100 protein-coding genes and 1 pseudogene are annotated in these 113,117 nt (G+C 71.4%); 45 read left to right on the forward strand and 56 right to left on the reverse strand.

The window, feature by feature from the left end; all coding sequences use genetic code 11:
- Positions 1-379: 379 nt before the first annotated feature.
- From ACLJT4_RS34125 to rarD, 4 genes are all read left to right on the forward strand, one after another.
- Positions 380-1,039, forward strand: a complete 660-nt coding sequence (locus ACLJT4_RS34125; protein ID WP_411128551.1) for a response regulator — start codon at positions 380-382, stop codon at positions 1,037-1,039.
- 307 nt (positions 1,040-1,346) lie between these two features.
- Positions 1,347-3,299, forward strand: coding sequence for a 2-oxoacid:acceptor oxidoreductase subunit alpha (locus ACLJT4_RS34130; protein WP_411128386.1), 1,953 nt, complete (start codon positions 1,347-1,349; stop codon positions 3,297-3,299).
- Complete coding sequence (locus tag ACLJT4_RS34135; protein WP_411128388.1) at positions 3,292-4,386, forward strand: 2-oxoacid:ferredoxin oxidoreductase subunit beta; 1,095 nt, start codon at positions 3,292-3,294, stop codon at positions 4,384-4,386. Before ACLJT4_RS34130 ends, ACLJT4_RS34135 begins: the two co-directional genes overlap by 8 nt.
- Before the next feature lie 243 nt (positions 4,387-4,629).
- The gene (gene rarD, locus ACLJT4_RS34140; protein WP_411128390.1) at positions 4,630-5,670 is read left to right on the forward strand and encodes an EamA family transporter RarD; all 1,041 of its coding nucleotides are present in this window, start codon (positions 4,630-4,632) and stop codon (positions 5,668-5,670) included.
- Here the strand turns inward: rarD and ACLJT4_RS34145 are convergent.
- From ACLJT4_RS34145 to ACLJT4_RS34160, 4 genes are all read right to left on the reverse strand, one after another.
- Positions 5,660-6,553, reverse strand: a complete 894-nt coding sequence (locus ACLJT4_RS34145) for an ABC transporter permease (protein WP_411128392.1) — start codon at positions 6,551-6,553, stop codon at positions 5,660-5,662. The two genes, rarD and ACLJT4_RS34145, sit on opposite strands and share 11 nt — an antisense overlap.
- Positions 6,540-7,562, reverse strand: a complete 1,023-nt coding sequence (locus ACLJT4_RS34150; RefSeq protein ID WP_411128394.1) for an ATP-binding cassette domain-containing protein — start codon at positions 7,560-7,562, stop codon at positions 6,540-6,542. The genes ACLJT4_RS34145 and ACLJT4_RS34150 overlap by 14 nt, the downstream gene beginning before the upstream one ends.
- A gap of 129 nt (positions 7,563-7,691) precedes the next feature.
- Positions 7,692-8,960, reverse strand: coding sequence for a LolA family protein (locus tag ACLJT4_RS34155; RefSeq protein ID WP_411128396.1), 1,269 nt, complete (start codon positions 8,958-8,960; stop codon positions 7,692-7,694).
- A gap of 305 nt (positions 8,961-9,265) precedes the next feature.
- The gene (locus tag ACLJT4_RS34160) at positions 9,266-10,279 is read right to left on the reverse strand and encodes a polyprenyl synthetase family protein (RefSeq protein ID WP_016573330.1); all 1,014 of its coding nucleotides are present in this window, start codon (positions 10,277-10,279) and stop codon (positions 9,266-9,268) included.
- A gap of 702 nt (positions 10,280-10,981) precedes the next feature.
- Between ACLJT4_RS34160 and fahA the strand changes: the two genes are divergently transcribed.
- From fahA to ACLJT4_RS34175, 3 genes are all read left to right on the forward strand, one after another.
- Positions 10,982-12,211: a fumarylacetoacetase gene (gene fahA, locus ACLJT4_RS34165; protein ID WP_411128398.1), complete on the forward strand. Its 1,230-nt coding sequence runs from the start codon at positions 10,982-10,984 to the stop codon at positions 12,209-12,211.
- The gene (locus tag ACLJT4_RS34170; RefSeq protein WP_038520147.1) at positions 12,208-12,855 is read left to right on the forward strand and encodes a GOLPH3/VPS74 family protein; all 648 of its coding nucleotides are present in this window, start codon (positions 12,208-12,210) and stop codon (positions 12,853-12,855) included. The genes fahA and ACLJT4_RS34170 overlap by 4 nt, the downstream gene beginning before the upstream one ends.
- Before the next feature lie 77 nt (positions 12,856-12,932).
- Positions 12,933-13,421, forward strand: a complete 489-nt coding sequence (locus ACLJT4_RS34175; protein ID WP_411128401.1) for a hypothetical protein — start codon at positions 12,933-12,935, stop codon at positions 13,419-13,421.
- 80 nt (positions 13,422-13,501) lie between these two features.
- On the opposite strand, the gene nuoN is transcribed toward ACLJT4_RS34175, so the two are convergent.
- The 14 genes from nuoN to ACLJT4_RS34245 are packed head-to-tail and all read right to left on the reverse strand — an operon-like array spanning position 13,502 to position 29,730.
- Complete coding sequence (gene nuoN, locus ACLJT4_RS34180; RefSeq protein ID WP_411128403.1) at positions 13,502-15,154, reverse strand: NADH-quinone oxidoreductase subunit NuoN; 1,653 nt, start codon at positions 15,152-15,154, stop codon at positions 13,502-13,504.
- Positions 15,151-16,809, reverse strand: a complete 1,659-nt coding sequence (locus tag ACLJT4_RS34185) for an NADH-quinone oxidoreductase subunit M (protein ID WP_411128405.1) — start codon at positions 16,807-16,809, stop codon at positions 15,151-15,153. Before ACLJT4_RS34185 ends, nuoN begins: the two co-directional genes overlap by 4 nt.
- A 3-nt stretch (positions 16,810-16,812) precedes the next feature.
- Positions 16,813-18,696, reverse strand: a complete 1,884-nt coding sequence (nuoL, locus tag ACLJT4_RS34190; protein WP_411128407.1) for an NADH-quinone oxidoreductase subunit L — start codon at positions 18,694-18,696, stop codon at positions 16,813-16,815.
- Positions 18,697-18,709: 13 nt separating this feature from the next.
- Positions 18,710-19,009, reverse strand: a complete 300-nt coding sequence (gene nuoK / locus ACLJT4_RS34195) for an NADH-quinone oxidoreductase subunit NuoK (RefSeq protein ID WP_100604473.1) — start codon at positions 19,007-19,009, stop codon at positions 18,710-18,712.
- A complete protein-coding gene (locus tag ACLJT4_RS34200; protein WP_411128409.1) occupies positions 19,006-19,857 on the reverse strand; it encodes an NADH-quinone oxidoreductase subunit J in 852 nt (283 codons plus the stop codon). The genes nuoK and ACLJT4_RS34200 overlap by 4 nt, the downstream gene beginning before the upstream one ends.
- Positions 19,854-20,507: an NADH-quinone oxidoreductase subunit NuoI gene (gene nuoI, locus ACLJT4_RS34205; RefSeq protein ID WP_411128411.1), complete on the reverse strand. Its 654-nt coding sequence runs from the start codon at positions 20,505-20,507 to the stop codon at positions 19,854-19,856. Before nuoI ends, ACLJT4_RS34200 begins: the two co-directional genes overlap by 4 nt.
- Positions 20,500-21,879 carry an NADH-quinone oxidoreductase subunit NuoH gene (gene nuoH / locus ACLJT4_RS34210; RefSeq protein WP_044377222.1) on the reverse strand — a complete coding sequence of 460 codons (1,380 nt, stop codon included), beginning with the start codon at positions 21,877-21,879 and terminating at the stop codon, positions 20,500-20,502. Before nuoH ends, nuoI begins: the two co-directional genes overlap by 8 nt.
- Positions 21,876-24,443 (reverse strand): NADH-quinone oxidoreductase subunit G, encoded by a 2,568-nt coding sequence (locus ACLJT4_RS34215; protein WP_411128413.1) that lies wholly within the window; start codon positions 24,441-24,443, stop codon positions 21,876-21,878. Before ACLJT4_RS34215 ends, nuoH begins: the two co-directional genes overlap by 4 nt.
- Positions 24,440-25,822, reverse strand: a complete 1,383-nt coding sequence (nuoF, locus tag ACLJT4_RS34220; protein WP_411128415.1) for an NADH-quinone oxidoreductase subunit NuoF — start codon at positions 25,820-25,822, stop codon at positions 24,440-24,442. Before nuoF ends, ACLJT4_RS34215 begins: the two co-directional genes overlap by 4 nt.
- Complete coding sequence (gene nuoE, locus ACLJT4_RS34225) at positions 25,822-26,667, reverse strand: NADH-quinone oxidoreductase subunit NuoE (protein WP_411128554.1); 846 nt, start codon at positions 26,665-26,667, stop codon at positions 25,822-25,824. The genes nuoF and nuoE overlap by 1 nt, the downstream gene beginning before the upstream one ends.
- A gap of 35 nt (positions 26,668-26,702) precedes the next feature.
- Positions 26,703-28,037, reverse strand: a complete 1,335-nt coding sequence (locus ACLJT4_RS34230) for an NADH-quinone oxidoreductase subunit D (protein ID WP_411128417.1) — start codon at positions 28,035-28,037, stop codon at positions 26,703-26,705.
- A complete protein-coding gene (locus tag ACLJT4_RS34235) occupies positions 28,037-28,792 on the reverse strand; it encodes an NADH-quinone oxidoreductase subunit C (RefSeq protein WP_411128419.1) in 756 nt (251 codons plus the stop codon). The genes ACLJT4_RS34230 and ACLJT4_RS34235 overlap by 1 nt, the downstream gene beginning before the upstream one ends.
- Positions 28,789-29,361 carry a NuoB/complex I 20 kDa subunit family protein gene (locus ACLJT4_RS34240; protein WP_016574487.1) on the reverse strand — a complete coding sequence of 191 codons (573 nt, stop codon included), beginning with the start codon at positions 29,359-29,361 and terminating at the stop codon, positions 28,789-28,791. Before ACLJT4_RS34240 ends, ACLJT4_RS34235 begins: the two co-directional genes overlap by 4 nt.
- Positions 29,362-29,370: 9 nt before the next feature.
- Positions 29,371-29,730 (reverse strand): NADH-quinone oxidoreductase subunit A, encoded by a 360-nt coding sequence (locus ACLJT4_RS34245; RefSeq protein WP_016574488.1) that lies wholly within the window; start codon positions 29,728-29,730, stop codon positions 29,371-29,373.
- 763 nt (positions 29,731-30,493) lie between these two features.
- Between ACLJT4_RS34245 and ACLJT4_RS34250 the strand changes: the two genes are divergently transcribed.
- Positions 30,494-31,300, forward strand: coding sequence for a C40 family peptidase (locus tag ACLJT4_RS34250; RefSeq protein ID WP_411128422.1), 807 nt, complete (start codon positions 30,494-30,496; stop codon positions 31,298-31,300).
- Positions 31,301-31,423: 123 nt separating this feature from the next.
- Here the strand turns inward: ACLJT4_RS34250 and ACLJT4_RS34255 are convergent, their stop codons facing one another.
- On the reverse strand, positions 31,424-32,770 hold the full coding sequence (locus ACLJT4_RS34255; protein WP_107099272.1) for a geranylgeranyl reductase family protein: 1,347 nt from the start codon (positions 32,768-32,770) through the stop codon (positions 31,424-31,426).
- A 251-nt stretch (positions 32,771-33,021) separates the two neighbouring features.
- Between ACLJT4_RS34255 and ACLJT4_RS34260 the strand changes: the two genes are divergently transcribed.
- Complete coding sequence (locus ACLJT4_RS34260; RefSeq protein WP_411128424.1) at positions 33,022-33,969, forward strand: D-alanyl-D-alanine carboxypeptidase family protein; 948 nt, start codon at positions 33,022-33,024, stop codon at positions 33,967-33,969.
- Positions 33,970-34,133: 164 nt separating this feature from the next.
- On the opposite strand, the gene ACLJT4_RS34265 is transcribed toward ACLJT4_RS34260, so the two are convergent.
- From ACLJT4_RS34265 to ACLJT4_RS34280, 4 genes are all read right to left on the reverse strand, one after another.
- A complete protein-coding gene (locus tag ACLJT4_RS34265; protein ID WP_016574492.1) occupies positions 34,134-34,835 on the reverse strand; it encodes a demethylmenaquinone methyltransferase in 702 nt (233 codons plus the stop codon).
- A 284-nt stretch (positions 34,836-35,119) separates the two neighbouring features.
- Complete coding sequence (locus ACLJT4_RS34270) at positions 35,120-35,674, reverse strand: imidazolonepropionase-like domain-containing protein (protein ID WP_411128426.1); 555 nt, start codon at positions 35,672-35,674, stop codon at positions 35,120-35,122.
- Between the two features lie 47 nt (positions 35,675-35,721).
- Positions 35,722-36,921, reverse strand: coding sequence for a cyclic dehypoxanthinyl futalosine synthase (mqnC, locus tag ACLJT4_RS34275; RefSeq protein WP_016574494.1), 1,200 nt, complete (start codon positions 36,919-36,921; stop codon positions 35,722-35,724).
- A 147-nt stretch (positions 36,922-37,068) separates the two neighbouring features.
- A complete protein-coding gene (locus ACLJT4_RS34280; RefSeq protein WP_411128429.1) occupies positions 37,069-38,910 on the reverse strand; it encodes a serine/threonine-protein kinase in 1,842 nt (613 codons plus the stop codon).
- Positions 38,911-39,074: 164 nt separating this feature from the next.
- Here ACLJT4_RS34280 and ACLJT4_RS34285 point away from each other — a divergent pair, with 164 nt between their 5' ends.
- Entirely contained in the window at positions 39,075-40,268 is a 1,194-nt protein-coding gene (locus tag ACLJT4_RS34285) for an alpha/beta hydrolase (protein WP_411128431.1), read from the forward strand.
- A gap of 53 nt (positions 40,269-40,321) precedes the next feature.
- Here the strand turns inward: ACLJT4_RS34285 and ACLJT4_RS34290 are convergent, their stop codons facing one another.
- Complete coding sequence (locus ACLJT4_RS34290) at positions 40,322-41,230, reverse strand: menaquinone biosynthetic enzyme MqnA/MqnD family protein (protein WP_078487090.1); 909 nt, start codon at positions 41,228-41,230, stop codon at positions 40,322-40,324.
- 250 nt (positions 41,231-41,480) lie between these two features.
- Between ACLJT4_RS34290 and ACLJT4_RS34295 the strand changes: the two genes are divergently transcribed.
- Positions 41,481-41,684 carry a cold-shock protein gene (locus ACLJT4_RS34295; protein WP_016574426.1) on the forward strand — a complete coding sequence of 68 codons (204 nt, stop codon included), beginning with the start codon at positions 41,481-41,483 and terminating at the stop codon, positions 41,682-41,684.
- A 311-nt stretch (positions 41,685-41,995) separates the two neighbouring features.
- On the opposite strand, the gene eccCa is transcribed toward ACLJT4_RS34295, so the two are convergent.
- Positions 41,996-45,973, reverse strand: a complete 3,978-nt coding sequence (eccCa, locus tag ACLJT4_RS34300; RefSeq protein WP_411128434.1) for a type VII secretion protein EccCa — start codon at positions 45,971-45,973, stop codon at positions 41,996-41,998.
- Between the two features lie 245 nt (positions 45,974-46,218).
- On the opposite strand from eccCa, the gene eccD reads away from it, so the two are divergent.
- The 11 genes from eccD (at position 46,219) to ACLJT4_RS34355 (ending at position 57,805) form a co-directional block, all read left to right on the forward strand.
- Entirely contained in the window at positions 46,219-47,688 is a 1,470-nt protein-coding gene (gene eccD / locus ACLJT4_RS34305) for a type VII secretion integral membrane protein EccD (protein ID WP_411128436.1), read from the forward strand.
- 18 nt (positions 47,689-47,706) lie between these two features.
- Positions 47,707-49,266 (forward strand): type VII secretion protein EccB, encoded by a 1,560-nt coding sequence (gene eccB / locus ACLJT4_RS34310; RefSeq protein ID WP_411128438.1) that lies wholly within the window; start codon positions 47,707-47,709, stop codon positions 49,264-49,266.
- Positions 49,263-50,522: a type VII secretion-associated serine protease mycosin gene (mycP, locus tag ACLJT4_RS34315; protein WP_411128440.1), complete on the forward strand. Its 1,260-nt coding sequence runs from the start codon at positions 49,263-49,265 to the stop codon at positions 50,520-50,522. Before eccB ends, mycP (ACLJT4_RS34315) begins: the two co-directional genes overlap by 4 nt.
- Before the next feature lie 197 nt (positions 50,523-50,719).
- Entirely contained in the window at positions 50,720-51,229 is a 510-nt protein-coding gene (locus tag ACLJT4_RS34320) for a hypothetical protein (RefSeq protein WP_411128442.1), read from the forward strand.
- Between the two features lie 52 nt (positions 51,230-51,281).
- Positions 51,282-52,943 carry a hypothetical protein gene (locus ACLJT4_RS34325; RefSeq protein WP_411128444.1) on the forward strand — a complete coding sequence of 554 codons (1,662 nt, stop codon included), beginning with the start codon at positions 51,282-51,284 and terminating at the stop codon, positions 52,941-52,943.
- 137 nt (positions 52,944-53,080) lie between these two features.
- Complete coding sequence (gene mycP / locus ACLJT4_RS34330) at positions 53,081-54,142, forward strand: type VII secretion-associated serine protease mycosin (protein ID WP_411128446.1); 1,062 nt, start codon at positions 53,081-53,083, stop codon at positions 54,140-54,142.
- A 94-nt stretch (positions 54,143-54,236) separates the two neighbouring features.
- Entirely contained in the window at positions 54,237-54,599 is a 363-nt protein-coding gene (locus ACLJT4_RS34335) for a WXG100 family type VII secretion target (protein WP_411128448.1), read from the forward strand.
- Between the two features lie 67 nt (positions 54,600-54,666).
- Complete coding sequence (locus ACLJT4_RS34340; protein WP_038520180.1) at positions 54,667-54,960, forward strand: WXG100 family type VII secretion target; 294 nt, start codon at positions 54,667-54,669, stop codon at positions 54,958-54,960.
- A 61-nt stretch (positions 54,961-55,021) separates the two neighbouring features.
- Positions 55,022-55,495: a hypothetical protein gene (locus tag ACLJT4_RS34345; RefSeq protein ID WP_411128450.1), complete on the forward strand. Its 474-nt coding sequence runs from the start codon at positions 55,022-55,024 to the stop codon at positions 55,493-55,495.
- Between the two features lie 8 nt (positions 55,496-55,503).
- Entirely contained in the window at positions 55,504-57,306 is a 1,803-nt protein-coding gene (locus ACLJT4_RS34350; protein ID WP_411128452.1) for an alpha/beta hydrolase, read from the forward strand.
- Positions 57,299-57,805, forward strand: coding sequence for a hypothetical protein (locus tag ACLJT4_RS34355; RefSeq protein ID WP_411128454.1), 507 nt, complete (start codon positions 57,299-57,301; stop codon positions 57,803-57,805). Before ACLJT4_RS34350 ends, ACLJT4_RS34355 begins: the two co-directional genes overlap by 8 nt.
- A 310-nt stretch (positions 57,806-58,115) precedes the next feature.
- Here the strand turns inward: ACLJT4_RS34355 and ACLJT4_RS34360 are convergent, their stop codons facing one another.
- Positions 58,116-58,340: a hypothetical protein gene (locus ACLJT4_RS34360; RefSeq protein ID WP_411128456.1), complete on the reverse strand. Its 225-nt coding sequence runs from the start codon at positions 58,338-58,340 to the stop codon at positions 58,116-58,118.
- 1,061 nt (positions 58,341-59,401) lie between these two features.
- On the opposite strand from ACLJT4_RS34360, the gene ACLJT4_RS34365 reads away from it, so the two are divergent.
- Complete coding sequence (locus ACLJT4_RS34365; RefSeq protein ID WP_158507664.1) at positions 59,402-59,545, forward strand: hypothetical protein; 144 nt, start codon at positions 59,402-59,404, stop codon at positions 59,543-59,545.
- Between the two features lie 25 nt (positions 59,546-59,570).
- Positions 59,571-59,882 (forward strand): hypothetical protein, encoded by a 312-nt coding sequence (locus ACLJT4_RS34370; RefSeq protein ID WP_359823394.1) that lies wholly within the window; start codon positions 59,571-59,573, stop codon positions 59,880-59,882.
- Positions 59,883-59,963: 81 nt separating this feature from the next.
- On the opposite strand, the pseudogene ACLJT4_RS34375 reads toward ACLJT4_RS34370, so the two are convergent.
- From ACLJT4_RS34375 to ACLJT4_RS34385, 3 genes and pseudogenes are all read right to left on the reverse strand, one after another.
- A pseudogene (locus ACLJT4_RS34375) lies at positions 59,964-60,086 on the reverse strand (Scr1 family TA system antitoxin-like transcriptional regulator); the annotation flags it as partial.
- A gap of 714 nt (positions 60,087-60,800) precedes the next feature.
- Positions 60,801-62,735, reverse strand: a complete 1,935-nt coding sequence (locus tag ACLJT4_RS34380; protein WP_411128458.1) for an AMP-dependent synthetase/ligase — start codon at positions 62,733-62,735, stop codon at positions 60,801-60,803.
- A 420-nt stretch (positions 62,736-63,155) separates the two neighbouring features.
- The gene (locus tag ACLJT4_RS34385) at positions 63,156-63,833 is read right to left on the reverse strand and encodes a TetR/AcrR family transcriptional regulator (protein ID WP_411128459.1); all 678 of its coding nucleotides are present in this window, start codon (positions 63,831-63,833) and stop codon (positions 63,156-63,158) included.
- 150 nt (positions 63,834-63,983) lie between these two features.
- On the opposite strand from ACLJT4_RS34385, the gene ACLJT4_RS34390 reads away from it, so the two are divergent.
- Positions 63,984-64,895, forward strand: coding sequence for an alpha/beta fold hydrolase (locus tag ACLJT4_RS34390; RefSeq protein ID WP_411128461.1), 912 nt, complete (start codon positions 63,984-63,986; stop codon positions 64,893-64,895).
- 97 nt (positions 64,896-64,992) lie between these two features.
- Here the strand turns inward: ACLJT4_RS34390 and ACLJT4_RS34395 are convergent, their stop codons facing one another.
- From ACLJT4_RS34395 to ACLJT4_RS34415, 5 genes are all read right to left on the reverse strand, one after another.
- On the reverse strand, positions 64,993-66,363 hold the full coding sequence (locus ACLJT4_RS34395) for a dicarboxylate/amino acid:cation symporter (RefSeq protein ID WP_411128463.1): 1,371 nt from the start codon (positions 66,361-66,363) through the stop codon (positions 64,993-64,995).
- 435 nt (positions 66,364-66,798) lie between these two features.
- Complete coding sequence (locus tag ACLJT4_RS34400; protein WP_016578589.1) at positions 66,799-67,086, reverse strand: DUF4229 domain-containing protein; 288 nt, start codon at positions 67,084-67,086, stop codon at positions 66,799-66,801.
- 95 nt (positions 67,087-67,181) lie between these two features.
- A complete protein-coding gene (locus ACLJT4_RS34405) occupies positions 67,182-67,706 on the reverse strand; it encodes a GNAT family N-acetyltransferase (RefSeq protein ID WP_411128465.1) in 525 nt (174 codons plus the stop codon).
- A gap of 41 nt (positions 67,707-67,747) precedes the next feature.
- Positions 67,748-68,911, reverse strand: coding sequence for an aminofutalosine synthase MqnE (gene mqnE / locus ACLJT4_RS34410; protein ID WP_016578587.1), 1,164 nt, complete (start codon positions 68,909-68,911; stop codon positions 67,748-67,750).
- A gap of 178 nt (positions 68,912-69,089) precedes the next feature.
- Positions 69,090-69,548 (reverse strand): Lrp/AsnC family transcriptional regulator, encoded by a 459-nt coding sequence (locus ACLJT4_RS34415; RefSeq protein ID WP_411128467.1) that lies wholly within the window; start codon positions 69,546-69,548, stop codon positions 69,090-69,092.
- A gap of 125 nt (positions 69,549-69,673) precedes the next feature.
- Here ACLJT4_RS34415 and ACLJT4_RS34420 point away from each other — a divergent pair, with 125 nt between their 5' ends.
- Positions 69,674-69,808, forward strand: coding sequence for a hypothetical protein (locus ACLJT4_RS34420; RefSeq protein ID WP_016578585.1), 135 nt, complete (start codon positions 69,674-69,676; stop codon positions 69,806-69,808).
- Here ACLJT4_RS34420 and ACLJT4_RS34425 read toward each other — a convergent pair.
- Positions 69,805-70,554 (reverse strand): UbiX family flavin prenyltransferase, encoded by a 750-nt coding sequence (locus ACLJT4_RS34425; RefSeq protein WP_411128469.1) that lies wholly within the window; start codon positions 70,552-70,554, stop codon positions 69,805-69,807. The two genes, ACLJT4_RS34420 and ACLJT4_RS34425, sit on opposite strands and share 4 nt — an antisense overlap.
- 110 nt (positions 70,555-70,664) lie before the next feature.
- On the opposite strand from ACLJT4_RS34425, the gene ACLJT4_RS34430 reads away from it, so the two are divergent.
- Positions 70,665-71,270 carry a rhomboid family intramembrane serine protease gene (locus ACLJT4_RS34430; protein ID WP_411128471.1) on the forward strand — a complete coding sequence of 202 codons (606 nt, stop codon included), beginning with the start codon at positions 70,665-70,667 and terminating at the stop codon, positions 71,268-71,270.
- Between the two features lie 142 nt (positions 71,271-71,412).
- Complete coding sequence (locus ACLJT4_RS34435; protein ID WP_411128559.1) at positions 71,413-71,565, forward strand: hypothetical protein; 153 nt, start codon at positions 71,413-71,415, stop codon at positions 71,563-71,565.
- A gap of 53 nt (positions 71,566-71,618) precedes the next feature.
- On the opposite strand, the gene mqnP is transcribed toward ACLJT4_RS34435, so the two are convergent.
- Positions 71,619-72,521, reverse strand: a complete 903-nt coding sequence (mqnP, locus tag ACLJT4_RS34440; protein WP_411128473.1) for a menaquinone biosynthesis prenyltransferase MqnP — start codon at positions 72,519-72,521, stop codon at positions 71,619-71,621.
- A 73-nt stretch (positions 72,522-72,594) separates the two neighbouring features.
- Positions 72,595-74,049, reverse strand: a complete 1,455-nt coding sequence (locus ACLJT4_RS34445) for a menaquinone biosynthesis decarboxylase (RefSeq protein WP_411128475.1) — start codon at positions 74,047-74,049, stop codon at positions 72,595-72,597.
- An 88-nt stretch (positions 74,050-74,137) separates the two neighbouring features.
- Between ACLJT4_RS34445 and ACLJT4_RS34450 the strand changes: the two genes are divergently transcribed.
- The 4 genes from ACLJT4_RS34450 (at position 74,138) to ACLJT4_RS34465 (ending at position 77,851) form a co-directional block, all read left to right on the forward strand.
- Entirely contained in the window at positions 74,138-74,668 is a 531-nt protein-coding gene (locus ACLJT4_RS34450; protein WP_411128477.1) for a PLDc N-terminal domain-containing protein, read from the forward strand.
- 68 nt (positions 74,669-74,736) lie between these two features.
- Positions 74,737-75,300, forward strand: a complete 564-nt coding sequence (locus ACLJT4_RS34455; RefSeq protein ID WP_411128479.1) for a nucleoside deaminase — start codon at positions 74,737-74,739, stop codon at positions 75,298-75,300.
- An 81-nt stretch (positions 75,301-75,381) separates the two neighbouring features.
- Positions 75,382-75,993, forward strand: a complete 612-nt coding sequence (locus tag ACLJT4_RS34460; protein WP_411128481.1) for a DUF4291 domain-containing protein — start codon at positions 75,382-75,384, stop codon at positions 75,991-75,993.
- Between the two features lie 430 nt (positions 75,994-76,423).
- Positions 76,424-77,851 (forward strand): alkaline phosphatase family protein, encoded by a 1,428-nt coding sequence (locus ACLJT4_RS34465; protein ID WP_411128483.1) that lies wholly within the window; start codon positions 76,424-76,426, stop codon positions 77,849-77,851.
- A 125-nt stretch (positions 77,852-77,976) separates the two neighbouring features.
- On the opposite strand, the gene ccsB is transcribed toward ACLJT4_RS34465, so the two are convergent.
- The 7 genes from ccsB to hemL form a co-directional block, all read right to left on the reverse strand.
- Positions 77,977-79,062: a c-type cytochrome biogenesis protein CcsB gene (gene ccsB / locus ACLJT4_RS34470; RefSeq protein ID WP_411128485.1), complete on the reverse strand. Its 1,086-nt coding sequence runs from the start codon at positions 79,060-79,062 to the stop codon at positions 77,977-77,979.
- Positions 79,059-80,888 carry a cytochrome c biogenesis protein ResB gene (locus ACLJT4_RS34475; protein ID WP_411128487.1) on the reverse strand — a complete coding sequence of 610 codons (1,830 nt, stop codon included), beginning with the start codon at positions 80,886-80,888 and terminating at the stop codon, positions 79,059-79,061. The genes ccsB and ACLJT4_RS34475 overlap by 4 nt, the downstream gene beginning before the upstream one ends.
- A gap of 3 nt (positions 80,889-80,891) precedes the next feature.
- Positions 80,892-81,656 carry a cytochrome c biogenesis CcdA family protein gene (locus ACLJT4_RS34480; protein ID WP_016570736.1) on the reverse strand — a complete coding sequence of 255 codons (765 nt, stop codon included), beginning with the start codon at positions 81,654-81,656 and terminating at the stop codon, positions 80,892-80,894.
- Positions 81,657-81,660: 4 nt separating this feature from the next.
- The gene (locus ACLJT4_RS34485; RefSeq protein ID WP_275464088.1) at positions 81,661-82,275 is read right to left on the reverse strand and encodes a TlpA family protein disulfide reductase; all 615 of its coding nucleotides are present in this window, start codon (positions 82,273-82,275) and stop codon (positions 81,661-81,663) included.
- A 141-nt stretch (positions 82,276-82,416) separates the two neighbouring features.
- Entirely contained in the window at positions 82,417-83,640 is a 1,224-nt protein-coding gene (locus ACLJT4_RS34490; RefSeq protein WP_038520207.1) for a lipoprotein, read from the reverse strand.
- A gap of 147 nt (positions 83,641-83,787) precedes the next feature.
- Complete coding sequence (locus ACLJT4_RS34495; protein WP_275467664.1) at positions 83,788-84,483, reverse strand: histidine phosphatase family protein; 696 nt, start codon at positions 84,481-84,483, stop codon at positions 83,788-83,790.
- A gap of 35 nt (positions 84,484-84,518) precedes the next feature.
- Positions 84,519-85,844, reverse strand: coding sequence for a glutamate-1-semialdehyde 2,1-aminomutase (hemL, locus tag ACLJT4_RS34500; RefSeq protein WP_078488583.1), 1,326 nt, complete (start codon positions 85,842-85,844; stop codon positions 84,519-84,521).
- 319 nt (positions 85,845-86,163) lie between these two features.
- On the opposite strand from hemL, the gene ACLJT4_RS34505 reads away from it, so the two are divergent.
- Positions 86,164-86,757, forward strand: a complete 594-nt coding sequence (locus tag ACLJT4_RS34505; protein ID WP_411128490.1) for a hypothetical protein — start codon at positions 86,164-86,166, stop codon at positions 86,755-86,757.
- A gap of 133 nt (positions 86,758-86,890) precedes the next feature.
- On the opposite strand, the gene ACLJT4_RS34510 is transcribed toward ACLJT4_RS34505, so the two are convergent.
- Both ACLJT4_RS34510 and ACLJT4_RS34515 read right to left on the reverse strand, forming a co-directional pair.
- Positions 86,891-87,706, reverse strand: coding sequence for an SDR family NAD(P)-dependent oxidoreductase (locus ACLJT4_RS34510; RefSeq protein ID WP_411128492.1), 816 nt, complete (start codon positions 87,704-87,706; stop codon positions 86,891-86,893).
- A 134-nt stretch (positions 87,707-87,840) separates the two neighbouring features.
- Positions 87,841-88,371: a cupin domain-containing protein gene (locus tag ACLJT4_RS34515; protein ID WP_411128494.1), complete on the reverse strand. Its 531-nt coding sequence runs from the start codon at positions 88,369-88,371 to the stop codon at positions 87,841-87,843.
- Between the two features lie 147 nt (positions 88,372-88,518).
- On the opposite strand from ACLJT4_RS34515, the gene ACLJT4_RS34520 reads away from it, so the two are divergent.
- A complete protein-coding gene (locus ACLJT4_RS34520; RefSeq protein WP_411128496.1) occupies positions 88,519-88,998 on the forward strand; it encodes a MazG-like family protein in 480 nt (159 codons plus the stop codon).
- Positions 88,999-89,017: 19 nt separating this feature from the next.
- Here ACLJT4_RS34520 and ACLJT4_RS34525 read toward each other — a convergent pair whose 3' ends face one another.
- On the reverse strand, positions 89,018-89,716 hold the full coding sequence (locus ACLJT4_RS34525; protein WP_411128498.1) for a TetR family transcriptional regulator: 699 nt from the start codon (positions 89,714-89,716) through the stop codon (positions 89,018-89,020).
- A gap of 114 nt (positions 89,717-89,830) precedes the next feature.
- On the opposite strand from ACLJT4_RS34525, the gene ACLJT4_RS34530 reads away from it, so the two are divergent.
- From ACLJT4_RS34530 to ACLJT4_RS34545, 4 genes are all read left to right on the forward strand, one after another.
- Positions 89,831-91,582 carry an FAD-dependent monooxygenase gene (locus tag ACLJT4_RS34530; protein ID WP_411128500.1) on the forward strand — a complete coding sequence of 584 codons (1,752 nt, stop codon included), beginning with the start codon at positions 89,831-89,833 and terminating at the stop codon, positions 91,580-91,582.
- A 132-nt stretch (positions 91,583-91,714) separates the two neighbouring features.
- Positions 91,715-92,050 (forward strand): YnfA family protein, encoded by a 336-nt coding sequence (locus tag ACLJT4_RS34535; RefSeq protein ID WP_016572466.1) that lies wholly within the window; start codon positions 91,715-91,717, stop codon positions 92,048-92,050.
- Between the two features lie 600 nt (positions 92,051-92,650).
- On the forward strand, positions 92,651-93,418 hold the full coding sequence (locus tag ACLJT4_RS34540; protein ID WP_411128502.1) for an SDR family NAD(P)-dependent oxidoreductase: 768 nt from the start codon (positions 92,651-92,653) through the stop codon (positions 93,416-93,418).
- A gap of 203 nt (positions 93,419-93,621) precedes the next feature.
- On the forward strand, positions 93,622-94,407 hold the full coding sequence (locus ACLJT4_RS34545) for a DUF2306 domain-containing protein (protein ID WP_411128504.1): 786 nt from the start codon (positions 93,622-93,624) through the stop codon (positions 94,405-94,407).
- 95 nt (positions 94,408-94,502) lie between these two features.
- Here ACLJT4_RS34545 and ACLJT4_RS34550 read toward each other — a convergent pair whose 3' ends face one another.
- On the reverse strand, positions 94,503-95,696 hold the full coding sequence (locus ACLJT4_RS34550) for an RtcB family protein (RefSeq protein ID WP_016575560.1): 1,194 nt from the start codon (positions 95,694-95,696) through the stop codon (positions 94,503-94,505).
- Positions 95,697-95,858: 162 nt separating this feature from the next.
- On the opposite strand from ACLJT4_RS34550, the gene ACLJT4_RS34555 reads away from it, so the two are divergent.
- The 3 genes from ACLJT4_RS34555 to ACLJT4_RS34565 all read left to right on the forward strand — a co-directional run bounded on the left by ACLJT4_RS34555 (position 95,859) and on the right by ACLJT4_RS34565 (position 99,181).
- Positions 95,859-96,776, forward strand: a complete 918-nt coding sequence (locus ACLJT4_RS34555; RefSeq protein WP_411128506.1) for a hypothetical protein — start codon at positions 95,859-95,861, stop codon at positions 96,774-96,776.
- A gap of 201 nt (positions 96,777-96,977) precedes the next feature.
- Positions 96,978-97,694: a DUF3558 family protein gene (locus ACLJT4_RS34560; protein WP_411128508.1), complete on the forward strand. Its 717-nt coding sequence runs from the start codon at positions 96,978-96,980 to the stop codon at positions 97,692-97,694.
- A gap of 122 nt (positions 97,695-97,816) precedes the next feature.
- Positions 97,817-99,181 (forward strand): DUF2637 domain-containing protein, encoded by a 1,365-nt coding sequence (locus ACLJT4_RS34565; protein WP_411128510.1) that lies wholly within the window; start codon positions 97,817-97,819, stop codon positions 99,179-99,181.
- Between the two features lie 76 nt (positions 99,182-99,257).
- Here the strand turns inward: ACLJT4_RS34565 and ACLJT4_RS34570 are convergent, their stop codons facing one another.
- Positions 99,258-99,464: a hypothetical protein gene (locus tag ACLJT4_RS34570; RefSeq protein ID WP_411128512.1), complete on the reverse strand. Its 207-nt coding sequence runs from the start codon at positions 99,462-99,464 to the stop codon at positions 99,258-99,260.
- Between the two features lie 98 nt (positions 99,465-99,562).
- Positions 99,563-101,287 carry a lysine--tRNA ligase gene (gene lysS, locus ACLJT4_RS34575; RefSeq protein ID WP_411128514.1) on the reverse strand — a complete coding sequence of 575 codons (1,725 nt, stop codon included), beginning with the start codon at positions 101,285-101,287 and terminating at the stop codon, positions 99,563-99,565.
- Positions 101,288-101,499: 212 nt separating this feature from the next.
- Between lysS and argS the strand changes: the two genes are divergently transcribed.
- Complete coding sequence (argS, locus tag ACLJT4_RS34580; protein ID WP_411128516.1) at positions 101,500-103,254, forward strand: arginine--tRNA ligase; 1,755 nt, start codon at positions 101,500-101,502, stop codon at positions 103,252-103,254.
- Between the two features lie 62 nt (positions 103,255-103,316).
- Here argS and ACLJT4_RS34585 read toward each other — a convergent pair whose 3' ends face one another.
- Entirely contained in the window at positions 103,317-104,735 is a 1,419-nt protein-coding gene (locus ACLJT4_RS34585) for a helix-turn-helix domain-containing protein (RefSeq protein ID WP_411128518.1), read from the reverse strand.
- Between the two features lie 264 nt (positions 104,736-104,999).
- On the opposite strand from ACLJT4_RS34585, the gene ACLJT4_RS34590 reads away from it, so the two are divergent.
- Together ACLJT4_RS34590 and ACLJT4_RS34595 are read left to right on the forward strand one after the other, a co-directional pair.
- A complete protein-coding gene (locus tag ACLJT4_RS34590) occupies positions 105,000-105,689 on the forward strand; it encodes a DUF4232 domain-containing protein (protein WP_411128520.1) in 690 nt (229 codons plus the stop codon).
- An 89-nt stretch (positions 105,690-105,778) separates the two neighbouring features.
- The gene (locus ACLJT4_RS34595; protein ID WP_411128522.1) at positions 105,779-106,324 is read left to right on the forward strand and encodes a DUF4232 domain-containing protein; all 546 of its coding nucleotides are present in this window, start codon (positions 105,779-105,781) and stop codon (positions 106,322-106,324) included.
- A gap of 102 nt (positions 106,325-106,426) precedes the next feature.
- On the opposite strand, the gene hemB is transcribed toward ACLJT4_RS34595, so the two are convergent.
- The 5 genes from hemB to ACLJT4_RS34620 form a co-directional block, all read right to left on the reverse strand.
- Entirely contained in the window at positions 106,427-107,419 is a 993-nt protein-coding gene (gene hemB / locus ACLJT4_RS34600) for a porphobilinogen synthase (RefSeq protein ID WP_411128524.1), read from the reverse strand.
- 147 nt (positions 107,420-107,566) lie between these two features.
- The gene (locus ACLJT4_RS34605; protein WP_411128526.1) at positions 107,567-109,225 is read right to left on the reverse strand and encodes a uroporphyrinogen-III synthase; all 1,659 of its coding nucleotides are present in this window, start codon (positions 109,223-109,225) and stop codon (positions 107,567-107,569) included.
- A complete protein-coding gene (gene hemC, locus ACLJT4_RS34610) occupies positions 109,222-110,238 on the reverse strand; it encodes a hydroxymethylbilane synthase (RefSeq protein WP_411128528.1) in 1,017 nt (338 codons plus the stop codon). The genes ACLJT4_RS34605 and hemC overlap by 4 nt, the downstream gene beginning before the upstream one ends.
- Positions 110,235-111,605, reverse strand: coding sequence for a glutamyl-tRNA reductase (locus tag ACLJT4_RS34615; RefSeq protein WP_411128530.1), 1,371 nt, complete (start codon positions 111,603-111,605; stop codon positions 110,235-110,237). The genes hemC and ACLJT4_RS34615 overlap by 4 nt, the downstream gene beginning before the upstream one ends.
- Positions 111,602-112,396: a redox-sensing transcriptional repressor Rex gene (locus tag ACLJT4_RS34620; protein WP_411128532.1), complete on the reverse strand. Its 795-nt coding sequence runs from the start codon at positions 112,394-112,396 to the stop codon at positions 111,602-111,604. The genes ACLJT4_RS34615 and ACLJT4_RS34620 overlap by 4 nt, the downstream gene beginning before the upstream one ends.
- A 332-nt stretch (positions 112,397-112,728) precedes the next feature.
- On the opposite strand from ACLJT4_RS34620, the gene ACLJT4_RS34625 reads away from it, so the two are divergent.
- Complete coding sequence (locus tag ACLJT4_RS34625) at positions 112,729-113,007, forward strand: glutaredoxin family protein (protein ID WP_016571303.1); 279 nt, start codon at positions 112,729-112,731, stop codon at positions 113,005-113,007.
- Positions 113,008-113,117 lie beyond the last annotated feature (110 nt).

Here is a 113,117-nt window from a genome sequence, read left to right on the forward strand (position 1 = left end):
GCAGCCGGTGGCGGCGAGCCCGCCGAGGGCCAGCGCCGAGCCGAAGAGCAGGGTGGTGACGCGTCGTCGGGAGGGGTACACGCGGCAGCTCCTGAGGGGGAGGGGGAGGGGAGGGACGCCCGGGGTGGGGGGCGGGGGGCGGGGCCCCCCCCCCCGGGGGGGGGGGGGGGGGGGGGGCCCCCCCCCCCCCCCGCGGCCCGCTGCCGCCCCGCCCGCCCCCTCGCGCCCACCCGCCCCCGCCCGTACTCACCCGCACTTCGTTGCTCCCGTGGTCCCCTCACCCGCCCGCCCCGTTCCGGATGCTGGAATGCTGGGGCCCGGCAGGCTGGACCGTGTGAAACGTGGGGGGAATGTCGTCGTGGTGGACGTGGAGGACAGCGTGCGGGTGGTCATCGCCGAGGACTCGGTGCTGCTGCGGGAGGGTCTGACCCGGTTGCTGACCGACCGCGGGCACGAGGTCGTGGCCGGCGTGGGGGACGGCGAGGCGCTGCTGAAGACGGTCGCCGACCTGGCCGGCGCGGGCACCCCGCCGGACGTGGTGGTGGCGGACGTGCGGATGCCGCCGACCCACACCGACGAGGGCGTACGCGCCGCCCTCCGGCTGCGCCGGGACCACCCCGGGATCGGGGTGCTGGTGCTGTCGCAGTACGTCGAGGAGCAGTACGCCACCGAGCTGCTGGCCGGATCGACCCGGGGCATCGGCTACCTGCTCAAGGACCGGGTCGCCGAGGTGCGGGAGTTCGTCGACGCGGTGGTCCGGGTGGCCCGCGGCGGCACCGCACTGGACCCGGAGGTGGTCGCCCAGCTGCTCGGCCGCAGCCGCAAGCAGGACGCACTGGCGCACCTGACGCCGCGGGAGCGCGAGGTGCTGGGCCTGATGGCCGAGGGCCGGACCAACTCCGCGGTCGCCCGGCAGCTGGTCGTCAGCGACGGCGCGGTCGAGAAGCACGTCAGCAACATCTTCCTGAAGCTGGGGCTGACGCCGAGTGACGGGGATCACCGTCGGGTGCTCGCGGTCCTCACCTACCTCGGCTCCTGACGACCTGGCACCCTGCCAGATGTCACCGATGCGCGGATCTACCGATACTCGGAGCCCTGGTCGTAGAACCATGGCCCTAGCACCAATGGACGAGACCGGTGCGGCATGGAGACAGGGGGGACGGGGACAGTGATTCGATGACGAACCAGGACAGAACGGTGTCTCATCTCGGCGTCCACAATGTGGCCGCCCCAGGGAAGGGCACCCTTACCCAAGTACGATGGTTATGGGACAACCGGTCGGTACGACACGTCCTACGCCCTGCGTCCGGCGGGGATGCCGCACCCCTTGAGGGAGGTCCGAAGCAGTGACCAGCCAGGTCAGTAGCACAGCCGAGCAGGCCGACGGAGCGCTAGTCGGGGAACAGCGCACGTCCGGCGACGGCGGCCCGGGCAAGGAAGTCCGGCGCCTGGACCGGGTGATCATCCGGTTCGCCGGCGACTCCGGTGACGGTATGCAGCTCACCGGTGACCGTTTCACGTCCGAGACGGCGTCGTTCGGCAACGACCTGTCGACGCTGCCCAACTTCCCCGCCGAGATCCGGGCCCCCGCCGGAACCCTCCCGGGCGTCTCCAGCTTCCAGCTGCACTTCGCCGACCACGACATCCTCACCCCCGGCGACGCGCCGAACGTCCTGGTGGCGATGAACCCGGCCGCGCTGAAGGCCAACATCGGCGACGTGCCGCGCGGCGCGGAGATCATCGTCAACACCGACGAGTTCACCAAGCGCCCGATGGCGAAGGTCGGCTACGAGACCAACCCGCTGGAGGACGGCTCGCTGTCGGCGTACCACGTCCACCCGGTGCCGCTGACGACGCTGACCATCGAGGCGCTCAAGGAGTTCGGGCTCTCCCGGAAGGAGGCCGAGCGCAGCAAGAACATGTTCGCGCTGGGCCTGCTGTCGTGGATGTACCACCGGCCGACCGAGGGCACCGAGAAGTTCCTGCGGGCGAAGTTCGCCAAGAAGCCGGACATCGCCGAGGCGAACGTCACCGCCTTCCGCGCCGGCTGGAACTTCGGCGAGACCACCGAGGACTTCGCCACCTCCTACGAGGTCGCGCCGGCCACCACCGCCTTCCCCACCGGCACCTACCGCAACATCTCCGGCAACCTCGCGCTGTCCTACGGCCTGATCGCCGCCGCGCGCCAGGCCGACCTGCCGCTGTACCTGGGGTCGTACCCGATCACCCCGGCCTCCGACATCCTGCACGAGCTGTCCCGGCACAAGAACTTCGGCGTGCGGACGTTCCAGGCGGAGGACGAGATCGCCGGCATCGGCGCGGCGCTGGGCGCGGCGTTCGGCGGGTCGCTGGCGGTCACCACCACCTCCGGGCCGGGCGTGGCCCTGAAGTCGGAGACCATCGGCCTCGCGGTCAGCCTCGAACTCCCGCTGCTGATCGTCGACATCCAGCGCGGCGGCCCCTCGACCGGTCTGCCCACCAAGACCGAGCAGGCCGACCTGCTCCAGGCGATGTACGGCCGCAACGGCGAGGCACCGGTGCCGATCGTGGCGCCGAAGACACCGGCCGACTGCTTCGACGCGGCGCTGGACGCGGCCCGGATCGCGCTCACCTACCGCACCCCGGTCTTCCTGCTCTCCGACGGCTACCTGGCCAACGGCTCGGAGCCCTGGCGGATCCCCGAGGTCGACCAACTCCCCGACCTGCGCGTGCAGTTCGCCACCGGCCCCAACCACCAGCTGGCGGACGGCACCGAGGTGTTCTGGCCGTACAAGCGCGACCCGGAGAGCCTGGCCCGCCCGTGGGCCGTCCCCGGCACGCCCGGCCTGGAGCACCGCATCGGCGGCATCGAGAAGCAGGACGGCACGGGCAACATCTCCTACGACCCGGCCAACCACGACTTCATGGTCCGCACCCGCCAGGCCAAGGTGGACGGCATCGACGTCCCCGACCTGGAGGTCGACGACCCGGCGGACGAGTCCGGCGCCGGCGCGCGCACCCTCGTCCTGGGCTGGGGGTCGACCTACGGGCCGATCACCGCGGCGGTCCGACGGGTCCGGGGCGCCGGGCAGCGCATCGCCCAGGCGCACCTGCGCCACCTCAACCCCTTCCCGGGGAATCTGGGCGAGGTCCTGGCGCGTTACGACGAGGTCGTCGTGCCGGAGATGAACCTCGGTCAGCTCGCCACCCTGCTGCGCGCCAGGTACCTCGTCGACGCGCGCTCGCACACCCAGGTCAGCGGGATGCCGTTCAAGGCGGAGCAGCTCGCGGAGGTCCTTAAGGAGGCCATCAATGACTGACACGGTCTCGGAGAAGCCCTCCCAAATCGAGGCGCTCTCCCTGGTGCCCAAGGCCACGGCGAAGCAGTCCATGAAGGACTTCAAGTCGGACCAGGAAGTGCGCTGGTGCCCCGGTTGCGGTGACTACGCGGTCCTCGCCGCCGTCCAGGGCTTCATGCCGGAGCTCGGCCTGGCCAAGGAGAACGTCGTCTTCGTCTCCGGCATCGGCTGCTCCTCCCGCTTCCCGTACTACATGAACACCTACGGGATGCACTCCATCCACGGCCGCGCCCCGGCCATCGCCACCGGCCTGGCCTCCTCGCGCCGCGACCTGTCGGTCTGGGTGGTCACCGGTGACGGCGACGCGCTGTCCATCGGCGGCAACCACCTCATCCACGCCCTGCGGCGCAACGTCAACCTCAAGATCCTGCTGTTCAACAACCGGATCTACGGGCTGACCAAGGGCCAGTACAGCCCCACCTCCGAGGTCGGCAAGATCACCAAGTCGACGCCGATGGGCTCGCTGGACGCACCGTTCAACCCGGTCTCGCTGGCGCTCGGCGCCGAGGCGTCCTTCGTGGCCCGCACCGTCGACTCCGACCGCAAGCACCTCACCTCGGTGCTGCGCGCGGCCGCCGCCCACCCAGGCACGGCGCTGGTGGAGATCTACCAGAACTGCAACATCTTCAACGACGGCGCCTTCGAAGCCCTCAAGGACAAGGAGCAGGCCCAGGAAGCGGTGATCCGGCTGGAGCACGGGCAGCCGATCCGGTTCGGCGCCCTGGCCCCCGACGGCTTCGGCTCCAAGGGCGTGGTCCGCGACCCGGCCACCGGCGACCTCAAGGTCATCGACGTCCGGGAGCAGGGCGCCGGCGCGGTCCTGGTGCACGACGCGCACAACCCCTCCCCCACCACGGCGTTCGCCCTGTCCCGGCTCGCCGATGCCGACACCCTGCACCACACCCCCATCGGTGTGCTGCGCGACGTCGACCGGCCGGTCTACGACACGCTGATGTCCGAGCAGCTGGACAGCGCCGTCGAGCAGAAGGGCAAGGGGGACCTGGCGTCCCTCCTCGCCGGCAACGACACCTGGACGGTCGTCGGCTAGCAGGTCCCGGGCCGGCTTCCGGCCGAACCTCCCGCGGGTGTCCGCGGGGAGCGCACCGCCGCTCCCCGCGGGCACCCGCTCGGCTTTTCCGGACCCGGCCGAGGACGTGCCCGCCCCGTCCGCGGGGCCCGCGCTCCCGACCCTTCACACCCCTGTCATGACCGTCTAACGGAACGGACATGACAGGAAGGGCGGACGGCGCTACCTTGCACAGGATCGACTCCGCGCGACCTGGAGGGCCCCTTGCCGCCTCGAACCGACCAACGCGCCGGCCTCGCGTACGGCCTCGCCGCATACACGATGTGGGGCCTGCTGCCGCTGTACTGGCACCTGTTGGACGCCGCCGCGCCGGCCGAGATCCTGGCCCACCGCATGCTCTGGTCGCTGCCGGTCGCGGTGATCATCCTGGCGGTGCTGCGCCGCTGGTCCTGGATACGCCCGCTGCTGCGCCAGCCCAAGCGCATCGGGCTGATCCTGGTCTGCGCGTGTGTGATCTCGCTGAACTGGTTCCTCTACATCTGGGCGGTCAACGCCGGGCACGTGCTCGAAGCCTCGCTCGGTTACTTCATCAACCCGCTGGTCAGCATCGCCTTCGGGGTACTGGTGCTGCGCGAACGGCTGCGGCCGCTGCAGTGGACCGCGGTGGGCGTCGGCGCACTGGCCGTCGTGGTGATGACCGTCGCCTACGGCCGGATGCCGTGGATCGCACTCGGGCTGGCCCTGTCGTTCGCGACGTACGGGCTGGTGAAGAAGAGCATCAAGCTCGACGGCATCGAGGGCTTCAGCGCCGAGACCGCGCTCCAGGCGCTGCCGGCGCTGGGCTACCTGGTCTTCCTCGGGATCCGCGGGGAATCCGTCTTCGTCACCGGCGGAACCGGGCAGGCCCTGCTGCTCGCCGCGTGCGGCATCGCCACCGCGGTGCCGCTGATCTGCTTCGGCGCCTGTGCGGTGCGGCTGCCGCTGACCACGGTCGGCATGCTCCAATACCTGGCCCCGACCTTCCAGTTCCTGCTGGGGCTGACGGTCTTCGGCGAGCGGATGCCGCCGGAGCGCTGGGCCGGCTTCGCGCTGGTGTGGGCCGCGCTGGTGCTGCTGACCTGGGACGCGCTGCGAACCGCCCGGCGGGGGCGCACCGCGCTGGCGACCGCCGGGGCGCGGGCGGGCGAGGCCGTCGCCGCCGAGGCGGACCGGGCCTCGCGGCCGACGCCGGCGGAACGCCCCGGCCCGGCCCCGGACGCCCGGACGGCCGGCCCGGAGGCCGCGCCCGGCACCGTCACGCCGTGACGTCGCGGGTGGTGAACCGCGCCCAGGCGGCCGAGCCGAACACCGCCGCGTAGAGCGCCTGGAGGCCCAGATCCCGCTGGATCCCGTCCCAGTAGACCGGGTCGCGGAGCAGGTCGGCGAAGGACAGCCAGTAGTGCGGGAAGAGGTACGGCTGGATGGCCTGGAGCTGCGGTATGCCGTCCAGGATCTGGGCGGTGAGCACCAGGCCGACGGTCGTGGCCATGGCGGCGACGCCGCTGTCGGTGAGCGTGGAGACGAACAGCCCGAGGGCCGCCACCCCGAGGAGGGAGAGCGCCACCACCCCGGCGATGGCCAGGGCTCGCAGCAGCCCCTCACCGAGGGAGATGGACGTCCCCGACAGCAGCGTCACGTCCCCCAGCGGGAACAGCAGCGCGCCGGTGGCCAGCGCGGACAGCGCCACGACGAGCGTGCCGGCCAGGCAGAACGCCACGACCGTGCCGAACTTGGCGAGCAGCAGCCGGCCGCGGCCGGCGGGCGCGACGAGGAGGTAGCGCAGCGTCCCGGTGTGCGCCTCGCCGGCGACGGCGTCCCCGGCGATCACCCCGACCGCCATCGGCAGGAACACCGGCAACGTCACCGCGAGAGCGGTGAACACCAGGAAGAGGCCGTTGCCGGCGACCGCCGTGAGGAACGCCGGCCCCCGCCCGTCGCCGCCCCCGGACCGCCCGGCCTGGATCCGGACCGCGACGCCGACCAGCACCGGCACGGCCGCCAGAACCGCCAGCAGCACCAGGGTGCGCCAGCGCCGGAAGGTGGTGCCGAGCTCGCTGCGCAGCAGGTCCGCCGACCACGACGGCCGGCGGCGCGCCGCCGCCGGCGGTGCCGTCCCGGCCGGTGGCGCCTGGCCCTCAACCCGCGACATCGAATCCCTCCCCGGTGAGCCGGACGAAGACGTCCTCCAGGGACGGCCGTTCGGTGCCGAAGGCCCGGACCCGGACCCCGGCGCGGACCAGTGCGGCGTTCAGCTCCGCCGGGTCCGGCGGGGGCGCGCCGTCCGGGACCGCCGCGGGCAGCTCGCCGCCGACCCGGTCGCCGTCGGCCCGCAGGCCCCTCAGGCCGTGCTCCTTCAGGACCCGGACCGCGTCGGCCGGATCGGGGGTGGTCACCGTCAGCCGGACCTGGCCGCCGCCGGGGCCCAGGACGGCGGCGGTGAGCCCGGCGACCGGGCCCTGGGTGACCAGCCGGCCCCGGGCCATCACCGCGGCGTGCGTGCAGACCTGCTCGATCTCGTCGAGGAGGTGGGAGGAGAGGAAGACGGTGGTGCCGTCCGCCGCCAACTCCCGCACCAGGGCGCGGATCTCCCGCATGCCCTGCGGGTCCAGGCCGTTGGTCGGCTCGTCCAGCACCAGCAGCTCGCGGGGCTGGAGCAGGGCCGCGGCCAGCCCCAGCCGCTGCTTCATGCCGAGGGAGTAGGTGCGCGCCTTCTTGCCGGCCGCGGCGGCCAGGCCGACCCGCTCCAGCGCCCGGCCCACCCGCGCGGTGCGGGTGCGGGGGTCGGCGGCCGGATCGGCGGCGTCGAACCGCCGCAGGTTGTCCCGCCCGCTGAGGAAGCCGTAGAGCGCCGGCCCCTCGATGAGGGCCCCCACCCTGGGGAGCACCTCGCGGACCGCGCCGGGCATCGGCCGGCCGAGCACCCGGGCGGTGCCGGCGGTCGGCTCGATCAGCCCCATCAGCATTCGGATGGTGGTGGTCTTGCCGGAGCCGTTGGGCCCGAGGAAGCCGAAGACGCTGCCGCGCGGCACGGCGAGGTCCAGCCCGTCGACGGCGGGGCGCGCGCCGCGGTAGGTCTTGGTCAGTCCCCGGGTCTCGATCACCCGGTGCGCGTCGTGCGGTGCCGCGCGCCCGTCGTCCGCGGCGGCTGGTGGTGGCACGTTCTCCCCCAACTCCTCGTGTGCGGCGGCCCTCGGGCCGTCGGCCGGGCGCGCGGTGGACCGCCTACGGGCCGCGCCGCGCCCTCCGAACCGGAGGTGCGGCGCGGCCCGGTCGCCGGCCGTGGACCGTTACTTCTTCGCGGCGTCGGCCGCGGCGATCAGGGCCTGCTTGTCGACGGCGCCGACGTAGACCGTGCCGTCGTCGGTCACCAGGGCGTTGACCAGTCGGGTGCTGAAGACGTGCCCGGAGCCGAAGCCGCCGGTCACCTTGGTGCCCAGGCTGTCCAGGAACTTCCCGGCGTCGCCCTTGGTGAGCTGGTCCTTGCCGGCCGGGCCGCCGGCGCCCTTGAGGGTGGCGATGGACGTCCAGCCCTTGCCGAGGACGTCGAACCCGCCGAAGTCCTTCGGGCCCTTGTGCTCCGTGGAGCCCTTGGCGCCCTTGAGGTCCTTGAGGTCCTTGAGGTCCTTGCCGTGCTGGCGGGCGGCCTGGTCGCCGCTCACGACCTTGGCGCCCTTGGGCGGCGTGAAGGAGAAGCTGTCCGCCGCCGGGCGGGCGAAGTCGACGCGGGTGTAGCCGACGTCGATCGCGGCCGGGCCACCGCTCTTCGGGGTGAGGGTGAACTTCAGCGGGACGCCGTTGGCGGCGTCCACCGCGACCCGGATCGAGCCGACCGTGGAGGCGGCCTGCTTGGGCTTGATGACGAGCTGGTAGGCATCCCGCCCGGCGACCTTGGCGGTGTCGCCGACCGTCACCGAGGTGGTGTCCCCGGCCGCCTTCAGCGCCTGCTGGGCGAGCTCCTGCGGGGTGGCGCCCTGCAGTCCCTTGGGGAGGCCCTCGGGCGCACCGCGCTGCGGGCCGCGGTGGGCGTCCCGGGGAGCGGTGTGGTGCATGGCGCTGTTGCTGCCGCTGTCGTACGCCCAGACGTCCGTGCCGTTGTGGATGAGGGTGTAGTCGGCGGAGCCGCCGACGATCGACACGCGCTGCTTCTCGGGGCCGTCGACGGCGACCCGCAGGGTGTGCGTACCGGACGCGAGCTCGGTCAGCTTGCTCTGCGGCGACGCCGCGCCGCCCGCGCCCTTCTCGCCGCCCTGGCCGCCGCCGAAGCCGCCGACGCCCGCGCCGCCCGGCAGGCTGGGCAGGCCGAGGTCCGTGGTGACCTGGACCGTGCCGGACAGCTGCTGGACGTCGGACTTGGCGATCTTCGCTATCAGGTCCTGGGCGGAGATCTTCGGCAGGTCCGGCGAACCGGAGCCGGCGAACGCCGGGACCAGCCCGATCGTCGCGGCCGCCACCCCCGCCACCGCGACCGGTACGGCGTACCGCACCGCCTTGCGACGCTTCGTGGAGCGTCCCCCGTCCCATTCCCCGGTGACCTCGGTCGGTTCGTTCCGTGGCATCTGGCCTACCTCCGTGGTGTGCGGCGGTGCAGGGTCGTCCACTCGTCCACCCGCCGGGCCATGATGACCCGCCCCGCCGCTTCGTGGTGTCTCCATCTCACCAAAAGCTGCCGATGCTGGCGTCAACCCGCAGGGCCAACTCCGCGTACTGCTGTGGGATGACGCCCGGCCGCCGTCCGGCCGCGCCCGTACGCCGCGGGTCGCACCGCCCGTGGCGGAATGCCGTAGGGGACGGCCCGGGGAACGCCGGGGACGGGCCGGTGGGCCCGGGGCGCGCGACGCGGCGCGGGCACCCGCGGCGGAGGTCAGCCCGCCCGGTGCACGACGGTGTCGCAGAGCCCTTCCAGGGCGGCCTTCGCCATGCATTCCGGCAGCGGCACCAGCATCGCGCGGGCCTGCTCGGCGTAGCGCACGGTGTCCCGGCGGGCCTGCTCCAGGGCCGGGTGGGCGCGCAGTCCGGCCAGCGCCTCGGCGTGCCGGGCGTCGTCGGTGAGGTCGCCGGCCAGCAGCTCGCACAGCGCGCGGTCCTCGGCGGTGCCCGCGCTGCTCTCGGCGAGCGCCCGCAGCCGCAGCACGGGCAGCGTCGGGATGCCTTCGCGCAGGTCGGTGCCGGGCGTCTTGCCGGACTCGTGCGAGTCGCTGGCGATGTCCAGGACGTCGTCGGCCAACTGGAAGGCGGTGCCCAGCCGCTCGCCGTACTGGGTGAGGATGTTGACGGTCGTCTCGTCGGCGCCGGACATCATCGCGCCGAACCGGCCGGCGACCGCGATCAGCGAGCCGGTCTTGCCGGCGATGACGTCCAGGTAGTGCTCGATCGGGTCGCGGCCGTCGCGCGGTCCCGCGGTCTCCAGGATCTGGCCGGTCACCAGGCGCTCGAACGCCTCGGCCTGGATCCGGACCGCGTCGGGGCCGAGGTCGGCGAGGATGTGCGACGCGCGGGAGAAGAGGAAGTCGCCGGTCAGCACCGCGACGGAGTTGCCCCAGCGGGCGTTGGCGCTGGCCACGCCGCGGCGCACCTCGGCCTCGTCCATCACGTCGTCGTGGTAGAGCGTCGCCAGGTGGGTGAGCTCGACGACGACGGCCGCGGGGACCACGCCGGGGCTGTACGGGTCGCCGAACTGGGCGGCCAGCATCGCCAGCAGCGGCCGGAACCGCTTGCCGCCGGCGCGCACCAGGTGCTGCGCGGCCTCGGTGATGAACGGCACGTCGCTCTTGGTGGCCTCCAGCAGGCCCTCCTCGACAGCCGCCAATCCGGCCTGGACATCGGCTTCGAGAGCCTGGTCCCGCACGCTCAGCCCAATGGGCCCGACGACGGTCACGAGGGGTACTCCTGTCTGCTGACGATCAAACTGAATGTCGATCTGTCGCTGTCTCCACCATTGGCCAGCGTATCCGGTCACGGTTGGATCACCGCGAGCGCCCGCCCCCCGAACCACTCGCCCAGCACAGAAGCCGTCCCGGGGGTAGGTTTCCGATCGTCGCCCGGTTCGGCGTTTCCGTGGGAGAGATGGGGCAGCAGGGGTTTCAAACGACTCAGAAGTCCCTTGCGTCACAGTGGCGACCGGACGAAACCGGCACTACCGGGAGCGATCGCGCCCCGCCGAGCACACCGCATTGTTCACTCTCTCCAGGAGCCGGCGAATTCGCCGGCGGGCGACGCGGCGACCGATTCCGGCCATCGCCCCGGACGCCCCACCCGCCACCGCGGACACCTCCCCCGCACCCACCCACCCTCAATGCCCCACAGGGCGCACCATGCCCGAATTAGGCACTGTGGCAAGGTTTTTCCCGACTCCGGCGGTCCGTCGCGTCCCGACCCACCGCCCCGCCCGCAGCTTCCCGGCCCGCTACCGCTCCTTCCCGGCCGAGGACCACCCCGGTGATCGCCGCCGGTCGTACCCTGATCGACGGACCCACCGGTCCACGGGGCACCCTTCCCCAGGCTCCCCACGCGGTGCGAGCAGGGGGCACCCCACAGGCCGGCCGCCCACCGGCGACGACGAGCGCGAGGAGCACTGTCCATGCCCGAGCAGAGCCCGTTCGACCTGACCGAAGGCGACCCCTTCGGCCCGCACACCCTCCCCTACGGCGTCTTCAGCACCACCGACGCACCCGGCCTGCGCCGGCTCGGCGTCCGCTACGGCCGGCACGTCCTGGACCTGGGCGCCCTGCCCGACGCCCTGCCCGACGTCGTCCCCGCCGCGCACGCCGCCCTGCTCACCGCCGGCACCCTCAACCCGCTGTTGGCCGCCGGCCGCCCGGTGTGGCAGGAGGTCCACGCGGCCGTCCGCACCGCCCTCACCGACCCGGCGCACCGCACCACGGTGGCCCCGCTGCTGCGCCCGTTGGACGACGTCACCCTCCACCTGCCCTTCGACGTCGCCGACTACGTCGACTTCTACTCCAGCGAGCACCACGCCACCAACGTCGGCCGGATCTTCCGCCCCGACGACGCCGCGCTGCCGCCCAACTGGAAGCACCTGCCGATCGGTTACCACGGTCGGGCCGGCACCGTCGTGGTCTCCGGCACCCCGGTGGTGCGGCCGCACGGCCAGCGCAAGGCGCCGGCCGACGCGGCACCGGTCTTCGGCCCGTCCACCCGCCTGGACATCGAGGCCGAGGTCGGCTTCGTCGTCGGCACGCCCTCCACCCTGCACGCGCCGGTCGGCCTGGACGCCTTCCGCGAGCACGTCTTCGGCGTCTGCCTGGTCAACGACTGGTCCGCACGCGACATCCAGGCGTGGGAGTACGTGCCGCTCGGCCCGTTCCTCGGCAAGTCCTTCGCCACCTCCGTCTCCGCCTGGATCACCCCGCTCGACGCCTTCGACGCGGCCCGTACGGCACCGCCCGCCCGGGACGTGCCGCCGCTGCCGTACCTGGACGACACCGCCGCCGAGCCGGGCGGCCTGGACCTGCGCATCGAGGTGCGGCTCAACGGCGAGGTGCTCTCCCGCCCGCCGTTCGCCGCGATGTACTGGACGGCCGCCCAGCAGCTCGCCCACCTGACCGTCAACGGCGCCTCGCTGCGCACCGGCGACCTCTACGCCTCCGGCACCGTCTCCGGCCCCGAACCCGACCAGCTCGGCTGCCTGCTGGAACTCACCCGGGGCAAGGGCCCCTACCTCCAGGACGGCGACGAGGTCACCCTCACCGCCTGGGCGCCCGGCCCGGACGGCGTCCGGATCGGCCTCGGCGAGGTCACCGGCCGGGTGCTGCCCGCCCTGGAGCACCCCGCGGGCGCCCCCGCATGACCGCCCGCCCGGCCCCCGACCTCACCCTCCCCGAGGAGCTGCTGCTGCTCGGCCTCGACCCGGCGCGCGGTCGGCCCCTGGTCACCGGCCAGTTCCTGCGGTTCGGGCTGGCCGGGGCGGCCCTCGCGGACCTGGAGGCGGCCGGGCGGATCGTCGAGCGGGACGGCCGGGTCGTGGTGGCTCGGCCGCTGCCGCTCGGCGACCCGGTGCTGGACGGGGCGCTCGCCGCACTGCCCGGCCCGGAGAAAGACCACCGGGGCGTCCGGGCCCGGCCCTGGGTGCGCCGGTCCGGCGGCACGGTCCACGAGTTGTGCGTGCGGCAGTTGACGGACCGCGGCGCGCTGCGCAGGCAGGCCCGGCGGGCGCTGGGCCTCTTCCCCTACGAGCGGTTCCCGGCCGGGTCGGTGGACCTGGCCGGGCCCGCCCGGGCACGGTTCGCCGCGGCGCTGGACGCCGGCCTGCCGGACCCCCGCGCCCGGACGCTCGCCGCCCTGGCCGCCGCCTGCGACCTGGACCGCAAACTGCTGCCCGGCAACGGCCACCGCGCCGCGCGGCGCACGGTGCGGCGGCTGGCCCGCACCGAGTGGACGGCGCACGCGGTCGAACGCGCCGTGCGGGAGACGAAGTCCGCGGCGGCGACCTGACCGCGTCGCTCGCCCACCGGCCGCCCCGGGCCGCTGCTAGCCTCACGTCTCCCTGTCCCACAACGGAGGAGACGTACGTGCGCAAGGCAGCGCAGTTCGCCGGGGCGGCCGCCATCGCCGCGCTGCTGCTCAGCGGTTGCGGAAGCAGCGGCGACAGCGGCAAGGACGCCGGCACCCCGAGCAAGACGCCACCGACCGCACCGTCGAGTGCGGGCGGCGGCGACGAGAAGGCGGCGGACCCCAGCGCCATCGAGGGCGCCTGGAAGGGCGGCACCGCCGCCAGCCCGCTGGTCCTGGTGGTCGCCAAGGGCACCGTCGCGTTCAGCAACGGGCACCAGTCCGCCTGCATGGGCAAGGTCGAGAAGATGGCCGGGATGACCATGGCCGTCCTCAAGTGCACCGACGGCGACACCACCCGCACCATGGGCACCCTCAAGACCGGTGCCGACGGCAAGACCCTGACCGTCAACTGGAAGAACGGGCCGACCGACACGTACACCAAGACCGAGGACGGCAGCGTCAAGGTCCCGGACCTGCCCAAGCTGCCGGACCTGCCCAAGAGCTGACCGCGGCCCCGCACCGCAACGGCCGCCGCCCGGCACCCCCTTGGGGGCACCGGGCGGCGGCCGCGCGTCGGGCCGACGGATCAGCGGATGAAGACTCCCGCGTGCCCGGCCAGGTCGAGGAAGTACTGCGGCGCCAGGCCCAGCACCAGCGTGGCCGCGACGCCGACCGCGATGGCGGTGGACGTCAGCACACTGGGCACCGCCACCGTCGGACCGTCCGCCTTCGGCTCGCTGAAGAACATCAGCACGATCACCCGGATGTAGAAGAACGCCGCGATCGCCGAGGAGATCACACCGACCACCACCAGCCAGCCCGCGCCGCTCTCCGCCGCCGCCTTGAACACCGCGAACTTCCCGGCGAACCCGGACGTCAGCGGAATGCCCGCGAAGGCCAGCAGGAAGACCGCGAAGACCGCGGCCACCAGGGGCGAACGCCGCCCGAGCCCGGCCCACTTGGACAGGTGGGTGGCCTCGCCGCCGGCATCCCGCACCAGCGTCACCACGGCGAACGCGCCGAGCGTGACGAAGGAGTACGCCGCCAGGTAGAAGAGCACCGAGGAGATGCCGTCCTGGCTGGCGGCGATGACACCGGCGAGGATGAACCCGGCGTGCGCGATGGAGGAGTAGGCCAGCAGCCGCTTGATGTCGGTCTGGGTGATGGCCAGCACCGCACCGCCCAGCATGGTCAGGATCGCCACGCCCCACATCACCGGCCGCCAGTCCCAGCGCATGCCGGGCAGGACCACGTACAACAGCCGCAGCAGCGCGCCGAACGCGGCGACCTTGGTGGCGGCCGCCATGAAGCCCGTCACCGGGGTCGGGGCGCCCTGGTAGACGTCCGGCGTCCACATGTGGAACGGCACCGCGCCGACCTTGAACAGCAGGCCCATCAGCACCAGCGCCCCGCCGATCAGCAGCAGCGCGTCGTTGCCCATCGTGCCGGCCAGCGCCGGGTCGACCTGCCGGGCGCCGTCCGAGATCACCTCCGCGATGCCGGCGTACGTCACGGTGCCGGCGTAGCCGTAGAGCAGGGCAACGCCGAACAGCAGGAAGGCCGAGGAGAAGGCACCGAGCAGGAAGTACTTCACCGCGGACTCCTGCGAGAGCAGCCGCTGCCGGCGGGCCAGCGCGCACAGGATGTAGAGCGGGAGGGAGAAGACCTCCAGCGCGATGAAGAGGGTCAGCAGGTCGTTGGCGGCCGGGAAGACCAGCATGCCGCCGACCGCGAAGAGCAGGATCGGGAAGACCTCGGTGGTGGTGAACCCGGCCTTGACCGCGGTCTGTTCGGCCTCGCCGCCGGGGACGGCGGCGGCCTGCGCCGCGAAGGAGTCCACCCGCTTGCCGTGGGTCGCCGGATCCAGCCGGCGCTCGGCGAAGGTGAACACCGCGATCAGCGACACCAGCAGGATCGTGCCCTGGAGGAACAGCGCCGGGCCGTCCACCGCGATCGCGCCCATCGCGGCCAGGTGCGCCTTGGACGAGCCGAAGCCGCCCGCCGCCAACCCGATCACCGCGGCGAACGCGGCGGCCAGCGCCACCACGGTCAGCAGCACCTGGGCGTAGTAGCGGCTGCGGCGCGGCAGGAACGCCTCGATCAGGACGCCGACGATCGCGGCACCGAGGATGATCAGCGTCGGCGACAGCTGGACGTACTCGATCCGCGGTGCCGGGATCTTGCCCGGCAGCTCGGCCGCCACCGTCCACAGGCTGTGGACACTCGCCACGGAACTCACTTCGCGGCCTCCACGTCTTGGGTCTGCGCGGTCTGGCCGTGCCGGCCCGAACCTGGCACGGCGTCCACCTTCACGCTGGGCTTGGGATCCGTCTTGTCCACGACGGTCAGGGTGTGCTGGACCGCCGGGTTGACGAGGTCGGTGAGCGGCTTGGGATACACCCCGAGGAAGAGCAGCAGCGCGATCAGCGGCGCGACCACCACCAGCTCCCGCGCCTTCAGGTCGGGCATCTTGCTGACCTCCGCCTTGACCGGGCCGGTCATCGTCCGCTGGTACAGGACGAGGACGTACAGCGCGGCCAGGACGATGCCGACGGTGGCGATGATCCCGATCACCGGATAGCGGCTGAACGTGCCCACCAGGACCAGGAACTCACTGACGAACGGCGCCAGTCCGGGCAGCGACAGGGTGGCCAGACCGCCGACGAGGAAGGTGCCGGCGAGGATCGGGGCGACCTTCTGGACGCCGCCGAAGTCCGCGATCAACCGCGAACCGCGCCGGCTGATCAGGAAGCCGGCCACCAGCATCAGCGCGGCCGTCGAGATCCCGTGGTTGACCATGTAGAGCGTCGCGCCGCCCTGGCCCTGGGAGGTCATCGCGAAGATGCCCAGGATGATGAAGCCGAAGTGCGAGATCGAGGCGTAGGCGATCAGCCGCTTGATGTCCCGCTGGCCGACGGCGAGCAGCGCGCCGTAGACGATGCTGATCAGCGCCAGCACCAGGATCACCGGGGTGGCCCAGCTGCTGGCCTCCGGGAAGAGCTGGAGGCAGAAGCGCAGCATCGCGAACGTGCCGACCTTGTCGACGACCGCGGTGATCAGCACCGCGACCGGGGAGGTCGCCTCGCCCATGGCGTTGGGCAGCCAGGTGTGCAGCGGCCACAGCGGCGCCTTCACCGCGAAGGCGAAGAAGAAGCCGAGGAACAGCAGCCGTTCGGTGCCGGTGCCCAGGGTCAGCGCGCCGGACGCCCGGGCCTCGACGATCTGCGTCAGCGAGAAGGTGCCGGCGCCCAACTGGTCGGCGGTGGCGGCGTACAGGCCGATCACCGCGGCCAGCATGATCAGACCGCCGACGAGGTTGTAGAGCAGGAACTTCACCGCGGCGTAGGAGCGCTGGGCGGCGGCCTGCTGCTCGCCGCGCCCCCCGGCCCGGTCCCCGAAGCCGCCGATGAGGAAGTACATCGGGATCAGCATGGCTTCGAAGAAGATGTAGAAGAGGAAGACGTCGGTGGCCTCGAAGGAGAGCACCACCATCGCCTCGACCGCCAGGATCAGCGCGAAGAAGCCCTGGGTGGGCCGCCAGCGGCGATTGGGCTCCGCGCCCTCCAGGGGATCGGCGTCGTGCCAGCCGGCCAGGATGACGAACGGGATCAGCACCGCGGTCAACGCGATCAGGGCGACCGCGATGCCGTCCACGCCGAGGTCGTAGCGGACCCCGAAGTCCCGGATCCAGGCGTGGGATTCGGTGAGCTGGAACGGCTCCTTGGCACCGGGGTCGAAGCGCACCGCGATCAGCACCGCCAGCGCCAGCGTGGCCAGTGAGAACAGTAGCGCCAGCCACTTGGCTGCGGTGCGCTTGGCGGCGGGCACCGCGGCGGTGGCGATCGCACCGATCGCCGGCACCGCGGCGGTCGCCGTCAGCAGGGGAAACGACATGGCTCAGACACCCCTCATCAGCAGGGTCGCGGCGACGAGAACGGCGGCCCCGCCCAGCATCTGGACCGCGTAGGAGCGGACGAAGCCGGTCTGCAACTTGCGCAGCCGGCTGGAGAGTCCGCCCATCGAGGCCGCCGTGCCGTTGACCGCGCCGTCCACGAGGGAGTGGTCGAGGTAGACCAGCGTGCGGGTCAGGTGCTCGCCGCCCCGGACCAGGACGACGTGGTTGAAGTCGTCCTGGAGCAGATCGCGGCGGGCCGCCCGGGTCAGCAGCGAACCGCGCGGCGCGGTGGCCGGGATCGCCTTGCGGCCGTACATCAGCCAGGCGATGCCGACGCCGATCACCAGCACCACCATCGTGGCGGCGGTGACCGCCCCGGCGCTCACCGGGGAGTGGCCGTGCGCGAAGGAGGTGACCGGCTCCAGCCAGCGGACGAAGGAGTCGCCCGCGCTGAACAGCCCGCCCGCGAAGACCGAACCGACGGCCAGCACGATCATCGGGATCGTCATCACCTTCGGCGACTCGTGCGGGTGCACCTCCTTCGGGTCCCACCGCTTCTCGCCGAAGAACGTCATCAGCATCACCCGCGTCATGTAGAACGCGGTGATCGCGGCGCCCAACAGCGCCGCACCGCCGAGGATCCAGCCCTCGGTGCCGCCCCGGGCGAACGCCGCCTCGATGATCTTGTCCTTCGAGAAGAAGCCGGACAGCCCGGGGAAGCCGATGATGGCCAGGTAGCCGAGCCCGAAGGTGACAAAGGTGACCGGCATGTACGTGCGCAGTCCGCCGTAACGGCGCATGTCCACCTCCTCGTTCATCCCGTGCATCACGGAACCGGCGCCGAGGAAGAGGCCCGCCTTGAAGAAGCCGTGGGTGACCAGGTGCATGATCGCGAAGGCGTAGCCGATCGGCCCCAGGCCGGCGGCCAGCACCATGTAGCCGATCTGCGACATCGTCGAACCGGCCAGCGCCTTCTTGATGTCGTCCTTGGCGCAACCGACGATCGCACCGAACAACAGGGTGACCGCGCCGACCGCGACCACCGCGGTCTGCGCGTCCGGCGCGGCGTTGAAGATCGCCCCGGAGCGGGTGATCAGATACACCCCGGCGGTGACCATCGTGGCGGCGTGGATCAGCGCCGACACCGGTGTCGGGCCCTCCATCGCATCGCCCAGCCAGGACTGCAGCGGCACCTGTGCCGACTTGCCGCAGGCGGCCAGCAGCAGCATCAGCCCGATGGCGGTCAGCTTGCCCTCGGACGCGCCGCCGGTCGCGGTGAGCACCGGCCCGAAGGCGAACGTGCCGAACGTCGTGAACATCAGCATGATCGCGATGGACAGGCCCATGTCGCCGACGCGGTTGACCAAGAACGCCTTCTTCGCGGCGGTCGCCGCGCTGGGCTTGTGCTGCCAGAACCCGATGAGCAGGTACGACGCCAGGCCCACGCCCTCCCAACCGACGTACAGCAGGAGGTAGTTGTCGGCGAGGACGAGCAGCAGCATCGCCGCCAGGAAGAGGTTGAGGTAGCCGAAGAAACGGCGGCGCCGCTCGTCGTGCTCCATGTAGCCGATCGAGTAGATGTGGATCAGCGACCCGACACCCGTGATCAGCAGGACGAAGGTCATCGACAACTGGTCCAGCTGGAAGGCGAGGTCGGCCCGGAAGCCACCGACCGGGATCCAGCTGAACAGGTGCTGGTGCAGCGCCCGGTGCTCGGCGCCCTTGCCGAGCATGTCGACGAAGAGCACCACCGCGACGGCGAACGAGGCCACCGCGAGGAGCGTGCCGATCCAGTGGCCGGTGCGGTCCAGGCGTTTGCCGCCGCACAGCAGCAGGGCCGCACCGACCAGCGGTGCCGCGACGAGCAGCGCGATCAAGTTCTCCACTTTGTGCGACCCCTTACAGCTTCATCAGGCTGGCGTCGTCGACCGAGGCCGAATGACGGGTGCGGAAGATCGACACGATGATGGCCAGGCCGACCACGACCTCCGCAGCGGCGACGACCATCGTGAAGAAGGCGATGATCTGGCCGTCCAGATTCCCGTGCATCCGCGAGAAGGTGACAAAGGCGAGGTTGCAGGCGTTCAGCATCAGTTCGATGCACATGAACACCACGATGGCGTTCCGCCTGATCAGCACGCCGGCCGCGCCGATGGTGAACAACAGGGCGGCGAGGTAGAGGTAGTAGACCGGGCTCATTTCTGGGCGCCCTCCTTCGGTGCCGAGGGGCCGGGCCGCTTCTTCGGCGCGGCGCCGGGCTCCCGCCCCAGCCACTCCTCGGACCGCTGCTCCAGCGCCTTGAGGTCGGCCAGCGACTGCCCGGAGACGTCCCGGACCTGGCCGCGCTCCCGCAGCGTCGGACTGACCGTCAGCTCGGACGGGGTGCCGTCCGGCAGCAGACCGGGGATGTCGACCGCGTTGTGCCGGGCGTAGACGCCCGGTGCGGGCAGCGGCGTCACCTGCTTGCCCTCGCGGATGCGGGCCTCGGACAGCTCCCGCTGCGTCTTGGCGCGCTCGGTGCGCTCCCGGTGGGTCAGGACCATCGCGCCGACCACCGCGGTGATCAGCAGCGCGCCGGTGATCTCGAAGGCGAAGACGTACTTGGTGAAGATCAGCGCGGCCAGGCCCTGGACGTTGCCCCCGGCGTTGGCGTCGCCGAGGCCGTTGAACTCCTTGAGCGAGGCGTTGCCGATCCCGGCGATCAGCAGGATGCCGAAGCCGAGACCCAGGCCGGCGGCGAGCCAACGCTGGCCCTTGAGGGTCTCCTTGAGGGAGTCCGCCGCGGTGACGCCGACCAGCATCACCACGAACAGGAACAGCATCATGATCGCGCCGGTGTACACCACGACCTGCACGACGCCGAGGAAGTACGCGCCGTTGGCGAGGTAGAAGACCGCCAGGACGATCATGGTCCCGGCGAGCGAGAGGGCGCTGTGCACGGCACGCTTCATCAGGATCGTGCACAGCGCGCCGGCCACGGCGACGATCCCCAGGATCCAGAACTGCACGGCCTCGCCGGTGGAGGCCGCGGCGGCGAGGTACATCATGCGTGCGCCCCCTTACCCGTCGCGCCCGGCCGTTCGGCCGACCCCGTCGACCCGGCCGACCCCGTCGCCCCTGTCGACCCGGCCGCCGCGTCCTCGGGGTCCTCCCCCTTGGAGCGGGCCACCTGCCGTACCGTGCCCGGCGCGGCGTGGTCCACCAGCCCGTTGTAGTAGTCCCGTTCGGTCATCCCCGGGAAGATCGCGTGCGGGGAGTCGACCATCCCCTCCGACAGGCCCACGAGCAGCTCTTCCTTGGTGTAGATGAGCGATTCGCGGGACCGGTCGGCGAGTTCGTACTCGTTGGTCATGGTGAGCGCGCGGGTCGGGCAGGCCTCCACGCACAGGCCGCACAGGATGCAGCGGAGGTAGTTGATCTGGTAGACCGCGCCGTACCGCTCGCCCGGGGAGTAGCGCTCCTCGTCGGTGTTGTCCGCGCCCTCGACGTAGATCGCGTCGGCCGGACAGGCCCAGGCGCACAGCTCGCAGCCGATGCACTTCTCCAGCCCGTCCGGATGGCGGTTGAGCTGGTGCCGGCCGTGGAAGCGCGGCGCCGTCGGCTTCTTCTCCTCGGGGTACTGCTCGGTCAGCCGCTTCTTGAACATGGCCTTGAAGGTCACGCCGAAGCCGGCCACCGGGTTCTCGAACTCAGGCACCGTCGCCCCCCTTTCCGTCGCTCTCAATTCCGTCACTCACAGTGTCCACCCGACCACTGACAATCAGCTCTCCGTCGCGACGGGGTCGCCTGCGCGGCACCGGCGGCACGGTCTGCCCGGGCAGCGGCGGAACGGGGAACCCGCCGGCCATCGGGTCGAAGGCGGCGTCGCCGTCGCCCTCCGGCTCCACCCGCCGGAAGAAGTCCACGACCAGCGAGATCAGCAACAGCGCCACCGCACTGCCGCCCACGTACAGCACGATCTGGGAGAAGTCGTAGCCCTCGTTCTTCAGGGCCCGGACGGTGGCGACGAGCAACAGCCACACCATCGACACCGGAATGAGGACCTTCCACCCCAGCCGCATCAACTGGTCGTAGCGGACCCGGGGCAGCGTCCCGCGCAGCCAGATGAAGAAGAACAGCAGCAGCTGCACCTTGAGGACGAACCAGAGCATCGGCCACCAGCCGTGGTTCGCGCCCTCCCAGAACGTCGAGATCGGCCAGGGAGCCCGCCAGCCGCCGAGGAAGAGGGTGACCGCGACCGACGAGACGGTGACCATGTTGACGTACTCGGCCAGCATGAACATCGCGAACTTGATCGACGAGTACTCGGTGTTGAAGCCGCCGACCAGGTCGCCCTCGGACTCCGGCATGTCGAACGGCGCCCGGTTGGTCTCCCCCACCATCGTGACGATGTAGATGAGGAACGACACCGGCAGCAACAGCACGTACCACTTGTTCGTCTGCGACTCCACGATGGTCGACGTCGACATCGACCCGGAGTACAGGAAGACCGACGCGAACGCCGCGCCCATCGCGATCTCGTACGAGATCATCTGCGCGCACGACCGCAGACCGCCCAGCAGCGGGTACGTCGAACCGGAGGACCAACCCGCCAGCACGATGCCGTAGATGCCGACCGAGGCCGTGGCCAGGATGTACAGGACGCCGATCGGGAGGTCGGTCAGCTGCATCGGGGTGCGGTGCCCGAAGATCGAGATCTCGTTGTCCGCCGGGCCGAAGGGGATCACCGCGATCGCCATGAAGGCCGGGATCGCCGCCACGATGGGCGCGAGGATGTACACCGCCTTGTCGGCCCGCCGGACGACCAGGTCCTCCTTCAGCATCAACTTGATGCCGTCGGCCAGGGATTGGAGCATCCCCCAGGGCCCGTGCCGGTTGGGGCCGATCCGCAGCTGCATCCAGGCGACGACCTTGCGCTCCCAGACGATGGAGAACAACACCGTCAGCATCAGGAACGCGAAGCAGAACACCGCCTTGATGACGACCAGCCACCACGGGTCGCGCCCGAACATCGACAGGTCCTCCTGGGCGGCCAACGCGGCCACCGGAAAACCGGGATGCTGCATCATGCCTCCACCTCCTCGGCCGGCGCCGGCGTATCCGATGGGGCTCCCCCCGCTTGAGCGGAGTCGGGAGTGGGGGAGGCACTGACCTTCACCAGCTCACCGGGGTGCGCCCCGGTGTCGGCGGCGACGCCGCCGCCCACGGAGTTCAGCGGCAGCCACACCACCCGGTCGGGCATCGACGTGACCCGGAGCGGCAACCTCACCGAGCCGGCCGGCCCGGTGACCACCACCAGGTCGCCGTCCTCGACGCCGGTCTCCTGAGCGGTCGCCGACGACAGGCGGGCGACCGCGGCGTGCCGGGTCCCGGCCAGCGCCTCCTCGCCTTCCTGGAGCAGCCCCTGGTCCAACAGGAGCCGGTGCCCGGCGAGCACGGCCTCACCGGGGGTCGGACGGGGCAACGACCGCCCCGTCTCGACCGGTTCACCGGCGAACGGGCCGCGCCAGCCGCCGAGCCGGTCCAGCTCCCGCCGCACCGCGTGCACGTCCGGCAGGTCCAGGTCCGCCTCCATGACGTCGGCGAGCATCTGCAGGACCCGGGAGTCCGGCATCAGCTGCCGCCGGGTCATCTGGTCCGGCTTGAGCGCGGCCTCGAACGACCGGGCCCGGCCCTCCCAGTTGAGGAAGGTGCCGGCCTTCTCCACCACCGCCGCCACCGGGAGGACCACGTCGGCCCGCTCGGTGACCCGGGAGGGCCGCAGCTCCACGCTCACCAGGAACCCGACCTCGTCCAGGGCCGCCAACGCGCGCGCCGGATCGGGCAGGTCGGCCACCTCCACGCCCGCCACCAGCAGGGCGGCCAGCTCACCGGTGGCCGCGGCCTCGACGATCTGGCCGGTGTCCCGACCGTGCCGGTGCGGCAGCGCGCCGACGCCCCAGGCCGCGGCGACCTCGTCCCGCGCCACCGGGTCGGTGGCCGGCCGGCCACCGGGCAGCAGCCCGGGCAGCGCACCGACCTCGACGGCCCCCCGCTCGCCCGCCCGGCGCGGCATCCACACCAGGTGGGCGCCGGTGGCGGTGGCGGTACGGAGCGCCGCGGTCAGCGCCCCGGGCACCGCCGCCAGCCGCTCGCCGACGACGATCACCGCGCCGTCCGCGCGCAGCGCCTCGGCCGCGGCCCGGCCCTCGCCGTCCAGCCCGACCCCGCCCGCGAGCGCGTCCAGCCATTCGGTCTCGGTGCCGGGCGCGGCCGGCAGCAGCGTCCCGCCCGCCTTGATCAACCCGCGGGTGGCGTGGCTGGCCAGCCCCCAGGTGCGCTGGCCGTGCTTGCGGTGCGCCTTGCGCAGCCGCAGGAAGACGCCGGGCGCCTCCTCCTCCGCCTCGATGCCGGCCAGCAGGACCGCCGGCGCCTGCTCCAACGAGGTGTGGGTGACGCCGCTCCCGTCGAGGTCCCGGCCGCGGCCGGCGACGTGGGCGGCGAGGAAGTCCGCCTCCTCCGCGCTGTGCGGCCGGGCCCGGAAGTCGATGTCGTTGGTGTGCAGCGCGACCCGGGCGAACTTGGCGTACGCGTAGGCGTCCTCGACGGTCAACCGGCCGCCGGTCAGCACGCCGGCCCGGCCCCGGGCGGCGGCCAGCCCGCGCGCCGCGGCGTCCAGCGCGGCGGGCCAACTCGCCGGCTCCAGTTCACCGGTCTCGGCGTTGCGCACCAGCGGGTGCTCCAGCCGGTCGCGCGCCTGCGCGTACCGGAAGGCGAACCGGCCCTTGTCGCAGATCCACTCCTCGTTGACCTCGGGGTCGTCCGCCGCCAGCCGCCGCAGCACCTTGCCGCGCCGGTGGTCGGTCCGGGTCGCGCAACCGCCCGCGCAGTGCTCGCACACCGACGGCGAGGAGACCAGGTCGAAGGGGCGGGAACGGAAGCGGTAGGCGGCCGAGGTGAGCGCGCCCACCGGGCAGATCTGGATGGTGTTCCCGGAGAAGTACGACTCGAACGGGTCGCCCTCGCCGGTACCGACCTGTTGGAGGGCGCCGCGCTCGACCAGCTCGATCATCGGGTCGCCGGCGATCTGGTTGCTGAAGCGGGTGCACCGCGCGCACAGCACGCACCGCTCGCGGTCCAGCAGCACCTCGGTGGAGAGCGGCACCGGCTTCGCGTAGGTGCGCTTCTTGCCCTCGAAGCGGGAGTCGGGGTCGCCGACCTGCATCGCCTGGTTCTGCAACGGGCACTCGCCGCCCTTGTCGCAGACCGGGCAGTCCAGGGGGTGGTTGATCAGCAGCAGTTCCATCACGCCGCGCTGCGCCTTCTCGGCGACCGGGGAGGTCAGCTGTGTGCGGACCACCATCCCGTCGGTGCAGGTGATGGTGCAGGAGGCCATCGGCTTGCGCTGGCCCTCGACCTCGACGATGCACTGCCGGCAGGCGCCCGCCGGGTCCAGCAGCGGGTGGTCGCAGAAGCGCGGGATCTCGATGCCGAGGAGTTCGGCGGCCCGGATGACCAGCGTCCCCTTGGGGACGGAGATCTCGATGCCGTCGATCGTCAGGGTGACGAGGTCCTCCGGTGGCACCGCCGCCGCACCGCCCCCGTCGGGGCGCTGGCCCGCGGCAGGGCCGCTGCTTGGCTGGAGCACGGTCATGCGTTCACCCCCAGGTGAGCGTCGTTGTCGGCCCAGAGGGTCGACTTGGCGGGGTCGAAGGGGCAGCCCTTGCCGGTGAGGTGCTCCTCGTACTCCGCGCGGAAGTACTGGAGCGAGGAGAAGATCGGCGAGGCGGCGCCGTCGCCGAGGGCGCAGAAGGACTTGCCGTTGATGTTGTCGGCGATGTCGGCGAGCTTGTCGAGGTCGTCGAGCCGGCCCCGACCGGCCTCGATGTCGCGCAGCAACTGCACGAGCCAGTACGTCCCTTCGCGGCACGGTGTGCACTTGCCGCAGGACTCGTGGGCGTAGAACTCCGTCCAGCGGGTCACCGCCCGGACCACGCAGGTGGTCTCGTCGAAGCACTGCAGCGCCTTGGTGCCGAGCATCGAGCCGGCCGCGCCGACGCCCTCGTAGTCGAGCGGGACGTCGAGGTGCTCGTCGGTGAACATCGGGGTGGAGGAGCCGCCCGGCGTCCAGAACTTCAGCCGGTGGCCGGGGCGCATCCCGCCGCTGACGTCGAGCAGTTGGCGCAGGGTGATGCCCAACGGGCCCTCGTACTGGCCGGGGTTGGCGACGTGGCCGCTGAGCGAGTAGAGCGTGAAGCCCGGGGACTTCTCGCTGCCCATCGACCTGAACCACTCCTTGCCCTTGTTCAGGATCGCGGGAACCGAGGCGATGGATTCGACGTTGTTCACCACAGTGGGGCAGGCGTAGAGGCCGGCCACGGCGGGGAAGGGGGGGCGCAGACGAGGTTGGCCACGACGACCTTCCAGCGAATCCAGCAGCGCGGTCTCCTCGCCGCAGATGTACGCACCGGCGCCCGCGTGCACCGTGACGTCCAGGTCGAGGTCCGAGCCGAGGACGCCCTTGCCGAGGAAGCCCGCCGCGTACGCCTCCCGCACGGCCTCGTGCAGGCGGCGCAGCACGGGCACGACCTCACCGCGCAGATAGATGAAGGCGTGGTTCGAGCGGATCGCGTGGCAGGCGATCACGATCCCCTCGATCAGCGCGTGCGGGTTGGCGAAGAGCAGCGGGATGTCCTTGCAGGTCCCCGGCTCCGACTCGTCGGCGTTGACCACCAGGTAGTGCGGTTTGCCGTCGCCCTGCGGGATGAACTGCCACTTCATGCCGGTCGGGAAGCCGGCGCCGCCGCGTCCGCGGAGCCCGGAGTCCTTGACGTAGGCGATGACGTCGTCCGGGGCCATCGCGAGGGCCTTGCGGGCGCCCTCGTACCCCTCGTGGCGCAGGTAGGTCTCCAGCGTCCAGGACTTCGGGTCATCCCAGAAGGCGGAGAGGACCGGTGCGAGGACCTTCTCCGGGTTGGTCGTTCCGCCGGCGTGCGGCCGGGAGGCGCCGCCGAATTCGGCTGCCACGGTCATCACTCCCCCTCCTTGGCGGTGGGCCCGGCCGGGAAGGCGTCGTCGGAGGCCGAGGTCTGCTGCGGGGCGTCGTGCGAGCTGGGGTGGGTCGGGGGCGCCTGCTCACCGGGGCGCCCGTCGGGCGGCTCCTCGGCGGGGGCCGCCGTCCGCGGTGCGATGACGTGGTCCGTGGGGGCCCCGGCCGGGGCCTCGCCCCGGGCCAGCCGCAGTCCGACCAGGGAGGCGGGGCCGGCCCCGCCGGTCGCCTCGACGGCACCGGACCGGCCGTCGGGGAAGCCGGCGAGGATCCGGGCGGTCTCCTTGAACGAACAGAGCGGGGCGCCGCGGGTGGGTTCGACGGTCCGGCCGGCCCGCAGGTCGTCGACGAGCTGCCGGGCGGAGCGGGGCGTCTGGTTGTCGAAGAACTCCCAGTTGACCATCACGACGGGCGCGAAGTCGCAGGCGGCGTTGCACTCGATGTGTTCGAGGGTGATCGCGCCGTCCTCGGTGGTCCCGCCGTTGTCGACGCCGAGGTGCTCCTTGAGCTCCTCGAAGATGGCGTCGCCGCCCATCACCGCGCACAGGGTGTTGGTGCAGACCCCGACCTGGTAGTCGCCGCTGGGCCCCCGGCGGTACATCGAGTAGAACGTCGAGACCGCGGTGACCTCGGCGGTGGTCAGGTCGAGCTGTTCGGCGCAGAAGCGGACGCCGGTGCGGGTGACGTGGCCTTCCTCGGCCTGGACGAGGTGCAGCAGCGGCAGCAGCGCCGAGCGGGAGTCGGGGTAGCGGGCGATCACCTCCCGCGCGTCCGCGGCGAGCCGGGCCTTGACGTCGGCCGGATAGTCGGGGGCCGGGAGCTGGGGCATCCCCAGCTGGACGTCCTTGGGTGCCGGAGTGGCGTTCACCGGTCGACGCCTCCCATCACGGGGTCGATGGACGCGACGGCGACGATGACGTCGGCGACCTGGCCGCCTTCGCACATCGCCGCCATGGCCTGGAGGTTGGTGAACGAGGGGTCGCGGAAGTGCACCCGGTAGGGGCGGGTGCCGCCGTCGCTGACCGCGTGCACGCCCAGCTCGCCCTTGGGCGACTCGACGGCGGTGTACACCTCTCCCGGCGGGACCCTGAAGCCCTCCGTCACCAGCTTGAAGTGGTGGATCAGGGCCTCCATCGAGGTGCCCATGATCTTCTTGATGTGGTCCAGGGAGTTGCCCAGGCCGTCGGGACCGAGGGCCAACTGGGCGGGCCAGGCGATCTTCTTGTCGGCGACCATCACCGGCCCCGGCTCCAGCCGGTCCAGGCACTGCTCGACGATCCGCAGCGACTGGCGCATCTCCTCCAGCCGGATCAGGAACCGGCCGTAGGCGTCGCAGGTGTCGGCGGTCGGCACCTCGAAGTCGTAGGTCTCATATCCACAGTACGGCTGCGCCTTGCGCAGGTCGTGGGGCAGTCCGGCGGAGCGGACGAGGGGCCCGGTGGCGCCGGTGGCCATGCAGCCGGCCAGGTCGAGGTAGCCGATGCCCTCCATGCGCGCCTTGAAGACCGGGTTGCCGGTGGCGAGCTTGTCGTACTCGGCCATGTTCTTCTGCATCTTCTTGACGAAGGCGCGGACCTGGTCGACGGTGCCGGGCGGGAGGTCCTGGGCCAGGCCGCCGGGGCGGACGTAGGCGTGGTTCATCCGCAGGCCGGTGATCAGCTCGTAGATGTCGAGGATCAGTTCCCGGTCCCGGAAGCCGTAGATCATGATCGTGGTGGCGCCCAGCTCCATGCCGCCGGTGGCGATGCACACCAGGTGGGAGGAGAGCCGGTTGAGCTCCATCAGCAGCACGCGGATCACCGAGGCCCGGTCCGGGACGTCGTCGGTGATGCCGAGCAGCTTCTCCACGGCCAGGCAGTACGCCGTCTCGTTGAAGAACGGCGTGAGGTAGTCCATCCGCGTCACGAACGTGGTGCCCTGCGTCCAGGTGCGGAATTCGAGGTTCTTCTCGATGCCGGTGTGGAGGTAGCCGATGCCGCAGCGGGCCTCGGTGACGGTCTCGCCGTCGATCTCCAGGATCAGCCGGAGCACGCCGTGGGTGGAGGGGTGCTGCGGCCCCATGTTGACGATGATCCGCTCGTCGTCGGACTTGGCGGCGGCCGCGGCGATCTCGTCCCAGTCACCACCGGTGACGGTGTAGACGGGGCCCTCGGTGGTCTCGCGGGGGGTGGCCCGGGACGTCTCGCTGGGAGTGCTCATCAGGTGTACGACCTCCGCTGGTCGGGAGCCGGGATCTGCGCGCCCTTGTACTCGACGGGGATGCCGCCGAGGGGGTAGTCCTTGCGCTGCGGGAAGCCCTGCCAGTCGTCCGGCATCATGATCCGGGTGAGCGCCGGGTGCCCGTCGAAGATCAGGCCGAAGAAGTCGTAGGTCTCGCGCTCGTGCCAGTCGTTGGTCGGATAGATGTCGACGGTCGACGGCAGGTGCGGGTCGGCGTCGGGGGCGGTGACCTCCAGCCGGATCAGCCGGTTGTGGGTGATCGAGCGCAGGTGGTACACGGCGTGCAGTTCGCGGCCCTTGTCGTCGGGGTAGTGGACCCCGCTGACGCCGGTGCACAGCTCGAAGCGGAGCGCGGGGTCGTCGCGCAGGGTCCGCGCGACGACCGGCAGGTACTCCCGTTGGACGTGGAAGGTGATCTCGCCGCGGTCGACGACGGTCTTGTCGAGGACGCTCTCGGGCACCAGGCCCTGTTCGTCGAGGGCGCCCTCCAGCTCGTCGGCGATCTCGTCGAAGACGCCGGCGCCCTCGGCACCGCCCGGTCCCCCGTAGGGGCGGGTGCTGGCGCCGGGCAGGCGGACGGTGCGGACCAGCCCGCCGTAACCGGACGTGTCACCGCCGTTGTTGGCGCCGAACATCCCGCGGCGGGTGCCGATCACCTCGCCGGTGTCCGCGCGCTGCGCCGGGACGGCCTCGTCGGGGGCGTCCGGGTTCGGGGGGTTCGTCGGCTCGCTCACCGCAGCAGCCCTTTCTTCTCTGACGAGCGGTCCCTCTCGATCAGCGGGAGTGCCCTGAGCGCCGCGGCCTCTTCCTCGTGGGCCGCCTGCACCGCGTTGACCCCGAGCTTGGTGCCCTGGATCTTCTTGTGGAGCTTGAGGATGGCGTCCATGAGCATCTCGGGGCGGGGCGGGCAGCCCGGCAGGTAGATGTCGACCGGGACGATGTGGTCGACGCCCTGCACGATCGCGTAGTTGTTGAACATGCCGCCCGAGGAGGCGCAAACCCCCATGGAGATCACCCACTTCGGGTTCGGCATCTGGTCGTAGACCTGCCGCAGCACCGGCGCCATCTTCTGGCTCACCCGGCCGGCCACGATCATCAGGTCGGCCTGCCGCGGGGAGCCGCGGAAGACCTCCATGCCGAAGCGGGCCAGGTCGTAGCGCCCGGCGCCGGTGGTCATCATCTCGATGGCGCAGCAGGCCAGCCCGAAGGTCGCGGGGAAGACCGATGACTTGCGCACCCAGCCCGCGGCCTGCTCGACGGTGGTCAGCAAAAAGCCGCTGGGCAGCTTCTCTTCCAGTCCCATTGGTGCCCCCTAGTCCCATTCCAGGCCGCCGCGACGCCAGACGTAGGCGTAGGCGACGAAGACGGTGAGCGCGAAGAGGAGCATCTCGACGAGCCCGAACAGTCCCAGGGCGTCGAAGCTGACCGCCCAGGGGTAGAGGAAGACGATCTCGATGTCGAAGACGATGAAGAGCATCGCCGTCAGGTAGTACTTGATCGGGAAGCGACCGCCGCCGGACGGCTGTGGCGTCGGCTCGATTCCGCATTCGTACGCTTCGAGCTTGGCCCGGTTGTAGCGCCTGGGGCCGATGAGCGTGGCCATGACCACGGAGAAGATCGCAAAGCCTGCCCCGAGGGCTCCCAGTACGAGGATGGGCGCGTAAGCGTTCACCGTCCTCGCTCCCTTCAGTCGACGATGACTGGATGGCGGTCCGCTCGGACTCGCCCGCTGCCCCGGTGATCGTGGATATGTGAGGCAGTTCACAAGCCCGATGCCCGCATCTTATGCCCGTCGGTCTGTGATCTGCGACACGGGGTGAGACAACGCCTTTGTGATCTTCACCACCTGACGAAGGATCATGAAGTCGGATGACCGGTGATCTCCGCACACGAAGCGCGCGAGTGATCACCAGAGGTGACATTTGCCAGGGTTACCGCTGGTCAGAGCGGTGGTTTCACTATCAAGAACCAAGCCGCACAAGCAAATTGGCGCTGGACGCACATCAACTGCTATATGCGCGACGGCTGTAGACGTGATGCTCTCGTGACCCTCCCGTGATCGTCGGTACGTGCTCCCGTTCACGAGCGGAGGGTGGATCCGGGGAACTCCGGGGCGGCGCACGGCCGGCCGGGAGCCGACGGACGGTCACGGGAACATAACGGACACTCACGAGTGACCTATCCCACGCGCCTTGGAGTCATAAGACCTTGACGTCCGGGAAGCCTTGGCGTGGCGGATCAAGAAGTGATAAGCGCCCCCGGAGGCCGCGCCGAACATCAAATGCCGTGCGTAGGAACATGATCGCGAAATTCGGACATCGCGTCAGCGGCACGGCGCCTGACGAAAAGTCCGTTTTATTCGTCGCGTACACGCCAAGTGTGGCGCACCCCACCTTTGTTGGCAGCAACCTGCGGCTCCTGATAGCCGTGGTGCCATGTCCCCGAACGCACTCATACCCAGCCACCGGAAGCCCCGCCGCTCCGCGTCCTCGCGGGCCCTGCGTGCGGGCGTGACCGGTGGCTTCCTCACCCTCGCGGTGACCGGCGCGACCGTGCCGGCCAATGCCGTCGAGAAGCCCGTCTCCGAGACCCAGGAGATGCCCACCATCACGACGGCGCTGGCCACCAGTGCCGCCAAGAGCGCCGACGCCGCCCAGCAGGCCGCGTTCAGCTACGAGCGTCAGGCGCTCCAGGACGCGGCGGCGGCCAAGGCCGACAAGGCCGCGGACAAGGCGAAGGCCGCCGCGGAGAAGCAGGCCAAGGCCGAGGCCGAGGCGAAGAAGGCCGCCGAAGAGGCCCGCAAGGCCAAGGAGGCCGCGCAGACCCGCGCCTCCCGCTCCGACGCGCGCACCACGCTCTCCGCCGTCTCCGACGCCCCCGCCGCCTCCGGCAGCGTCGCCACCCTCGTCTCCTTCCTGAAGGCGCAGCTCGGCAAGGCGTACGTGCTCGGCTCCAGCGGCCCGTCCTCGTACGACTGCTCCGGCCTGACCCAGGCCGCGTTCTCCCAGATCGGCATCGACCTGCCGCGGGTCTCGCAGAGCCAGTCGACCACCGGCACCCAGGTCGGCCTCGGCAACCTCCAGGTCGGCGACATCCTCTACTGGGGCAGTTCCGGCAGCGCCTACCACGTCGCCGTCTACGTCGGGAACGGCAACTTCATCGGCGCCCAGAACCCGAGCACCGGCATCGTCGAGCGCCCCCTCAGCTACGACATGCCCACCGGCGCGGTGCGCGTCCTCTAACCGTCCGCGGCACCCGTAAGACACCCATCGGAAACCGCCCCTCCCCCGCTCGGGAGGGGCGGTTTCCGCGTCGTTCGGGGCCGGCCGCCCGGCGGCCGCGCGGGGAACGGCGTGCGACGCGCGTCAGGCCTTCGGCGCGACCTTGCTCAGGCCGTTGATGATCCGGTCCATCGCGTCGCCGCCCGTGGGGTCGGTGAGGTTGGCGAGCATCTTGAGGGTGAAGCGCATCAGCAGCGGGTGGGTCAGGCCGCGCTGGGTGGCGATCTGCATCACCTTGGGGTTCCCGATCAGCTTCACGAACGCCCGGCCCAGGGAGTAGTAGCCGCCGTAGGTGTCCTTGAGGACCTTCGGGTAGCGGTGCAGCGCCAGCTCGCGCTGGGCGTACGTCGCACGGGCCTGCGCCTGGACGATCACCTCGGCCGCGATCGTCCCGGACTCCATGGCGTACGCGATGCCCTCGCCGTTGAACGGGTTCACCAGACCGCCGGCGTCGCCGACCAGGAGCAGGCCCTTGGTGTAGTGCGGCTGGCGGTTGAAGGCCATCGGCAGGGCCGCGCCCCGGATCGGACCGGTCATGTTCTCCGGGGTGTAGCCCCAGTCGGCGGGCATCGAGGCGCACCACGCCTTGAGGATCTCCCGCCAGTCCAGCTCCCGGAAGGCGGAGCTGGAGTTGAGGATCCCGAGGCCGACGTTGCTCGTGCCGTCCCCCATGCCGAAGATCCAGCCGTAGCCCGGCAGCAGCCGGTCCTGCGCGCCCCGGCGGTCCCACAGCTCCAGCCAGGACTCCAGGTAGTCGTCGTCGTGGCGCGGCGAGGTGAAGTACGTCCGCACCGCGACGCCCATCGGCCGGTCCTCGCGCCGGTGCAGCCCCATCGCCAGCGACAGCCGGGTGGAGTTGCCGTCGGCGGCGACCACGATCGGGGCGTGGAAGGTCACCGGCTCCTTCTCCTCGCCGAGCTTGGCGTGCACGCCGGTGATGTGGCCGGTCAGCTCGTCGACGATCGGCGCGCCCACGTTGCACCGCTCGTGGAGCCGGGCACCGGCCTTCTGCGCCTGCCGGGCCAACTGCTCGTCGAAGTCGTCGCGCTTGCGGACCAGACCGTAGTCCGGGAAGGAGGCGAGTTCCGGCCAGTCGAGCTGGAGCCGGGAGCCGCCGCCGATGATGCGCAGGCCCTTGTTGCGCAGCCAGCCGGCCTCCTCGGAGATGTCGATGCCCATCGCGATCAGCTGCTTGGTGGCGCGCGGGGTGAGCCCGTCGCCGCACACCTTCTCGCGCGGGAACGCGGTCTTCTCCAGGAGCAGCACGTCCAGGCCGGACTTGGCGAGGTGGTACGCGGTGGCCGAACCGGCCGGGCCGGCACCGACGACGATCACGTCCGCGCGGTGCTCCGATCGGAGGGTGCTCGCGGACTCGGACACGGACGCGGACTCGGTCACGGCATTGTCTCCCGGAAGTCGAAATCTGGATATCCGCTGTGGATATCTGGGTGCCGACCGGCACTGGGCAGGTGCAGTCTATGGGGGCCTTGATGATCGGAAACTGAAGGGTTGTCCCTGCCCGTCCGCGTCCGCCCGGTCCGCGCACCCCGCCCCCGCCGCGGGCGTCGGCGCACCGGCCCCCGTAGGAGCCCGGGCCCGGCTCGTGGGCTTGACCGAAACAAGAGCCGCGCCCGCGCATCCATTGCCCCGCCCCGTGTGTCTCAAGAGGGAGCGGCACTCTCATGTGCCCGCACTGCAGGGGTATTTGGAGCATCCACTTGAAAACTGGCATCAAAGGCATCAGGCGTATCAAGGGCATTCGGCGCGCATCCGCGGTGGCCGTCACCACCGGAGCCGTCCTGACCGCCGGCGCGTTGGGCTCCCAGGCGCAGGCCGCGACCCTCCCCACGCCCAGCATCACCGCCGCCGGCGGCTTCGTGATGAACAACGGCACCGGGTCGACGCTCTTCGCCAAGGCCGCGGACACCCGCCGGTCCACCGGCTCCACCACCAAGATCATGACGGCCCGGGTGGTGCTGGCCCAGAAGGGCCTCAACCTGGACTCCCAGGTCACGGTCCAGAAGGCGTACAGCGACTACATCGTCAACAACAACTGGGCCTCGTCGGCCCACCTGATCGTCGGCGACAAGGTGACCGTCCGCCAGCTGCTCTACGGGCTGATGCTCCCGTCCGGCTGCGACGCCGCCTACGCGCTGGCCGACAAGTTCGGCACCGGCTCGACCCGGGACGCCCGGGTGAAGTCGTTCATCGGCCAGATGAACACCACCGCCAAGAGCCTGGGCATGAAGAACACCCACTTCGACTCGTTCGACGGGATAGGGCGTGGCGCGAACTACTCGACGCCGCGCGACCTGACCAAGCTCGCCGGCAACGCGATGAAGTACTCCACCTTCCGCACGGTCGTGGGCACCAAGTCGACCAAGCAGAAGGTCACGACGAAGAGCGGCGGCTACCGCTACATGTCGTGGACCAACACCAACAACCTGCTCGGCAGCTACCAGGGCACCATCGGCGTGAAGACCGGTTCGGGCCCGGAGGCCAAGTACTGCCTGGTCTTCGCGGCCACCCGCGGCGGCAAGACCGTCATCGGCACGGTCCTGGCCTCCTCGTCGGTGAACAACCGCACCGCGGACGCCAAAAAGCTCATGGACTACGCCTTCAAGAAGTGACCCGCGTCCCGCCGCACGACGGGACCGGCGCCCCTTCGGACGGGTAGCCAGCTGGAGGGCCCGCCCCGACCGTGGTTCCACGGTCGGGGCGGGCCCTCCGTCGCGCGTGGGGCGCGCCCGCACGGCGCGCGCTCCGGGCCGATCGAGGGCCCGGGCGCTCCGGCTCAGCCCTCGGCCGGCTTGGTGCCCCGGTGCAGCGCCACGATCCCGCCGGTCAGGTTGCGCCAGGCGACCTTGTTCCAGCCCGCGTCCTGGAGGCGGGCGGCCAGCTCCGGCTGGTTGGGCCAGGTGCGGATGGACTCCGCGAGGTAGACGTACGCGTCCGGGTTGCTGCTGACCGCCCGGGCGACCGGCGGCAGCGCCCGCATCAGGTACTCGGTGTAGACGGTCCGGAAGGGCGCCCAGGTCGGCTCGCTGAACTCGCAGATCACCACGCGCCCGCCGGGCTTGGTGACCCGGTACAGCTCGGCCAACGCGGCGCCGGTGTCCTGGATGTTGCGCAGCCCGAAGGAGATCGTGACGGCGTCGAAGACCGCGTCCGCGAACGGCAGCCGGGTCCCGTCCCCCGCCGTGAGCGGCAGCCACGGGTGCCGCTTCTTGCCCTCCCGCAGCATGCCGACCGAGAAGTCGCACGGCACGACGTAGGCCCCGGACCGCGTGAACGGCAGCGAGGAGGTGCCGGTCCCGGCCGCGAGGTCGAGCACCCGCTCGGCGGGCCGCGCGGCCACCGCGCGGTCCACCTCCTTGCGCCAGAGCCGCGCCTGGCCCAGGGAGAGCACGTCGTTGGTGAGGTCGTACCGTGCCGCCACGTCGTCGAACATCGCGGCGACTTCGTGCGGCTGCTTGTCCAGGGATGCTCGGGTCACCGGGCCATTGTCCACCGTGTGCCGCCGGCCCCCGGCACCGCCCCGGCCGGCGGCCGGGGCGGTTGGTCGGGGACGGCCGTCGTGCCCCCCTCTGGCGTTCCGGGCGGTCGAGCGGTGCGTGACGCATCGTGAGCGGCCGGGAGACGGCCGTCCCCGCGATCACGATCTTGCCGGCCTGAATCCATCACTCCGCTTCCGTTGACACCGCCCTGACGTGCGACGGGTCCGCCTTGACGCGTTCCTGACGGGGCGCGTGGGCGCGTGGCCCGGCGTGCGGAGCGGGCTCAGCGCCGGCGGTGGACGAGGCGGCCGGCGAGCACGGTGGCCAGGCAACTGCCGTCGGGGGCGAAGACGGCGAAGTCGGCCCGGACGCCGGCGGCGAGGGGCGCCGGCGGCCGGCCGTCGCTCCGGCCCAGGCCGGAGCGTTGCACCGCCGTGCGGACCGCGGGGCGGGTGAACGGCCCGGCCAGCGAGGTGGTGCCGGCGGCCAACAGCCGCTGCAGGCCGCGCCGGGCGCTCGCGCCCCAGCGGGCCTCGGACATCGGGAGGGCGGCCAGCGCCGGGCCGGTCAGCGGCTCCGTGCCCAGTTCGTCGGCCTCGCGCGGATCGGGGTGGTAGGCGGCCTCCAGGAGCGCCGCACCGTCCGGTTCGTGGCGGCCGGGGGTCAGCACCCCGTCCCACTCCCGGATCCGGGCGCTCCCGTAGGCCGCCGCGAGGTCCTCGTACGGCCCGACGGCGGCCAGCCGGTCGCCGTCGACGACGACCGCGTAGCCGGGGAGCGGCTCGGCGTCCTCAGTGGGTGCGGGCCGTACGGCCCGCACCTTGTGGAGCGTCAGCATCCGGTGTCGTCAGCGTTCCTCTTCGGTCAACGTCCCGTTGCGGGCGGTCAGTTGGCGTCGACGAGCTTGAGTTCCGGGTGGGCGGTGCCACCCTCGATGGCCGTCGAGGAGAGGTGCGAGACGACGCGGTCGTCGACCGGGTCGTTGGCCGGGTCGTCGTGCACGACGAGGTGCTCGTACGTCGTCGCGCGCTGTGCCGGCACCCGGCCCGCCTTGCGGATCAGGTCGATGATCTCCTGGCGGTTGGAGCGGTGCTTGGCGCCGGCCGAGGAGACCACGTTCTCCTCCAGCATGATCGAGCCGAGGTCGTCCGCGCCGTAGTGCAGCGACAGCTGGCCGATCTCCTTGCCGGTGGTCAGCCACGAACCCTGGATGTGGGCGACGTTGTCGAGGAAGATCCGGGCGATGGCGATCATGCGGAGGTACTCGAAGAGGGTGGCCTGTGTCCGCCCCTTCAGGTGGTTGTTCTCCGGCTGGTAGGTGTACGGGATGAAGGCGCGGAAGCCGCCCGTGCGGTCCTGGACGTCGCGGATCATCCGCAGGTGCTCGATGCGCTCGGCGTTGGTCTCGCCGGTGCCCATCAGCATCGTGGACGTCGACTCGACGCCGAGCCCGTGCGCCGCCTCCATGATCTCCAGCCAGCGCTCGCCGGACTCCTTCAGCGGAGCGATCGCCTTGCGGGGGCGGGCGGGGAGGAGTTCGGCGCCGGCGCCGGCGAAGGAGTCCAGGCCCGCGGCGTGGATCCGGGAGATCGCCTCCTCGACGGAGACCTTCGAGATCCGCGCCATGTGCTCGACCTCGGAGGCGCCGAGGGAGTGGATGACCAGCTGCGGGAACGCCTTCTTGATCGCCGAGAAGTGCTCTTCGTAGTACTCGACGCCGTAGTCCGGGTGGTGGCCGCCCTGGAACATGATCTGGGTGCCGCCCAGTTCGACGGTCTCCGCGCAGCGCCGCAGGATGTCGTCGAGGTCGCGGGTCCAGCCCTTCTCGGTGTCCTTGGGAGCGGCGTAGAAGGCGCAGAACTTGCACGCCGTCACGCAGACGTTGGTGTAGTTGATGTTGCGCTCGATGATGTACGTCGCGATGTGCTCCGTGCCGGCGTAACGGCGGCGGCGCACGGCGTCGGCGGCCTGGCCCAGCGCGTGCAACGGCGCGGAGCGGTAGAGGTCGAGCGCCTCCTCCGGCGTGATGCGGCCGCCCTGCGCGGCGCGGTCGAGTACGGACTGGAGGTCGGCGTTCTCGGTCACCGGGGCGTCCCTTTCGGAGGCGGACAGACTGCGAGCACTGCAGAAAAGCAGGACTGAACCAGCGTACGCCAGGGGTCCGACGGCGCCGGTGGGGGCCGGCGCGCGGTCCGGCCCGCCGGCCTGCTACTCCACCGGCCGGTCCGTCGCTCAGCCGCCGCTCCTCGTCAGGGTGGCCTTCGGGGTGCCGCCCCGCTCGTCGTCCGAGGTGAAGGAGAGCGAGCCGTCCTTGCCCAGGACGTACGTGACGGTGGAGGTGTTGCCCGTGCACCCGGGCCCCTGTTCGCCGTCGGGGCTCTCGCGCAGGACGAGCTTGTCGCCGGTGGCCGACACCAGCCTCGACGCGGCCCGGCAGCGCAGCAGCACCACGTCATAGGTGGTCCGCACGACGACGTCGCCCTCGCGGCCGGCCTTGATGACGCTGGTCATGGTGCCGTTGGGGATCCCGTTCGCCATGGTGACGGTGCCGTTCCAGGTGCCGAGGAAGCCCCTCGGGACGCCGCCGGCCGCGTCGGTCGGCGCGGGGGACCCGACCGTCGGATGGTTCCCGGACGGCGGCGTGGCCGCCGAGCCGCCGCTCCCCGGCCCCTTGAGCACGCCGAAGAACACCGCGGTGGTGGTGGCGACCGCCAGCGCGCCGGCCACCGAGAGCACCAGGGTGCAGCTCATCCGCCGGGGCCGCTCCTTACCGCCCAACGCGCCGGTGAGCGCGATCCGCCGCTCCTTGGAGCCGGTGGCCGGGGACGCCGCGGAGCCGGTCGGCAGGTCGGCGAGGCCGGACGGAGAGGAGAAGGGGGGCGCGGGCGGAGAGGAGAAGGGGGGCCCGGGCGGGGGCGCGGGCGGTGGTGGGGGCGCGTCCGCGGCGTGCGGGGCGCCGGCCGCCGGCCAGGCCGGTGGCGGTGGTCCCGGCGGAGGTCCCTGAAAGGCGCCGGGCGGCGTTCCCTGCGGAGTCCCGGGCATCGGCGGATCGAACGGGATCAGCCCGGAGGCCGTCCCGGACCCGCCGGGGCCGGAAACGGGACCGGCGAGCGGACCGGACGCCGACCCACCGGATGCCGTTTCCGGCCCCGCCCCCGCACCGGAATCCGCCCCCGCGTCCAGGTCGAGCAGGGCCACCGCCTGGCGGCTGACCTGCTCGACCAGGGGGCCCGGTAGCCAGCCGGCGCGGACCAGTCCGGCCGCGCCCCGGGCGCCGGCGAGTCGGGCCGCGACCGTTTCGGGGGCCGGCCGCCGGACGGCCTCCTTGGCCAGGCAGGCGGCCACCAACTCCCTCAGGTCACCGACGAGTTCCGGTCCCAGTTCGGGTTCCTCGTGCACCACCTTGTAGAGCAGCGCGGCGGACGAGTCCCCGGAGAACGGGCCGGTCCCGGTGGCCGCGTACGCCAGCACCGCCCCCAGGGAGAAGACGTCGGCGGCGGCCCCGGCCCCCTTGCCGAGGATCTGCTCGGGCGCCATGTAGCCGGGCGAGCCGACGGAGACCCCGGTGGAGGTCAGCGAGGCGGTGCCGTCCGTGGCCCGCGCGATCCCGAAGTCGATCAGCCGGGGCCCGTCCAGGGTCAGCAGCACGTTGGAGGGTTTGACGTCCCGGTGGACCAGGCCCAGCGCGTGCACCGCGGTGAGCGCCTCGGCCAGTCCGGAGCCCAGGGCCCGCACCGCACGGTCGGCGAGCGGGCCGTGGTCGGCGACCGCGCGGGCCAGCGAGGGGCCGGCGACGTAGCCGGTGGCGACCCAGGGCACGGGGGCGTCGGGGTCGGCGTCCAGGACGGGCGCGGTCCAGGCGCCGCCGACCCGGCGTGCCGAGGCGACCTCGCGCCGGAAGCGGGCCCGGAACTGTTCGTCGGCGGCGTACTGGGCGTGCACGGCCTTCACCGCGACGGTCCGTCCGCCGGCGCTGCGCCCCAGGTAGACGCGACCCATGCCGCCCGCGCCCAGGCGGCCGAGCAGCCGGTACCCGCCCAGGGCCCGTGGGTCCCCGTCGGCCAGCGGTTCCATGGCGCCTCCCCCTCCAAGACGGCGGCACCAGCTTATGACCCAGGTCATGTCGGATTGCCGAAACCCTCGGGCCCGCTTTCCGCATCAAACAGGGCGCAAGCCGACCATCCGCCCCCGCACCTCCTCGCCCAGGGCTCGTCCATCGGCAGATCGGGAGAACGCCCATGCACCGCACCCCAGGGGACCGTTCCTACGCCCCGCGCCGGGAGGACAGCCGCGGACGGCGCGGACTGATGCGACGCGGCCTGATGCGACGCGGACGCTTCCTCGGACGCGGCCGTTCCGCCCGGCCCGACGGGGCACGGTGGTCGGCCCGGCGCCCCCGCTGGCGCGCGTCGTTCCTGACCGGTGCGGTGGCCGTGGTCGGCCTCTGCGCCTATCCGACCGTGAAGTACCTCGACGTGCTCAACGACACCGGCGAGCCGATGTCGTTCAGCCGTGCGCTGCCCGACGGGGCGCCGAGTCAGGTACGGGCGTCGGCGGCGCAGCCGGCGGTCCGGATGCCGAGCGGTCCGCAGGCCGCGTTCCGGACGGCCGCCACCCTCGGCGACGGCACCAAGATCGGCGTCACCACCCTGCACGGCGGCAAGTCCGGCTTCACCGGCAAGGTGTGGGTCTGGGCGCCCAAGGAGTACTACGAGGAGCGCTACCGCACCAGCGCGTTCCCGGTCCTGATCGCCCTGCCGGGCGGTTACGGCCACCCCACCAACTACTGGGCGGCGACCGGCCACAAGCTCCAGCAGACCGTCACCGACCTGACGGCCCTGGGCCGCAGCCGGCCGTTCCTCGTCGTGATGCCGGTCCTCAACCCCGGCAAGCGCTACTACGACGGCAGCGACATCCCGGGCCAGCCGAAGATGGGCACCTGGCTGTCCGACGACGTCCCCGACCTGGTCAAGGCCAACTTCCGGACCTTCACCAGCCGTGACGGCTGGGCGTTCATGGGGTCCTCGTCCGGCGGGTTCGCGGCCCTGAAGCAGGTCCTGCAGCACCCGGACCGGTTCAAGGCGGTGATCGCCAGCGGCCCGGACACCCGCCCCGACTCCCCGCTGTGGCGCGGCCACCGGGCGGAGATGCGGGCCAACGACCCGGAGCTGCTGGCGCAGCGGCTGGCCGCCCGCCCCGGCGCCCCGGACGTCCACGTGCAGTTCCAGGTCGGCACGGAGGAGAGCGGCCGGGCCAACCTGGAACGGTTCGTCGAGCGGTACGCCAAGGGGCCGGTGCACGCCCGGCTGCACGTCATCGAGGGCGGCGGCCACAACGCCCGCAGCTACCTGCGCGGGATGCGGGACGAGAGCCTGGAGGCCATCAGCCGGGTCCTGCTCGGCCCGACGCCGACGCCCACGCCGGCGTCGTAGCCCGCGCGGCCGGACGGGGCGGCACCCGGCCCGGCGGCGCGGTGCGGCGCGCCCTAGGCGAGGGCGTCGGCGCCCGCCGCGAGCAGTTCCACCTTCACGTCGGCCGGGAACCCGGTGGTCGGGCCCACCCGGCGGGCGAACTCCGTGACCCCGCGCAGCTGGTCCGGCCCGAACCGGAAGTCCAGGGTGGTGAAGTACCGCTCCAGCAGCTCCTCGTCGAAGTGCTCCCAGCGGGCGGCCTGCTCGGCGACCTTGCCGACCTCCTCCAGCGAGAGGTCCCGCGAGGCCAGGAACGCCTCGTGCACCTTGTGGACCACCTCCGGCTCGCGCTCCAGGTAGTCGCGCCGGGCCGCCCAGACGGCGAAGACGAACGGCAGCCCCGTCCAGTCCTTCCACATCTGGCCCAGGTCGTGCACCTCCAGGCCGAGCTTGGGGGCGTCGTGCAGGTTGGCGCGGAGCGCGGCGTCGCCGATCAGCACCGCCGCCTCGGCCTCCTGCATCATCAGCCCGAGGTCCGGCGGGCAGGTGAAGTAGTCGGGCTGCACGCCGATCTTCTCGGCGAGCAGCAGCTGCGCCAGTCGCACGGAGGTCCGCGAGGTCGACCCGAGGGCCACCCGGGCGCCGTCCAGCTGGTCCAACGGCTTCTGCGAGACGATCACGCAGGACATGACCGGCCCGTCGCAGCCGACCGCGAGGTCGGGGAAGGCCACGAGGTCGTCGGCGGCCCGGAGGAACTCGACGAGGGTGATCGGCGCGATGTCGAGCTCCCCGCGCACCAGACGCTCGCTGAGCTTCTCCGGGGTGTCCTTGGTGAGGTCCAGATCGAGGAGGGTGCCCGTGCGGGCCAGGCCCCAGTAAAGGGGCAGGCAGTTCAGGAACTGGATGTGGCCCACTCGCGGCCGGCTGCGACGGTGGTCTGCGTCGGTGCCCGCGGGTGCGTCTCCGAAGGTTGAATTGTCCACATGCGGAGGCTAGACCCGTCGGTTCCGGTACCGGACGGCGGGGCCCCGGTGTTGCCATTCCCACTCAGGGCCAAACGTGATCTTTAGCTCTTCCACCTCCCGAGTGCACCGTGCTAGGCTCAAGCCAAGTTGCAGTTTGGTTTCCCTTGCAGTACAGAGCCTGCGGAGCATGTGACCCGCAGGCTTTTGTAGTTTTCAGACTTCTTTGCAGGTTCTGGAGCAGGGCGACCCTTTGGCCCAAGGAGGGCTTATGGCTACCGGAACCGTCAAGTGGTTCAACGCTGAAAAGGGCTTCGGCTTCATCGCCCAGGACGGCGGCGGCCCGGATGTCTTCGTCCACTACTCCGCGATCAACGCCAGCGGTTTCCGCTCGCTTGAGGAGAACCAGCAGGTCACCTTCGACGTCACCCAGGGCCCGAAGGGTCCGCAGGCGGAGAACGTCAGCCCGGCCTAAGTTACCCGCTCCGGTCTTTCTCATCTGATCGACCAGTAGCACCCAAGGAGCCCCCCTCCACCTTCGGGCGGAGAGCGGGGCTCCTGCCTTTTGTACAGCCTCTTTGCGTCGTGCATCTCAAATGGCTTTTACGTGAACACTTACCCCGTCGCTTTGCGTGACGAGAAACCCGGACGATCCGGCAGGACAGTCGTTCGGATCGATCGCGCAGCGGAGGCGGTGGAGAAATAAAAAATCATGACGGGTCCCTGGCGGGGTTCGTTGAGCGGGAAATCACGGCCCCGCCCGGTGTCCGGGCGGGGCCGCCGCGTTCACTCCGCGCGCCAGCCGAGCTGCACCAATGGCGTGCCACGTTTACGGGAGACGAAGTGAGCCCGCCCAGGAGGCATGGGCTGGGCGCGCGTGGCACCGAGGATGTCGCCCTCGTGGGGGTCGCCCGAGAGGATCAGACCCTGCGCCCCGAGTTCCTTGAGGCGCTGGAGGAAGGGCTCGAAGAGGGCCCGGGAGACCCCAGCGGTGCTGCGGGCGATCAGGAAGTGGACGCCCGCGTCCCGGGCGAAGGGAAGATGGTCGGTGAGGACCGACAGGGGGTTGCCGGTGGACGAGGCGACCAGGTCGTAGTCGTCGACGAGGACGAAGAAGCGGGGGCCGGTCCACCAGCTGCGGTCCCGGAGTTGCTGCGGGGTGACGTCGTCGCTCGGACGGCGACGCTCCATGAGGCCGGCCAGAGCCTCCATGTGGATCTTCAGCGCCGCATCGGTGGGGGCGTATTCGAGGAGGTGCCCTTCCGGCACGGCACCGAGGAGCGTGCGGCGGTAGTCGCCCACGACGATCTTGGCCTCGCCGGACGGGTAGCGCTCCGCGATCTTGTGCGCGAAGTGGCGGAGGGCCGCGGTCTTACCGGATTCGCTCTCGCCGAAGATCAGGAGGAAGGGATCGGCCTCGAAGTCGATGTACGCCGTTTCCAGACTGGTCTCATCGATGCCGATGGGGACGCCCCAGTCCGGATGGTCGGAGCCGTTGGGCAGCTGGTCGGCAGGCACCTTGCGGGGCAGGAGACGGACCGCGGGGGCGGCCGGGCCCTGCCAATCGGCCCGAACCGAGGCCACGAAGGTGGCCGTGGCATCGGCGAGCTCGGTCGCGGCGTGCCCTCCGTCGGTCCGCGGCAGGGCCGCGAGGAAGTGGCGTCCGGCCGGGATCTGGCCTCGGCCGGGGACACCGGCGGGCACGTTGGCAGCGACCTTGCGGTCGAACTCGGAGTCGAAGGGGTCGGCGAGGCGCAGTTCGAGGCCGCCGAGGAGCTGGTCCTTGAGGGCGGCGCGGACTTCCATGTGACGGGACGCCGTGAGGATCACATGGATGCCGAAGCCGAGGCCGCGGGCGGCGATTCCGGTGACCACCGGCTCCAGCATCTCGTACTCGTCCTTGAAGGGGCCCCAGCCGTCGATGACGAGGAAGACATCGCCCCAGGGCTCGTCGGGGAACCCGCCTTCCGCACGCCGACGCCGGTAGGTCGCCACCGTGTCGACGCCGTGGGCGCGGAAGAGCTGCTCGCGGCGGGCCAGGATGCCCGCCACCTCCGCGACGGTACGGCGGACCCGCTCGGGGTCGAGGCGCGAGGCGACGGAGCCGACGTGCGGCAGGTCTGACGTCGAGCCGAGGGCACCGCCGCCGAAGTCGAGCCCGTAGAACTGGACTTCACGGGGGGTGTGGGTGAGGGCGAAGGAGCCGATGAGGGTGCGCAGGAGGGTGGACTTGCCTGACTGCGGTCCGCCGACGATCAGGAGGTGGCCGGTGGCCCCGGAGAAGTCGTGGAGGAGGATGTCGCGGCGCTGCTCGAAGGGCTTGTCCACCAGGCCGAGCGGGACGGCCAGGGTGCCCGTCGAGTGGTGTTGCGCGGCGTGCAGGCCGCGCTCGGGGGTGGTGGCGAGCGCGGGGAGGAGCTGGTCGAGCGCCGGGGCCTTCTCCAGGGGCGGCAGCCAGACCTGGTGGGCGGCCGGCCCCTGCCCTTCGAGGCGGTTGACGATGACGTCCAGGACGGTGTCGGTGAACGACTCGTCGGACGGGGACCGACCATCCGTGCCGACCTCCGTGCCGTCGGTGTCCGGCCGCGGAGCGGTGTCGGGAAGCGGTACGGGCGGCGCGGTGAAGAACGCCGCGCGCCGCTGAACGGAGTGCGGGCCGGCGTCCGTACGACCGCCACCCGTACGGACGCCGCCCGTACGGTGCGGGCCGGAGACGTAGGCGGCCTTGAAGCGGGTCATCTCGTCCGTGCCGAAGGCGAGATAGCCGGAACCGGGGACGGAGGGGAGGTGGTAGGCATCGGGGACGCCGAGGGCGGCGCGGGATTCGGCGGCGGAGAAGGTGCGCAGGCCGATGCGGTAGGAGAGGTAGGTGTCCAGGCCGCGCAGCCGGCCCTCCTCCAGGCGTTGGGAGGCCAGCAGCAGATGGACGCCCAGGGAGCGGCCGATCCGCCCGATCTGGACGAACATGTCGATGAAGTCGGGCTTGGCGGCCAGCAGTTCACTGAACTCGTCGATGACGAGGACGAGGGACGGCAGTGGGTCGAGGGCCTGTCCGGCGGCACGCGCCTTCTCGTAATCGTGAATTTTGGCGAAATTGCCTGCCTGACGAAGGAGTTCCTGGCGCCGCTGGAGTTCGCCGCCGATCGAGTCCCCCATGCGGTCGACCAGCGAGAGGTCGTCGGCGAGGTTGGTGATGACGGCGGCGACGTGCGGCAGGGAGGCCATGCCGGCGAAGGTGGCACCGCCCTTGAAGTCCGCCAGGACGAAGTTCAGAGTCTCGGAGGAGTGGGTGACGGCCAGGCCCAGGACCAGGGTGCGCAGCAGTTCCGACTTGCCGGAACCGGTGGCGCCGACGCACAGCCCGTGTGGGCCCATGCCGTTCTGCGCGGCCTCCTTGAGGTCGAGCATGACGGGCCGGCCCGCCTCGTCCACGCCGATGGGGACCCGGAGGCGTTCGGCCTGGGAGCGGGGGCGCCAGGTGCGGGCGGGGTCGGTCAGCGCCGGGTCGCCGAGGTCGAGCAGGTCGGTGAAGTCGAGGTTGGTGAGGAGCGGTTCGTCCTCGTCGCCGCCCTCGATGCGGAGCGGGGCGAGCTGGCGGGCGAGGGTGTCGGCGCGTTCGGGGGAGAGGGTGTCGGGGGTGCCTTCGTAGACCGAGACGGGGGACTCCAGGCGCAGTCGACCCGGGTGGACCTGGACCGACAGACCGCCGCGCGGTTCACCGAGTTCCCCCGCGATCACCTCGACGACGGTGACGCCCTGCAGTCCCTCGGGGGCCGCGAAGGCCGAGTCCGGGGGGACCATCCCACCGTCGAGGACGACCACGAGGTGCGGCCGGTCGAGGAGCGGCGGCGCCTCCCTGCTGAACCGCGGGCGGTCGGTCAGTTCCTCGCCCAGCAGCGCTTCGAGTTCGGCGAGGTCGTCGCCGAAGAGCCGCCGGGTACCGGCGCCGTCGGCCACGCGGTGCAGTTGGGTGTGCGGCAGCCACTTCGTCCACTCCCAGCGGACGACCGCGCCCGGGGCCGCCACCACCGCGACCATCAGATCCCGCGGCGCGTGCAGCGTGACCAGCTGACCGATCAGGGCGCGGGCCGTGCCATGGGCCGACTCCGGGTCGCCGGAGACGGTGAGGTGGTAGAAGGCGCGCAGCGAGACCGCGACCGGCATGTGGTGCAGCGAGCCGTAGGTGGCGAGGAAGCGCTGCATGACGCCCGCGGTGAGCGGTTCGAGTTCGTCGACGGGGGCGGTGTCGGGGGCGACGAGCGGGGTGGCGAGCTGCTGCGTGCCCAGGCCGACGCGGGCTTGCCCGAAGTCGGCGTCGCCGGCGCGCCGTTCCCAGATCCGGCCGCCCTCGGCGACCACCGACCACAGCTGGTCGGGCGCGGGGTGGAGGTAGTGCTGGGTGTCGCGCTGCGCCGCCGCCGTACGGCGGATCCGGCGCCTGGTCTGCGCCAGGTACTTGAGGTAGTCACGGCGACTTTGCGCCATCTCTCCCTGGGTGCCGCGGCGGTACCGGACGATCTGCGCGATGACCATGCCGACGGTCGAGGCGAGCATCAGCCCACCCATCACGCGCATGAAGCCGGCCATGCCCGGCATGAAGAAGAACACCACCGACGAGGCCATGCCGATCATTGGCAGCAGCTGCATCAGCACGCCCTCGTGCTGGCCACGTGGGAGTTCCGGCGGTGCTTCGAGACGCAGTTCGTCCGTGGCGAGCGCGGGCGGCAGGGCCCGCGGCGGACGCTTGACGACGATCTGGCTCACCGGTACCCACCCCTCGGCGCGGAACTCGCGGCGAAAGGCAATCCGGGGAACTGTCCGTACCGCTCACCCCCCTGGCGACGGCGCCTTCCGCATCAGCTGATCCTACTGCCGGCCGGCGGCCCACTAATGTGGCGTACGGGATTGATCGCGTGTCACGCCCGGCAGGGCCCAGGCCCGGTCGGCGAACAGGGGGAGAAGTGAGAACGAGCGCGGGGGCCGGTGTGAGTTCGAGCCGCAGTTCGTCCGTGGCGAGCGCGGGGACCGGATTCCGCAGGGTCGCCGTGGTCGCGCCCGACAGTCGGATCGATGTCGCCCTGCCCGAGAACATCGCGGTCTCCGACATCTATCCGGAGATCCTGCGGCTGACCCGCCAGACCCAGCCCGCCGACGCGCCGACCGGCTACCACCTCTTCCGGTCCGACGGCACCGCCCTCGACAGCTCCCGCTCGCTCGCCGAACAGCGCGTGGTCGACGGCGAGATGCTGCACCTGAGGCCCTTCGCGCACTCGCTCCCGCCGGCCGTCTTCGACGACGTCGCCGACGCCGTGGCCACCGCCGTCGCACGGGATCGGCGGCTGTGGAACGACACCATGCTGCGCGGCGCCGGCCTCGCCGGGGTGGGCGTCATGCTCGCGCTCCTCGGCCTGGTCCTGTGGTACGCCGACCCGGTACGGCACGACATGCACAGCCTCCCGGGCGTCATCGCCGCCACCGCCGGGCTGCTGGCGGCCGCCCTCGCCGGCGTACGGGCCCGCGTCTACGACGACCAGCCGTCCGCCGTCGCACTGGGTCTGGGGGCGCTGCCCGTCGTCTGGTGCGCGGGCTCGGGAATCATCGGGCCGGACACCGGACACGGGGCGGGACGGCTTCAGTTCCTCCTCGGTTGTATCGCCGTACTCGTCGTCTCCGTGGCGCTGGTCAGCCTCTCGCCGGAGGGCGACGCGCCGTTCATCGCGACCGCCTTCGCAGCGGCGGCCGGCACCGTAGCGGGCTTCCTCGCCATCATCGCCGAGGCCACCGCCACCGAGGCCGCGGCCGTCTGCGTCCCGGCCGCGATCGGGCTGATGGCGTTCCTGCCCGGGCTCGCCGCCCGCCTGGCACGGCTGCCCATCGGCTACGCCACCCCGCGCAGCCTGGCCGAGGGCGAGGCCGTGACCGCTTACAGCGACGACGCCGGTCTGCCCGGCCCGGCGGCCCCGGACGCCCTCGCCGCCCGCGTCCGCCGCGGCCATGAACTGCTGCTCGGGCTGCTGGGCGGCTGCTGCGCGGTGGTCCTCGGTGCCGCCGCCGTCCTCGGCCTGTCCGAGTCTTTCTGGGGACGACTGTTGACGCTCGCCGCCGGCCTGGCCGCCCTGCTCCGGGCCCGGCTCTTCCGCTACACCGCCCAGGTCTCCTGCGCGATCGCGGCCGGCTTCGGCGCCCTGGCGCTCCTCGTGCTCGGCCTGGCCCTCCGCCCGCCGGCCACCGCACTCACCGACTTCCTGGCCGGCGACCGCGCCCAGCTCGACATCCGCACTGTCTGGCTGGCCCTCGCACTCGCGGGCGGCGTGGCGCTCCTGACGCTGATCGCCCTGACCGTTCCGAAACGAGGTCTCTCCCCCTTCTGGGGCCGCGCCCTCGACCTCGCCGACGGCCTGTTCCTGCTCTCCCTCATGCCGCTGTGCCTGGCCGTACTGGACCTGTACGGCAGGGCCCGCAGCATGACCGGCGGCTGAGGCGGGACGAGAGAAGCGATGGCATCCCGACGCGACGAACTCAACGGCTACACCTTCGCGAAGAAGCGACTGGTGGCAGCCTTCCTCCGCCCCTCCCCCGACCGTACGGACGAGGGCGCCCCGAGCCCCCTGCGCGCCGTCCTGCCCGGCCTGGTCATCGCCGCGCTCACGCTCGCGGGCTTCGGCGCCTGGGGCATGTTCCGCCCCCAGGCCCCCAAGGGCTGGGACGCCCCGGGCCAGCACGTCATCCTCGGCAGCCAGTCAGCCACCCTCTACGTGGTCCTCCGCACGGACGGCAAACCCCAGCTGCACCCGGTCCTCAACATGGCCTCCGCCCGCCTCCTGCTCACCACCGACCGCTTCGACGTCCTCAAGGTCGACGAGAACGAGCTCGACAAGGGCAAGATCCCGCACGGCCCGACGCTCGGCATCCCGTACGCCCCCGAGCGCATCCCGGATCCCGAGGAGGGGCGGAAGAGCAAGCGCTGGGCGGTGTGCGAGCAGCCAGGCAGCAACGGCCGGTCCGTACAGAAGGCCACCTTCCTCTTCGCCGATCGCGACCAGCACAAGGTGGACGGCCCCGGGCGCCTCCGCGACGGCCAGGTCCTCTACGTCCAGCAGCAGACCGCGACGGACAACGGCCCCCGGTACCTCATCGGCCCCACCGGCACCAAGTACTTCCTCGACGGCGGCAGTCCCACCGAAAACGAGCTCCTGCTGCGCGCCCTGGTAGGCAACCGGCAGCCCCAACCCGTCACCAAGGACTGGCTCGCCACCTTCCACGACGGCACGCCGATCGCGTTCCCTCCCCTCCCGGGAAAGGTGGGCGACCCGGCGGGCGTCAAGGGACTGGCCCCGCACGAGAACCGCATCGGCATGGTCCTCCGCGCGACGACCGGCTCCGGCACCCAGGAGTACGTCGTCCTGCGCGGCTCCGTCGTCCCCGTCTCCGGCTTCGTCGCCCGCCTCTTCCTCTTCTCTCCCCAGACCGCCCTCCTGAAGCAGCACAACCAGCCCACCGAGGTGGACGCCCAGTCCTTCACCCCGGAATCCCACGGCCTCTTCACGGAGAAGAACTGGCCGCAGCCGAGCGTCCAGCAGGCCAACACCGCCACACCGTCCGGCGATCCGGCCGGCGCCCGGAACACGGTGTGCAGCGTCCTGCGCGACGTGTCCAAGACTGGCGGCACCACGCTCAGCACCTGGGCGGGCACCGGCTACCCCCAGCAGATCGTCAACGGCGGCACCAGCGCGTACGTGACCCCCGGAACCGGCCTCTTCTACCAGCAGATCCAGGCCGGGGACGTGACAACCGGGGCACACTTCCTCGTCACCGACACCGGCCTGCGCTACGGCGTCCAGACCAACAACGACAGCAGCGCGAAACGCTCGGGCGTCGGGAGCCAGCCAGGACAGCCGGGGCAATCGGAACAGCAGCCCCAGCAGTCCCACCTGGCACAAGTCCTCCTCGGCTACAAGGACATCGCCCCCGTCCCCGTCCCGGCGAACTGGTCGACGTTCCTGCCGATGGGTCCGCGACTGGACGTCAACGCGGCACGTCAGCCGCAGGGTTCATGAGCGCCGGCCGGGCCGGGCTCACGGCCGCACTGCTCACGACCGTGACGGCCGCCGTCATGGCCCCTCCCGCGCTCGCCGCCGGTGCAGAGGACGCCATCCCCTTGCCCGGAGCGGGCGGCACCTGCACCTTCCCCATGAAGCAGCAGATCAAGGAGCGCCCCTGGGCCCTCCAGCGGATCGTCCTCGACCGCCTCTGGCAGGACACCAAGGGCCGTGACGCACAGGGCAAATCGGTCCTCATCGCGGTCATCGACACCGGCGTCGACAACACCAACCCACAGCTCACCGACGCCGTCGACACCAAGAACGGCAGGGACCTCCTGGGACCGGGCGCGGGCGACGGAACATCGGACGGGAAGGGTCGGGCCCCGGGCACCTACGACCCCGTCGGCCACGGCACCAAGGTCGCCGGCATCATCGCGGCCCGCCCGCGCGCCGGTACGGGCTTCGTCGGCCTCGCCCCCGAGGCCACGATCATCCCCATCCGCCAGAACGACGAGAAGGGCACCGGCAACGCCGCCACCTTGGCCACCGCCATCAACCACGCCATCGGCGCCGGGGCCGAGATCATCAACATCTCCCAGGACACGGCCAAGCCGATCTCCCAGGACTCCAGCCTCGCCGCGGCCGTCCGCTCCGCGCGCGACCACAACATCGTCGTGGTCGCCTCCGCGGGCAACGACGGCTACGACGGCCGCCTCAAGACGACCTACCCGGCGGCCTACCCGGGCGTACTGGCGGTCGCCGCCTCCGACCGCAACAACGAACGCGCCCCCTTCTCCCAGAGTGGCGACTTCATCGGCGTCGCGGCCCCCGGCGTGGACATGGTCTCGACCGTCCCCAGGGGCGGCCAGTGCGTCGACAACGGCACCAGCTTCTCGGCCCCGTACGTGGCGGGCATCGCGGCCCTGCTCCGCGCCAAGCACCGCGACTGGAAGGCGCCCCAGATCGTCGCCCAGATCGAGAAGACCGCCGAGCGCTCCGTCAACGGCCGCGACAGCTTCGTCGGCTGGGGCGTCGCCGACCCCGTCCGCGCCCTCACCGACGACGACCACCCGATCGACCACCCCACGGCCGACGACGGCCTCGCGAAGGCCACTCCCCCTGACCCGTCCTCCCTCCCGTCCGGCGAAACACCGCAGAAGCGGATGGAACGCTATGCCACGTACGGAATGGGCGCGGGCGGGGTCGCGGTCGCGGTCATCGCGGGGGTGGCGGTCGTCCGGCGCGATCTGCGGCATCGTCGACGATCATGAAACCCGAGTCTGTCAATGAGTAGCCGTACTCATTGGCGCGGACTGCACCCACATTGGCGCTATTTGAGCGGTGCGGATCGAAAACCCGCCTCGCTGTCACACCCGGTGACTAGACTCAATCCCGAATCTACTTGCGGGAGACCGAGTTCCTGACTCACCGGGGGGCGTTTGTGGGAACTGAAGCGAACAACAACGGGATGAACGTCATGCAGGGAAACGGCCCGGCAGTGACGGTCAACGGCCAGGACGGGGCCACCACCCACTACGGGACGATGGAAGTCGATCTCGAAGTGCTGAAGCGTTTCAAAAACCGGGTGGATGCTCTCCTGACCCAGCTGAAGGGTTCCCAGGCAGCTCCTGGCGAGCTCAGCCGCCGCACGATTCCTCCGTCCGCATTCGGCCAGGGATTCGCCGAAGCCGGGAGCCTCGCCGACACCTACACCAAAGTCCTCGCCCGGCTAGAGGAATTCTCCCGGACTTTCGGCGAACAAATCGAGACTCTCAGCATCGGCACACATTTCATCGGTCGTAGCTACGAGCAGGTGGATGCCGACATGAAGAACCGCCTGGCGGCCATCCAGCGTCGTACCCAGGAGTTCCACAGGACCCCGCAGCCGACCGACCACCCGTCCGACGCCGCGGGTTCCACCGACTCCACCGCCCCCGACCTGGGCAACGGCCAGACCGCGGCCCCCGACGGCATCTGACCCACGCACGCTCCACGCCCGCAGACACCCGATCCGAAGAGGGGAAACGGAATTGACAGGCAACTCCGGCGCACCGGGCGGCTCCGAGATCTCGGCCGCCCCCGCGTGCACCAACTTCGAGAACCTGTCCCACCAGTCTCTCTACGACATGGTCGCCGGCGCGGACCACATGGAGATCGGGCTCATGGGCACCAGCCTGATGGCGGCCGGCAACGAGATCCGCAAAATCACCGCCGACCTGAAGGGATACGTCGACCAGGTCCACTGGGAAGGTAAAGGCGCCGAGGCATTCCGCACCTGGAGCCGCGACACCATCTCCGAAAGCCACAAGCTGGCCGACTACGCCCACACCGCCGGCTCAGCGATGACCGACAGCGCAACCGCCCTCGGCCGCGCCAAGCTGATGCCCAAACCCAAACCGCCCACCAATTCAGTGGAGTTGGCCCCCGGCCCGCTAGGCTCCACCACCAACCTACTGAAGGACCCCGATCGCGAAGCCGCCGTAACCGAAATGAGCCGGCTGTCGTCGTACTATCGAAACGCCCAAGAACGGATCGCTCAGCAAGAGCAGCCTAATTTTCGGCCGGCCGAGGGGTTCGTGCCGACACCACCGAATGCTTCTGGCCACATCGACGATACATTTTCCCGCGTGCCCGGCTCGGCGGCCAATCAGACTGCGGCACGCTCAGCCAACGCTGGAGCCACTGTTCCGCACGGCGGCGGCGTCGACGAGCAGCATGTAGCGCCACCACAGCCAACTCCTCATGCCGCGCCGGAAAAGGGCGGCACCAGTACGTCTCTCGACTCCGCTGCTCATGATGTGCTGCCCGCGGCACCGTCGGCTGACATGAGCACTACTCCGCCCCAATCCGGCAGTTCGCACGAGTCGCCCAGGACTTTCTTGCCGGGCACCGTGACTCCACCCAGAGCAGCAACTCACGCCACAGGTCCCACGACTACTCCACGAGCCCCGGTTGCTGACCGTCCGGGCACGGTGGAACAGCCACGTGGCAAATCCGCAGGGGACGGCATCGTCGGCGGCACAGCCCGACGCAACAACGCTCCCAGCGCCCCGCGCATCCCGGCAGGGACGGTTATGGGAGAGGAGCACGGCGTGAACGCGCCCAGGCAGACCGGCCCCGCAGGCACTCCTCCCGTTCGGGGCGGCGGAACTGCGCCAACCGGAGAGGAAAGTCTGCGTCAACGTTTGCTCGCTCCGCGCTCAGGAAGCGCACAAGTGCCGCACGGAACAGCCATGGGTGAGGAACTCGGCACATCGGGGCATGGGCCGACGGGGAGCGGCTACCCAGGCTACGCCGGCGGTTCCGTACGGGACGGAGCGCGCGGCATCACCAGCCGTCGCCTGGCGTTCGAACCCGGTGGCCCCGTGGGCGCTTCGCCAAGCAGCCCAGTGGTGGGCGGTGAGCCAGACACGCGAGTGCCCCGTCCCACGCGAAGTGTCCCCGAGTCGGCGAGCGCTACCGAAGCGGCCAGGACCGGCGGACGAGCAGGGGACTTCACACCTGGCGGCACCGGTTTGAGGCGAGAGTCCTCCGCCAACGAGGTGCGGCCCATGGCAGGCGAGCCATCGTCCCGGCAGAGAAGGCGTACCTCGACCAAGCGGCCGGCTTACCTCCAGGAAGATAACGAGACATGGGCGGCGCCTCAGCCGCCCGTCGTGCCTCCGGTGATCGGAGAGGACGCCGCATCGTGAATCGCGCTGTGAGGCCCGCGCTGTGTGGGAAACGACTGTCAGTAGTCGCAGCTATCTGCCTGACAGCGTTGTGTCTTGGTTCACTAGCACCGGCCAACGCCACGGACATGCGATCCCGTCAGTGGTACCTGGACTCGATGCAAGCCGAACGTATTTGGGAGACAAGCACAGGCAAGGGCATCACCGTCGCTGTGATCGACAGCGGCGTCGATAGCTCGGTACCCGAGCTACAAGGTCAGTTGCTCGCGGGAACGGACTTCTCGGACGACCAACATGACGCGAATCACGACAGTGAAGGCCATGGAACAAGCATGGCAATGATTATCGCTGGCCAACGGAAAGGAGACCGCGCCTGGGGGCTGGCGCCGGGTTCAAAAATCCTTCCCATCAGGAGCGGCAACGAGCACTGGTCCTTCCACATGGCGGAATCTATCCGCTATGCGACAGACCATGGCGCTAAGGTCATCAATATCTCCTGGGCGGGGACTCCCACCGAAGAATATCGGGCCGATCTACAACCAGCAATCGAATACGCAAACAAGAATGGGCTCCTTATCTTTGCCGGATCAGGAAACGACGGAGACAAGGGAAACCCTGCAAAATACCCTGCAAGTCTTCCGGGGGTCGTCGGCGTTGGCGCCGTGGACAAGTCCTTGAAAGTGGCCAAGTTCTCGACCTATGGCCCACAGGTAGCGCTGGCCGCGCCAGGTGTCGACATCCCAACTCGCTGTACCAAAGAGCTATTTGACTGTGTAGCGCAAGGGACCAGCAACGCCACCGCCATCGCCTCCGCCTCCGCTGCCCTCATCTGGTCCGCGCACCCCACCTGGACGAACAACCAGGTCCTACGGGTCATGATGCAGACGGCCGGTAAGCCGGAGGACGGCAAGGTCCCGAGCAAGTACCTCGGCTACGGCATCGTCCGCCCCCGCAAGGTGCTGGTGGACAAGGAGGGCGACCCGGGCCCCGCCGATGTCAACCCGCTGCTTGCGGCTCACAGAGCCCCCACACCTTCCGGGACTGCACGTTCCCGCGAGAGCGGGGACAACAACAAGGCGACCGGCACAGCACCCGAATCAGACAGCTTCCCGAAATGGCCCCTCGTGGCCGGCGGTGGAGTAGCAGCCCTAGCCGTAATCCTCGGCGGACTACTGATCGCCCGGCGCAAGAAAGCACAGCTCTCCACACACGGCCACTAACCACACTCTGGCCGCCCGCAGTCGGAGCGACCAGTAAACCGAGCCGCATCTCTTCCGAGACGGCCAACAACCCACTCATGGGGGAAGGTGGATCATGGCAGGTAACACCGCACTCACTTATGCGGAGATCGAACGGCTCAAGGGCGAGATCCAGAGCGGCAGCCAGGCGATGTCGTCCCAGCTGCGGATGCTGGTGAACGCCATTGCCACTGTTGAAGGGGCCTGGACCGGCCAGGGAGCCGGCGCCTTCAAGCAGGCACAGAACGCACTCAACGAGGACCACGCCGCCCTGCGCCGCATGCTCGACGGCATCAACGACGCCATCGCCCACACCAGCACCACCAGCAAGGCGAACGACGCCGAGGTCCTGTCCAGCTTCCGCGGCATCGACGTCAACGGCGCAGCGCCGGGCGGCAACCTCAACACCGGTTCCGCCAGCGGCATCAGCAACTTCTAGCCGCAACTCACGCTGAGCATCAGCCACCAAAAACCAATCACCACCAGCCACAACCAGTGGGGGAAAAATGGCCGGCGACGAAAACCTCCGGGTGACATACGGCGCGGTCGAGCAGACCGCCGCCGATATCGAGCGGGCTGCCAAGGAACTTCAGGCCGAACTCGACAAGATCTGGGGTGCGGTCAAGCGCGTCTCCAGCTCCTGGGAAGGTGAGGCCCACCAGGCGTTCCAGGCAGCCGAGCGCCAGTGGAACGCCCGTGCCAGCCACATCCAGAGCACACTGCACGAGGTCGCCACCAAGATCCGCACCGGCAGCGCGGACTACAAGGCCACTGACCGCCGAGCCGCCGGCTTCTTCTAGTAGCAGCGGTCCATCAGGATGACGTGGGGTGGGCACCCGGGAACGTGGGTGCCCACCCCGCATGAACAAGGGGGATGCGGTGTCCTGGGACAAAGAATGGGCCGAACTCAAACACCAGGCTGCTAACGACAGTGGCATGCGGCTGGCAAGCACCGACGGCAGCGGTCAACAAACAGGCTCCAGCAGCGGTTCGGGGGACCTGGTATCCCAGAGGTCCGCATGGACGAAGGCGGGTCGCGACGTCGGGGCGCTCCGCGGAGACGTCCACAAGTCCCTGGCCAAACTGGAGGACAGCCACCAGGGGCAAGCCGCTGGCGCCGGGGTGCAGAGCGCAGCAGCTCAACAGGAGCTCGTGGTCTCCTGGAGGCGGTACTTGGAAGGGCTGAACGGACGATGCGGTGCGCTCCAAGCGCGCCTTGAGCAGGCGGGTAAGGAACTGCATCTGAACGACACAGCGGTCAAAGCCTCCTTCGAAAAACTGTCCCAGCAGTACAAGGACACACCTGCTGTCGGCGGACAGCCTCAGAAGAAGTGAGCTGAGCCGTGGACTATACGACCCTCCGGAACCTCAAGACTTCCGTCTTCGAAGACGCCGCCGACGGATATCGCAACGCGAGCAACATGGCCAGTGCTGCCAAAGAAAGCCTCGAGCAGCGAACCGGCGCCGCGATGCGGAAGTCGCTCTCCGGCAAGGCCGCGGAAGCTGCCCTCAGTCAACTTCGTGAACTGGCTGCGGACTTCCACTACACGCAGATCGAGTGCGGCGTCATAGGTACCGCGCTCAAGGCCCTGGCAATCGACCTGAACTCCGCCAAGAAGAAGCTCGACGCCGCAGTGGAAGGCGCGACGGCCGAGAAGCTCACTGTCGAGAAGGACGGCTCAGTCACCTACCCGGAGGGCGGTGACGCCTACCAGGGCAAGACCCCACCAGGCGGCACGGCAAGTGGCGTCACCGACGCCACCGCCAAGGCAATCGATCGCCAGGCCGCCCGCTTCCACCCCAATCCGTACTACGCGCGGGCCCAGGAGTACGCCGACCGGATCACCGCGGCACTACAAGACGCCACAGCGGCCGACGAGAAATGGGCCCCGAAGCTGCGGCAGCTGAAGGCCGACGACGATCTCACGGTCTCCGCCGCAGACATGGCTGATGCTCTCAAGGACACCGAAGCAGTCCGTAAAAGTGCCGAGTCCTACCTGAATGGCATCAAGCCCCCGCCCAAGAACGGCGATCCGGAGGACAACGCCGAGTGGTGGAAGCACTTGTCCGAGGAAGAACGGGCCGCGTACATCTCCTTGCGCCCGGCGAGCATTGGAGCGCTGGATGGTCTTCCCGCCGACGTTCGTGATGAGGCCAATCGAACCGTCTTGGCCGAAAAGCGCAGCGAGTTCGAGCTTCGGCTGAACGCAATCCCCCGAGAGCCGTCACAGTTCGCGAGTGTCGGGGGCCGCGGCGACATGGCATACACCCAGGAATGGTTGGACTGGCACGCCAAATACAGCGACAACAAGGAGTATCTCGAGGGGAAGCTGAAGGGGATGCGGGACATCCAGAAGCGCTTTGATCGGACCGGACAAGATGGCCTCCCCGAAGCGTATCTCCTGGGATTCGACCCGGATGGCGAAGGAAAAGGCAGAATCATACTCGCGAACGGAAATCCGGACACAGCCGACCACACTGCAATTTACATTCCTGGCACTACGACGAATCTCGAAACCATCGGCGAAAAGTCCGACCATTCGGATCTCGGACGAAGTGAAAGACTTTGGGAAAGGAGCCAGCAACTCGCCCCGAACAAGAATATCTCCACCATCACATGGCTCGACTATGACGCACCAAGCTCTATTGTCCCCGAGGCCATGCAGGACGGGCAAGCCGAAAAGGGCGCCCCAATCCTTCACCAATTCCTCGAAGGCAACAGGACTGCACACAAGTACGCGACCGGTGACACCGGCCATACGACCGTTGTCGGCCACAGCTACGGCAGCACGCTCATCGGCGACACCGCCAAGACGGCCATCTGGGGCGAGACGCCCATTCCGGCAGATGACGTCCTGGTCGCGGGTAGCCCAGGCATGCAGGTGAAACATGCCGCGGACTTGGGTATCGACCCCAAGCACATGTGGGCGATGGGCGGTGGAGGTAGCGACATCCTTGTCCGGTACGGCGGCTCAGCGGCAGGACTCGGCGACGACTGGGTGGTTCCTACAGACCCGGAATTTGGCGGAAATATCTTGAAGAGCGACGCAGGAGACCACGGCGCATTCTGGGACAACGATTCGATTAGCTTGAAAAACCAGGCAGCCGTCGTCACCGGAAAGTATCACATGGTGGAGCATGACTAAGCGAATCCCACAAGCAATTCTAGCAGCTTTGGCGTGCGCGCTGATGGCGGGATGCTCAGGAATGAATGAAAACAACCTCAAGTTCCGCAATGTCGAGCAGGTCAAGGAAAACGCCAGGAAGGCATCTAGCGAGGTCCTGGGCATCATCAGCCTGAAGGGTAAAGCGACCGAGGGCGGCCCGCTGATCGCACCGTGTTCTAATTACCCCGAAGGGGTATACCGGGCCAGTCACCCCTGGAGTGTATACGGAGTTCCGGTCGAGGAAATGGAGAAGGCAATGGATCGATTGAGAACAGGGCTTCCCAAGAATGGATGGAAGATCATCAAGGATGGGAACGACGAGAGCCCATCAAAATCTCCGCAGATCGTCGCGAACTCCAAAGGTGATGAGTTCTCCGTCGACATCCGGTTGCATGACGAGCGAAAATACGGAAGCGATCCGTCTCTGATTGAGGTCACGGTCGAATCCGCGTGCTTCAAGACCAAGCAGCCCGACTGAAGCGCACGCGGGCAACAATGACGTTTACCAGTGTTACGGTGGCCGAAAACTCGGCGGAGAAAGTGCCGATCGTCAGCGATAACTGGCTTGTCTCTGATGAGAGATGAGCGCGATGACGATAGCCTGTACACGTCCGCATCCATACTGGCGTAAATCGCGACCGGGGCCTGCATCACGTATGTCGACCACCGCCCTGACGACCGCGTACTGGTTCACCCGCACATACGAACTTTCCGATTCTCTGGCTCGGCAAAGGATCTGGTGTGGCACACCAGGGTTTCCTGGGTTCGGCACGGCTACAAGTTCACGTTTAAAGACGCGGACGGATGCTGGTCGCATCCTCTTCCGTGTCGCCACCGTCTTCGTCGAGGGAGTTACCGAACCACCGGGCCTCTTCCCCCACGATGCAGGAATCACCCAGCGAAACCGCCAAGGCGCCACCGGTGTGCTCACCGCTGCTGCCGGCCGCCTGCACCGGGGAAGCGATGAGGACCGGGGAGACGGCCGCACCAACAAGCGGCGGCAGTAGCGGCACTGGCCAACTCTGCCCGCATATACGGATGCTACGGGCGCGTAAGCCCATGATGGACTCCTCCAGGAGGCGGGCTCCGTAACCGGATCGCGGGGCCGTGAGGCCGGCGGGGTGGGCGTTTTCGGGCTCTGGGCCACGGTGCGGGGTGGGGCGGTGCGGCAGGTGGCGGCGACGGTGATGCCGGTGAGGGTGAGGACGCCGCCGAGGAGCGCGGCGAGTGCGGGCAGGATGTGGAGGAGGGCGGCGTCCAGGACGAGGTCCGTGACCGGGACGCCGTACCGGACGAGTGGGCTGGTGGCCGCGCTCGGCGTGCGCAGGGTGCGGGACCAGGTCCAGAAGGCCAACACGGTGCAGGCGGGGCCGGGGCCAGACGACGGCTGCGGTGCGGGGCACCTGGTCGGTCGCCGCCTGGGCGAGGGCCGAGGGGGCCAGCGGGAGCATCGGGCGAGCCCGAAGGGGCTGCCGTAGAAGGTGCACTCCACACCCGAATAGCGGTTCAGCAGGGGCTTTTGCAGGATGAAGGACGTGGCCCGCGCGGCGGCGAGGATGATGGCGGCCGCCCGGCGAGGGTGCCGCCGCCCCCACCCGTGGTGACGGCGACCAGTTCGGCGGGCACGGGGCGATGACCAGCCCGGCGACTCCCCTCCCCCTGGGGCGATGCCCAGGGGGGTGGCGAAGACGGGGCGGCGGCGATCGGAGCGGGCGTGTAGTCGGGCGGCGCGATACGGATGGTGGGAAACGCCGAGCCCCACAGCACCGCCGTCGCGGCCATAGAGGCCCAGGGGATCGCCGCCCGGGGTTCGGTCGCCACAGGAAACTCCACCAAATCGGTGGAAATGGAACCGATACGCCGCACGCTCGCCTACCGGACGGCTGCTGGCGAGCTACCCGGCCAGGCCGCATAAGCCGACTAAGCGAATCGCCGCCGCGCCGAAGGGACGTCTTTTAGTCGGGCTTTTCCGCGGGCTGCCTACCGATCCGGCGGCCGGTGACGTTGCGGTGGAGGATGGTGCGATCACGGAAAGTGGTCACATGACCACATGGCACGCCCTACCGTGGACAGAATGAGCGAGAGCATGCCGCTGCCTCCACAGAAGCCCTGCCCCGACTGCGGTGGCGCGGGCACCGTCGAGTGGGAGACCCCTGGCGGCCACAGGGTCACCACGCAGTGCTCCGGCTGCGCCGGCACCGGAACCGTCCTGGCATAGGCATCAAGGAGGAGGACGCAGTCCGATGACGGCCTTCAGCAGACACGGCAAGCCGATCGGCCTGGACGCGCGGTACGTCGGCAGACTGCCGTGCGCTGCCTGCGGGTTGCGTCCCATGAAGCTGCCCGGCCGGGAAGGCGGCATGTGCATTCCCTGCTACGCGGAGGAGCAGGCGGCGGCGGGGCGGCGGGCCGCGTCGGCGGGGGCGTGGGTGGCGGCGAGCTTCGTCGGCGATCCGTGCCTGGCGTGCGGTTCGCGATCCGTGGACGCCAACGGCTGGGCCTTCTGGTGCAACTCGTGTCAGATGCAGACGGCGGTGGCGTTCCCCCCGGGGTGAGGCGCTCCCCCGGGGAGCGGCGGCCAGCGTCAGTCGGCGATGAAGGCGCGCCGGGCACGGACGCGGAACATCGTCGAAGGCGGCGCCGCTGGACGCCGACTCCGCGTGGACGAGCGGCGGGGCGTCAGGGAACGTCAGCACTTTCACCCGGCCGCGCATGAGGGGATACGCGCCGCCGTTCCACGGAACGACCTGGAGAATAATCCGCCGGCACCATAGAGAGCGGAGACGCTCGCGGTCCCGTCAACCCCCTTGCGCGCAGGACACGTTCGCCTTTCCGCGATTCGCTCAGCGAGGTCGGGCGCGCTTCCCTAGCCACGCCCGGCGACGCCGCCCTGTGAGCAGTTCTTCACAAGGCGCGCTGAAAGGTGAGCGGTCATACCCAACCCGATCCCCGGCGATGTCCACGAGTGCACGGAATGGTTTCGTTCCGCGCTCAAGGTGCACGGGATCACGTTCCCGTCCCTCGGAATCGACCTGCCGTCGTTCGCAGGAAGTACCCGCATCCCCTCGTCCCGCTCGGCAACTGCCATCTCGCTACGGCCGGGAAGCTCACCGAGGTGCTGCGCCAGGCGGGGAACGGCGAAGGTGCCGCGCAAGCCGCCCTTCACCATGCGACTGCTTGCCGTGTCGAAGGAGGTCCCGGTGCTGCTGCGGGCCGGCGTCGACGACGCGGGCGGGCTGGGGGATAGCGCTGCCGAACGCCGTTTGCGTTGCGCTGGGGCATACGGCAGGGCGGGCGGCGTGCAAGACCGTGTGGTGCGGGGTCGCCCGGACGCGGTGCGGCAGAACGGCAAACGGGCAGGATGGCCCCGTGCCACCTCCCCCACAGAGGTGACACGGGGTTCCAGTTTGACGCGCCGAGGGCCGTGGCTCCAGAGCCGGGCCGCTCCCTTTCGGAAACCCGGTCACTCCCTTTCACTCCCTTTGGTAAAGCCGGGAGATTTCGTGGGAGAAGTCACGGGCCACGGCGGCGCGGCGGAGTTTGAGGGACGGGGTGAGGTGGCCGGTGCGCTCGGAGAACTCCGCCGCGAGGACGGCGAAGCGGCGGATCGACTCGGCGCGGGAGACCAGCTGGTTGGCGTCGTCGACGGCGGTCTGCAGGTCGGCGAGGAGGCGCTCGTCGTGGACGAGTTCGGTGAGCGGCACGTCGCGCTTCTTGGTCATCTGGCGCCAGTGGGAGAGGCCGTCGGGGTCCAGCGTGAGCAGGGCGGTGACGTAGGGGCGGTCGTCGCCGACGACCATGCACTGGCCGACGAGGGGGTGGGCGCGTAGCCGGTCCTCCAGGGGGGCGGGCGCGACGTTCTTGCCCCCGCTGGTCACGATGATCTCCTTCTTGCGGCCGGTGAGCGTGAGGTAGCCGTCGGCGTCGAGCGCCCCGAGGTCGCCGGTGGCCAACCAGCCGTCGTGGTCGGTGGCCGGACGGACGGCGTTGCGGGCGCCGTCCCAGTAGCCGGCGAAGACGTGCGGGCCGCGGAGCAGGACCTCGCCGTCGTCGGCGATGCGGACGGCGCTGCCGGGCAGCGGCCAGCCGACCGTGCCGATCCGCGGGCGCAGCGGCGGGGTGAGGGTGCTCGCGGCGGTGGTCTCCGTCAGGCCGTAGCCCTCGAAGACCTCGATGCCGGCACCGGAGTAGAAGGCGGCGAGGCGGTGGCCCAGGGGCGAGCCGCCGCAGATCGCGTGGCGGACCCTGCCCCCGAGGGCGGCGCGGATCCGGCGGTAGACCAGCGGGTCGTAGAGGGTGCGGGCGGCCTTGAGGGCGACGCCGGGGCCGGGGCCCGTCCCGTGTTCGCGGGCCTCGACGGCTTCCCCGTAGGCGCGGGCGATGCGGGCCGCGCGGTCGAAGGAGGCGGCCCGGCCCGTCTTCTCGGCGGTGGCGCGGCCGGTGTTGAAGACCTTCTCCAGGACGTAGGGGATGGCCAGGAGGAAGGTGGGGCGGAAGGCCGCGAGGTCGGCGAGGAGTTCGTCGGTCTGGATGCTGGCGGCGTGCCCGAGGCGGACCCGGGCGCGCAGGCAGCCGACGGCGACCATGCGGCCGAAGACGTGCGAGAGAGGGAGGAAGAGGAGGGTGGCGGCGGGCTCCTCGCTGACCGACGTGAAGACCGGGTGGAGCAGGGCGATGGCGTTGTCGACCTCGGCGAAGAAGTTGGCGTGGGTGAGGGCGCAGCCCTTGGGGTTGCCGGTGGTGCCGGAGGTGTAGACGAGGGTGGCCAGGACGTGGGGGGTGAGGGTGGCGCGGCGTTCGTCCACGACCTCGTCGGCAAGGTCCCGGCCGGCGTCGACGAGCTGGGCGACGGCGCCGGTGCTGAACTGCCAGAGGTGGTCCAGGGACGGGAGCCGGCCGCGGATCTGGCTGATCAGCCGGGCCTCGTCGACGGCCTCGACGGCGCAGGCGCGGGCCGTCGAGTCGTGCAGGATCCACTGCGCCTGGTGGGCGGAGGAGGTCGGGTAGAGGGGGACGGTGACCAGGCCGGCGGCCCAGGCGGCGAAGTCCAGGAGGGTCCACTCGTAGGTCGTCCGGGCCATGATCGCGAGCCGGTCGCCGGGGCGGAGGCCGTGCGCGATCAGGCCCTTGGCGACGGCACGGACCTCGGCGGCGAACTCGGCGGCGGTGACGTCGTGCCAGGTGCCGCCGGGCTGCTTGCGGGAGAGGACGGCCGCGTCCGGGTCCTCGGCGGCGTTGGCGAAGGGGATGTCGCCCAGCGAGCCGGTGCGGACGGGCGGGGCGAGCGGGGGCACGGTGGCCTCGCGGACGGTCCCGTCGCGCAGCGTCGTGCGGGGCGGGGTGAGGCGCGGGGCGGTAACTGCGCCCGGAACGGGGGCGGTTGGGGGTGCGGTGGGGCGGTTGAACACGAGCGGCTCCTCGGTGTTGCGCGCTGGTGTTGCAGGGGGGAGGGGGGAAGGGGCGGGTCCGTGGTCGCGTCGCGTCGTCGGCTCGCGCGCCGTGCGGGCGGGAACACCCGCGCCGCGGGCGGCTCGCGCGCCCGTCCCGGTTGTGGTTGCCGGACGGCGGCGGCCCGGTGGGGGCGGCGCCGGTGGGGGGCGCGGACGGGGTGGGCCGCGGCGACGGGGTGGCGCGCGGCGACGGCGGCGGGGTGGGCGCGGTCGACCGGAACGCAGTGGATGCAGCAAGGTGCCGGCCCCTCTCGGCGCTGACCCGACGGTAACCTTACTGCGCAGTAAATTTACGCCCGGGGCACGGGACTGGCCAATGCCCGTGCACGGCAATTCCCGTACGGCCGGGGGCCGGTGGCACGCCGGCCGCCGGTCGGGTCAGGCCGGGGCCCACCGTTCGCCGCGCATGCGGCGGTCGAGGCCGGACCAGGCGAAGTTCATCAGGGTGCCGGCGGCCTCCTCGGCCGTGGGCCGCTCCGATGCGGGACCGGCGGTGGACGAAGCGCCGTCGGCGGCCGGGGCGTTGACCCATTCGGCGAGGGATTCGGCGGCGCCGACCAGGGCGTGGGCCAGGCCGGCCACCTCACGGTCGGCCAGTTCGCCGGCGCAGCCGGCCTCCTTCGCGGCGGCGCCGATCAGGCCGGTGACGAACCGGACGATCTCCGCCCGCATGGCCGCCACTTCGGCGACGAAGGGCTCCCCCTGGGCCCGCGCCTGCCGGTGCAGCACCGCCCAGCCGTCGGGGTGCGCGGCGGTGTGGGCGAAGAAGCCGGCCAGGCCGCTCCAGAGCTGGCGGTCGGCGGCGGCGCCCGGTTCGACGGCCGCGGTCACGGCCGCCACCAACGCCGCGGACTCGCGCCGGATGACCGCACTGAAGAGGTCTTCCTTGGAGTGGAGGTAGAGGTAGACCAGCGGCTTGGAGACGCCGGCGAGTTCGGCGATCTCGTCCATGGAGGCGGCCCGGTACCCGCACCGCGCGAACGTCCGCACCGCGGCGTCCATCATCTGCTGCTCCCGGACCGCCCGCGGCACCCGCTTGCGCTTGGCAGCTCCCACCCTCAAGCCCCTCCATCAGCCCGCCCCTTTACGGCATTTACCGCAAAGTAAGTTTACGATCTTCGCCCTCCGCGCCCGCTCGCTTGACATGATGTGAGACACAGCGAGACGATACGGTTCGTTTCATCGAGGGATCGAGGAGGTCCGCGCATGGTGCAGCAACGAGGGACGGCGGTGCACGAGCAGTTCGTCGAGGTCGCCCCGGGAATCCGGCTGTGGACCGAGCAGCGGGGACCCGTCGACGCACCGGCGCTGCTGCTGGTCATGGGCGCGCAGGCCAGCGGCGTCGGCTGGCCGGAGCCGCTGGTCGACGCGCTGGCCGCGCACCACCGGGTGATCCGCTACGACCACCGGGACACCGGCCGCTCCACCTGGCCGTTCGAGGACCGGCCGTACCGGGTCACGGACCTGGCCGCCGATGCGGTCACCGTGCTGGACGGGCTCGGCGTCGAGCGGGCGCACGTGGTCGGGCTGTCACTGGGCGGCATGCTGGTGCAACTGCTCCTCGCCGACCACCCCGACCGGCTGCTCAGCGCCACACTGATGGGCACCTGCGCCCTCAGCACCGTCCCGTACACCCGGCCCGACGGCTCCACCGTCCCGGTGGACGCGCTGCCGGGCATCGCCCCGGAGGTGCTGGAGATGTGGGCCCGGCCGGTGGTGGACCACGGCGAAGCGGCCGAGATCGAGCGCCGGATCGCGCACTGGCGGGTGCTCGACGGCGGGCGGTTGCCGTTCGACGAGGCGTTCTTCCGCGACCTGGAGCGCCGGGTCGTCGCGCACACCGGGCACCACCGGGTGGGCACCGCCCACGGGCGCGCCGACGACGGCGGGATGCTCCGCACCGACGAACTGGCGCGCAACGCCGTGCCGACGTTGGTGGTCTGCGCCCCGGCCGAGCCGGTGTTCCCGCCGCCACACCCGCAGCACCTCGCACAGGCGGTGCGGGGCGCGCGGCTGGTGGAGGTCGAGGGGATGGGGCACGCGCTGCCGCCGGCGGTCCACCGCCCGCTCGCGGCGGCGATCCTGGCGCACACCGGCGCGGTGGCACTCGCCCGTTGACGCGGTGCGCGCCGCCGCGCACGACAGCGCCCCCGTGGCCTCGTACGGGCCGCGGGGGCGTTGCGGGTGCTGCGGGGGCGGACCCCGGTGAGTGGCGTCAGGCCGCGGCCGGGGCCGGCTCGCGCTCGGCGGCGGGCCCGGTGGCCTCGGCGCCGGCGGCGGTGTCGCCGATGCTGATGCTGGTCGCACGGGCGTAGGCGTCGCGGTCCAGGATGTTCTCGCGGGCCGAGACCAGGATCGGGATGACGGACTGGCCGGCCACGTTGGTGGCGGTCCGCATCATGTCCAGGATCGGGTCGATGGCCATCAGCAGGCCGACGCCCTCCAGGGGCAGACCCAGCGTGGAGAGGGTCAGGGTCAGCATGACCGTGGCGCCGGTGAGGCCGGCGGTGGCGGCGGAGCCGATGACCGAGACGAAGGCGATCAGGACGTAGTCGGCGATGCTCAGGTGCACGTTGAAGATCTGCGCGATGAAGATCGCGGCGATCGCCGGGTAGATCGAGGCACAGCCGTCCATCTTGGTCGTCGAACCGAACGGCACCGCGAAGGAGGCGTACTCCTTCGGCACGCCGAGGCGCTCGGTGACCTTCTGGGTGACCGGCATGGTGCCGACCGAGGAGCGGGAGACGAAGGCCAGCTGGATGGCGGGCCAGGCGCCGCGGAAGAACTGCAGCGGGTTGACCTTGGCGACGGTGGAGAGCAGCAGCGGGTAGACGACGAAGAGGACCAGCGCGCAGCCGACGTAGATGTCGACGGTGAAGGTCGCGTACTTGCCGATGAGGTTCCAGCCGTAGGTGGCGATGGCGTGGCCGATGAGGCCGACGGTGCCGATCGGGGCCAGGCGGATGACCCACCACAGCGCCTTCTGGAGCAGTTCCAGGGTGGCGCGGCTGAGCTTGAGGACCGGCTCGGCCTTCTCGCCGAGCTGCAGCGCGGCGATGCCGGCGACGGCCGCGATGAAGACGATCTGCAGGACGTTGAGCTCGGTGAACGGCGTGATGACGTCGGTGGGGACGATGCCGGTGAGGAAGTCGATCCAGGAGCCGGTGTGCTGGGGGAGCTTGCCGTCCTTGGGAGTCAGCCCGGTGCCCGCGCCGGGGTGCGTCAGCAGGCCGATGGCCAGGCCGATCGCCACCGCGATGAGCGAGGTGACCATGAACCACAGCAGGGTGCGGGTGGCCAGCCGCGCGGCGTTGTTGACCTGCCGCAGGTTGGTGATCGAGACCAGGATCGCGAAGAAGACCAGGGGGGCGACGGCCAGCTTCAGCAGCTGGACGAAGAGGTCGCCGATGTGCTCCAGGGTGGAGCCGAGCCAGCCGATGTCGCCGCTCTTGGCGGCCCAGCCGAGCAGCACGCCGAGGACGAGGCCGGCCAGGATCTGCACCCAGAACGGGATCTTGGGTATTCGGGAGGTCTTCGGGGTCTGGGGCGCCCCGGCGGGCGCGGGAGTCTGGGCAGACGTGGACAACGGACACACTCCGGAGACGGGGAAGGCGTGAGGACGCGGGGCGTCGGGAACGACATGACGCGGCGCCAGGAGGTCCGTACGTACGAGCAGGATCTCCGGCCGCTGGGGGAACGAGTCAGCGGCGGCAACAGGCCGCGGACATACAGCGGCAAAGATCGACGTGCAGGCGCACCACGAGCGGGACGCTCATGGGGTTCGAGGGCGCAGCTGCGGTCTTCATGGCAAGCACGTTAACACTTGAACTTTGAGGAACCCAAAGAAAATCTTTGGGTCGAGAGGGAGGGGCGTCGGGCACCCCAAAACCGGCGGGAAAGCGCAAAACGGCGCCCGGCGCGGGGAGTTGGGACTCCGCGCACCGGGCGCCGGGCGGACGGGGGAACCGGACCGCGCGTCGACGTGACGCGTCTTACAGTCCGGCGGGGGGACGGACGGGGCCTACAGCCCGTCCTCCATGCGCTGGTTGGCCGCGAGGCGCTCCTTCTGGCGGTCCACCTTGGCCACGATCTGTTCGGACATCGCGTCCCGCTGCTTGCGCAGCAGCACGAAGCTGAGCGGCGCGGAGATCACGATGGCGAGGAGGAGCAGCCAGACGGTGTTGGAGCTGCCGACGCCGAGCGGAATGATCCGGAAGTACGCCAGCACCCACACCACGGCGAAGCTGGCAACGAACAGGCCGATGCGAAGGGCGGTGTAGCGGAGCGTGGCGAACTTGGGGCTACTCACGGTCGGGACCTTCTTCTCAACGGCAACCGAAAGGGTCTCCGTCCAGTCAAGCACAGGACGCTGGGCGATCTTCCGGGCCCCCGGCCGAGGGCGCTTCAGGCCAGGTCCAGCCACATGGTGATGTCGTCGCGGAAGTCGCCGTCGGCGAGCTTGATGGCGCGGGGGGCGCGGCCGATCTCCTTGTAGCCGCAGGACTCGTAGAAGCGGCGCAGGCCAGTGCCGCCGCGGCAGGTCAGGCGCAGGCCGATGATGTCGTCGATGCCGCGGGCCGCGTCGGCGACCGCGGCCATCAGGGCGCGGCCGACGCCCCGGCCCTGGAGGTCGGGGCGGACCATCACGGTGTAGACCCACAGCCAGTGGGTGGACATCCGGTGCCAGTTGAGCGTGAGGAACGCGGTGGCCACGACCCGGCCGGCGGCGTCCCGGCCGATGAGCAGGCGTTCGCGGCCCTCGGTGAGCGCCAGGAGGTGACGGACGAGGTCGGGGCGGACGTCTTCGGGGGTCACCGGCGGGACCAGGCCGACCGCGCCGCCCGCGTTGGCGACGTCCGCCCACAGCGCCCGGATTCCGTCGCGGACTTCCGGGGTGACGGCAGGGTCCAGCTCGAAGCGCACGCTCATGGAGCGGACCCTACCGGGGCCCCGTGGGGCCGGGGGTGGTGTCAGAGCCGCATCGGCTGCGGGGACTCGCGGCGCTCGGCGTCCGGGCCGGGGTACTCGCGGATGGTCTCGTAGCGGGTGTTTCGCTCGACGGGGCGGAAGCCGGCGTCGCGGATCAGCTCCAGCAGGTCGTCGCGGGTGAGCTTGTTCGGCGTGCCGTAGTTGTCCGCGTCGTGCGTGATCTTGTACTCGACGACCGAGCCGTCCATGTCGTCCGCGCCGTGCTGGAGCGCGAGCTGGGCGGTCTGCACGCCGTGCATCACCCAGAAGACCTTGACGTGCGGGACGTTGTCGAAGAGCAGCCGGGAGACCGCGAAGGTCTTCAGGGCCTCGGCACCGCTGGCCATCGTGGTCCGCGCCTGGAGCTTGTTGCGGACCTTGCCGTCCTTCATGTCCACGAAGTCGTGCTGGTAGCGCAGCGGGATGAAGACCTGGAAACCCCCGGTCTCGTCCTGGAGTTCACGCAGCCGCAGGACGTGGTCGACGCGGTGGCGGGGCTCCTCGATGTGCCCGTAGAGCATGGTGGCGGGGGTCTTGAGGCCCTTTGCGTGGGCGAGGCGGTGGATCCGCGACCAGTCCTCCCAGTGGGTGGCGTGGTCGACGATGTGCTGCCGGACCTCCCAGTCGAAGATCTCGGCGCCACCGCCGGTCAGCGACTCCAGGCCGGCGTCAATCAGCTCGTCGAGGATCTCGGAGGCGGACAGCCCGGAGATGGTCTCGAAGTGGTGGATCTCGGTGGCGGTGAACGCCTTGAGCGAGACGTGCGGCAGCGCGTTCTTCAGCTCCCGCAGCGAGCGCGGGTAGTAGCGCCACGGCAGGGTCGGGTGCAGGCCGTTGACGATGTGCAGTTCGGTGAGGTTCTCGTTCTCCATCGCCTTGGCGAGGCGGACGGCCTCCTCGATGCGCATCGTGTACGCGTCCTTCTCGCCCGGCTTGCGCTGGAACGAGCAGTACGCGCAGGACGCGGTGCACACGTTGGTCATGTTGAGGTGACGGTTGACGTTGAAGTGGACGACGTCGCCGTTCTTGCGGGTCCGCACCTCGTGGGCGAGACCCCCCAGCCAGGCCAGGTCGTCGGACTCGTAGAGGGCGATTCCGTCCTCGCGGGTCAGCCGTTCGCCGGCGCGGACCTTGGCCTCCAGCTCGCGCTTGAGGCCGGCATCCATCGACGCAGCCATCGGGTCGCCTCCCACCATCTCTGTCTGTCACCGGCCGTTTCACGTGAAACGTGGGCCGTTTCCTACGAAAAACGGGCTTCGCCGAGCCTACTCCCCCGGTTCCACGGCGGGCGGCGACCCCTGGGAAGTGCCCCGGCGCCGCCGCCCGCCCCGGTGAGCGCCCGGCTCAGTCGACCTCTTCGGGGAGTTCGCCGACGCGGTTCTCCCACTTGGTGGAGAGCACGATCGTGGTCCGCGTGCGGGAGACGCCCCTGGTGCCGGACAGCCGCCGGATGGTGCGCTCCAGCCCGTCGACGTCGCCGACCCGCACCTTGAGCATGTAGGAGTCGTCGCCGGCGATGAACCAGCAGTCCTCGATCTCTTCGAGGTCCTTGAGCCGGCGGGCGACGTCCTCGTGGTCGGCGGCGTCCGACAGGGAGATGCCGACCAGTGCGGTGACGCCGAGTCCGAGCGAGGCGGCGTCGACCGTCGCACGGTATCCGGTGATCACTCCGGCCGCTTCGAGGCGGTTGATCCGGTCCGTGACGCTGGGACCGGAGAGGCCGACGAGTCGGCCGAGCTCCGCGTAGGAGGCCCTGCCGTTCTCACGAAGTGCCTGGATGAGCTGCCTATCCACCGCGTCCATGCCCTCAAGCCTTCCAATCTTTCCGCGTTTCTGCGTTCTGCATGTAGAATCTAAGGCATACAGGGCCCAAGCCCTGTGATTCATTTAGAATGATCAAGGACGATCTTTCAACAGGAGTTGTCACCGTGTACTCGATCGAGATGGCCTACGCCCGCATGCGTGAGCTGCAGGACCAGGCCAATCGTTCCCGTGCCGCCCAGCAGCCCGCGACCCCGCGGGCACGGCGCCGCCTGGGCCGCGCCACCACCAAGAAGCGCTAACGAGCCTTCGGGGCCTCCCCCTTGGAGCCGCCCCCCAGCTCCCCTTCCCACCGCCGGTACAGCCCGTGCGGCACCTGAGCCGCATCGAGCACCCGGCCCGCGACGAAGTCCACCAGATCCTGGATGTGCGTCGCACCCGCGTAGAACGCCGGAGAGGCGGGCAGCACCACGGCGCCCGCCTCGTCCAGCGCCACCAGATGCTTCAGCGTCTGCCCGTTCAGCGGGGTCTCCCGCACCGCGACGACCAGCGGCCGCCGCTCCTTGAGCGTCACGCTCGCCACCCGCTGCAACAGGTCCTTCGACAGTCCCAGCGCCACGCCGGCCACACACGCCGTGCTCGCCGGGACGATCACCATCCCCTTCGCCGGATACGACCCCGACGACGGCCCCGCGGCCAGATCGCCGGCCGGCCAGTAGCGGACCCCCGCCAGCTCCTCTTCCGTCACGGGGAAGGCGTCCGGCTTGCCGTCCGCGCCGCGCGCCAGCCACTCCCGCAGGTCGCTGCGCCAGTGCGCGTCCCGGAAGGCGATCCGGGTCTCGTCCATCAAGGTCAGTCGCGACGCCCGGCTGACGACGAGGTCCACCGCCTCCCCGGCCGCGAGCAACCCGCGCAGCACGGAGGCGGCGTACGGCGTCCCGGACGCGCCGGAGACCCCGACGACCCACGGCCGGCGGCCCGGGTCCGGCTCGGCGCTGTCTTGCGCGGCGCTGTCGTTCTTGCTGGTGTCGTTGTGCGGCGGCTCCACGGATCGAGCCTATCCGGCGGAACCGTCGGGGCCGTCACGACCGTTACTACCTGTGCGCCGGCCCGACGCCGGGGAGCCGACCGCAGACGCCGACGACGAGGGGGCCGACGATGACGCCGCGCACCGCACGGGCCCGACCCGCGCTCCTGCTGATGCTGGGCTGGGTCGCGCTGCTGTGGGTCCTGGAGGGCGTGGACGCCCTCAGCGGCAACGCCCTCGACGCCTTCGGCATCCAGCCCCGCGATCCGGCCGAGCTGGTCGACGTGGTCCCCGCCGCCTTCCTCCACTTCGGCTTCGACCATCTGGCCGCCAACACCCTGCCGTTGCTGGTGCTGGGCTTCGTCGCCGCACTGCGCAGCGGCATCCGGCGGTTCCTGGCCGCGGCCCTGCTGATCATCGTCGTCAGCGGGCTCGGCGTGTGGCTGACCGCCGCGCAGCACAGCAACACCGCGGGCGCCTCCGGCGTGGTCTTCGGGCTCTTCGGGTACCTGCTGGTCCGCGGCTTCATCGAGCGCAAGGTGCTGGACATCGGGATCGGGGTGGGCGTCGCCGTGGTCTACGGCTCGATCCTGTGGGGCGCGCTGCCCACCGCCAGCGGGATCAGCTGGCAGGGCCACCTGTTCGGGCTGGTCGGCGGGGTACTGGCGGCGGTCGTCCTGCGCGAGCGGGGGCGGGCGGCACAGCCGACGGACGCCGTTGTCAGACCCGCTCGGTAGCTTCCCATGCATGGGTACAGGTACGTACCCGTACCCATACATGGGAATACGGGAAGGAGTGGAACGGCTACGCCCCCACCTCTGCCGAGCAGCGGGACCTCGACAATGAGCTTGACCGGCGCCTGGGCCTGGTGACCAACCTGTGAGCGAGCACATCGTCCTGGACGAGACCGCGATGGCAGCGGCCGGCCAGGGCAACGTCCTCGCCTCACGCCTCATCCACCGCGCCCACACCGAGCCGGACTGGTACCTGTACGCGCCCGCCTGTGCCCTGGTGGAAGCCGACCGCGACTGATCGCCTGGCCGCTCAGCAAGGGCTGACCGGCCGGGCGTCAGGGCGACGGGGCGTCAGGGCGTCAGGCCGCGGACGAACAGGTCGAGCAGCGCGCAGACGAACAGCGCGATCCCGATGAAGCTGTTGACCTGGAAGAACGCCCGGTTGAGCCGCGAGGTGTCGTGCGGGCGCACGATCGCGTGCTCGTAGCAGAACGCCACCGCCACGATCACCAGACCGATCCAGAAGAAGACCCCGGCGCCGATCGCGACGCCGTACCACGCCAGCAGCGCGGTGGTGGCGACGTGGCACCAGCGGGCGCCCCAGAGCGCTCCCGGCACGCCGAAGCGGGCCGGTACGGACAGCACGCCGTTGCGGCGGTCCGCCTCGACGTCCTGGCAGGCGTAGATCAGGTCGAAGCCACCGATCCAGATGCCGACCGCGAGACCGAGGATCACCGACTCCCACGACCACGAACCGGTGACCGCGAGCCAGGCGCCGACCGGGGCGATCGCCTGGGCCAGGCCCAGGATCGCGTGCGGGAAGTTGGTGAAGCGCTTCCCGTAGGGATAGACCACCATCGGGACCACCGCGATCGGCGCCAGCGCCAGGCACAGCGGGTTGAGCAGCGCGGCCGCGCCCAGGAAGACCACCACCGCGACCAGCGCACCGGTCCAGGCGGAGCGCACCGACACCGCGCCGGTGACCAGTTCGCGCCCGGCCGTGCGCGGGTTACGGGCGTCGATCTCCCGGTCGATGATGCGGTTGACGGCCATCGCGAAGGTGCGCAGGCCGACCATGGCGACGGTGACGAGCAGCAGCCGGACCCAGTGGACGTTCCGGTCGAGTTGGTGCATCGCGGTGAAGGCCGCGATGTAGGCGAAGGGCAGCGCGAAGACCGAGTGCTCGATGACGACGAGCCGCAGGAAGGCCCGCGTCCTGCCCGGCTGCGGTACCGCGGCGGCGGATGCACTCATGCGGGCACCTCACTGCGCTCGGCCCGGCACGCGCACGGCACGCACCTGTTGATCGTCGGTTCGCCAGGCTCGCTCACAGCCCGTACTCCTTCCAGCGGCGGTCGACCAGCGCCGCGGTCTTCGGGTCCGACTCGACCATGTCCGGCCAGCCGCCGTCGCGGGTGTAGCCCTCCTCGGGCCACTTCCTGGTGGCGTCGATGCCCGCCTTGCCACCCCAGAACTGCTGGTAGGAGGCGTGGTCGAGGTGGTCGACGGGGCCCTCGACGACGGTCAGGTCGCGGGCGTAGTCGGTGTTGCCCAGCGCCCGCCAGGAGACCTCGTGGAGGTCGTGCACGTCGCAGTCCGCGTCGACCACGACGATCAGCTTGGTCAGCGACATCATGTGGGCGCCCCAGATCGCGTGCATGACCTTCTGGGCGTGCTTGGGGTACTTCTTGTCGATCGAGACGATCGCACAGTTGTGGAAGCCACCGGACTCGGGCAGGTGGTAGTCCACGATGTCCGGCACGATGATCTTCAGGAGCGGGAGGAAGAACCGCTCGGTGGCCCGGCCCAGCGGCCCGTCCTCGGTCGGCGGGCGGCCCACGACGATCGACTGGAGCAGCGGGCGCTTCCGCATCGTCACGCAGTCGATCTTCAGCGCCGGGAAGGGCTCCTGCGGCGTGTAGAAGCCGGTGTGGTCGCCGAACGGGCCCTCCGGCAGCATCTCGCCGGGCTCCAGCCAGCCCTCGATGACGACCTCGGCGTGCGCCGGGACCTGGAGCGGGACGGTCTTGCAGTCCACCATCTCGATCCGCTTGCCCTGGAGGAAGCCGGCGAAGAGGTACTCGTCGATGTCGCCGGGCAGCGGTGCGGTCGAGGCGTACGTCACCGCCGGCGGGCAGCCGAAGGCGATGGCGACCGGCAGCCGCTCACCGCGCTTGGCGGCGACCTGGTAGTGGTTGCGGCTGTCCTTGTGGATCTGCCAGTGCATCCCGATGGTGCGCTTGTCGTGGCGCTGGAGGCGGTAGAGGCCGAGGTTGCGGACGCCGGTCTCGGGGTGCTTGGTGTGGGTCAGACCGAGGTTGAAGAAGGACCCGCCGTCCTTGGGCCAGGTGAACAGCGCCGGCAGCTTCTCCAGGTCGACGTCGTCGCCGGTGAGCACGACCTCCTGGACGGGCGCGTCGCCCTTGAGCTTCTTCGGCGGGACGTGCGTCATGTTGGCGAGCTTGCCGAACGCCTCGCGCACGCCCACGAAGCCGTGCGGCAGTTCGGGCTTGAGCAGCCCGCCGATCTTCTCGCTGATCTCCCCGTACGTCTTGAGGCCGAGGGCCTTCAGCAGCCGGCGGTCGGTGCCGTAGACGTTCATCGCCAGCGGCATCGACGAGCCCTTGACGTTCTCGAAGAGCAGCGCCGGCCCGCCGGCCTTCTGCACCCGGTCCACGATCTCGCCGACCTCCAGGTACGGGTCGACCTCGGCCTTGATGCGCGTCAGGTCGCCCTCGCGCTCCAGGGCCCGCAGCAGGGAGCGAAGATCATCGTAAGCCATGCGCCCCAGTATCCGGTACGCACTACCCTGTACGGGTCACGGGGCCCCGCCGAAGGGCCCGCACGCGCACGCAGGGGGACCCTCCACAATGCTCAGGTATCTGCCGTTCCTCCTGGTGCTGGCACTGTGGATCTACGCCTTCATCGACTGCATCAACACCCCCGAGTCGCAGGTGCGCGGCCTGCCCAAGGTGGTGTGGGTGCTGATCATCCTGCTCTTCGGCGAGGTGCTGATCGGGCCGATCGCCTGGCTGGTGGCCGGCAAGCAGCGGCAGCCGGCGGCCGGCGGCGCCGGCGGCGCGCCCGCCGCGTGGCGCCGCAACCACGGCGCGAAGTGGGTGGCACCGGACGACAACCCCGAGTTCCTGCGGTCCCTGCGCGAGGAGAACCAGAAGGACGAGGCGCTGCTGAAGGACTGGGAGGCCGATCTGCGGCGCCGCGAGGAGGACCTGCGGCGCAAGGAGACCGGGTCCGCCGACGGCGGCACCGGCACCGGCGACGGCACGAGCGGCTCCGCCGGCGCGAGCGGCAAGGACGGCGGGACCGGCAAGGACAGCAAGGACGGCAAGACCGGCAAGAGCGGCAAGGACCCCGAGGACACCCCGCCCGCCGCGTCCTGAGCGAGCCTCACGGCCGTCCGGCCCAGCCCGCGTTGCCACGGCCCTACCGGGCGGGGAGAGTGACCGGCATGGACCAGGCACCGGATCCCGACCCGACGCGGGAGTGGGGGCAGGACCGCGACGCCGTCCGCCGCTACGGCCGCGTCGACGGCCACGACGACCCGTGCGGGCACCCCGACCACCTCCAGGAACAGGCCCGGGCCATGCTCGCCACGGCCATCGCCGAGGCGCGGGCGGGGCTCGGCGAGGGCGGCGTCCCGGTGGGGGCGGCGCTCTACGGTCCGGACGGCACGCTGTGGGGCCGCGGCCGCAACCGCCGTGTCCAGGACGGCGATCCGGCGCTGCACGCCGAGGTCGCCGCGTTCCGGGCGGCCGGGCGGCAACCCGGTTACCGCGGCACGACGCTGGTCACCACGCTCTCACCGTGCTGGCTGTGCAGCGGGCTGGTCCGGCAGTTCGGCATCTCCCGGGTGGTCATCGGCGAGGCCCGGACGTTCCACGGCGGCCACGACTGGCTGGCCCGGCACGGCGTGCGGATCGTACTGCTCGACGACCCCGGGTGCGCGGCGATGATGCGGGACTTCATCGGGGCGCAGCCGGAGCTGTGGCACGAGGACATCGGCGGCGGCTGAGGCCCCGGCAGGGGCCGCGCGGCCCCCGCCGGGGCGCGTAATCCGATGGCCGGCGCCGCCCGGCCCCGGCAGGATGCCGCCATGAGCACCGGCACCACCGCCGCCCGTGAGCCGTCCTGCCGCATCCGGGCGCTGCACACCGCGGACACCGTCACCGTCTACCAGGCGTACGCGCCGTCACTGGGGCTACCCGCCGCGCGCGACGGACGGTTCCCGGCCGCCTGGAAGCGCGACCGGATGACGTGGATCAAGCCGTCGTTCCTGTGGATGATGTACCGCTGCGGCTGGGCCACCAAGGCCGATCAGGAGACGGTGCTGGCCGTGGAGATCACCCGCGCCGGCTTCGACCTGGCGCTGGACCGGGCGTGCCTGTCGCACTACGTCCCCGGGCTCCACCCGGACCGCGCCGCCTGGCAGCGCGCGCTGCGCCGCGCGCCGGCCCGGGTCCAGTGGGACCCCGAGCGTGATCTGCACCTGAAGCCGCTGCCGTACCGCTCCCTGCAGCTCGGGCTGTCGGGTGAGTTGGCGCGGGCGTACGCGGACGAGTGGACCGTGGCCGTCCGCGACGTGACGCCGCTGGCCCGGAAGGTGCGGGCGCTGGTGCGCGCGGGCGAGGACCGGGCCGCCCGGGAGCTGCTGCCCGACGAGCGCCCGTACCCCGCGCCGGAGGCGGCCCTGGTGCGGCTGCGCTGAGGCACGACGGCCACTTCCGGCCGCCCCCGACCCGCCCGGTCCGCCTTGCTCCGCCGCGCCGGGGTCCGCTAGCGTGCGCCGGCCTTCCCGGGAGCCCGCGGCCGACGCCCTGCGGTCCCGGGTCCGCGAGCGGGTGGAGTCCGCCAGGAGAGTGGCCCCGCGCCGGCGCCCGTGCCCGGCACCCGGGCGAACTCCGGGCGTAAGCGGCGTGTCCTCGTCAATCGCCACAAAGGCGTAGCCGGGGTGGTGCACGAGCGGTCGGGCGCTGCTTCGGGTGACGTACGAGGCGTAGGGCCGATCGGCCAACTCTGGTGTGTTCATGGCCATTTGACTCAGCGTTCAGCAACCTCCCCCTGCCCGGGAAACTGCGTCGCCGCCACAGTCGGGACGGCCCACCGAGAGCTTCCGCGACTCAGGGAGAGTGGCACATATGCCGAATATGACCCGACGCAGACTCCTCGGCTCGGCGGCCGGGGCGATCGGCGGCACCGCTGCGCTGTCGTTGCTGCCGCCCAGCGTCCAGAAGGCCGTCGCCGCCGGCCCGCCGCGGCACGGCACCCTGCGCGACATCGAACACGTGGTCCTGCTGATGCAGGAGAACCGTTCTTTCGATCACTACTTCGGCACCCTGCGCGGCGTCCGCGGCTTCAACGACCCGGACGCGCTCACCCTCTCCACCGGCCGGTCCGTCTTCTACCAGCCGGACCCGGAGAACCCCGACGGCTACCTGCTGCCGTTCCGCCTCAACACCCACACCTCCAGCGCCCAGGCCATCCCCTCCACCAGTCACGCCTGGTCGGTCCAGCACGAGGCCTGGAACGGCGGCAAGATGGACCGCTGGCTGCCCGCGCACCGCAAGGCCGACGGCGTCAACGGCCCGTACGTGATGGGCTACCACACCCGCGCGGACATCCCCTTCCAGTTCGCCCTCGCCGAGGCGTTCACCCTCTGCGACAACTACTTCTGCTCGGTCTTCGGGCCCACCTGGCCCAACCGGCTGTACTGGATGACCGGCACCCTCGACCCGGGCGGCACCCGCGGCGGCCCGGTCCTCAACAACACCGCGCCCCAGCCGTACCGCTGGACGACGTACGCGGAGCGGTTGGAGGCGGCCGGCGTCAGCTGGAAGGTGTACCAGGAGGAGGACGACTACGGCTGCAACCTGCTGGAGCAGTTCCAGACGTTCCGGGACGCCAAGCCGGGCAGCCCGCTGTACGAGAAGGGGGTGCGGCCCGGGCCGGCCGGCGCCTTCGAGGAGGACGCCCGCAACGACCGGCTGCCGGCGGTCTCCTGGATCATCCCCACCAGCTACCAGTCGGAGCACCCGGACTACCTGCCGGCCGCCGGCGCCGACTTCGTGGCCAAGAAGATCGAGGCGATCGCCGCGAACCCCAAGGTGTGGGCCAAGACGGCGTTCATCCTGAACTACGACGAGAACGACGGCCTCTTCGACCATGTGCCGCCGCCGGTGCCGCCGGCCGGGACCAAGGACGAGTTCGTCCGCGGGCTGCCGATCGGGGCCGGGTTCCGGGTGCCGTGCCTGATCGTCTCGCCCTGGACGGTGGGGGGCTGGGCGGCCGGCGACGCCTTCGACCACACCTCGGTGCTGCAGTTCCTGGAGCGGTTCACCGGCGTGACGGAGCCCAACATCACCGACTGGCGGCGGGCCTCGTTCGGCGACCTGACGTCGGCGTTCGGCTTCCGTTCGCCGGCGCACCACCCGCCGCGGCTGCCGCGGGACACCGCCGAGAAACTGGCCGAGGCGAAGTGGGAGGTGGCGCACCTGCCCAAGCCGACGCTGCCGGGGTCGGACCAGAAGCCGCCGCGCCAGGAGCACGGCGGGCGCAAGCGGCGCTGAGGCGGGGCCGCGGCGCCCGCGGGGCGGCGCGGCGCCCGTACACACGACGGTGCCGTACGGACCGGCCTCGCGGGCGAGGCCGTGGGTCCGTACGGCACCGGGGTGTTGCGGGTGGGGCGGGCGCGTCAGACGCCGGCGTAGGAGTGCAGGCCGGTGACGAAGATGTTCACGATGAAGTAGTTGAAGAGGTAGCAGACGAAGGCGATCACACCCAGCCAGGCGGCCTTGCGGCCCTTCCAGCCGACGGTGGCACGGGCGTGCAGGTAGCAGGCGTAGGCGACCCAGGTGATGAAGGACCAGACCTCCTTGGGGTCCCAGCCCCAGTAACGGCCCCAGGCGGCTTCGGCCCAGATGGCGCCCGCGATGATGGTGAACGTCCACAGCGGGAAGACGGTGGCGTTGACGCGGTAGGCGAACTTGTCGAGCGAGGCGGCCGAGGGCAGCCGCTCCAGGACCGAGGTGGCGAAGTTGCCGGGCTGCGGGCCGTCCGGGTCGGCGAGCTTGGCCTCGTAGCGGTCGCGGAAGAGGAAGAGCAGGCTCGCGACCGCACCGAGGTAGAGCACCGCGCCGGAGATGATCGCGCAGGAGACGTGGATCCACAGCCAGTACGAGTGCAGTGCCGGCACCAGCTGGTCGCTGGCGGTGTACAGGACGCTGATGGCCAGGCCCAGGTCGAGCAGGACGGTGGTGATCAGCGGCAGGCCGAGCCAGCGGACGTTCTTCTTGAGCAGCAGCAGGACCAGGTAGGCCGTCACCGCGACCCCGCCCAGGGTCGTGGAGAACTCGTACATGTTGCCCCAGGGGGCGCGCTGCACGGACACGGCGCGGGTGACGATGCCGCCGACGTGCAGCGCCCATGCCAGGACGGTCAGCGAGATCGCGATCCGGCCGTAGAGGTCGCCCTTCTCAGTGCCGCCGTGCGCGCCGGGGCCGTCGGGGACGTCAGGGCCGCCGGCCGCGGACCGGGTGACGACCTTGGGGCGCTCCAGGACGGCGGTGCCGCCCTTCTGCCTGGTCTGGACAGGTGCCGCGGCGGTGGCAGCGACCTGGGCGGTCAGGGCGGCGGCGGTCCGGCCGACCTTGCTGCGGCTGCCGAACACCCACTCGGCCATGTAGGCGAGGAAGGCGAGGGTGTAGACGGCCATCGCCGAATACACCAGCACATTGCTGTTGTGAGCCAGTGTCTCGTTGGCTGCGGCAGCGAGATTCACGCGCGCGCTCCTTCGGAGGGATCAGCAGGATCGGCAGAGTCGGTAGGCTCCGTCGGTTCTTCGGCGGACGGGGCGGAATCGTCCGCGGTGTCCGGGGAGGGCGCGGCGGCGAGCGGGGCGCTGGGCGTCAGCGCGGCCGCGAGGGCGGCGAGTTCCTCGGCCACCCGGGCCGATTCGCTGCGCCCGAGGCCGGCCATCTCGACCATGGTGACGCCGTCGGCGGGCCGCTCCGCACGGACCCAGACGCGGCGGCGCTGGATGAACAGCGAGCCGGCGAGGCCGAGCAGCGCGCAGACCGCGCCGGTCAGGGCGAGGCCGTTGCCGGGCTGGTGGGCGATCTTGAAGCTGGCCCAGGTCTTGATGCCCTCGAAGGTGATGGAGCCGGCGCCGTTCGGAAGCGTCATCGTGGACTCGGCGTCGAGCTGCTGGGGGGTCAGCTCGGCGCCGGCGTGGCCGAGCATCTGGGCCGCCCGGTCCTTGGGCAGCAGCATCTTCTTGAAGATGTCGCCGCTGGCGTCCTTGTACTGCTTCAGCCGCTTGGTGTCGAGCTGGTAGACGTTCTGCGGCAGGCCGGAGTCCAGGCCGAGGTCGCCGTGCCAGGCGTTGACCGACAGGACGGGGAAGTCCGGTGCGGGGAACTGGGAGAACATCGACCCGGAGTTCTTGCCGCCGAAGGTCGGGACGAACAGCGCCTGGAAGCCGAGCTGGTTGCGCTGGCCGTCCTTGGTCTGCGCGCCCGGGACCTTCACCACGCCGGAGGAGGTGAAGTTCTTCGGGTCCTGCGGGAGGAACGGCACCGCACCGTGGTAGACGACCTTGCCGCGGGCGTCCTTGACGGTGACGACCGGCGCGTAGCCGTGGGAGAGCAGGTAGACCTTGTTGCCGGCGATGTCGAGCGGGGTGTTCACCTCGATCGACTTCTTGTGCGGTGTGCCGTCCGCGCCGGTGAAGTAGGTGATGTTGGCGCGGAAGGTGCGGGGGGTGCCCTTCTGCGGGCCGGTCCGCTCGTAGGTCGCGTCGAACGAGTTCATGGTGAACCCGAACGGCTCCATGGTGTCGGTGTCGAAGAACGGGCCGGAGCTGAAGTCGTCGTACTGGGTGAGGCTGTTGGAGAAGCCGTCGCCCTCGGTGACCAGCTTGCCGCCCTCGGACTTCCACAGACCGCTGACGGCGAACGCCACCAGCATCACGATCAGCGCGACGTGGAACAGCAGGTTGCCGGCCTCGCGCAGGTAGCCCTTCTCGGAGGCGACCGAGGTGTCCTCCCGGCGGACCCGGAAGCGCCGCTTCTTCAGCAGCCGCTCGGCCGCCGCGAGGACCTCCTCGGGCGCCGCCTCGGTGTGCCAGGTGGTGTACGCGGGCAGCCGGGTCAGACGGCGGGGGGCCACCGGCGGGCGGCCGCGGAGCTGGCCGATGAACTGCCAGGCGCGCGGCACGATACAGCCGATCAGCGAGATGAACAGCAGCAGGTAGATCGCCGAGAACCAGACCGAGCTGTAGACGTGGAACATCCCCAGCTTGTCGTAGACCTCGCCGAGGGTCTCGTGCTTGGCCTTGAACGCGTCGACCTTGACCGGGTCGATGCTGGTCTGCGGGATCAGCGAGCCGGGGATCGCGCCGATGGACAGCAGGAAGAGCAGCAGCAGCGCCACCCGCATCGAGGTCAGCTGCCGCCAGAACCAGCGCACCCAGCCGATCGGGCCGAGGGAGGGGAGGGAGACGTCCTCCTTGGGGGCGGTGGAGAGCTGGGCTCCGGCAGTGCCGAGATCACCGCCCTGGTCGGCGGCGGCGCCCGGCTCGTCCGTGGTGTCGGTCTTGGTGGACATCAATCAGATCCCAACGGTGATGCTTTGCGTCCAGCTCTGTAGCTGGGACATCAGGATGTCCCAGACGCCTGTGAGGAGGAGGACGCCGAGGGCGATCATCATGCCGCCGCCGGCCCTCATCACCCAGACGTAGTGCCGCTTGACCCAGCCGAAGGCCCCGAGGACCCGGCGGAAGGCGAGTGCCACCGCGATGAACGGCAGGCCCAGGCCCAGGCAGTACGCCACGGTGAGCAGTGCGCCGCGGCCGGCGCTGGCGTCGTAGAAGGAGAGGGTGTTGACGGCGGTGAGGGTGGGGCCCAGGCAGGGCGTCCAGCCGACGCCGAAGAGGACGCCGAGGACCGGCGCGCCGGCCAGCCCCATCGCAGGCTTCCGGTGGAACCGCAGCTCGCGCTGGCCGAACCGCTTCAGGACGCCGGCGAAGGCCAGTCCGAGCAGGATCATCAGCACGCCCAGGACGCGCGAGATGACGTCCTTGTAGTCCTGGAGGGTCTTGCCGAAGAAGCCGAAGAGGGCGCCGCCGGAGACGAAGACGGCGGTGAAGCCGAGGACGAACAGGAAGGCGCCGGCCAGCATCCGGCCGCGCCGGGCCTCGGCGAGGTCGGTGCCGGTGACCCCGGTGACGTACGACATGTAGCCGGGGACGAGGGGCAGCACACAGGGCGAGAAGAACGAGACCAGGCCGGCGACGAGGGCGACCGGGACGGCCGCGATCAGGGCACCGGTGAGGATGGTCTGGTTCTCCGCGGCGTTGGCGGCGAGCGCGATCACGCGATCACTTCTCGGCGATCAGCGGGTCGACCATCTTGCGCAGGTCGTCCTCGGCGAGCGGGCCGATCGAGCGCGCGGCGATCCGCCCCTGCCGGTCGATGGCGATCGTGGACGGGATCGACTGCGGGTTGAGGCTGCCCTTGGGGAAGCGCAGCATCAGCTTGCCGGTGGGGTCGTACAGGCTCGGGTAGGGCACCTTGTGCTGTTCTTCGAACTCGGTGGCCTGCGACTTCTCGGCGTCGCGGGTGTTGATCCCGATGAACTGGACGCCCTTGTCCTTGTCCTCGTTCGCGACCTTGGCGAAGTTGGGGGCCTCGGCGATGCAGGGGCCGCACCACGAGCCCCAGACGTTGATGATGACGACCTTGCCCTTGTAGTCGGCCACATCCAGCTTCTTGCCGGTGGTGGTCTCCCCGGACAGGTCGGGGGCGGGCTGCCGCTCGTCGGGCTTGACGGTGTCGACGCCGTTCTTGCCCTGGACGAACCGGGTCTGCGCCGAGCCGCCGGAGGCACCGTCGCCGCAGGCGCTCAGCGTCAGCGAGGCGGCCGCCGCTCCCGCGGCGAACAGGGCGAGACGGCGGCGACTGGTGAGGCGGCGGGGGGCGCGGCTGTCACTCATGTGAAAAGTTTCGCATGGGCCATTTGCGGATCTTCCGCGCCCCCCTCGCCCCGCCGCACAGCTGACGAAGGGCCATGTCAGACCGTACGGAACGAAAGCTTCCGGCGCGTCACCGGGGGTCCCCCGGGGGCACCGGGCCGCTCAGGCGGCCGCGGAGAGGTACGACTTCCAGCCGCCGGCCGGCCGCTGACCGACGCCCAGCCCCTGGAGTTTGCGGACGACGCCGGGGTCCTGGACGTCGAGCCAATCGGTGAACTGGCGGAAGGAGACCAGCCGGACGTCCTTGTTCCGCTCGTCGGCGATGTGCTTGAGCGCCTCTTCCACGGCGTCCATGTAGATGCCGCCGTTCCACTGCTCGAAGTGGTTGCCGATGAAGAACGGCGCGCGGTTGGTCTCGTAGGCCCGCTGGAATCCGGCGATGTACGCCTCGCTGGCCTGCTTGCGCCAACCCGGGTAGTTGGCCGGCGGCGCCTTGGTGGAGTTCTTCGACTGGTTGGCGAGGATGTTGTAGTCCATCGAGAGCACCTCGAAGGAGTGACCCGGGAACGGTATCTGCTGTAGCGGGAAGTCCCATATCCCCTGCTTCTTGCGGGGCCACATCTGCAGACCGCCCGGGGAGCTCGCGTCGTAGCGCCAGCCCAGTTCGCGGGCGGTGGGCAGCAGGTTCTCCTGGCCGAGCAGGCAGGGCGTGCGGCCGCCGACCAGTTCCTTGCTGTAGTCGAAGGGCAGCGGCTCGGCGTCGGCGAGGCCGGTGTGCGTCTTCCACTTCGTGACGAAGCCCATCGCCTGGTCTATCTCGGACTTCCACTGGGCGGGCGTCCAGTGCGCCACGCTGCCCCGGCCGGAGCAGAAGTGGCCGTTGAAGTGGGTGCCTATCTCGTGCCCGTCGAACCACGCCTGCCGGACGTTGTCGAGGGTCTCGCGTATGTGCGCGTCGCTGAGGTAGCCGATGTCGGAGGCGCCGGGGCGGTTGTTCGGCGGGAGGTAGAGGCGCTTCTTGTCCTCGGGCAGGAGGTACAGCCCGGAGAGGAAGAAGGTCATGGCCGCGCCGTGGTCCTTGGCGAGCTTGCGGAACCGGGGGAAGAGGCCGTTGCCGACCTCTCCCGCCCCGTCCCACGAGAAGATCACGAACTGCGGCGGGGTCTGCCCCGCAGCCAGCCGCTCGGGCGCGCCGGGCTGGTGGGGCTGCTTGCCGTAATGGGCGGTCGAGCCGTCACCTATGAGCTTGGGGCGGGCCGGTGCCGCGTTCTTGACCCGCTGCCCCTCCTCGCCGTCCTGGCCCGAGGCGGAGCACCCGGCGACGCCCAGGGCCGCGGCCGCCCCGACCCCCATCCCGAGCAGATTCCGCCGACTCATCGCGCCCATAGCGTCGTTCCCCATCCGTGCTCACCGAACTCGACATCCATATAAACGGACATCTTTATAGAGGGCATGTCGGACGGGGAGGTTCCGTGCTATTGGGTCAGATCTTGCATTTCCGGCGAATTTGACATTTCGCCACGTGATGGCGCGTCAGGCCCCGAAAGCCTTGGACTTGCCCTTCGCGGGTTTGGCGCCGGCCAGCAGGTGGGAGGGAACCAGGTCGCGCGCCGGCTCGCTGTACCCCACCGAGATGATCTTGTCACCGTGGAAGGTGAACGAGGTCAGCGAGGCCAGGGTGCACTGCCGCTTCCGCGGATCGTGCCACAGCCGCCGCCGCTCGGCGAAGCTCCGCACGATCCAGATCGGCAGCTGGTGGCTGACCGCCACCGCCTCGTGCCCGCGGGCCGCGTCCCGGGCCGCGCCGAGCGCCGCCATCATCCGGACGACCTGCTCCAGATACGGCTCGCCCCACGAGGGCCGGAACGGGTTGGTCAGGTACTTCCAGTTGCCCGGCTTCTTCAGCGCGCCGTCCCCCACCCCGAAGGTCTTGCCCTCGAAGACGTTGGCCGCCTCGATCAGCCGCGCGTCGGTGGCGATCTCCAGGCCGTGCGCCCCGGCGATCGGCGCCGCGGTCTCCTGCGCACGCTCCAACGGCGACGCCACCACGTGCGTGACGTCCCGCTCCGCGAGGTGCTCGGCGACCTGGTCGGCCATCTTCCGCCCCAGGTCGGAGAGGTGGTAGCCGGGCCGGCGCCCGTAGAGCACGCCCTCCGGGTTGTGGACCTCGCCGTGCCGCATCAGGTGCACCACGGTGATCTCGTCGCCGCCCTGCTCGCCGTCGCTCATCCCACCCACCGTCCGGTCCGTCCCGCTCGTGCCGGTCATGCGCTGGCCTCGGCCGCGGCCCGGGCGGCGGCCGGCAGTGCGGCGGCGATCCGCTCGACGGCCGCGTCGTCGTGCGCGGTCGAGACGAACCACGACTCGAACGCGGACGGCGGGAGGTAGACCCCCTGCGCCAGCATCGAGTGGAAGAAGGCGGTGAAGCGGAACGACTCCTGCGTCTTGGCCTTCTCGTAGTCCGTCACCTCGGCGTCCGTGAAGAACACCGAGAACATGTTCCCGGCGACCTGGAGCCGGTGCGCCACGCCCTCCTTGGCCAGCGCCGCGGTGACCAGCCCGCGGACCTCCGCGGAGACCGCGTCGACCTTCGCGTACGCGGCGTCGTCCAGCAGCCGCAGCTGCGCGACACCGGCGGCGGTGGCGATCGGGTTCCCGGAGAGCGTGCCCGCCTGGTAGACCGGCCCGGCCGGAGCGAGGTGCGCCATGACGTCCGCGCGCCCGCCGAAGGCCGCGGCCGGGAAGCCGCCGCCCATGACCTTGCCGAAGGTCATCAGGTCCGGACGGACCCCGTCGATGCCGTACCAACCGGCCTTGCTGACCCGGAAGCCGGTCATGACCTCGTCGGAGATGTACAGCGCGCCGTTGCGCGAACACAGGTCCGCGAGCCCCTGGTTGAAGCCCGGCAGCGGCGGGACGACGCCCATGTTGCCCGGCGACGCCTCGGTGATCACACAGGCGATCTCGCCCTCGTGCGCGGCGAACGCGGCGCGCACGGCGGCCAGGTCGTTGTACGGCAGCACGATCGTGTCGCCGGCCTGCGCACCGGTCACCCCGGGGGTGTCCGGCAGCCCGAACGTCGCGACGCCCGAACCGGCCGCGGCCAGCAGCGCGTCCACGTGGCCGTGGTAGCAACCGGCGAACTTGATCACCTTGGCGCGGCCGGTGAAGCCGCGCGCCAGCCGGATCGCCGACATGGTCGCCTCGGTGCCGCTGGAGACCAGCCGCACCTGCTCGACCGGCGCGATCCGCGCCACGATCTCCTCGGCCAGCTCGACCTCACCGGCGCCCGGCGTCCCGAAGGACGTCCCGCGGGCGACCGCGTCCTGGACCGCGGCGATCACCTCGGGGTGCGAGTGGCCGAGGATCATCGGCCCCCACGAGCACACCAGGTCAACGTATTCCCGGCCATCGGCATCAGTGAGGTACGGACCGGTACCGGACACCATGAACCGGGGCGTACCACCCACGGCTCGGAACGCCCGCACCGGAGAATTCACGCCGCCCGGCGTCACCACGGACGCACGGTCGAACAGCGACTGCGAAACAGGGGCTTCATACGGAAAAGACACTGTGATCCTGACCTGCATATACGGGGGGGGAGGGCGGCGGCGCGCGGACACGGCCCGGCTGACAGCGGTACGGGAACCACCCTGCGGACCACCCGGCCCGCCGACGCGATTCCCCTTCATTCCCTCTTGGTTTCTTTTTCGTTCCTCTCGCTCGCGACCGGGCCCCAGACCCCGCGCGTCTGCGAAACTGGGGCGTCGTACGAGTGGGTCACGCAAGCAATGGTCTCAGAGGCGCACGGGGGCGTGCGGCCGGGCGTTTCACGCGCCGGTGACGGGGGAGGTCTCTGAGACGATGATCGGGTTGCGCGGCTGGGGCTGCGAGTGGTCGGGTGGAGATATGCATCGCGGTGGCGAACTGGGCGAGGGAACCAATGACCGGGGTCCCGAGCGCGCCCAGCGCGGCCGTCACCGACGCGACGGCGCCGAGAGAACCGGGGACGACCGGCGCGAGGCCACCGAAGGCATTACGGGCGGGGATAACAAGGGCGGCCGCATGGGGGTGACGTACAAGTACTTCGGCGCGCCCAACGGCGCCACGGCTGCCCGGGTCCCGATCTCGATGCGTCCCGAGGAACTCGGCGGTGACGAGCTCGGCATGGGCGGCATGTTCACCAAGATCAAGCCGGAGACGATGGCCGCCATGGTCCTCACCGGTATAGAGGGCATACCGCTGCACAAGGTTCCGCCGCTGGAACTGGTCGTGCTCCACCCCGACTACGCCGTCGTCAAACTGCCCATGACCGTGGTCGACCCGCTGCGCGGCGTCGGCGAGGAGTCCGTCGGCGCGGCCGCCTTCATCTGGTCCACCGTCCCCGACCGCGGCGGCCCGCAGGACGCCTTCAGCGTCTACCGGCTCCTCCACGAGTGGCAGGACTTCTCCCACCGCCTCCACGAGGCGGGACACCAGGCGTACTGCCTGGTGTGGCCGTAACGAGGCCGGGCGAGCGGGGCGACCCGGCCGGCGCCGGGGCGTCCACTCCACAGGGGCCCACGGGCGGGGCGCCGTGCCCCAGTGCCGCAGGAGGGGCGGGTACCCCGTGCGCCGGCCGGTCGCCTCGGTGCCGTCACCAGGTGGGGCGGGCCGAGACGCCGCCGTCCACGACGAGATCGTGCCCGGTGATCCAGGAGGCCATCGGCGAGGCGAGGAAGACGCAGGCGTCGCCGACGTCCTCGGCACGCCCCAACCTCCCGGTGGGCACGGCTTGTTGCCAGCGGCGCACCCCCTCCGGCCAGTCCTCGGCCAGCCCGGGCCGCTCGATCAGACCCGGCGAGACGGTGTTCACGCGGATCCCCTGGGGCCCGTACTCCAGCGCCGCGGCCCGGGCGTGCATCACCACCGCCGCCTTGGCCGCGCAGTAGTGGGCGTGCCCCGGTGCCGGGCGGTCCGCCTCGATCGAGGCGATGTGCGTCACCGATCCCCCGCCGGCCGCGCGCAGCACCGGCACCGCGGCCTGGGTGCAGGCGAAGACGCTGTGGACGGTGGGATCGGCGACCGCCCGCCAGTCGGCGAGCGACATCCCGGCGAGGTCCTGGACCGGCTGCACCCCGGCGTTGTTGACCAGGCCGGTCAGCCGCCCCCGCCACGCGGCGGCCTCCGCCACCAGCCGCCGGCACTCCTCCTCCACGCCCAGCTCCGCGTGGAGCGCCAACGCGCTCCCGCCGCCCCGCTCGATCTCCCCGACCAGCTCGCGCGCGGCCGCACCGCCCGCCCGGTAGTGCACCACCACCGCCGCCCCGGCAGCGGCGAACCGCACCGCGATGCCCCGACCGATCCCGCCCGACGCCCCGGTGACGAGCACCACGTGACCGGTGAGGTCGGGGAGGTCGGCGCGCCCCCCGCGGTCCGCGCAGGCGGCATCCGTCGGACCTGCCTCCCCCACTGCCCCCGCTGCCCCCGCTGCCCCCGCTGCCCCCGTAGGACGATCCTCCTGGCCGAATGCGCCCTGTTCCGCGGCGAGTTCGGGAGTGCCCGCCCCGCCCCCGCCGTTCGGCTCATGAGGGGTCCGCACCACTGTCATGCCCGGCTCAGCGCTCCGATCCGCAATGCCTCGTGGGGGAACCGGGCGGTCAGCCGACCGGCGTCCCCGTGCTCGTAGTCCGCGAAGGTGAAGCCGGGCGCCATCGTGCAGCCGAAGAGCGTCCAGGCGCCGCCGGCGGCGACCTCGGCGGCCATCCAGGTGCCGGCCCCGACCGTGAACTGCACGTGCTGGCCGCCGAGTACGTCCGGGCCGAGGACGACGGTGCGGGCCGCGTCGGCGCGGCCCTGCGCGGGCTCGTCCTCGGACAGCAGGAACAGGCTCAGCGGGTCGCCCCGGTAGAAGTGCCAGGTCTCGTCGGCCGGCAGCCGGTGCAGCGCGGAGAAGACGCCCGGCTCGGCGGTCAGCAGCATGACGATCGCCGAGCCCTCGGGCCGACCGTCCGGCCGCTCGGGCCCGGCCCAGGTGCTCCGGTACCAACCGCCCTCGCGCGGCAGCCGGGTCAGCCCGTAGAAGGCGACCAGTTCCTGCGGGAACCGGTCCCGGGGCACCGCGGGGTGTTCGTCCATCCGTCTGGCCGCCTTCCGCTCGTCCGCGGGCCGGTGCGGTCGCCGTACCGGCCGGTGGGCCCGCCGGCCCCGGTCGCTTGGCCGGCTGTCGCCTCACCCTAGGGGCGGACGGGGCGCGGGCCGCGGAACGAGCGGCAGAATCGGGCCATGTCTGATCCCGTCACGGCCTCCTCGGCTCCCGCTCCGGACGCCAACTGCCCTTCCTCCGCGGCCCCTTACACCGGCGACCCCAACGACACGGCGCCTTGGCGCACCGTCGAGGCGCTCGTCGGGTGGCTCGACCGGGAGAGTGCGTTGCCGAAGGAGCAGGAGCGCGTGCTGCGCGTCCTGAAACTCTCGGAGGAGGTGGGCGAGGCGGCCCAGGCCGTCATCGGGGCCACCGGCCAGAATCCGCGCAAGGGGCACAGCCACACGTGGGACGACGTGCACGCCGAGCTGTGCGACGTGATCGTGACGGCGATGGTGGCGCTGCGGACGTTGACACCCGAGGCGCGGCAGGTCTTCGAAGGCCACCTGCGGCGGATCGCAGAACGGGTGCCGGGGCCGGGCCCGTCCCCGGAGACGGGGACGGGGACGGGGACGGGGACGGGGACGGGGACGGGGACGGGCGGGGCGGTGAGCCCCTGACGCCTGCGCATCCGCTCCGTCAGGGGCGCTCCGCCGTCAGGTAGCGCTGGATGGTGGGGGCCAGCCAGGCGACGAGTTCGTCGTGACCGAGGTCGACGGCGGGCGGGACGCGCAGGACGTAGCGGCACAGCGCCATGCCCAGGATCTGCGACTCGATCAGGGCGGCGCGGGCCGCCGCCTCCTCCGGCACCGGGCAGGCCGCGTCGATCATCGGCCGCGCCTGCTCGGCGAAGACCCGCCGGATGCACTCGGCGCCCGCGTCGTTGGTGGCGCCGACGCGCAGCATGCCGGTCAGCGTCTCGTCGCCCTCCCAGAGCTCTATGAAGTGGCGCACGAGCCGGGCGCCGCGCTCCTCGGGCGGCAGCGCCGCCAGGTCCGGCACGCGCAGGTCGATCTCCGCGGCGGCCGCGAAGAGGCCCTCCTTGTTGCCGTAGTAGCGCATCACCATCGACGGGTCGATGCCCGCGTCCCGGGCGATCGCGCGGATGGTGGCGCGCTCGTAGCCGTCGGCGGCGAAGCGGTCCCGGGCGGCGGCGAGGATCGCGGCACGGGTGGCGTCGGAGCGGCGGGGGCGGCGGTGGGTGCCGACGTCTGGGGCCTCGGCGGCGACCGGCGGCGGACCGGCGTCGATCTCGGGGCCGACCGCCGCGGCGGGGCCGGCGGGCCGGCCCGCGGACCGAGGGCCGGAGGGGGTGGCGGAGGGATTGCGTTCGACCATGTCAACAACTGTAGGCCAACGAGCGTTGACATGCGAGCGGCGAGAGCCGTACGCTTGCCAACAAGCGTTGACCAACAGTTGTTGACCACCGTGCGTTGGTAGGAGGCGGCAGACATGGATGCCCTCAACCGCAAGCCCGCAGACCTCAGCAGCGAACTCAGCAGCGACCACGACGACGACCCGACCACCCGACCGACCGTCCCGCCCGCACGGCCGGAGAGCGACCCCGGCGCACGGCGCGCTCCCGCCGCCACGCCCGCCGGCGGGGACACGGACGTGATCGTCGTCGGCGCCGGTCCGACCGGCCTGCTGCTCGCCGGGGACCTCGCCGAGGCCGGGATCGCCGTCACACTCCTGGAGCGGCGCGACGACACCACCAGCAATCTCAGCCGGGCCCTCGCCGTGCACGCCCGTTCGCTGGAGCAGTTGGACGCCCGCGGGCTCGCCGACGAGCTGATCGCCGGCGGCCATCGGCTCCCCGGCCTCCAGGTGTTCGGGGACGGCACGCTCACCGCGGGCCGGCTCCACAGCCGCTTCCCCTTCGTCCTGATCACGCCGCAGTACGCAGTCGAGCGGCTGCTGCTCCGGCGCGCGCGGCAGGCCGGTGTCACCTTCCGGTACGGAGCGGAGGTGCTGGGGCTCACCCAGGACGCGGACGGTGTGACGGTGCGGTTCCGGGCGGCCGCGGACGGGGCCGGAGTAGCGGCCGGGGACGTCGGGAGCCTGCGCGCCGGCTACGTGGTCGGCACCGACGGCGCCCGCAGCTCCGTCCGCGCGGCGATCGGCCTTCCCTTCCCCGGAAAGGCCGTCGTCCGCTCCGTCGTCCTCGCCGACGTCCGGCTGGACCGGGCGCCCGACTCCCCCTTCGCCGTCCGCGCCGCCCGTGACGCCTTCGCCCTGGTCGGCTCGTTCGGTGACGGCTGGTACCGCGTCCTGGGGTGGAACCGCCACGCGCAGGCCCCCGACGACGCCCCCGCCTCCCTCGACGAGGTCCGCGAGGTCACCCGGCTCTCCTTCGGCACCGACTTCGGCATGCACGACGCCCGCTGGATCTCGCGGTTCCACAGCGACGAACGCCAGGCCCCCGCCTACCGCGTCGGCCGCGTCTTCGTCGCCGGTGACGCCGCGCACGTCCACTCCCCGGCCGGTGGCCAGGGGATGAACGTGGGCCTCCAGGACGCGGCCAACCTCAGCTGGAAACTGGCGGCGGTGGTGCGGGGCCACTCCCCCGACCGCCTGCTCGACAGCTACCAAGAAGAGCGCCACCCGGTCGGCACCGCGGTGCTGCGCAGCAGCGGTGCCCTCATCCGGCTCGCGCTGCTGCGCGGTGCCCCGGCCCGGGCCCTGCGCCGCCTCGGCGGGCAGTTCCTCACCCGCCTGCCGTCGCTGTCCCGGCGGGCGATCGGCGGCGTCTCCGGCATCGACGTCGCCTACCCGGCCGGGCCCGGCGCCCATCGGCTGGTCGGCCGCCGCGCGCCCGACCTCCGCCTCGCCGGTGGCGGACGGCTCTACGAGCTGCTGCGGCAGGGGACGTTCGTCCTCGTTACCCCTGCGGGCGAGATACCGCGGGAGGCGCTGCGCGAGGCCGCGACCGACCGGGTCGTCACCGCCTGCTGGGCGAGCGAGCGCCGGACGGCCCTGCTGGTGCGTCCCGACGGCTACGTCGCCTGGGCCACCGACGCCACCGCCCCCGGCGCACGCGCCGCGGCGCTCCGCTCCGCCCTCGCCCGGTGGACCGGCGCCGGATCCGACCCGGCCGACGCCTCCCCCTCGTCCGCCCCATCCGCCTCGTCCGCCCCATCAACCTCGTCTGCCTCGTCCGCCCCCGCTGCCGCACGGTCCGCGGGTCGCTCCGCACGGAGGTGAGGCGCCGGGGCGGCCGCGGTGGCACCGATGCGCTCCGGTCCGTGGGCGGTGACCCGCGCGCCACGCGCCGGCAGCGAGCCGGGACGGGCCCGTCCTCGCCCGGGGCCGGCCCGGGTCCTTACGCTGAGCGGCATGCTCATCGCCCGTTCCGTAGCCCTGTTCGTCGTCGCCGCGCTCTTCGAGATCGGCGGTGCCTGGCTGGTGTGGCAAGGGGTGCGGGAGCACCGGGGCTGGGCGTGGATCGGCGCCGGGGTGATCGCCCTGGGCGTCTACGGCTTCGTGGCCACGCTCCAGCCGGACGCCAACTTCGGCCGGATCCTCGCGGCGTACGGCGGGGTGTTCGTCGCCGGGTCGCTGGCCTGGGGCATGGTCGCGGACGGCTACCGTCCTGACCGCTGGGACGTGATCGGCGCGCTGGTCTGCCTGGTCGGCATGGCCGTGATCATGTACGCCCCTCGCGGCCGCTGACCCCCTCCTGCCGCCCGTCTGGCCATGCCGGGCGGGGCGCCGTTGCCCGGCCGCCCATGCCCGCCCGGCGCGTGCCCGCCCTGGACTCGGCGGAACCAAGCCGCCGAACCCGCCGGGCACTGCATCGGCGCGCTGCACCAGAGCACGGGGCCCGGCCACGGGACCAGGCCGGGAACCAACGCATCCATCGGGGCGGGACGCAGACGCCGCAGGGCCGAGGGGCCATGCTCGCCCGGTCCTCCGGCCGCCGACCCGTCGCGCTCCCCTGCATATCCTGGCCACGCACGCACCACCCGCGCCACCCCCACCACCCGCACCCCAAAACACCGAAGATCACGGCAGACACCGAAGATCACCGAAGATCACCAACCGCACGACCGCACGCGCAGCGCCTCCACACCCCGCACCACGGCGCAGCGCAGGCACCGCACGCACCGCACCACGGCATACGGGGCTCCGTTCGGCCCCGGCCCCGACCCCGGCCCAGCCCCGGAACCGGCTCGCACACCGCACCACGACGGCGCGGGCCACCTGCACCCTGGTTCACGGGCGGCACCACGACGCGCCGTCCGCACCCGTACCGCGTAGAGGGAGAGCACCATGACCGCCGACACCGCCGGCGTCCGTACCGCCGTCGTCACCGGAGCGAGCAGCGGCATCGGCGCCGCGACCGCCCAGGCGCTGTCCGCCGCCGGCTACCGGGTCGTGCTCACCGCCCGCCGCAAGGACCGCATCGAGGCACTCGCCGCCGAACTCCCGCACGCCGAGGCGTACGCGCTCGACGTCACCGACCGCGCCGCGGTCGACGCGTTCGCGCGCTCCCTCGGCCGCTTCCCCTCCGTGGACGTCCTGGTCAACAACGCCGGCGGCGCGGTCGGCGCGGAGCCGGTGGCCACCGGCGATCCGGCCGACTGGCGCACGATGTACGAGGTCAACGTGCTCGGCGTGCTGCACATGACCCAGGCGCTGCTGCCCGCGCTGACCGCCTCGGGCGACGGCACCGTCGTCGTCCTCTCCTCCACCGCCGGCCACGGCACGTACGAGGGCGGCGGCGGATACGTCGCCGCCAAGCACGGTGCGCACGTCATCGCCGAGACGCTCCGCCTGGAGCTGTGCGGCGAGCCGGTACGGGTCATCGAGGTGGCCCCCGGCATGGTCAAGACCGAGGAGTTCGCGACCACCCGTTTCCGCGGCGACGCCGAGAAGGCCGCCAAGGTCTACCAGGGCGTGGACGCACCGCTCACCGCGCAGGACGTCGCCGACACCGTGGCCTGGGCGGTCACCCGTCCCCCGCACGTCAACATCGACCTGCTCGTCGTCCGCCCCCGGGCGCAGGCATCCAACACCAAGGTGCACCGCAACAGTTGACGGGACGGCGGGTGGCGGGACCGGCACCGGCGGGGTGGTGGCTCCAGCGGGGTGGGGGATCGATCGCCGCGGCCCCGCCCGCCGCCCGCCGCAGGGCCCGCGCTGCTCCGGGAACCCACCCCGAAAAGAGGGGGCCTAGGTACACCCCCTGCTGGGTGTGCGGGCCCCGTGTCCCGCTCCCCCCGCGCCGCGACAGTGGACGCATGCCAACGACCCCGAGCCCCGCGTCCCCACCACCGGCCGCCGGCCCGCACGCAGCCCGTCCCGCGCCCGCCGCCCCCGGTGGCACGCGGCGCCGCCGTCCCCCGACCGCCCTCTGGCTGGTCCCGCTCGTCGCGGTGTCGCTGCTCGTCACGGCGCAGGCGGTCAGCGCCTACGTCCCGCCCGACCTGCACACCAGTCGCGTCCCGCCGCGCAGCGAACTGCACTACGCGCTCCTGGTGGCGCACGTCTTCACCGCCACCGTCGCGGTGCTGACCGGCCTCGCCCAGTGCTGGCCCTGGCTGCGCCGCCGGCACCCGGTCGCCCACCGGTGGATCGGCCGGACCTACTTCTTCGGCGGGGTGTTCCCGTCCGCCCTGATCGGCATACCGGTCGTCTACTTCGTCCCGCTGGGGCTGAGCAACCAACTGTCCCTGGCCGTGCTCGACGCGTTGTGGATCGTCACCGGAGTCGCCGGCTACCGCGCCGCCCGCGCGCGCCGCTACGCCGACCACCGGGAGTGGATGGTCCGCAACGTCGCGCTGACCCTGGTCGCGCTCACCTCGCGGATCATCCAGCCCGTCGTCGAGCACCTCGTGGCGAGCCAACTCGCCGACCCGGTCGCGTACGCGGGCGATCCGCTCGCGGCCAACCACGACATCGCCAGCACCTCGTCGTGGTGCGCGCTGCTGTTGAACCTGATCGCCGCCGAGTACCTGATCCAACGTCGCCGACCGGCCCGACGCCGCCCGGCGGCAAGCGCCCTCCGCGGGGAACACGTCGCGTAGGCCCCGACGGCCCGGCGCCCACCGGGCCGGTGGGCGCGGCGGGCGCGGCAGGCGCGGCGGGCGGGCCGCTCCGGGCGGAGCGAGCGCCCCGCCCCTCACCCCTTCACGCACACCACCTGCTTGAGCTTGGCGACGACCTCCACGAGGTCCCGCTGCTGCTCCATGACCTTCTCGATCGGCTTGTAGGCGCCGGGGATCTCGTCGACGACCCCGGAGTCCTTGCGGCACTCCACGCCCCGCGTCTGCTCCTCCAGGTCGCGCGTGGAGAAGCGCTTCTTCGCCGCGTTCCGGCTCATCTTGCGGCCGGCGCCGTGCGAGGCGGAGTTGAAGGACGCCGGGTTGCCCAGCCCGCGGACGATGTACGAGCCGGTGCCCATCGAGCCCGGGATGATCCCGTACTCACCGCTGCCGGCCCGGATGGCGCCCTTGCGGGTCACCAACAGCTCCACGCCCTCGTAGGTCTCCTCCGCCACGTAGTTGTGGTGGCAGGAGATCACCGGCTCGAAGGTCGGCCGGGCCTTGCGGAACTCCGCGCGGACGACGTCCTGGAACAGGGCCATCATCACGTCACGGTTGTGCCGGGCGTACTCCTGCGCCCAGAACAGGTCGTTGCGGTACGCCGCCATCTGCGGGGTGTCCGCGACGAAGACGGCGAGGTCGCGGTCGACCAGCCCCTGGTTGTGCGGCAGCTTCCGGGCCTGCTCGATGTGGTGCTCGGCCAGTTCCTTGCCGATGTTGCGGGAACCGGAGTGCAGCATCAGCCAGACCGCGCCGGTCTCGTCCAGGCAGAACTCGATGAAGTGGTTGCCGGAACCCAGCGAACCCATCTGCTTGGCCGCCCGCTCGTGCCGGAACTTGACCGCCTCGGCCACGCCGTCGAAGCGACCCCAGAAGTCGTCCCAGCCGGCGGTCGGGAACCCGTGGACGCGCCGCGGATCGACCGGGTCGTCGTGCATGCCCCGGCCCACCGGGATCGCCTGCTCGATGCGGGAGCGCAGCCGGGACAGGTCACCGGGCAGGTCGTCGGCGGTGAGCGAGGTCTTGACCGCGCTCATCCCGCAGCCGATGTCCACGCCGACGGCGGCCGGACAGACCGCGCCGCGCATCGCGATGACCGATCCGACGGTGGCCCCCTTGCCGAAGTGCACGTCCGGCATCACGGCCAACCCCTCGATCCACGGAAGGGTGGCGACGTTGCGCAGCTGCTGCATCGCGACGCCCTCGACCGTGGCCGGATCGGCCCACATGCGGATCGGCACCTGGGCGCCGGGCACTTCGGTGTACGACATACCTGTCTCTTTCCCCCGGAAAATTGAAAAACGCAAAAGCCGGACAATATGCCCGATCTTGGACGGCGAACCGACGTTCGCGGCGAAACGTGCGGTAGACATTGTGTCCATCGGCCGCCACCCGGCGGCAACCGCATTTCCGCAGGGAAGGAGCCGCGAACGATGCCGCGCAAGTCGTTCGTACCCGGTGCCGCACTGCTGGTCACCGTGGCCCTGGCCGCCGGCCTGACCGGCTGTTCCGGAGGTTCCGCCACGGGCACCAGCGGCGGTGACGGCAAGGGCGGTGACGCCACCGCGGCCAGCCCGTCCGCGCAGCCGGGCCGCTACCAGACCCTGCCGGAAGCCTGCGGCCTGCCGTCCCGCGGCACCCTGCGCGCCATGCTCCCCGGCGACGACCAGCAGCTGTCGCAGGCGGACGCGCAGAAGATCTACGGCGGCCGGGCCGACATCACCTACGACACCGACCGCCGGGTCGGCTGCCAGTGGACGCGGGAGACCACCGCGGGAACCCGCCACCTCACGCTCGACATCCAACGCGTGGTCTCGTACAACGCCGCGGTCAGCGACGACGACCGGGCGCAGGAGCTCTACCTCGGCAAGGAGCAGGCCGCCAAGATCCCGTCCGCCGGCTCCGACGCCCCCTCGGCGTCGGCCAGCCCGAAGGACGCTCCCAAGGGCCAGCAGAAGCCGTCGGCCGGCGCCACGGACGCGGACGGCGGCCAGGGCGCCGCCGCGGGCGGGAAGAAGGCGGACGGCGCCGCGGCGGCGACCAGCGCCCCGGCCACCCCGTCCGGCTCCCCCTCGGCGACCCCGTCCGACCCCACGACGGGCCCCGGCAGTCCGCTCGCCCCGCGCGTCCTGGACGGCCTCGGCGACGCGGCCTTCCTGAACGACCAACTGATCACCACGGACTCCGGCGTGCACCGCGACATCACTGTGGTCTTTCGCACGTCGAACGTCATCGTGACGCTCACCTACGACCAGTGGTCCACGGACAAGACACAGCTGCCGGAAAGCCAGGAACTGCAGGACAAGGCCCGTTCCCTGGCCGGCGAACTGGCCGACAGCCTCAGCGAATAGACCCCGTTGATGCCGTTAATCCGGATCGGGCGCTTCGCTCACGAATCGCCCGATTCGTCACGCCGCTCAATCGTTATGAATCGGCCACGCCCCTCGCTCCGCCGCGTACCGTGCCCTAGGACCAGCCCCGAGCCCGGGGCCGGGCCAGCACGCTCCACAAGGGTCCGCACCGACTCGACGACGACGAACAGCGAAGGAACCATGCACCGATCCGCCAAGCGACTCGCCAGCCTCCTCACCTGCGCAGCAGTACCGGTGCTGCTCGTCGCCGGGTGCTCCGGCTCGGACGGCAAGAGCTCCGGTGACAGCACTCCCTCCGGCTCGTCCAGCGCCGCTGCCAGCAGCCCCTCGCCGACCGTCGCCGCCGCGAAGTTCAAGAAGCTGCCGAACCCCTGCGAGGCGTTCTCCAAGGACACCATCAACAAGCTGCTGCCCAAGGTGAAGGACGCCGCCGGCAGCCAGGGCAAGTCCACCGACACCGCCTCCCGCGGCGCCTGCTCCTGGAGCAGCTCCGACGACCAGGGCGTCGACGGCACCCAGTTCCGCTGGCTGGACGTCGCCTTCCAGCGCTACGACTCCGACCCGACCATCGGCTCGGGCGAGAAGCGGGCCACGGACTTCTACACCCAGCAGATCAACGACGCCAAGGCCACCCAGGGCGCCAAGAAGGTCGCCGCCGTGCCGACCGCGGGCACCGGTGACGCGGCCACGGCCATCAGCTACGACGTCAACAAGGAAGACAACGACTTCAAGAACACGACGATCGTGGCACGCACCGCCAACATCGTCGTCACCCTCAACTACAACGGCGCGGGCATGGCCGGCGCGGACACCCCCAACGGCAACGACCTGCTGAAGGCCGCCCAGGCCGCCACCAAGGAAGCCGTCACCGCCGCCACCAAGGCCAACCAGGGCTGACCCGCCCGGGGCGGCGGCACCGCCCGGGACCCCCTCCCGCGCCCGGAGCCCTCCCCGACCCGGCAGGAACGGGTGTGCAACGCTATGCGCGCCAATTCGCCGAGTCCGGGGAGGGACCGCGGGTGTCCGCGACACAGACCGCGCAGTTGACCCGTACGCACCGCGTCCTGATCGGCGTGGTCATCGCCGGCGCGGTCCTCATCGCGGCGATCGGCTTCACCGGCTCCTACGCGGCGGTCCGCGCCCTGGCCGAGAAGAAGGGCTTCGGCGCCTTCGCGGTGGTCTTCCCGCTCGGCATCGACGCCGGCATCGTGGTCCTTCTCGCCCTGGACCTGCTGCTCACCTGGATCCGCATCCCGTTCCCGCTGCTGCGCCAGACCGCCTGGCTGCTGACGGCCGCGACCATCGCGTTCAACGGCGCCGCCGCCTGGCCCGACGCCCTGGGCGTCGGGATGCACGCGGTGATCCCGGTGCTGTTCGTGGTCGCCGTGGAGGCCGCCCGGCACGCCGTCGGCCGGATGGCCGACCTCACCGCCGACAAGCACATGGAGGGCGTCCGGCTCGCCCGTTGGCTGCTCGCCTTCCCCTCGACCTTCCGGCTGTGGCGCCGGATGAAACTCTGGGAACTGCGCTCCTACGACCAGGTCATCCGGCTGGAACAGGACCGGCTCGTCTACCAGGCGCGGCTGCGGGCCCGCTACGGGCGGAACTGGCGCCGCCGAGCACCGGTCGAGTCGCTGATGCCGCTGCGACTGGCCCGGTACGGCGTCCCCCTGGCCGAGACCGCGCCGGCCGGGCTCGCCGCGGCCGGCATCGACCAGCCGGTGGACGCCGCCCGCTCCCGCGCGCTCTCCCCGGTCCCCGCCCACCCGGGCCCGGAGGCGCTGCCGACCGCCGCACCCCCACGGCCGGCACCGGAATCGGAACGGCAACCGGAACCCCCGCAGGAGTCGGGGCAGGAGTCCGCAGCCGCGGCGGAACCGGTGGCGGCCGGGCGGCCCGCGCCCCAACCGGCTGCGCCCGACGCGGAAGGGGCGCCCGCGTACCAGGACGTCCCCCGGCCCCGCCCGGAACCCGTAGCGGAAGCCCCCGAGCCCGCCGCCCCGTCCGTCGCGCCGCACGAGCCCGAACCCACCGCGGCCGGCCCCCAGTTGACCGTCCCGGTCGGCCCGGGCCGCAGCCGCCCCCTGGGCACCGCGGGCGGCGCGCTCCCCCAGGACGCGCCGGACGATGCCCCCGTCGAGCCTCCCGTCTGGGAGCCCGCCGACGACGCGCCCCGGGACGAGAAGTACTTCGCGGCGTTCCGCTCGTACGTGGCGGAGAAGAACGACTTCCCGGACTCCCGGCAGTTCGGCCGCTATCTGCTGGAGTTCTACGGGTACCAGGGCCGCGACGGCGGCCCGCTCAGCGAGGGCTACCTGCGCGGCTTCATCCGGGACTTCCGCGCCCGCTTCCGGATGGAGATGGAGGCGGAGCACATCCCGTAGGCGGACCGGGCGGCCCCGGCCGCGCCGAACGGGACCGCCCCGCAAGCCCGTTGGAGCCGCCCGGCCACGGTGCGGACTACGCCGCCGCCCCCGCTTCCTTCCGCTTGCGGTCGGGCTCCCCCCACACCATCAGTGCCGCGCCCGCGGCGAAGACCCCGGCGTAGGCGGGCCAGGGCAGGTCCACCACGTGCCGGAGCACGCCCCAGGGGCCGTCGAAGAAGAGCAGGCCGAAGAGGCCCAGCGCACCCTGGACCATGACGATGAACCCGATGATTGCCCTCATCCCGTCATCGTGACGGCTTCGGCCCCGGGAACCGTCGTTCCCGGGGCCGAACCCGTTCTCACCCTCAGGGAGGAGGAGGCCGCCCGGGCCTCCTCCCGTCAGCCGCCCAGCAGCTTGCGGACCCGGTCCGCACCCACCGCGAGCAGCAGCGTGGGCAGCCGGGGGCCGGTGTCGCGGCTGACCAGGAGGTTGTAGAGCAGCGCGAAGAACGAGCGCTGCGCGACCTTCAGCTCCGGGGTCGGCTTGGCCTCCGGGTCCAGACCCGCCTGGACCTTCGGAACGCCGTAGACCAGGGTCGTCAGGCCGTCCAGCGACCAGTGGTCGTCCAGGCCGTCGAGCAGCAGCCGCAGCGCGCCCCGGGACTGGTCGTCCAGGGAGCCCAGCAGCTCCGCGTCGGGCTCGTCGCGGACGACGGTGCGCTGGTCGGCGGGGACCTGGGTGGCGATCCAGTGCTCGGCCTTGTCGAGCCGCGGCCGGGTCTCCGCGAGGGAGCCGACCGGGTTCTCCGGGTCGAGTTCGCTCAGGATGCGCAGGGTCTGCTCGTCGTGGCCGCCGGTGATGTCCGCGACGGAGGCGAGCGTGCGGTACGGCAGCGGGCGCGGCGTGCGCGGGAGTTCACCGGCGGCGGTGCCGACGGCCCGGGCGTAGGCCCCGGCGTCCGCGGGCTGCGCGGTGCCCTCGGCGACCTTGGCCGCGAGCTTGTCCCACTCGTCGTAGAGCCGCTGGATCTCCTGATCGAAGGCGATCTTGAAGGACTGGTTGGGCTTGCGGCGGGCGTACAGCCAGCGCAGCAGCGGCGCCTCCATGATCTTCAGTGCGTCGCCCGGGGTCGGCACGCCGCCCTTGGACGAGGACATCTTCGCCATGCCGCTGATGCCGACGAAGGCGTACATCGGGCCGATCGGCTGGTCGGCGCCGAACACCTCGCGGACGATCTGCCCACCGACGACGAACGACGAGCCGGGCGAGGAGTGGTCCACGCCGGACGGCTCGAAGACCACGCCCTCGTAGGCCCAGCGCATCGGCCAGTCGACCTTCCAGACCAGCTTGCCGTGGTCGAACTCGCGCAGCGCCACAGTCTCGGAGTGGCCGCAGGCGACGCACTCGTAGGACATCTCCGTGGTCGCGTCGTCGTAGGCGATGACCTTGGTGAAGTCCTTGTTGCAGACCGTGCAGTACGGCTTGTACGGGAAGTAGCCCGCACCGCCGGCGCTGCCGTCGTCCTCGGTGGCCGCGCCGGAGCCCTCGGCCGCCTCCAGCTCCGCCGCGTCCACCGGCTTCTGCTGCTTCTTCGGCTTGCCGGTGGCCTTGTCCTTGGTGCGGTAGCGGCCCAGGACGGCGTCGATGTCGCCGCGGTGCTTCATCGCGTGCAGGATCTGCTCGCGGTAGGCGCCGGAGGTGTACTGGGCGGTCTGGCTGACGCCGCGGTACTCGATGCCCAGCTCGGCCAGGGACTCCTCCATGGCCGCCTTGAAGTGCTCGGCCCAGTTGGCGTGCGGGCTGCCGGGCGGGGCGGGCACGGCCGTCAGCGGCTTGCCGATGTGCTCCTCCCAGGACGGGTCCACACCGGCCGGCACCTTGCGGTACCGGTCGTAGTCGTCCCAGCTCAGGACGTGCTCGCAGGGGATGCCGCGGCGCCGGATCTCGTCGGCGACCAGGTGCGGGGTCATCACCTCGCGGAGGTTGCCGAGGTGGATCGGGCCGGACGGGCTCAGTCCGGAAGCGACGACGACAGGTTTGCCCGGGGCGCGGCGCTCCGCCTCGGCAATGACCTCGTCCGCGAACCTGGAAACCCAGTCGGTTTCGGTGCTCTGCTGAGCCACGATCGGCCCTTCCTCTTCCTGGTGCTTTTCCGATGCGCCCACTCGCGCCCTCCGGTGCCGCGCTCCGTCACCCGCGGCGCGGGCGGAACGGTCCGGACGGACAAAAGCCTGACGGTGCCCATTGTCCCAGACGCCCGTCGCCCGGAAATTCAGTGGTACTGCCGTGGGATACTCAGGGCAAACCCTTTCCACCCCAACGGAACGGCAGCTCAATGGCCTCGGTCACCTCCCTCGCAGCTACGGTCAACCAGCGCGTCGCGGACGCCCTCTCGGCAGCCCTGCCGGAGGCCGGCGCCGCGGACCCGCTGCTGCGACGTAGCGACCGGGCCGACTTCCAGGCCAACGGCCTGCTCGCACTGGCCAAGAAGCTGGGCGGCAACCCGCGGGAGCTGGCCGGCAAGGTCGTCGAGACGCTCGGCACCGACGGCGTCCTCGCCGACGTCGAGGTCTCCGGCCCGGGCTTCCTCAACCTCACCGTCGCCGACCGGGCGATCCTCGCCACGCTCGCCGCGCGGGCCGCCGACGACCGCCTCGGCGTGCCGTACGCGGCGCACACCGGCACCACGGTCATCGACTACGCGCAGCCCAACGTCGCCAAGGAGATGCACGTCGGCCACCTGCGGTCGGCGGTGATCGGCGACGCCCTGCGCAACATGCTGGACTTCACCGGCGAGAAGACGATCGGCCGCCACCACATCGGCGACTGGGGCACGCAGTTCGGCATGCTCATCCAGTACCTGATCGAGAACCCGGGCGAGCTCGCCCCGGCCGACGAGGTCGACGGCGAGCAGGCCATGTCGAACCTCAACCGGATCTACAAGGCGTCCCGTGCCGTCTTCGACGCGGACGAGGAGTTCAAGGAGCGGGCGCGCAAGCGGGTCGTGGCGCTCCAGTCCGGCGACAAGGAGACGCTCGACCTGTGGCAGCGGTTCGTCGACGAGTCGAAGGTCTACTTCTCCTCGGTCTTCGAGAAGCTCGACATGGAGATCCGCGACGAGGAGATCGTCGGCGAGTCGGCCTACAACGCCATGATGGCCGAGACGGCGCGGCTGCTGGAGGAGTCCGGCGTCGCGGTGCGCTCCGAGGGCGCCCTGGTCGTCTTCTTCGAGGACATCAAGGGCAAGGACGACAAGCCGGTCCCGCTGATCGTGCAGAAGGCGGACGGCGGCTTCGGGTACGCGGCGAGCGACCTGTCGGCGATCCGCAACCGCGTCTTCGACCTGGACGCCACGACGCTGCTGTACGTCGTCGACGTGCGCCAGTCGCTGCACTTCCGGATGGTCTTCGAGACGGCCCGCCGGGCCGGCTGGCTGAACGACCAGGTCAAGGCCCACAACATGGGCTACGGCACGGTCCTCGGCGCGGACGGCAAGCCGTTCAAGACCCGTGAGGGCGAGACGGTGCGGCTCCAGGACCTGCTCGACGAGGCGGTGCAGCGCGCCGCCGAGGTGGTGCGCGAGAAGGCGCAGGACCTCACCGAGGACGAGATCCAGGAGCGGGCCGCGCAGGTCGGCATCGGCGCGGTGAAGTACGCGGACCTGTCGACGTCGCCGAGCCGGGACTACAAGTTCGACCTGGACCAGATGGTGTCGCTCAACGGCGACACCAGCGTGTACCTCCAGTACGCCTACGCCCGGATCCAGTCGATCCTGCGCAAGGCCGGCGAGACCGGCCCGGTCGCCCACGAGCAGCTCGAACTCGCCCCGGCGGAGCGGGCGTTGGGCCTGCACCTCGACGCGTTCGGCGCCACCGTCGCCGAGGCCGCGGCGGAGTACGCACCGCACAAGCTGGCCGCGTACCTCTACCAGCTGGCGTCGCTGTACACGACCTTCTACGACCAGTGCCCGGTCCTGAAGGCGGACACCCCCCAGCAGTTCGAGAACCGCCTCTTCCTGTGCGACCTGACCGCCCGCACCCTCCACAAGGGCATGGCCCTGCTGGGCATCCGCACCCCCGAGCGGCTGTAGGACCCCACCCCGCCGCATGACCCGGGCCCCGTACCGCACAGCGCGGTACGGGGCCCGGTCGTTCACGCGCCTTCGGGCAGTTCGGTCACCGCCCCGTCCGGCTCGCGCCGGATCGGCACCCACCGCTTCTTGTCGAGGGAGTACCCGTACTGCGGCCGGCCCTCCTCGCCGCTGGTGCGGAACGGCTTCCCGGTGTCGTCGATGCGCACCGTGCCGTGCCGGTTGCCGCTGGACCAGTCCAACTCCAGGTACCAGCGCACGTGGTGGGCCTTGACGGTGGCGTTCACGTAGAACGTCTCGGCGTCGTCGGCGCGCACCGTGTAGGGGAAGTCGTCGTGCGCGCCCTCCTCGGGGGTCAGGCGGGGCACCGAGGAGTCGAGGTCCACGTCGAAGCTGTGCTTGGGCACGTTGCCGCCGCAGCCCACCCCGATGTACCCCATCGCGTAGTCGTTCCAGGCCAGCGGCGCGTCGGTGCCGGCGACGCGGACGTGCAGGGACTCCAGGACCACGGTGCCGCCGGCGACGCCCTGGACGGTCAGCCGCACGCTCTGCCGGCCCGCGGACACCGCGCCGTTGGCGGACACCCAGCCGGGGGCGTCCTGTTCGTTGGGCGGAGGCGCGATGCCGCCCGGCGGCCGGTCGATCAGGTAGGGATGGCCGCAGGGGCTGTCCCAGTACTGCGGCTGGGTGGACACCGTCAGCGGCGCGCCGGTGGCCGGCGCCCCGCCGTCCTGCCGCGCGCCGCCGGGGGACGGGGTGCCGTCGGCGTCCCCGGCCTCGCCGTCCGCGCCCTTGCCGGTGTCGGACCCGTCGGCCCCGCGCCCGGAGCCGGGCCCGGCCGTGCCGCCCGGGGACCGCTTCGGGACGCCGCCCGCACCCCCGGGCACCGACGGCCCGGCCCCGTCGGGCGACGCCTCCGCCACCGCCCCGGCCCGGTCGCCCTTCGGCGCGAGGAACCCGCCCGGCACGACGAGGGCGGTGGCCCCGAGCGCCAACGCGACACCGGCCCCCACCAGTGCGGCGATCCGCCGCACACGGGACGCGGGCCGGGCGGGCCCGGCCGGCGGCGCGGTTCCGCCCGGCGCGGTGGCCGCCGCACCCGTTCCCGCCTCCGCTTCCGCCGCCGGTTCCGGCACCGGCAGCGGCTCCGGGCGGGACTCCGCCTCCTGCTCCGGCCCGGCCGGAGGCACCCGCTCCGGCTCGGATACCGGCCCCTGCGGCCCCTTTTCCGCGCCGCGGCGCCCCCGTGCCGCGTCCGCCACGATCCACCGCCGGTGGACCTCCACCAACTCCTCCGGAGCCGCCCGACAGGCCCGGGCGAACCGCTCCACCGGCGCGAACTCCGTGGGCACCGCGGTCCCGTTCACGTACCGGTGCAGCGTCGACGTACTCATGTGCAGCCGCTTGGCGAGCGCCCCGTAGCTCAGCCCCGACCGCTCCTTCAACTCCCGCAGCAATGCGGCGAGATCCCCCGCCCCCACGTGCTCCTCCCTTCCCCCCGCCGTTCCCTGCCGCCGTTCCAGCCCGCCGTCCCGGGCAGTTCCCGTTCGCGCAGCTCAGCGCCGGTACGGGCGTTCCAGCGTCCCGGATTGCCGGGCGGCGCTGGCGACCGGGACGGAACGGACCGCACGCTGGGGCCATCCAAACACGCCGCCCCCCTCACACGGGGAGTGCGCCGCGCGTCTCCCGGACCACCCGGGCCACCCATGGTTCAGCCCCCGCCGCACAGATAGCGAGATCCAGCCATGCCCACCCCGCGCCTCCGCCGCCCCCGCACCCGGCTGTTCGCCGCGACCACGCTCGCGCTCGCCGCGTTCTCGCTCACAGCCTGCAACAGCGGCGCCTCGGGCGTGCGGGACGCGGGCGCCGCCCCCGCCCGCGACACCTCGTCCACCACGGAGGCGACCCCGCATCCGGCGGCCGGGCCCGACCGCGGCCCCACCGGCACGACGGGCCCCGCCGGCAAGGGCTCCGCGGCGACCGCCCCCGAGAAGCACGGCACGACCGCCGCCCCCGACGCCCCGGACCGCCGCGTGCCCTGCACCGCCGCCAACACCCGCGTCACCGCCGCCCCCGTACAGCGCCCCCTCAACCACATGCTCCTCACGGTCACCAACACCGGCTCCACCCTGTGCGACCTGCCGGCCTACCCGATCGCCCGGTTCGAGAACGCCCAGTCCGTACCGCCGGTCATCGAGAACACCAAGCCCCAGGCCGTCGTCTCGCTCCGGCCCGGCGCGAAGGGCTACGCGGGCGTCGTCCTCTCCGCCGGCGACGGCAGCGGCGGCGCGGGCTACTCGGCGCGGAGCCTGCAGATCGGCTTCCCCGGCACCGACGCGATGGTCGACGCCGCGCTCCAGACCAACAAGGTGCACATCGACGACGCGCTGCGCGTCACGTACTGGCAGTCCGACCCGGCCAACGCGCTCCAGTGACGACCCACCCGCACCGACGACCCCACATCCACGCCGCGGCACCGCCCGCGGCCCATCGAGGAAGGCAGAACCACCCCATGCACCACCCCATGCAGATCCGTCCCCGCCACGGCGCCCCCCGCCTCCGAGCCGCCGCCGCGGCCCTGACCGCCACCCTCGCCCTCACCGCGCTCGGCGCCGTCCCGGCGGCCGCCGCCGGCACCTCGACCGCGAAGCCCGTCACCTGCACCGCCGCCACCACCAAGGTGACCGTCCAGAAGGTGCAGCGCCCGCTCAACCACCTGCTCCTGACCGCCACCAACACGGGCAGCAAGCCCTGTTACGCCTACAACGCCCCCTACCTCCGCTTCGACGACGCCCAGGCGGCCACCGCCGTGCTCCGCGACAGCGTGCCGCAGGCCGTCGTCACCCTGGAGCCGGGCGAGAGCGCGTACGCCGCCATCGGCACGGAGTCCCCGGAGGGCACCCACGGGTACCGGGCCCACCGGCTCGGCGTCCTGTTCTCCAACCGCGCGATGGACGGCAGCGTGGGCGGCTGGGCCCGTCCGAAGCTGCCGACGGGCGGGGTGTACGTGGACAGTTCGGCGTTCGTCACCTACTGGCAGCCGAACCCGGCCGACGCCCTGATGTGGTGACCCGCCGCCCACCGGGCCCGCCGCCGACCGAGGAGCACGCATGACGAGGCCCCGGACACCGCGATCCGCTCGCGGTGCCCGGGGCCCTCGCTCCGTGGGCGACTAGCCCAGCTTCCGCGCGACCTCGGTCGCCCAGTAGGTGAGGATCATGTTGGCGCCGGCCCGCTTGATCCCGGTGAGGGTCTCCAGGATCGCCTTGTCCCGGTCGATCCAGCCCTTCTCGGCGGCCGCCTCCACCATCGCGTACTCGCCGGAGATCTGGTACGCCGCGACCGGCACGTCGACCTCGTCCGCGATCTTCGCCAGGACGTCCAGGTAGGGCAACGCCGGCTTGACCATCACCATGTCGGCGCCCTCCGCCAGGTCGAGCGCCAACTCGCGCAGCGACTCGCGGAGGTTGGCCGGGTCCTGCTGGTAGGTCTTGCGGTCGCCCTGCAACGACGAGCCCACCGCCTCGCGGAACGGCCCGTAGAACGCCGACGAGTACTTCGCCGTGTAGGCCAGGATCGAGACGTCCTCGTGGCCCGTCTGGTCCAGCGCGTCCCGGACCACCCCGACCTGACCGTCCATCATGCCGCTGGGCCCCACCACGTGGACGCCCGCGTCGGCCTGCACCTGCGCCATCTCGGCGTACCGGTCCAGCGTCGCGTCGTTGTCGACCCGCCCGTCGGCGTCCAGCACCCCGCAGTGGCCGTGGTCGGTGTACTCGTCCAGACACAGGTCCGACATGATCACCAGGTCGTCGCCGACCTCGGCCTTCACGTCCCGGATGGCGAGCTGCAAGATGCCGTCCGGGTCCGTGCCCGCCGTGCCGACCGCGTCCTTGTTAGCGTCCTCCGGCACGCCGAACAGCATGATGCCGCCGACCCCGGCCTCGACCGCCTCGACGGCGGCCTTGCGCAGCGTGTCGCGGGTGTGCTGGACGACGCCCGGCATCGCGGAGATCGGCACCGGCGCGGCGACGCCCTCGCGCACGAACGCCGGGAGGATGAGTTCGGCCGGATGCAGGCGGTACTCCGCGACCATCCGCCGCATGGCGGGGGTGGTGCGCAGCCGCCGCGGCCGCACCCCCGGGAAGCTTCCGTACTTCGTCATGCCCTCCACGCTACGCCCGCCCCGCACCCGCCTTTGCCGACGCAACGTCGGACGGACGGGCCGCGACCGGGACCGCCGACGACGGCGGACGAGCAGAAGGGCGCCCCCGAAACGGGGACGCCCTTCCACCACGGTGCCTACCGACGCTCAGCTACGGGCCCGTCGGCGCGAGCCCGGCCGGCGCTCGCTGGGACGGGTCACCGGGTCACCGGCCTCCAGCGCCGCGTCGCGCCGCGCCGCCCCGAACTCCGCGAGCGCCTCGGCCAGCTTGTGCACCGACGGCTCGGGCGACATCACGTCCACCCGCAGCCCGTGCTCCTCGGCCGTCTTGGCGGTGGCCGGACCGATGCAGGCGATCACGGTGACGTTGTGCGGCTTGCCGGCGATGCCGACGAGGTTGCGCACGGTCGAGGACGAGGTGAACAGCACGGCGTCGAAGCCGCCGCCCTTGATCGCCTCGCGGGTCTCGGCCGGCGGCGGCGAGGCGCGCACGGTCCGGTAGGCGGTGACGTCGTCGACCTCCCACCCCAGCTCGATCAGCCCGGCCACCAGCGTCTCGGTGGCGATGTCGGCGCGCGGCAGGAAGACGCGGTCGATCGGGTCGAAGACCGGGTCGTAGGGCGGCCAGTCCTCCAGCAGCCCGGCCGCGGACTGCTCGCCGCTGGGCACCAGGTCCGGCTTCACACCGAAGGCGACCAGCGCCCTGGCGGTCTGCTCGCCGACCGCCGCGACCTTGATCCCGGCGAACGCCCGCGCGTCCAGCCCGTACTCCTCGAACTTCTCCCGGACCGCCTTGACGGCGTTGACCGAGGTGAAGGCGATCCACTCGTAGCGGCCGGTGACCAGGCCCTTGACCGCGCGCTCCATCTGCTGCGGGGTGCGCGGCGGCTCCACGGCGATGGTCGGGACCTCGTGCGGCACCGCGCCGTACGAGACGAGCTGGTCGGAGAGCGACGCGGCCTGCTCCTTGGTCCGCGGGACCAGCACCCGCCAGCCGAACAGCGGCTTGTTCTCGAACCACGAGAGCTGGTCGCGCTGGGCTGCGGCACTGCGCTCGCCGACCACGGCTATGACCGGCTGCCCGCCGTCCGGCGACGGCAGCACCTTGGCGGCCTTGAGCACCTGGGCGACGCTCCCGAGGGTGGCGGTCCAGGTGCGCTGCCGGGTGGTGGTGCCGGCGACCGTGACGGTCATCGGGGTGTCCGGCTTGCGGCCCCCGGCCACCAGTTCCCCGGCGGCCGCGGCCACCGAGTCCAAGGTGGTGGAGACCACCGCGGTGGCGTCGCTGGCACCCAGCTCGGTCCAGCAGCGGTCGTCGGCGCTGCGGGCGTCGACGAAGCGGACGTCGGTGCCCTGGGCGTCGCGCAGCGGCACGCCGGCGTACGCGGGCACGCCGACCGCGGCGGCGATGCCGGGGACGACCTCGAAGACGATGCCCTCGGCGGCGCACGCCAGCATCTCCTCGGCGACGTAGCCGTCGAGGCCGGGGTCTCCGGTCACCGCACGGACGACCCGCTTGCCGGCGCGCGCGGCCGCCATGACAAGATTGGCGGTGTCCCGAAGGGCGGAAACGCCCGGGGGACTGCCGGGGATTGACGCCGCGTCAGCTGACGCCTGCAACGGAATGTCCACCTGTGCGCGTGCGTGCACACGCACGACGTCCAGGACCTGCGGGTCGGCGACGAGGACGTCCGCGGAGGCCAGCGCCTCAACGGCACGCAACGTCAGCAGACCCGGGTCTCCCGGCCCGGCACCCAGGAAGGTGACCTGACCGGAGGCGGAGTGGTTTGGGGCGGTGGGGTTCAAAGTGCTCGCTCCCCCATAAGACCGGCCGCACCCTTTGCGAGCATCTCGACGGCGAGTTCCCGGCCCATGCGAAGCGGGACCGACTCGTCGTCAAGAGAGGCAGGTACGTGCCCGGTGGTGGACAGCTGCACCAACGTGCTGCCGTCGAGCGTGCCGACGACTCCGCGCAGGTGCATTTCGGTGACAGCCTGCTCGTCGGCCTTGGGGCCTCCCCTGCTCGAACGAGGTCGAGAGCTTGGGGAAAGGTCGGCGAGTGCCCCCACAGGGGCAGAACAGCCGGCCTCCAGGGCGGCGAGCAGGGAGCGCTCGGCGGTCACGGCGGCCCGGGTGACCGGGTCGTCGAGCTCGGCGAGCGCGGCGACGAGGTGCGCGTTGGCCGCGACACACTCGATCGCCAGTGCCCCCTGGCCGGGGGCGGGCAAAACCACGTCGGGCGACAGCAACTGCGTCGCCTCGTCGATCCGGCCGATCCGGGTGAGGCCGGCGGCGGCCAGCACCACCGCGTCCAACTCGCCCTTCTCGACGAAGCCGATCCGGGTGTCGACGTTCCCGCGGACCGGGACGGTCTCGATGCGCTTGCCCAGCGTCGTGGCCCACGCGTTGAGCTGCGCCATCCGCCGGGGCGAGCCGGTGCCCACGCGGGCGCCGTCGGGAAGTTCCTCGAAGGTGAGCCCGTCCCGCGCGATCAGCGCGTCCTGGGGGTCCACCCGCACGGGTATGGCCGCCAGGGCCAGCTCCGCGGGCTGCGCGGTCGGCAGGTCCTTCAGCGAGTGGACGGCGAAGTCGATCTCGCCGGCCAGCAGCGCGTCGCGCAGCGCCGAGACGAAGACTCCGGTGCCGCCGATCTGTGCCAGATGTGCCCGGGAGGTGTCGCCGTAGGTGGTGATCTCCACCAGGTCGACGGGGCGGCCGGTCAGGTCGCGCACCGCCTCGGCCACCTGCCCGGACTGGGCCATGGCGAGCTTGCTGCGCCGGGTACCCAGGCGCAGGGGGCTCATCGTGCTGTCAGTCATGCCCGCTCCCGTGCGGCGTCGTGCTGGTCTGCTCGGGTGTCGGCCCTGCTGACGGCCGCGACCGTCTGGGGGTCGAGGTCGAAGAGCTCCCGCAGGGCGTCCGCGTACCCGGCACCGCCGGGCTCGCTGGCGAGCTGTTTGACCCGCACGGTGGGCGCGTGCAGGAGCTTGTCGACGACCCGGCGGACGGTCTGGGTGATCTCGGCCCGCTGCTTGTCGTCGAGGTCGGGGAGGCGGCCGTCGAGTCGCGCGATCTCGCTGCTGACGACGTCCGCGGCCATGGTGCGCAGGGCGACCACGGTGGGGGTGATGTGCGCGGCCCGCTGGGCGGCACCGAAGGCGGCGACCTCGTCGGCGACGAGGGCACGGACCTTGTCCACGTCGGCGGCCATCGGCGCGTCCGCGGACGCCTCGGCCAGCGACTCGATGTCGACCAGGCGGGCCCCGTCGATCCGGTGCGCCGCGGCGTCGACGTCGCGCGGCATGGCCAGGTCGAGCAGCCACATCCGGCCGTCGCGGCCGGCCAGCGCGGCGGCGATCTGCTCACCGGTCAGCACCAGCCCGGACGCCCCGGTGCAGGAGATGACGATCTCGGCGCGGACCAGCTCCGCCTCGACGGCGTCCATGGCGAGGGCGCGGGCGGTCAGCCCGGTCGCGGCGCCCGGCCCGCCCGGCTCGGTCAGGATCTGCACCAGGCGCTGGGCGCGCGCCACCGTCCGGTTGGCGACGACGAGCTCGCCGACGCCGCTGCGGACGAGGGTGGTGGCGGCCAGCGAGGACATCGAGCCGGCGCCGATCACCAGCGCCCGCTTGCCGCGCGCCCAGCCGGCGACGTCCGCACCGCCGGCCAACTGCTCCAGGCCGAAGGTGACCAGCGACTGGCCGGCCTTGTCGATGCCGGTCTCGCTGTGCGCCCGCTTGCCGACCCGCAGGGCCTGCTGGAAGAGGTCGTTGAGCAGCCGCCCGGCGGTGTGCTGCTCCTGGGCGACGGCCAGCGCGTCCTTGATCTGCCCGAGGATCTGGCCCTCGCCGACCACCATGGAGTCCAGACCGCAGGCCACCGAGAACAGGTGGTGGACGGCACGGTCCTCGTAGTGGACGTAGAGGTAGGGGGTCAGCTCCTCCAGGCCGACGCCGCAGTGGCGGGCCAGGAGGGTGGACAGCTCGGCGACACCGGCGTGGAACTTGTCCACGTCGGCGTAGAGCTCGATGCGGTTGCAGGTGGAGAGCACCGCGGACTCGGTGGCCGGCTCCGCCGACACCACGTCCTGGAGCAGCTTGCCGCGGTTCCCGGGGGCCAGCGCGGCCCGCTCCAGCACGCTCACCGGCGCACTGCGGTGGCTCAGCCCGACGACGAGGAGACTCATGCCGGCATCACGGCGGGGACGTCCCCGTCAGGTCCCTTGCGGTCGGTCGCGGCGGCCGCGGCACGGGCCGGCGACGCCGGGGTGCCCTCCAGGCCCTCCGCCGCCTCCGAACCGCCCTGGCCGGTCTCCTCGCCCGCCTTGCGCTGCTCGTGGAAGGCGAGGATCTGCAGCTCTATGGAGAGGTCGACCTTGCGGACGTCGACCCCGTCGGGGACGGTCAGCACGGTCGGCGCGAAGTTCAGGATCGAGGTGACGCCGGCGGCGACCAGGCGGTCGCAGACCTGCTGGGCGGCGCCGGCCGGCGTGGCGATCACGCCGATCGAGACGCCGTTGTCCTGGATGATCTGCTCCAGCTCGTCGGTGTGCTGGACAGCGATGCCCGCGACCGGCTTGCCGGCCATGGCCGGATCCGCGTCGATCAGCGCGGCGACCCGGAAGCCGCGGGAGGCGAAGCCGCCGTAGTTGGCGAGCGCGGCGCCGAGGTTACCGATACCGACGATGACCACGGGCCAGTCCTGGGTGAGGCCGAGCTCCCGCGAGATCTGGTAGACGAGGTACTCCACGTCGTAGCCGACGCCCCGGGTCCCGTAGGAGCCGAGGTAGGAGAAGTCCTTGCGCAGTTTCGCGGAGTTGACTCCCGCAGCGGCCGCGAGCTCCTCGGAGGACACCGTGGGGACCGAACGCTCGGAGAGCGCGGTCAGTGCACGCAGATACAGCGGTAGCCGGGCGACGGTGGCCTCGGGGATGCCTCGGCTTCGGGTCGCCGGTCGGTGAGTTCGGCCAGTTGCCACGGTGCTCCTGCGGGTAGAGCGGGGCTGCGGACGACCGTCGGAAACCCGACCGCCCTGTCTCTTGCAGGCTATGTCTTTGTGAACGCGTGCACAAAGATGGTGTCCGCTTTGTCCGGCCAAAGTGATGGGGCTCACGCAGCTTTTACGGGTGTCCGCGGAACCAACTCCCGCACCACGCCGTTCACGCGCGCCACCGGCGATTCGCGGCAGCACCGACGGGAGCACGCGCCCTCACTCCTCACCGCCATACCCCCGGAAACCAATAAATCGCCCATTGATGGTAAGCGAAACCATCCGCGGGGAGCGCCGCCCCGAACCGGCACAATGACCCCATGGCCCCCTTGTTCAGCCGCACCCCCCGCAAGAGCCCCGCCGACCGGATGGTCACCCTGATCGGGAAGCCGGGCTGCCACCTGTGCGACGACGCGCAGGCGGTGATCGAGGAGGTGTGCGCCGAGACCGGAGCGTCCTGGGAGAAGAAGGACATCACCGAGGACGCCGAGCTGCACCGCAAGTACTGGGAACAGATTCCGGTCGTCCTCGTGGACGGCGCCCAGCACGACTTCTGGCGCGTCGACCCCCGACGCCTGCGCACCGCACTGGGCGCCTGAGCGCCCCCGCACCCCGGGCGGCGCCCGCTCCGGGCGGCCCGTCGGATGGCCTTAACGCAACCGTCGGCGGCCCCGCTGCTTCCAGACACGCGCCCGTAACCGGAAGCACC

It is taken from the genome of Streptomyces sp. x-19 (assembly GCF_046549115.1).
In the GTDB taxonomy this organism is placed as follows: Bacteria; Actinomycetota; Actinomycetes; order Streptomycetales; family Streptomycetaceae; genus Streptomyces; species Streptomyces albulus_C.

What these genes read in the sequence shown, in the direction of transcription:
- ACLJT4_RS34135 (WP_411128388.1), top strand. Translation starts at nt 3,292, where the DNA reads ATGACTGACACGGTCTCGGAGAAGCCCTCCCAAATCGAGGCGCTCTCC.
- ACLJT4_RS34145 (WP_411128392.1), bottom strand. Translation starts at nt 6,553, where the DNA reads ATGTCGCGGGTTGAGGGCCAGGCGCCACCGGCCGGGACGGCACCGCCG.
- ACLJT4_RS34155 (WP_411128396.1), bottom strand. Translation starts at nt 8,960, where the DNA reads ATGCCACGGAACGAACCGACCGAGGTCACCGGGGAATGGGACGGGGGA.
- fahA (WP_411128398.1), top strand. Translation starts at nt 10,982, where the DNA reads ATGCCCGAGCAGAGCCCGTTCGACCTGACCGAAGGCGACCCCTTCGGC.
- ACLJT4_RS34170 (WP_038520147.1), top strand. Translation starts at nt 12,208, where the DNA reads ATGACCGCCCGCCCGGCCCCCGACCTCACCCTCCCCGAGGAGCTGCTG.
- ACLJT4_RS34185 (WP_411128405.1), bottom strand. Translation starts at nt 16,809, where the DNA reads ATGTCGTTTCCCCTGCTGACGGCGACCGCCGCGGTGCCGGCGATCGGT.
- nuoK (WP_100604473.1), bottom strand. Translation starts at nt 19,009, where the DNA reads ATGAGCCCGGTCTACTACCTCTACCTCGCCGCCCTGTTGTTCACCATC.
- ACLJT4_RS34200 (WP_411128409.1), bottom strand. Translation starts at nt 19,857, where the DNA reads ATGATGTACCTCGCCGCCGCGGCCTCCACCGGCGAGGCCGTGCAGTTC.
- nuoH (WP_044377222.1), bottom strand. Translation starts at nt 21,879, where the DNA reads ATGATGCAGCATCCCGGTTTTCCGGTGGCCGCGTTGGCCGCCCAGGAG.
- ACLJT4_RS34215 (WP_411128413.1), bottom strand. Translation starts at nt 24,443, where the DNA reads ATGACCGTGCTCCAGCCAAGCAGCGGCCCTGCCGCGGGCCAGCGCCCC.
- nuoF (WP_411128415.1), bottom strand. Translation starts at nt 25,822, where the DNA reads ATGACCGTGGCAGCCGAATTCGGCGGCGCCTCCCGGCCGCACGCCGGC.
- nuoE (WP_411128554.1), bottom strand. Translation starts at nt 26,667, where the DNA reads ATGCCCCAGCTCCCGGCCCCCGACTATCCGGCCGACGTCAAGGCCCGG.
- ACLJT4_RS34230 (WP_411128417.1), bottom strand. Translation starts at nt 28,037, where the DNA reads ATGAGCACTCCCAGCGAGACGTCCCGGGCCACCCCCCGCGAGACCACC.
- ACLJT4_RS34240 (WP_016574487.1), bottom strand. Translation starts at nt 29,361, where the DNA reads ATGGGACTGGAAGAGAAGCTGCCCAGCGGCTTTTTGCTGACCACCGTC.
- ACLJT4_RS34250 (WP_411128422.1), top strand. Translation starts at nt 30,494, where the DNA reads ATGTCCCCGAACGCACTCATACCCAGCCACCGGAAGCCCCGCCGCTCC.
- ACLJT4_RS34260 (WP_411128424.1), top strand. Translation starts at nt 33,022, where the DNA reads ATGTGCCCGCACTGCAGGGGTATTTGGAGCATCCACTTGAAAACTGGC.
- ACLJT4_RS34270 (WP_411128426.1), bottom strand. Translation starts at nt 35,674, where the DNA reads ATGCTGACGCTCCACAAGGTGCGGGCCGTACGGCCCGCACCCACTGAG.
- ACLJT4_RS34280 (WP_411128429.1), bottom strand. Translation starts at nt 38,910, where the DNA reads ATGGAACCGCTGGCCGACGGGGACCCACGGGCCCTGGGCGGGTACCGG.
- ACLJT4_RS34285 (WP_411128431.1), top strand. Translation starts at nt 39,075, where the DNA reads ATGCACCGCACCCCAGGGGACCGTTCCTACGCCCCGCGCCGGGAGGAC.
- ACLJT4_RS34295 (WP_016574426.1), top strand. Translation starts at nt 41,481, where the DNA reads ATGGCTACCGGAACCGTCAAGTGGTTCAACGCTGAAAAGGGCTTCGGC.
- eccB (WP_411128438.1), top strand. Translation starts at nt 47,707, where the DNA reads ATGGCATCCCGACGCGACGAACTCAACGGCTACACCTTCGCGAAGAAG.
- mycP (WP_411128440.1), top strand. Translation starts at nt 49,263, where the DNA reads ATGAGCGCCGGCCGGGCCGGGCTCACGGCCGCACTGCTCACGACCGTG.
- ACLJT4_RS34320 (WP_411128442.1), top strand. Translation starts at nt 50,720, where the DNA reads ATGAACGTCATGCAGGGAAACGGCCCGGCAGTGACGGTCAACGGCCAG.
- mycP (WP_411128446.1), top strand. Translation starts at nt 53,081, where the DNA reads ATGCAAGCCGAACGTATTTGGGAGACAAGCACAGGCAAGGGCATCACC.
- ACLJT4_RS34335 (WP_411128448.1), top strand. Translation starts at nt 54,237, where the DNA reads ATGGCAGGTAACACCGCACTCACTTATGCGGAGATCGAACGGCTCAAG.
- ACLJT4_RS34340 (WP_038520180.1), top strand. Translation starts at nt 54,667, where the DNA reads ATGGCCGGCGACGAAAACCTCCGGGTGACATACGGCGCGGTCGAGCAG.
- ACLJT4_RS34345 (WP_411128450.1), top strand. Translation starts at nt 55,022, where the DNA reads ATGAACAAGGGGGATGCGGTGTCCTGGGACAAAGAATGGGCCGAACTC.
- ACLJT4_RS34355 (WP_411128454.1), top strand. Translation starts at nt 57,299, where the DNA reads ATGACTAAGCGAATCCCACAAGCAATTCTAGCAGCTTTGGCGTGCGCG.
- ACLJT4_RS34365 (WP_158507664.1), top strand. Translation starts at nt 59,402, where the DNA reads ATGAGCGAGAGCATGCCGCTGCCTCCACAGAAGCCCTGCCCCGACTGC.
- ACLJT4_RS34370 (WP_359823394.1), top strand. Translation starts at nt 59,571, where the DNA reads ATGACGGCCTTCAGCAGACACGGCAAGCCGATCGGCCTGGACGCGCGG.
- ACLJT4_RS34390 (WP_411128461.1), top strand. Translation starts at nt 63,984, where the DNA reads ATGGTGCAGCAACGAGGGACGGCGGTGCACGAGCAGTTCGTCGAGGTC.
- ACLJT4_RS34405 (WP_411128465.1), bottom strand. Translation starts at nt 67,706, where the DNA reads ATGAGCGTGCGCTTCGAGCTGGACCCTGCCGTCACCCCGGAAGTCCGC.
- mqnE (WP_016578587.1), bottom strand. Translation starts at nt 68,911, where the DNA reads ATGGATGCCGGCCTCAAGCGCGAGCTGGAGGCCAAGGTCCGCGCCGGC.
- ACLJT4_RS34415 (WP_411128467.1), bottom strand. Translation starts at nt 69,548, where the DNA reads ATGGACGCGGTGGATAGGCAGCTCATCCAGGCACTTCGTGAGAACGGC.
- ACLJT4_RS34430 (WP_411128471.1), top strand. Translation starts at nt 70,665, where the DNA reads ATGACGCCGCGCACCGCACGGGCCCGACCCGCGCTCCTGCTGATGCTG.
- mqnP (WP_411128473.1), bottom strand. Translation starts at nt 72,521, where the DNA reads ATGAGTGCATCCGCCGCCGCGGTACCGCAGCCGGGCAGGACGCGGGCC.
- ACLJT4_RS34445 (WP_411128475.1), bottom strand. Translation starts at nt 74,049, where the DNA reads ATGGCTTACGATGATCTTCGCTCCCTGCTGCGGGCCCTGGAGCGCGAG.
- ACLJT4_RS34450 (WP_411128477.1), top strand. Translation starts at nt 74,138, where the DNA reads ATGCTCAGGTATCTGCCGTTCCTCCTGGTGCTGGCACTGTGGATCTAC.
- ACLJT4_RS34455 (WP_411128479.1), top strand. Translation starts at nt 74,737, where the DNA reads ATGGACCAGGCACCGGATCCCGACCCGACGCGGGAGTGGGGGCAGGAC.
- ACLJT4_RS34460 (WP_411128481.1), top strand. Translation starts at nt 75,382, where the DNA reads ATGAGCACCGGCACCACCGCCGCCCGTGAGCCGTCCTGCCGCATCCGG.
- ACLJT4_RS34465 (WP_411128483.1), top strand. Translation starts at nt 76,424, where the DNA reads ATGCCGAATATGACCCGACGCAGACTCCTCGGCTCGGCGGCCGGGGCG.
- ACLJT4_RS34475 (WP_411128487.1), bottom strand. Translation starts at nt 80,888, where the DNA reads ATGTCCACCAAGACCGACACCACGGACGAGCCGGGCGCCGCCGCCGAC.
- ACLJT4_RS34485 (WP_275464088.1), bottom strand. Translation starts at nt 82,275, where the DNA reads ATGAGTGACAGCCGCGCCCCCCGCCGCCTCACCAGTCGCCGCCGTCTC.
- ACLJT4_RS34490 (WP_038520207.1), bottom strand. Translation starts at nt 83,640, where the DNA reads ATGGGCGCGATGAGTCGGCGGAATCTGCTCGGGATGGGGGTCGGGGCG.
- ACLJT4_RS34495 (WP_275467664.1), bottom strand. Translation starts at nt 84,483, where the DNA reads ATGAGCGACGGCGAGCAGGGCGGCGACGAGATCACCGTGGTGCACCTG.
- hemL (WP_078488583.1), bottom strand. Translation starts at nt 85,844, where the DNA reads ATGCAGGTCAGGATCACAGTGTCTTTTCCGTATGAAGCCCCTGTTTCG.
- ACLJT4_RS34505 (WP_411128490.1), top strand. Translation starts at nt 86,164, where the DNA reads ATGCATCGCGGTGGCGAACTGGGCGAGGGAACCAATGACCGGGGTCCC.
- ACLJT4_RS34515 (WP_411128494.1), bottom strand. Translation starts at nt 88,371, where the DNA reads ATGGACGAACACCCCGCGGTGCCCCGGGACCGGTTCCCGCAGGAACTG.
- ACLJT4_RS34520 (WP_411128496.1), top strand. Translation starts at nt 88,519, where the DNA reads ATGTCTGATCCCGTCACGGCCTCCTCGGCTCCCGCTCCGGACGCCAAC.
- ACLJT4_RS34525 (WP_411128498.1), bottom strand. Translation starts at nt 89,716, where the DNA reads ATGGTCGAACGCAATCCCTCCGCCACCCCCTCCGGCCCTCGGTCCGCG.
- ACLJT4_RS34530 (WP_411128500.1), top strand. Translation starts at nt 89,831, where the DNA reads ATGGATGCCCTCAACCGCAAGCCCGCAGACCTCAGCAGCGAACTCAGC.
- ACLJT4_RS34535 (WP_016572466.1), top strand. Translation starts at nt 91,715, where the DNA reads ATGCTCATCGCCCGTTCCGTAGCCCTGTTCGTCGTCGCCGCGCTCTTC.
- ACLJT4_RS34540 (WP_411128502.1), top strand. Translation starts at nt 92,651, where the DNA reads ATGACCGCCGACACCGCCGGCGTCCGTACCGCCGTCGTCACCGGAGCG.
- ACLJT4_RS34545 (WP_411128504.1), top strand. Translation starts at nt 93,622, where the DNA reads ATGCCAACGACCCCGAGCCCCGCGTCCCCACCACCGGCCGCCGGCCCG.
- ACLJT4_RS34550 (WP_016575560.1), bottom strand. Translation starts at nt 95,696, where the DNA reads ATGTCGTACACCGAAGTGCCCGGCGCCCAGGTGCCGATCCGCATGTGG.
- ACLJT4_RS34555 (WP_411128506.1), top strand. Translation starts at nt 95,859, where the DNA reads ATGCCGCGCAAGTCGTTCGTACCCGGTGCCGCACTGCTGGTCACCGTG.
- ACLJT4_RS34560 (WP_411128508.1), top strand. Translation starts at nt 96,978, where the DNA reads ATGCACCGATCCGCCAAGCGACTCGCCAGCCTCCTCACCTGCGCAGCA.
- ACLJT4_RS34570 (WP_411128512.1), bottom strand. Translation starts at nt 99,464, where the DNA reads ATGAGGGCAATCATCGGGTTCATCGTCATGGTCCAGGGTGCGCTGGGC.
- argS (WP_411128516.1), top strand. Translation starts at nt 101,500, where the DNA reads ATGGCCTCGGTCACCTCCCTCGCAGCTACGGTCAACCAGCGCGTCGCG.
- ACLJT4_RS34590 (WP_411128520.1), top strand. Translation starts at nt 105,000, where the DNA reads ATGCCCACCCCGCGCCTCCGCCGCCCCCGCACCCGGCTGTTCGCCGCG.
- ACLJT4_RS34595 (WP_411128522.1), top strand. Translation starts at nt 105,779, where the DNA reads ATGCAGATCCGTCCCCGCCACGGCGCCCCCCGCCTCCGAGCCGCCGCC.
- hemB (WP_411128524.1), bottom strand. Translation starts at nt 107,419, where the DNA reads ATGACGAAGTACGGAAGCTTCCCGGGGGTGCGGCCGCGGCGGCTGCGC.
- hemC (WP_411128528.1), bottom strand. Translation starts at nt 110,238, where the DNA reads ATGACTGACAGCACGATGAGCCCCCTGCGCCTGGGTACCCGGCGCAGC.
- ACLJT4_RS34615 (WP_411128530.1), bottom strand. Translation starts at nt 111,605, where the DNA reads ATGAGTCTCCTCGTCGTCGGGCTGAGCCACCGCAGTGCGCCGGTGAGC.
- ACLJT4_RS34625 (WP_016571303.1), top strand. Translation starts at nt 112,729, where the DNA reads ATGGCCCCCTTGTTCAGCCGCACCCCCCGCAAGAGCCCCGCCGACCGG.